A 115,343-nucleotide genomic window follows, 5' to 3' on the forward strand; every position below is an offset into this window, starting at 1 on the left:
CAGGTGTCGGCGAGGTGTTTCGGTAACTTAGATGGATTCTAGGTGACGCAAACAGGTATCGGCGAGGTGTTTCGGTAACTCAGATAGCTTCTAGGTGACGCAAACAGGTATCAGCGAGCTAGTTCGGTCACCTAGATGGGTTCTAGGTGATCCAAGCAGGTTGGAGCGAGGTCTTTGGGTCACCTAGCCGAGTTCTAGGTGACGCAAACAAGTAGCAGTTGGCTGATTCGGTCGCCTGGGAGTATGTCTGACGGCGACCAATGACACCGACAATTCGTTGGGGAACGGACAAAAGTGTCTTTGACGGTGTGATTTAAAGAACATCACAAATAACGCTCCTCTACACTATTCCCCCAGGAAATCCATGACGCGGTCGTAAGTCTTTTCGTCACCAATTACGAGCAGAACATCCCCGGCCTGAATGGTCAAATACGGCCCGGGTGAAATGATTAGTTCACCATTCCTTTTTACGCCGACAATGGTGCCGCCGGTATTTTGCCAGAATTTCACCTCAGAAACCGTCTTTCCGATATGGACAGACTCTGCTGATATCTCCGCTTCTATTGGCGTTAGTGGATTTGTGTGGCGCAGCTTCCCAGTATAATCAACGATCTCATCGACAGTTTGGAATAGCTGTTCATCGAGCCTTTCCCGCTCTTCAATGAGCTTCTTCATCCGCTTTTCCAGATCTTTGATGCTTTCCAGATTGGAAAATCTGTTGATATATGTAAAGGCGTTCTTCCGGGATGCTATGACGACTCCGCTTCCCTTTGTAGATTGGACAATTCCCACATCTTCTAAAATCTTTACCGCTTTTCTCACGGTTTCCGGGGATACATTATACTCACTTGCTAATGTCGACCTCCCATGGATTTTTTCTCCCTCTTTATACTTCTCAGTGTATATCCTGTTCGCAATATCGATAGCGATCCGTTCGTACGCCGGCATCTTGGCCCTTTGCATAAGTTAATTCCCATCCTTTTTGAAAAAGCAAAATTGGCTATAGACCTGTTTTAAAATCATTATTGCAGACCAACAGGAACTATTTCAAGTTGTATTACCGAGAAGTGAATTCTTGCTGGCTAACGGATGCTTTTATATAGTCGCTCTTTACGATAAAAAGCTATCGTAATTTTGAAGGATAGCTTTTTTCTATGTCATTCATAACGCTGAATCAGAAACTTATGCGGCTCCCACCATTAAGGAGTAAGCAATTCAGGTAAACACATTCCAGAAGTTTTGAGCCAGGCCTTTTGAATCATTTTTTTAGTATAATTTGTCCATTCAACAAGACTCATAATATATTTCGAACAAAATGAAACCGCTTTAACCTAATGAAGTGCTGAAAGATAGGCTGATTTGTAATCGTAAACCAGGTCAATTATCCTGTTTTTGTGATTATAGACGCAATTTATGACAAGTTTCTCTTTTTTTCTACACGGGTATGTTACTTCGTACACAGTAGTGAGTTAAATAGAGAGAGGGATGCAGGTTGGTAATAACGGTTTTATCTTTTTTACTATTGAATATCGCGATTGCCTTCTATTCGTGGAAAAAAGCAAAAGAGGTGAATCTTGATAGTTCCGAGGGGTACTTCCTTGGGGGGAGGAGCCTGACCGCAGTCTATATTGGGAGTTCGTTATTGCTCACCAATTTATCGACGGAACAGATGGTTGGCTTAAATGGCCAAAGCTATTCCGGTTCGATGACCGCGATGGCCTGGGAAGTATCTGCCCCGATCGCATTGATTATGTTTGCCTTCATCTTCCTGCCCCGTTATTTAAAATTAGGGATTACCACCATCCCAAAATTTCTTGAGGACCGGTACGACTTAAACACAAGGTTGATCGTTTCGGTTCTTCTAATGGCAGGTTACACCGTTTCTTTCCTGCCGACTGTCCTTTATTCAGGAGCTCTTGTTTTAGACAAGATTTTCAATATTTCCGAAATCCTTGGCTGGAATGAATTTGGCACAGTCTTCGTGATTTCGGCTTTTATCGGCATTACGGGAATTTGCTATATCTATTTCGGCGGGCTGAAAGCCATATCCTCGGCCGATACTTTGTACGGCGTAGGGCTAATTGTTGGCGGCTTTGCCATCCTCATTTTTGGCCTTCATGCGGTTGGAGATGGAAGCATAAGTGAGGGGCTTCACAAGCTGACCACCAACTATACGGAGAAATTGAACTCACTCGACAGCAGCAATTCCGCCCAAGTGCCATGGCCCACGATTTTAACCGGGCTCCTCGTGAATAATCTCTTTTACTGGGCTGTCAACCAGGCGATTGTCCAACGGGCGCTCGGTGCCCAGAATTTGGCGGAAGGCCAGAAAGGGGTCCTTTTGGCAGCACTGTTCAAGACGCTTGGAGCCTTCTATCTCGTTGTACCCGGAATCCTTGCTTTTCATTTGTACGGAGACTCCATCAACAACCCGGACAACGCTTATCCAGTCCTGGTTGCCGACTTGCTGCCGACGGCATTGGCTGGTGTGTTTGCAGCTATCCTGTTCGGGGCGATATTAAGTTCATTCAATGGCGCTTTAAACAGCACGATGACATTATTCACAATGGATATCTATAAACAATTCATCAATCCCAAGGCCAGTGACGAGCGCCTTGTAAAAGTGGGGCAACGGTTCATTCTCGTTCTCGGTCTGATATCTGTCTGTATTGCCCCAGTCATACTTTTGGCGCCATCCGGGCTGTACACCTATCTACAAGAGACGTTTGGATTCTTGAATGTCCCGATTCTGGCGGCTGTTACGGTTGGCTTTTTTTCGAAGAGGGTGCCAGCTATTGCCCCTAAAATCGGGATTGTCGCGCACATCATTCTCTATGGCTTATCCAAGTTTATTGTCGGGGAGATTCACTTCCTGTACATTTTAGCCGTTCTGTTCCCGGTCAATGTGGCAATCATGCTCATCGTCGGGAAAATAGCGCCAAGGGAAGAAGAATTCAAGCTGGAAGCAAGCAATAAAGTTGAAACTTCCTCCTGGAAATACGCCAAACCGGCATCAGCTGTGATTTTGCTGATTATGATCGGGATTTATATTCTATTTTCACCTTGGGGAATTGCAACCTGAAAAAATTAATATGAGAAAAACTAACTTATTGGAGGTATGGACATGAAAGAACAAACGATCAACGGTAAACAACTGGTGAAAGGGATTGCCCCGAATGTCGAACCAGAGGCATTGACGAATGATAAACGGAAATTCTTCCTTTTTGGGTCTCCAAGCTATACAAATATCGGTGACCAGGCGATTACGTATGCTACCGAAAAATTCATCAGGAATCACTTCCCATACTATGAGTACATTGAAATCATGGATTATGCAAATGATGAAGGAATTGAACTGGTAAAAGAGATTATTAACGACAACGACATTGTAGGCTATGTCGGCGGCGGCAATCTCGGAAGCCTCTACTTGGACATTGAAGAAGATCGTAGAAAAGTGTTTGAAAGCTTCAAGGATTATAAAACCATTTCCCTCCCACAGTCTGTCTACTTTGAAGAAAATGAACATGGGAACGCCGAAAAAAAGAAAACCCAGGATGCCTACCATCAAAATAAGAATTTAACCATCGTCGCAAGGGAATCCCAGACATTTCAAGTGGTGAAAGAAACCTTCGAGTCAGACGTCATATATACACCAGACCTGGTGTTATCATTGAACATTGTGCCACGGGAGCTTGAAAGGGAGGGTGTCCTCTTCCTGTTAAGGGCAGATAAGGAAAAGGTGACAGGCGAGGACTTCATCTCCCAGTTGATGGGCTGGGCCGAGAACATCGGGCCGGTCGAGCGGATGGATACGGTGTTATCGGAAGTGGATGTGATTGATTATAAAGACAGGGAAAAATACTTCCTCAAAACGCTGGATAAAATCAGGTCCAGTAAACTGGTCATCACCGACCGCCTGCATGCGATGATTTTTTCGATTATGATGCAGACACCTTGCCTTGTTTTTGCAAACAGCTATGGCAAAGCAAAACATTCGTATAACGATTGGCTTAACGAATTAAACTTCATTGAATATACCGAGGAGAAAGACATCGACAAAATGCAGGCCGTTATTAACCGCCTGCTTAAAGCAGAGCCAAACAGCATCGACTTATCAAAAGATTTCCAGCCGCTGAAAGACTTTTTCAAGTATTGAACCCTTTTAAAGGATCACTGGTTCAGTTCTTCAACAGGACAAGCGAAGTCCTGAAAGAGCTGAACCTTTTCTATTAAAGCAGGATAGAATCTTGTTGGTACCTGTTTTGATGCCGTGTTAAGCATCTTAATCAAACGTTTGATTAAATTTCCAGCTTGGCATTTGCAATCAATAGTTTAATATATGTTTGGCACGCTCCGGTTTCAGCCAAGTTCAATGCATCTCAAATGACAAAAACTTTCTATTATACCCACTAATCTCCGCTCTTAAACCAGAATAATATAATGAAAAAATAACTAGATTAAAATCCGAAATGGCAAACCAGGGGAAACTCGGGGACGCAAAGCTATAGGGGCTACAGCTATCCAGCCATGCCAGCCAGCTGCCGAAGATCGAGTGGAATGATTCCGCTTTTTTTGTCTTCAGATTTTAATCGCTATACATGTAGGAGCAGAACATGAAGAAGTTTTTATTTACATCAGCTGTAGTAGCGAGCCTGGCACTTGGCACATCCGCAAGTGCAAATACAGGAACCGAGGAAGTTTCCGGCACTACCCCCGCTCAGGGAATGTATACTTTGGACTTATTCCTGGAGGATTTGAAACTTGCTTTTACGTTTGATAATGAAAAGGAAGCCGATTTGTTGCTGCGGTTTGCTCAAGAGCGCTTAGCGGAAGATAAAGCAATGACAGAAGAAGAGCAAGCAGAGTTCTTAACCGAAGCTATTGAAGGCTACACAGACCTTTTAGAAAAAGCTGAGGACACTGTATCTGAGGTAATAACAGATGAAGACACAAGTGACGTGGTAAAAGAGGAACTGAGCAATGAACTTGAAGAAACGGCCAATGTTGACAAAGACTTGGCTGGCCAGCTTGAAGAAGATCAGGCAGAAGAACTTGGAAACAAAACCGATGAAGCTTATCTAGTCGCAAATGTAGTTAAAGGCTATGATGTTGGAGCGGTTAAAGACTTACGCTCCCAGGACTTCGGTTACGGGGAAATAGCGAAGATCCTTTCTCTTTCCGAAGCGAGCGGAAAATCAGTTGAGGAAGTTGTTGCGCTGCTTGAAGGCAAGGGTTTTGGAGAGGTTTATAAGGAACTTGGCGTAACCGTTGCTCAAGTAAAAGAAGCGGCGTTAACAACCAAGATCACCAACTTGGAAGAATCTCTTGCTGCTGCCCGTGAAAGCGGAGATGAAAAGGCTGTTACAAAATTAGAGAAAAAACTTGAAGCTCTGTCAAAGAAAAAGGACCGTTTAGCTAAGACAGAGGAAACTTCGGAGGCAACAGAAAACGATACAACAGTAGAGGAAACTCCAGTAGCAACAGAAAACGATAAAACGAGGAAACTCCAGAAGTGACAGAACAAGCACCTGCAACCACGAACGGTACAGTAGTTGCGGAAACAGTAGTTCCTGCCGTGCCTGCAGCATCAGCAAAAGCTTCCCCATCTGCTACTGCTGCTGCAAAAAGTGTAGTCGGCCAGGAGCATTCAGCAAACGGGAAGGCAAAAGCTGCTGAGCAGGTGAAGGCTCCAGTAACTAACAAACCTGTGCAGCCAGCTGTGCAACCGGTAAAGGCCCAAGAAACCAAAAAACCAGAGCAGCAGCCAGCTGCACAGCAGGTTAAGGCTCAAGAGACTCAGAAACCTGAGCAAACAAATGAAAAAGGAAACTCTGAATCAAATGGAAAAGGCGGTAAATAATCCGCATTAAACCACTGTTCACTCGAGCGGTGGTTTTTTTATGGAAAGGAAAGAGAACCCTAATAGGAAACTATCTACCGGCTGATCTATAGGTACCATGCCAGTAGTTGTTCTGATGCCGGGCTAACCATCTTAATCAAACGTTTGATTAAATTTCCGGTTTGGCATTTCCGATGAACAGGTTAATATAATATGAAGGATAATGAATTGGAAAAACCGAATGATTACTTATAGAACACTTAAAAAGGGGGAAACAAGATGGGTTTGCTGGATGGTCTGATGGGGAATGTTTCAGAGGTCGATGTTAAGGAAGTTGAGAAAGAATTGGAGATGATTGTTACTAATCATGAACGGGTTGAAAAAGCCTATAAACTGATTCGTGATCTGATTGTGTTTACGAATACACGGCTGATACTGATTGACAAGCAGGGCATGACAGGGAAGAAAGTAGAATATCATTCGATTCCTTATAAAAGCATTACCCACTTCAGTATTGAAACAGCAGGCACGTTCGATCTGGATGCCGAGCTGAAAATCTGGATTTCAAGTACAGCCCAGCCAGTATCCAAGCAGTTCAAGAAAGACAAAAGCATTTACGACGTACAAAAAACTTTGGCAAACTATGTCGCAAAATAATGACAGCAGACTGTTAGTGAAATGTTTAAAATCAACTAAAATCGTGGTATAGAAGAAGGCACCTGTACACCAGGTGCCTTTCGCATACTAATAGAAACGCTTGAAGCCATCAAAATGTTGTTGCCAATAAGAGGAATTGAGGCTGGAAATCATCACACTATCAGATCCAGCATGAATGAACTGGTTACCGCCTAAATAGATGCCCATGTGGGAGATGCCCTTCTTATAGGTGTTCTCAAAAAAGACAAGATCCCCCGGCTGGGGCTGATTGACGTAGTAAGAACGGTTGTAATAACCTTCAGAAGAATAACGGCCGATTTTTTTACCGGACTGGTTGTACACATAATAGATTAACCCGCTGCAGTCAAACCCGCCAGGAGCACTTCCGCCCCAGGCATAAGGAGTGCCCAATAAGCTTTGTGCCGTGCTAATAATAGCAGATGCTTCCCCGTTCGGTGCAGGCTGCTGGACTGCAGGCTGATTTTGGACCGGTGCCGGAGCTGCTGCACTCTGGATATTCAACTTTTGGCCTGCAAAAATTAAATCGGATGAAAGGCCGTTCCAGGATTTTAACTGCTGGACCGTCACACCATGCTGTCTGGCAATGGCACCCAGCGTGTCCCCAGGCTTGATCGTATATTCAATATTGCCTGCAGGCGCTGGAGCCGGGGTCGGTGCAGGTGCTGAAACCGCAGGGGCAGGTGCACTCGCACTTTGTGAAACCGTCAGCCTTTGGCCAGGATAAATCAAATGGTTTGTCAGGCCGTTCCATGCCATCAGGTTGGCAAGAGAAATATTGTGCCTGTTGGCAATCTTGCCTAATGTATCGCCTTTTACAACTGTATAGCCCGCTGTTGAAACTGGCACTGAAGCGCTTGGAGCAGGCTGTTGCGGCTGGTTCCCGCCAGGTCCGGGCACAGTTAACGTTTGGTTAACATAAATTAAATCAGATGGCAAATTATTCTGCCTCTTTAATTCGGTGACATTTGTTTTATATGTACGGGCGATATGGGAGAGCGTATCTCCCTTTTTTACAGTGTATGTATCGGCAGAGGCAACAGATGCAAAGGCAGAAGAAAGGAATACAGCGGTTGCCACGGTGGCAGCATGCTTCTTCAAACTTATCAACTCTCCAATCTAATAAAATAGTTATGTTTATTCTATCATATAAAAAATACGTTTTGTGACAAAATATAGAAAAATCCGTCAAAAACTTGACCCGTTATGCACTATTTAAAGGAATGTCGCTGGAAAACTATTTACAAATCTTTTGGTTTTTAATAGAATAGGAACACATTCAGTCGAAAACAGGAGGATAATGGAAGGTGAAAACAGAGGAGAAAACGGTAGAAATAGACCAAAAACAATTTTTTGATGCAATAAAAAAAGCATACGATAAAGGTATGAATGAAAAAGAAATAACTGTGAAAAAAATCGTTGAAGATTTAACCATAGATTTGAAAAATGTAATTACAGAATAAAATGGTGGCAACTGAGGCTGTCACCATTTTTATTGGTTATAATCCCACAAAATCCGCCACTCATGTTTATATTCCACAACAAACACATCCTGCTGGAAGCTGAACTTTCCGTATTTCCCTTTATAGCTTTGTATTACCTGAAATTTATAGGCGTGCTTAAAAGACGGGGATCCCTTTTCCGCTTTCCACCCTTTAACTTTTTCGGAGTTGCCGACGGTATAGGAGAAAGATTCTGCACCGAAATGGCCAATGAAAACATGGGAACGATCCTGTACAAATGATGCTTTATTAAATTTTTCCTTCATGTACGGGTGAAACAGTTCCCATGAATCCGAGAAGTTTGCGTCCTGTTCATGCGAATAAAATTCATCGACAGTCTCTTTTGCCTGGTCGGCTGGTGAAAACAGAATTATACGTACGATGATAATAAATATACCGTTAGCCAAAACAAAGATGATTGCCATCACTCCTGTTGGGATTCGCTTTTTGCGCATAGCATTCTCGTTAAATGAGGACATTCTGTATAAAAATATATGTCCGAATCCAATTTTGTATGTTTGCTATTCTCCGGTGTGCTAGTTGAATCCACATTTAACAATCGTTAGGTTAGCACCACCAGTAATCCTTTTAGACATATTACTTTATATAAAAACATGCGCAAATTTCGACAAATAGTACGATTGGAGTATTAAATATTAAAATCTGCTTCCGATAAATGAAGTGATTTTTCATATAAATCAAGGGCATAATCATTGAAAAGTGATGACGCAAAGCTAAAGGGGCCTCTGTATAATACACACAAGGCCAGCCAGCTGCCATCAAACAGAAGGGAGAGACTTGTGATGTCAAATTGGGTTACACCGGAAGAAAAAATAAGAAGGAAGCAGAAGAAAAAAGTGATAGTATTCGTTACTTGTATTGTAGTAACCATGATTTTAAGCGGGCTGGTTACATATATGGTTAATCAAATCTAACAATTTGTAGGCCTTCTTGATCCTTGTTCCTTGTCTTTACCGTGTTCCCGCTTTACTGGATTTTTATAACTTCTTTAAAACCGAGCAAAGATATGTTTTCATTCCCTATACAATATTGGCCGGAAACCATTACGTTCGAAAACTATATTAATATTTTTCAAATATCAAATTTCAATATTTATATTGTGAACCGTTTAATCCTTTCGGTCGTTGCTGCTTTCTTTTCTTTAATCATTGCAAACTTGAGTGGATATGTACTTGCGAGGTTTGAATTCAAGGGGAAAACGCAGGTGCTTTTTGCTTTTCTAATCACACAAATGATTCCGATATTTATCGGTTTGGCTCCTTTATATTTATTGATGTCAAAGCTCCATTTGCTTAATAAACTGCCATCTCTGATGCTCGTATATACAGTAATGATGATTCCTTTTTGCACCGTTATTATGAAAGGTTTTTTTGAGAGGATTCCTTCAAGCCTGGAGGAAGCAGCCATGATTGATGGCTGTTCGAGATTGACTGCGTTATTTAAGGTGATCATTCCTGTCATGCTGCCCGGAATAGCGGCGACTTTCATTTTTGCCTTTGTCCAGAGCTGGAATGAATTGTTTCTTGCGATTATGTTTATCGACAAGGAGGAAGCAAAAACCATCCCTGTTGCCATGAATTCCTTTATTACTAAATTTGATATCGACTGGGGCGCTATGTCTGCCGCAACGGTCTTATCAGTCATTCCGACATTAATCTTATTCGCATTTGCGCAAAAGTACATCGTAGAAGGTATGACCCAGGGCTCGGTTAAGGGGTAAGAGCATTAATAGACAGCCTTTTGGAAAATAAACACAAAAAAATCTGAAAGTTTTTTAATGGTAGACAATCTTTGGAGCCAAGCAAATAGCCTCTCACATAACAAAAGGGATTGGAGAGTTAGTTGTCCGTTCCAATTTGATTGGTTCAGACCGGTCTGTCTGCAACTGGGGTGGCGGTTGAAATACGCTGCGCTAATTCAGTCAAATACAAATACACTTACGTAATATGTAATATATTTATGTAATATTCTTGAGGTGTTTATGAGTGTTTGTTTCACCTATGTTGCTGCACAGATGAGATCATCCTTTTGAAAATGATGAATATTTAACAGAACTGAAGATATCTCCATAAAGACATATGTACATAAATTAAAAATGTTATCCCAAACCTTTTAACATATAGAGTTGCAGCCATTTTGTACATTGTACATGAATCAGAGGTTGTACAAAAATGACGTTAACAAATAAATTTGAAAATGCTTAGAGATCCTCTAAGCATTTTTATGTATTCTTATTATGTGGAAGCATGGGGACGGTTCTCGTGCTTCTTTCGTTTTGTCTGGATATTTTATAAAAAGGGGTGAGGTGGAATATGATAGTTGTATCCAGAAAGAAAAAGCTCCACGATAATGCGGAAGCACACGGACGCATAGGGTGTATACAGCCATGACTTAGTGCCACTTATGCCATTGTGAGAGCCACCATGAAAAAACGTAAGCTACCTTAGAAAAAGTTTTCTTGAGGTGATCAGTGGAATCATTTTGTCACTTTCCATGGAGCCTCTACGGGCATGAATTCCCAGCCAAAAAAGCCAGCAACCCCAGGTCTGGCAAGGCCTACAAGCCTATCATGCCCGCCTCTCCATAGAAAGTGCACGTCTCGTCCTATTTTCTTTTTTAGGTGGCTCCCTTGACGGCAGAGGTGGCACTTTTCTATGGCTGTAATCACATAGGGTCGGTTCTCCTGCTTCTTCTATTTCGTGATCGACGTGGCTCTATTTGAATGAGCAAATACAACAAGTAATTGCCGAAGTGGCAAAGGGATGTAGTGTGTAGAAAGGTAAAAAACAATAGGGGGCTGTCACAACGACAGACCCTATAATTTTAAGAATGTCAGCTAATATAAATTTTTTAAAGTTTCATGGAAGCAATAGAATCGTCCCTTTGCTTTCCGTTCTGCCCTACCGTGTTTTCTTATGAGCATATCTTTAGTCGCACGTTTATGTTTTGTGAAATTTCAAATTCATCTACTCGTGTGAAAGACAATAATATATTAATAAATCCTAAATGTTATATCAATAAAATATCAAAAAACGAAAAATGTTGTATATCTGTTGTATGGGATAAAAGAAGAGATGCTCCAACAGACAACAGGAAGGTTGCCATTAGGATAATTACTTTGGCAAATAAATATATTGTAATAGGAAAAAAATACTATATAATATAATATATTTATTGCCAATATTTTATATGAAGCGTCATAAAGGTTGTGATATTAAAAATTGGGTTTGCTTGCTAACGACTTGCGAGAGCTTTAAGAGAAGAAAAGTAATTAGAAATTTTAGGAAGCGTTACTAGGAAACTATAAAAATTTAGGGTACCTGTTTGTCTTTTTCTCGATGTTTTCATTTTAGTATACATAATATTATATTTAGCGCATTGAGTTAGATGTAATATCAGCTTAATATGTTCAAAATTAGCAAAAAAACAGCCTTTTAACACCATATATTGTTTACTATTACGGAGGAATTATAATTTTGAGTATAATTTACGTTGCTATTATCTTGATTACTGTGTACATAGCCACAAAAAAGAATAGGAATCCTATACTTTGGATGATTGGTTCTATTTTATTGCCACCTGCAGCTATTATTGCAATTTTCATAGTAAAACCTTTACCAAAAACAGCGGCTGAAAATTCAGAAGTGGGCATAAACTTCATGAACAAATTTGATAAATTCACTCTTAATAAAAAATGGTTTATTCATTACAAGTCGCCGATAACTGTGATTATAATAACTGGATTATTCGCTATTGCAGGTTTTGCTTTTGAATTTTTATCTATTGGATTCAGTAGGTTTATTAAAAATGATGCTGTTCCTGAAGAAATGGTTAAACGTTTTCTGGTCGATCAACTACAGGGAGATGAAATAAATTTACAAGTCATAGCTCAAGTTGCCTCAATGTTTAGTCATGAGTCAGATTTGGCGGGATATGCTTTCGGACATTTATTTCTTCAAATTTCCAGTAAAAATGCGCTAATTTTTGGTTTTATTGGCTTTGTTTTATCGTTGCTATTAATATCTAAAAACATTATTAATAAAATAGATATCTCTAAATACTCAAATCTTTCTAAACTTTTTAAGTTTTTTTCTGATCAAAGAAAAGATATTGTTTTATCATTAGTCACTATTTGGCTTGTAGGATATATATTTGGAATGGCCGGTTACTACGTTAAACAATTTTCTATAAAGCAAGATGAAGAAACATACTATCATGAGAAATTCAAAGAACAATATGGGGCAGATCGTTATCCAGAAATAGAACCTTTCGTTAACAGTTTTTTGAATGGTGATTATTTTTTTGTTGATGGAACAACCCTTTATGAAGCAGAGCTAACTAAACAAAAGACTAAGAATTTTGGCTATTTACTTGGAATTATACTAGTCTTTTATCGATATCGAATAAAGATTTTAAGCAAGATTAATAAGATAAAAGGGTATGGAAATAAATCTAAGTCAACTAATGTGAGTAAAAACTATTAAACTTATATTTTGCATATTAGGTATAAATTGTGTCAATTAGGATGTGAAGTGCATGATTTTTCTTGCTATTTTTTTAGGCTTGCTTCTACTTGGTATTGCTCAAGAAAAGTAAATGATTGTTTATCATAAGGGGATGATCAAATGTCAAAACGCAGAGACTATGATAATGATTTACCTAGCAAATATGATTATGATGAGAATGGCAGCGCTACGGAAGATGGTGGCTACGACCGCTATGGTTATGATCGTGACGGTTATGATTCTGAAGGCTATAACGATTTAGGTTACGAGCGCGAAGATTAATAAAACTAGGCTCTCTGTAAAACTATTTATTTTGATTTATTGAGAGCTTAGTTTTTGTTCTATCTCATATTATAATAACGATCAAATACAGTGGCTGCTTGCTGGCGTGTCAGGGTGCCGCAAGGATTGCTTCAATCGAACAATCCTTGTTCTGTCGCCCAAGCCCATTCTTTCTTATGAGAAGCTGCTGAAAGTGGCTCCATTTGTATTAGGCTCATTAGCTTTAGCTAGGATAATATAAAAATTAACAATTATTAAATTTGAAAAATGGGGTATTTTGAAATGAGTTATTTAAAAAGATTAACTATTTTGGGTGTGTCATTATGTTTTTTATTATTAGTAGGCTGTGAAGAAGCTTCAGAAACAGCAAAGAAAGTGACAGATGAGGTTGAAGAGGCAGTACAGGCAGAGGCAACTAAGGACAATGAATTCGTTCTATCAGTTAAAGAAGGAAGTTTGTCCAGTCATCCAGATGTAAAAATTAAGGATGCTTTTGCTAATTTCTTTTCTTCCTCGACATGGAAATACTTCCAAGCTGAAACTGGAGAACGTGTGGTTGAATTTACAGGATATTGTACTTATATGGAGAAAAAGGTAAAGGCTAAGTTACAATTCATTGTAGAGGAAGGAAAGGAATCGTTTGAAATAGGAGCACTTGAATTTAATGATGTCCCGCAAAATGACCTTACAAAGGCAGCATTAATCCAAGCAATCTATGAAGGTGAAGACTCGAGTGCTTCGCAAACAGAAAATGATGCACCAGTTGAGACTGCTTCGCAAACAGAAAATGATGCACCAGTTGAGACTGCTTCAACTGAGGAATCGATTAATGGTATTACAGCAGAATATGCAATCGAATTATATCAACAACTAGAAAGTTATCCTGATCTAGTTGCAAATGGTGATACTTTCTCTGAACCGACGATTTATGAAGATGAATGGGTTGTATATGTAAGTAGACCATCTGGGACATCGGAAGGAACAATTATTATTGATGAATTCGGAAATGTTACATTTATGGCAGGAAATGGTGATATTTTAGAAACACTTGCCTCGACTTCAAGTTAATTCTTTTTTAGAAACGAAGTGCAATTTGAATGAGCTTTAATTATTAAAAAAATGAAATTACTAATAAGGATTGAATTAAATAATTAAGGAGTTCAATCCAAAAAAATTTAAAGATTGTAATTACTGTCAAACTTGATAACAAAATTATTAAATTAATATCACATTAGAAGAACTATCATTTGATGGAAACTATCATTGCTCTAAATTTATCTATTTAATCCGAGAAAAAGGGTTAAGTATCTAGAGAGTGAGATAGGTAATTCATGTTCCATTATATGAGGTTCTTTTTATTATGGATAAGGGCCTTCGATCAGAAGTAAACCAAGTTCACTACAACTAAGGAGGTACTCAGCTCGGGTTTATTTGATAAGTTTAAAAGTTTCGACCAATTTGTAGAGGATATAAAATTTGATATAGATAGGAAATAGGGGGAACTTATTTTAACCAAAGGACCAGTATGTGGAAGACATAAAGTTGGTAAGGGGGCGGGAAAAATCCCCGCCTTTTTCTTTCTCTTAAACGATAAGATTCCCCTTTGATGTTAAACGTAACGGCATGATGCAACAGGAGGTCCAGTATGGCTGTTGCCACTACATCATCGCCAAATACCTTTCCCAACTCGATATAAGACTTGCCTGGATATTTTATAAAAAGGGGTGAGGCGGCATATGATAGGTGTATCCATAAAGAAAAACCTCCACGATTATGCGTCTTCCTTGCTATGCAATGGCTCCTCTTAAAAAATCCATCTATTTTTTGCTTGATTCCATCATTCCTTCTTTAATTCTATTTAAATTATCGCGAGCATCATCGCCGTGAGCGTCATTTTTTGTGTTTTACCCAAAAAAAATCCCCCGGGTGGAGGAGGCCGGCATGGTTTTCTTGCCGGAGCAGCAAAAAACGCAGCCTGCAGCAAAGGAATCTGTACATAAACTACAAGAAATAGCCGATACACTTCCCTCTGCTGGTATTAACCAGATCAGGTTCTAGGGTCAAAGACTACAGGTCTTACTCTCGGCCAGCCATTATCCGGGCACCCCCAGCGCCAAGCAATTTCAATGCCACTAGAAAAATTGTCAAATAGTATTCGTTGTTATGAAATCGGCCTCTATTTTTCTTAGTTTGCCTCCTGTTATTGATATTTTCATAGAAAAGGTTCCTTCACCAACTGGCCTGGTCATAATCCCCCTTACGTTTTTATCACTGACATTCACTGTGACATACTTTTTGCAAATTTTATAGGATAATATTCCTGCCTGCGGTTTTTAGGAGTATAATATTTACTAATATTTCAGATAAATGAGGAAAATTTCTTCACTTTTTGGGGAATTGGGGAATTCTATGATAACCTATGAGAGTTTTTTTATATTGATACTAATTAGTATACTTGGTCCGGTTGTTGGGGTGTTTATTTTAATTTTTTACACAAGCCATGAGCGCCAAGTGTATGTACTTGAGATGCAGAACCAGCAGATATCACTGGAAAAGGAGCTGGAGATCAGCCGCTATCTTCAGCTGAACCAGCAGATCCAACCTCATTTCTTCTTTAATGCCCTCAATTCGCTTCTTGGGTTGATTCGCCTGAAGCAGTATGACCGGCTTTATGAGTCGTTTGAGCATATGGCCGTGTACCTGCGTTCCAAATATACGGCGAAGGAGCCTTTGTATCCGCTCGAAAAGGAAGTTTCATATACAGAAAGTTACCTGGAGATTCAAAAGCTTCGCTTCGGGCACAGGCTCACCATCAACTGGGAGATTGAAAAAGGGCTGGAGCAGGCGATGGTGATACCATATTTGCTGCAAACTCTGGTGGAAAATGCCTTTAAGCATGGTCTCGAAATGATCGAGGAGCAGGCAGAACTTTTGATAAAAATCAATTCTCTTGAAGATGGCAGAATTCAGATGATTGTGGCTGATAACGGGCCGGGCTTTCCGGACGAAATAGCTAGCGTCCCCGGCGAGCAAAAGGTAGGTTTGCAGAATATAAGAAGAAGGCTCGGTCTGCTTTTTGCAAATGAGGCTGTTATGACTGCAAAAACTGCACCCGGTAAACAAGGGGCAGTTGTACAGGTTATCTGGCCGAAAGTTACCATTGTTGAAAACGGGGGTGAGCATTTATGAATGTTTTATTGCTCGATGATGAACCATTGGAGCTGGCACAGTTAAATCTATTAATTAACACCCATTTCCCGACCTGGAGGATTAAGCAGGCCCTGACTGGATCTGAAGCGATCCTGCTGGCGGACAGATGGGTGGACAAGGGAGAGCTTTTTCAGCTTGCGTTTATTGATATTAAGCTGCCAGGCAGAAACGGGCTTGAGGTTGCATCCATCTTGAAAAACAGAATGCCGGGCCTTGATTTGATTGTTGTGACAGCTTTTCAGGATTTTGAATATGCGAAGGAATCTATTAAACTGCGGGCATTTGATTATCTCGTTAAGCCTGTGATTGAAAAAGAATTTTTAAATGTACTGGAAAATTATATAAAAGAGCACCCAGAGTATAGGATGAAATCGGATGCTGTTGAAAAGGTCATCATGCTGATCAAGGACCGGTACCATGAGCCATTGAGGTTATCAGGCATTGCAGAGGAAATGCACTTTAACGCAAATTATTTAAGCCGGCTGTTCAGTGAGGAAGTAGGGTTGTCTTTTTCTGAATTCCTGCTTTCCTACAGGGTAGAGATGGCCAAGCAGCTTCTGGCCCGGAATCGGCAGTGGAGTGTCCAACAGATTGCGGAAAAATGCGGATTCAGCAGCCAGCACCATTTGAGCAGTGCCTTTAAAAAGTTCACTCAATGCTCTCCGACAGAGTATCGAAATGCGGTGATCAGATGATTGCCCATCAGCCATTTCCACAGCCTCTCTCAAAGCTGGTATCCGCCTGGATGACAGTCAGCCTGCTGTTTGTGTCCGGACAGGCAGTTTTTACATATGGAGCACTAGCGGGGTTTATGATAGTTGGTGCTTTCCTGATGGCATTCCTGCTTATTATCCCGTTCCTTTGGCTACACCGTTCTAAGGGCCGGGAACAATCGCCGTTCCTAACCATACTAGAGTATGTCATTTTCTTTGAATCTTTTACGCTCCACTTTGTCATTTTACTTTTAATAGCTTCATCAGCCCTGGCCTTTACTTCACCATTAAGACTGATGGGACTCGCGATTCCCTTTATTACCGCCATTCTCTTCTTTTTAGGGAGAAAAGGGGCCATCAAGCTCGCAGTGTTGCTGGGATTATCAATCTTTCTTCCAAACTACTTTTTCCTGCAGAAAGGGCTGGAAACCGTTTACCATAATCTTTTGCATTATCATCCAAGGTTTCTTCATTTACAGCAGGAGGGGGCATGGGTCCTGTTTGGCCTGCTTGTGGCCGTCTTTTTCGCAAAGCTGTATGCTCAGATTCCTTTCCTATATGGGTACGTGGAGAATCGGTTTTGGAAAGGAATCCAGAAGCTGTTCTTCGGTTATTTGATTTGGGCGACCGTCATTCTGGCATTTTCCTCGATGAGCCTTGTTTCATTTAACTACCAAATGCCAGCTGGCCAGGGAAACCAGCGGTTCTTTTTGATGCTGGAGGAGCTTATGGATCAGGTGTTTATAGCGATCATCCTTCTCGGCCTTGCTGCCTGTTCGACCCTGGAGCTGTCTGCGGCTGCCCGAAAAATTGGTAACAATATTTCCAAGCGGCTGCTAATGGCTGGGATGGCTGTGATCCTTGGAATTTTCTTTTATATCAGGGAAGTTGCCATTATAAAACTGTTCGTCCTTTTTGGAGCTGGCTCGGCGGTCATTTGCCTTTTACATCTGGTTTATACAGCAATACATCATAAATATATAAAAACAAGGAAGATAAATATAAATTAAATTTTTAGAAAATTATTATAATTAGGAACAATAGTGAAAGGGGGATATGGCATGAAAAAATACACAGTTACACTGTTGGCGGTTCTGCTTTTGCTTTCAGCCTTGCTGGCAGGATGCTCCGGATCGTCGTCAACTGACTCTAAAGGCGGAAAGGGTGGCTCGGATTCAAAGACAATCATCGTTGGATTGGAAGCAGAGCCTACTTCATTGGATGCCCACCAGATTTCAGACTACAACTCAAGCCGGGCAGCAATGGAAATTTACGACCAGCTGGTCCAGTTTAAAGATGAGAGCACGGAGCTGGAGCCAGATCTGGCAGAAAAATGGGATGTTTCCGATGATGGTCTTGAATATACTTTTCACCTGAAAAAGGATGTCAAGTTCCATGACGGAACACCATTAAATGCAGAGGCGGTCAAATTCAGCTTTGACCGGCAGAGGGATCCAAATCATCCGTTCCACGACACTGGAACATATGCTTATGCAGAGTTTACCTTTGGCCCAATCGAAACCGTTGAGGTTGTTGATGAATTGACGGTAAAAATCAAGCTTAAAGAGCCGTTTGCTCCATTCCTTGGAAACATGGCAATGCACGCAGCAAGTATTGTCAGCCCGGCAGCAGTTGAAAAGCACGGAGCTGATTTCACGAAAAATCCGGTTGGTACCGGACCGTTTAAATTTGCGAGCTGGAGCCCTGGTGTAGAAATTGTTCTTGAGAAAAACGAGGAGCACTTCCGAGGAGCTCCAACGATCGAAAAACTGATCTTCAAGCCTATTACAGAAGCGCAAACCCGCCTGGCTGAGCTTGAAGCTGGCAACATTGATGTAATGGTGAACATACCGCCGGATGATCTTGAAAGACTCCGCGGAAACGAGAGCATTTCCCTTGTTGAGCAGGCTGGCATGCATGTATGGTGGACAGCGTTCAATACACAGAGAGCACCATTTGATAACGTGAAAGTCCGTCAGGCTGTCAATTATGCGATTAACAAAGAAGCAATTGTTGATGGAATCCTGCAGGGTTCCGGGGAAGTGGCCAACAGTGTGCTTCCTCCGACAGTATGGGGACATAACCCGAGCGTGACAAATTACGATTATAACGTAGAAAAAGCGAAGGAGCTTCTTGCTGAAGCAAACTATCCTGACGGTTTTGAAGTAACGTACTGGGTGCCGGAATCTGGTTCAGGCATGCAGCAGCCTCAGGCAATGGCCGCAGCCATCCAGTCTGACCTGGAAAAAATAGGTGTAAAGGTAAACATCCAGACACTGGAATGGGGTGCATACCTTGATAAAGTATTCGTGCCTGCAGACCAGAACGATATGGATATGCACCAGATGTCATGGATCGGCGACAACGGTGACCCGGACAACTTCCTGTACATCCTTTTCAGCGGCGAGCAATGGCCAACAGCTGGCTTCAACGACTCCTATTATAAGAACGAAAAGGTTGATGAGCTTCTTTCAAAAGCACGTGTGACAAAGGACAAAGCTGGGCGTACAGCAATGTATGAGGAAGCACAAGAACTCATCATGGCAGATGCTCCATGGATCACTATTGACCATGAAAAGCAAATCATAGGGACATCAAGCGCAGTTAAAAACTTCAAGCTTCATCCAACAGGAGTATTCCGTTTTTCAAATGTAGTAAAAGAGTAATCAAGAAGAGGGAAAAGGAGGCAGCTCCTCTTTCCTCTTTTACATAAGCGGGCCGGCACTTATCCGGCTATGCTTTTATCTAACTTGGGAGGTGTACAGCAGATGGCATCTTATATCATGAGGCGGCTGTTGGGGCTTGTTCCGGTATTGTTGGGTGTGACGATCCTGGTGTTTTCCATCATGCATCTTTCACCCGGCGATCCCGCAAAAATCATCCTTGGCCCGAAAGCTACAGCTGAATCGATTGAAAAATTGAATGCACAGCTTGGCCTGGACCAGCCGTTGCATACCCAGTATCTGACCTGGATGGGAAATGTTTTTCAGGGAGAGTGGGGAAGGTCCATCCAGATGAAGATGGAGGTGCTGCCGCTAGTCGCTGAACGGTTTACTGCGACGCTGATTTTAACAGTCGCGAGTATTTTAATTGCTGCTGTTGTGGGAATTGGCGGAGGTATCATTTCCGCTTATAAAAAATACTCGTTTCTCGACCGCTCAATGATGCTGTTTGTTCTGGTTGGGTTCTGCCTGCCCGTTTTCTGGCTCGGAATCCTTTTGCAAATTGTATTTGGTCTAAACCTGAACTGGCTGCCGATCTCGGGTATGTACTCGCCAGGACAGGAAGGGTTTATGGATTTGGTCAAGCACTTGATTCTGCCTGCCACAGCTCTGTCTGCCGGAGCTGGAGCCATTATTGCCAGGATGACCCGTTCTTCCATGCTTGAGGTTCTTGGGCAGGACTATATCCGTACCGCTAAGTCCAAAGGGTTAAAGGACCGGAAAATCATTTTAATCCATGCGCTGAAAAATGCGTTTATTCCAATTTTGACGGTCATTGGCATGCAAATCGGCTTCCTGCTTGCTGGTGCAGTCCTCGTGGAGATGGTCTTTGCCTGGCCCGGCATAGGAACGCTGATGGTCAACGGAATCCTGGCAAGGGATTTTCCGCTTGTCCAGGGAGTCATTCTTTTTGTGGCAACCACCTACGTGATTGTCAACCTGCTGGTTGATGTTTTATACGCTGTCTTTGACCCGCGCATTTCTTATAAATAGGAGGGATTCTGAATGGAACCGGCCGTACGACAAAATCAGGGGATCTCTGGCGCCAGCCCGATTAAAAAGCCACAGGGGCCATGGGTGCTTGCGTGGAAAACGTTCAAGAAGGATAAAGCAGCAGTTGCTGGCCTGATCCTGCTTGGCGTTATGGCATTAGCGATGATCCTGGCCCCATGGCTGCCCGTCTTAAATCCCGATGAGGTTGATCTTGGGAGCAGGCTGAAGCCTGTTGGCACTGAGGGACATATACTTGGAACCGACCACCTTGGAAGGGATCTGCTGAGCCGGCTTATCTGGGGCGGCAGAGTTTCCATTCTTGTCGGAGTGGTCGCTGTAGGAATTGCATTATTATTTGGCTCCATCCTCGGATTGATTGCGGGATATTTCAGGAGCTATTTTGATACAGTGATTATGCGCTTTATGGATATTCTAATGGCTTTCCCGTACGTGCTGCTGGCAATCGCCATTATCGCTGCGCTTGGACCGGGCCTGATGAATACCATGATCGCGGTCAGTATTGTAGGGATTCCCTATTATGCGAGGATCGTGAGAGGAAGCACCTTAAGCTTCCGTGAAATGGAATTTGTCATGGCCGAGCGGGCACTTGGTGCCGGACATTTTCATATTATTGTTCACCACATTTTGCCGAACTGCCTGCCGCCGCTCATTGTTGCAGTAAGCCTTGATGTTGGCTGGATGATTCTTGCAGCTGCTGGTATGAGTTTCCTTGGACTTGGCGCCCAGCCGCCACTTGCTGAGTGGGGTGTTATGCTGAGTGAAGGGCAGGAGTTTATCCGGGTAGCACCACATGTCAGTCTGCTTCCGGGCTTTGCGATTTTCCTTGTCGTCCTGGCTCTCAATCTTGTTGGTGACGGGCTGCGGGATGCGCTAGATCCTAAATCAAAATAGGAGGAATCAGTTATGAAATTACCACGTGATTGCGTTAATACATTTTCTATTGTTGCTTTTGACCCTGAAACAGGAGAACTGGGGGTTGCCGTTGCATCGAAATTTTTATCAGTTGGCTCCATCGTGCCATGGGCGAAAGCAGGAGTCGGGGCAATCGCAACCCAGTCATGGGTGAACCCAGTGTACGGCCAGCGTGGCCTTGAGCTGATGGCGGAAGGAAAAACAGCCCAGGAAACCCTGGAGATTTTAACTTCAGAGGATGTAAATCCTGAGGTACGCCAGGCTGGCTTTGTTGATGCACAAGGAAACAGCGCCACTTTCACAGGACAAGAATGCTACTCTTGGGCTGGCGGTATTTCCGGCACCAATTTTGCCTGCCAGGGAAATATCCTGACTAGCGAAAACGTAGTGCAGTCTATGGCTGATACCTTCAAAAAAGCTGAGGGAGATTTGGCGACCCGCCTGACAGAAGCTCTCAAGGCGGGGGAGGATGCTGGCGGTGACAGCCGCGGCAAGCAGTCGGCAGCGCTTTTAATTGTAAAAGAAAACGGCGGCTACGCAGGGGTTACTGACCGGTACATCGACTTGCGGGTTGACGACCATGCTCAGCCTGTCAAGGAGCTGAAGCGCATTCTCTATTTGCATCAGCTGTATTTCCAAAAACCTAAGGAAGAAGATATCCTCCCGGTTGAGGGTCAGTTGATGGATGAGATTGTTTCTTCATTGAAAAAATTGGATTACCTCAAGACTGATGCTCCTTCAGAAGCTCACGTTTTTGAAGCGGTTCTTTCTTTCCACTTGATCGAAAACTTTGATGAAAGAATCCAGGAAAAAGGCTTTATTGATAAAAAGGTCGTTGAGTTCATGAGTGATCTGGCGACCCAAAAGGACTGATGGCTATGACTGCTCTACTTGATGTGAAAGATTTGGAAATCCTTTTTCGAAAAGATAAGGAGTTTGTTTCAACGGTTGGTGCGATCAGCTTTCAGGTGAAAGAGGGAGAAATGCTTGGAATCGTAGGTGAGTCAGGCTGCGGGAAAAGTGTTACCTCCCTTGCCATCATGGGTCTCCTGCCGCAGGAGATGAGCCGGGTGGGCAGCGGAAGTGAAATCTCGTTTAAGGGAACTTCACTGACGAAACTGTCACATGCCGATTATCGCGGAGTCCGTGGGAAAGATATCTCGATGATCTTCCAGGATCCAATGACCTCACTAAATCCGGTCCTCACGATTGGTTACCAGATGAGGGAAATGGTCCTGGCCCATGAGAAGGTTTCCAAGCGGGAAGCGTGGAACCGCGGGGTGGGTATGCTGAAAAAAGTCGGTATTCCGCGTGCGGAGCATATTATGAACGAGTACCCTCACCAGCTTTCGGGAGGGATGAGGCAGCGTGTCATGATTGCCATGGCTCTTTTGCTCCAGCCAAAGCTTCTGATTGCCGATGAACCGACGACTGCACTTGACGTGACGATCCAGGCACAGATTTTGGACCTGCTAAAACAGATACAGCAGGATTCCAACACAGCTGTCATTTTGATCACTCACGACCTTGGAGTTGTGGCCGAGGTGTGTGACCGTGTGGTTGTCATGTATGCCGGCAAGGTGGTAGAATCAGCCCCCGTTGTTGAGCTTTTTACCAATCCAAAGCATCCTTATACAAATGGACTGCTGGCATCAATGCCAACCTTGACAAGTGAACAATCCAGGTTGAACACGATTCCTGGAAGTGTGCCATTGCCGGAAGAAATGCCGGCTGGCTGCCGTTTCGCACCGCGCTGTTCCCATGCAATGCCTCATTGCTTCACAACAGAGCCGCCGTTGGTTGTGGCAGGCGAGGCCCATACCACGAGCTGTTGGCTTTATGACAAGGAGGAACAGGCATATGGCTGAACTTTTGAAAATTCGTAATCTGAAAAAATACTATCCTGTTAAAAAGGGAGTCCTGCAGAGGACTACTGGGCATGTCAAGGCCGTTGATGACGTGAGCTTCGCCCTGCAGGAAGGCGAATCACTGGGCCTCGTCGGAGAGAGCGGCTGCGGCAAATCGACGCTGGGCCGGACGATTTTGCAACTGATCAAACCGACTGAAGGAGAAGTTGTTTATTCCGGCCGGAACCTTGCCGACATGAGTTTCCGGGAAATGAAGCCACTGCGGAAGGAACTGCAAATGATTTTCCAGGATCCATATGCCAGTTTGAACTCACGGAAAAAAATCCGTGACATCGTAATGGAGCCTCTGAAAATTCATGGAATTTCCTCGGCAAAAGAGCAGGAGGATAAGATGGAAGCGATTCTTGAGAAAGTTGGCCTGAACCGGGCATTTGCCGACCGTTACCCGCATGAATTCAGCGGCGGGCAGCGCCAGCGGATCGGAATTGCCCGCGCCTTAATGCTTAACCCCAAGCTGATCGTTGCCGACGAGCCAGTCTCGGCCCTGGATGTTTCCATCCAGGCACAGGTTTTGAACCTGCTCCAGGACTTGCAGGAAGAATTCAAACTAACGTATCTATTCATCGCCCACGACTTAAGTGTGGTCAAACACATCAGCACAAGAGTAGGTGTTATGTACCTGGGAAGGCTCGTGGAGCTCGCGCCAAAAGAAAGCCTTTATAAAGAGCCGCTCCATCCCTATACCCAGGCGCTGATGTCTGCAGTGCCTGTGCCAAATCCGCTCATGAAGCGGGAGAGGATTATTCTGAAAGGAGACGTTCCAAGCCCGGAAAACCCGCCATCAGGCTGCGCATTCCATACCCGCTGCCACGCCTGCATGGACATCTGCCGTACCAATCGGCCCGAGCTGAAAGAAGTCCAGACAGGCCAGTTTGTTGCTTGTCATTTATATTAGAATTTTTGCCGGGTGACAGTCATCTTCCATTTTTATGGGAGGTCACTGTCATCTTTTTTTCTCATAATGGACGTGACGATCTTATATTGATTGGTAACGGGTGCATCATTTCAAATCGCACTACTTTTTGTTATGCTTGTGGCATAAAGTGAAAAATATTATCTATATCGAAAGTGAGTTGATTGAATATGAACAACGTTACGAAAATGAAGATATTAAAGCCAGCACATGAAGTGTTTGAAGCCTTCGTAAATCCGATGAAAATCGGGAATTTTTGGTTCTCATTAAGTTCTGAAAGATGGGAACAAGGCAAAACAATTACATTGAGATATGAAGAATATGAAGCTGAAGGGGAAATAGAAGTACTCGAAGTGGACATAAATAAGAAAATTGTCTTTCAGTGGGGGGAAGCACATATTGTTACAATTGCACTTAATCAGTTGGATAACTCAACTACCATTGTTGAAGTCAACGAAGAAGGCTTTAATGAAACTGATAATGATTTCATCACTCAATTGATCGATAATAAAGAAGGTTGGGTTTATATGTTAACCTGTCTGAAAGGTTATTTGGAATATGGTGTGAATTTGAGAGCAGCGTTAATGAAATAGCACTATGAATTAAAGAGAGCTTTTTAAAACCTCCTGGGTAAGATCCTCTGCAAGTTGTTTATCTTTAACATATGAATAGACAAGTTTAATCATCGCATTTCCATACTCAATCATTAATTGCTCGCAAAATGTTATCCAAAGAGTCATGTCTAACAACACTTTTTGATTCCAACGATTTCCCCCCTCTTTCTTTATATTTTATTGACGTAGCTCGACGTGGAAAGTTTACTTTTTAAGTGTTTTTTTACATATGAAAAATAAAAAAGAGTGGGGGCGACTAAACTGTTCCCCTTGTAAAAGATATTTTTTAAAAAAGCTAGGCTGCTTTAAGAACATGATCTTTGTATTGAACAGGGGTCATCTTTCTGAAAAATAAGCGTTACGTAGTTCCTGGTGATAGGCACTATCCTTAAAATGGGTAGTGCCTGTCACTTTTTTTCGAATTTTTACTTTATTCAAAATTGACAATACAATTTATAATAAATATAATTCAAGTATCGTAACTTTACAAAACTTGACGAATGGAGGTGTGCGAATTAAATATCATACGGTTTTTTGTTTGCGCTTTCATTTTTGTTAATCAATGAAAAATTTTACTTTCAGGGGGAGAGTCATGAAGAAAGAGCTAAGTTTATTCGTTTCGGTCGGTTTAGCTAGTTCACTGTTAATGTCTGGGGTCGTCAATGCAGATAATACTGGTAAAGTTAATTATGATTTAGACTCCAATGGTGTCGTTAATAGTGCTGATTTAAATAAACTGGTAAATGCAGTGAAGAAAAATCAATATGAGAGTGCGTTTGATTTTGATCAAGATCATCAGCTTACTAGCAAAGATGTTTCTTATTTTAAGAAATTTGCTCTAAACAAAGAGGGTGAATTCTTTTTAAATCTTAAGCATCTGAACTGGTTGAACGAAGAGGTTACAGTTGATGGTATCGATATGATGATAACAAGGCTTTATGCAGAGCCTAATAACCCTCATGATTTAAGTCAGGGATATCATTATGTAGGAGATCCTCAAGAGGGTATTGCTGCTCTGGATGATGTGAGCCGTGCAGTAACAGCGTATGTCGAACATTACAAACTATATAAAGATGAATATAGTTTAAGCCAGATTAAGGATGGATTGGAATTCGTCATGTGGATGCAAGAATCAGATGGTGATTTCAGAAACTTTGTGGCCCTAGATGAGAATGGGGAAATCTATAAAAGAGATTCACATTCTTCTTCAAAGACTTTCAGTTATTGGGCGACAAGAGCTTATACGTCACTAAGTTATGCCCATGAGATTTTAAAAGAAGAGGACCCGGAATTTGCTGACAGAGTCAAAAAGCACATGGAGCTATCAAGCAATCGAATTAATGAAAAAGTTAAACCTTTATACGGTACCTATACAGAAAAGAATGGTGAAAAGTATCCCGCTTGGGACCTTTATGATAATTGGGTTACCACGATCGCTTTGGATGCTTTAACAAAACATCATGCAGTCCTGCCTAATGATACTGTCAAAGAGAATATTCAAATGCTTGGAGAGGCGCTATATGCCTCGCAGTTTGGAGATTTCATCAATTACCCATATGGTGGATTTATGAGCACCTATTCGGATCGGGTAGATATTTGGAGTGAATGGGGCAGTCAACAGGTAGCAGCCATGGCGTTAGCTGGAGATGCGCTTGGGAATGAAAATTGGATTGCAGCAGCAGAACTTGCAGCAGACAGCTTTTTAAGTGATTCAATTATTTCTGGAAGAGCATTTTCACAGCAGCCCAATGACATAAAATACCCGCAGATTAACTATGGCACAGCCTCTTACGTCGATAACTTTATTAAATTATATGACGTCACGGGTAAAGAAAAGTATGCCTTCATGGCAGGGGTCGCAGGGCAGTGGTGGCTTGGAAACAATGATAAAAACCATCCGATGTTCAATCAGGAGTATGGTATAGCGTTTGATGCGATTGACGAAAACAAAGTCAATATAAATTCAGGGGCTGAATCAAATATTGAGGCTATAAGAGCTCTTGCGCGTATCTTACAAAATGAAACTAGTAAAACAGCATTATTTTCAACAGAATTAGAAAAACAACGTGCCTTAACAATCGAATTGGAAGATCAATATGTGAAGAAAACAGATGAGCTCTATCAATTAAATAACGGCAGCCTTTCTGACCCAGACAAAGCAATTGTTGTTAAGCAGTCTGATGACCCAGCACTGAATGAAAATAATGAAGCAGCTACAAAAGAAGAAGTAATTCCTCAAGAATCTTATGATCAAGAAGCTGAAATTTACGAGGAATGGACAGGTCAAAACGCACTGTTTGTAAAAGGTGCAGGCTACAATAATACGAGATTATATGACGATTCCTATTTATATCGTGACATTCCGGTTAATGGTGAAGCTGGATCCCCTAATATTGGCGATGTAGTCAGTCTGCAATTCGCTACACGCTTGGAATTTGATACACAACTTGAAGCGAAGGTGCTTGCTTTTAACGATAATGGTGAAAGTACAGTTATCTCTCAAGTGGAAGGGATGAATTATCATTATCGTCACTGGTACTCTGGTGATAGCTCAATCAAGACATCGTCCATCTCACCTATTCCGGAAGGTACCACGAAGTTAAGAATAATGTTTAATGTGGAATCAGAAAATCAATGGTTTAATAAAGGCTATGTTTCCTTAGCGGATGTAAAGCTTTATAAGGTAAATACACCTGAATTAAGAGCTGGTGGCACAGAATTTTCTAAAGGACGCTATATAGAAATGCCAGCTGGCCAAGAAAAAGAAATTACCTTGCCAGAAGAAATCAAGGCTGGAGATTATAGAGTATATGTAAGTGCCAGGACTAAGAAAGAACCAGGCGAAATCCAAATGGAATTCGGTGAGAATCAAACCTTATCCGTTGATCTGGCAGACGAAGAAGAATCTGTTCAAATCATTCATACGGGCACAGTAAAGATTGATGAAGGACAGACTTCCTTCCAATTGAAAAATTCAGGAGAGATTCCAGCAGACATCGACCAAATCACCCTATACCCGTTGCAGTCAAAAGCATCCTATGAAACATTAAAAGGAAAAACGGTAACCGTTATTCGAGACAGTATTAGCAATAACCTCATCGTGGATGAAGAACAATCATTGAAAAAGCGGAATATTATTCACTCGTCGTTTGAAATAAACGATGGAAAAGCGCTTGTGTATGGCAGCATCACAGATCTAAATGGCAAAGTCATATCCAATGAGCATGTAACCATAACCGCATTAGGCCAAACCTACAAAATAAAAACGAACCATAAAGGTGAATATAGTAAACTTATTCCTTATACTGATGAGCTAAAGAGAGCCGAAATTAAATCAGGGAAAAGTATCGGTTACTTATACTTTAAGTAACGCTAGCTGTGTTTGAGCGATTCTCTTATCAGAGTCGCACAGTTGTAGACAAAGGGGTTAGGAATGTTCGCATTCCGGACCCCTTTTGTTCTGGAATAGAAATTCTCAAGAGAATAGACTACTCTTGTCTTCTGTTCTTTTCCTTCGCACACTTTGAGGAACTTCTCTGGTGGAATCGGCTTTTTTCCATTTTTTTCTCGAACCACAATAAGTCTTGAATTCCTGTTGATTGGAGTGGAAGGGCGCGTAGACTCCTGCGGGATCAGCTGGACAGGTGAGACCCTACAGGAGCAAAGTGACGAGGAGGCTCAACTCCAGCCCCGCGGAAAGCGAAGCGCCTGGAACGGAGATCAACAGTTACATCTCACCTCCAACCAAAATAGAAGACTGTAGACAAGCTTGATTCTCATCGAGTTTGTCTACAGCCTGAGCGATTTTCATAAGAGAATCGCTTTTTTAAAAAGATCGGCAGTCATAAGCAACGATGTCGGTTTTTCTACTTGACAACTACTTGACAAGAAGATTAAGCTGAAATGAATATGATGATATTGGGGCTAATGATATGAAAAAAACATCGATGCAAAGCATTGCCGAGAATTTAGGGATTTCAAAAAATGCTGTTTCTCTTGCGTTATCAGGCCGACCGGGAGTAAGTGCCGAATTACGTGAAAGAGTGATCGCAGAAGCAAAGCGGATAGGTTATCCGATACACAAAAAGAATGAGGGGTCAGACTCTCACTTCATTGGACTTATTGCAAGGGAAGAAGTCTTTTCAGAACATGAGTTTTTTGGCGTAATTAATTTACATATTGAAAAAGAGATTAAAAGCAAGGGAGGGAATCTTCTGCTTCATGCTGTAGATAAAGATAGTGAAAGAGATCTGCTTTTGCCTTCCTTTTTACAAAACCAAAAGGTTGATGGGTTAATTGTTTTGTCCCATTTGAGAACTGAGTACATAAAGAAGGTCCTGAATTTAGGAATTCCCGTAGTCCTTGTTGATCACCATGATCCTGAATTAGAGGTTGACTCTGTATTAAGCGATAATCGGACTGGAAGTTATCTTGCAACGAAACATCTCATTCAAAAAGGTGCGGAATCAGTAGGCTTTATCGGCAGAGTGGAAAAATCACCAAGTTATAAGGAACGGTTCGAGGGTTATAGTGATGCGTTAAAAGAAGCAGGCATATCCTTAGCCTCCTCATGGATTAATAGCGAGCATGATGAAATTGAGGAGGAATTGGGTCAGTATATTCGGGCGTTATCCACTCTTCCGGATGCGTGGTTTTGTGTAAATGACCACTACGGGTTTCTGCTGACTCAAATCTTATCCAAAATGGGATACACCATTCCGCGGCAGGTAGCTATATGCGGGTTTGATGACTCGCTGTACGCAAAGATCGCTGCACCACGCTTAACGACGATGTCAATCGACAAACAGTATTTTGCTAAGCGTTCTGTGATTCAGCTATATACAAGAATTCAACAGCAGACGCCTGTTTTCGAGAAGATTTTACTGACGACGAAACTCATTGAGAGGGAGACTGTTTGTAAGTAGACTTGAAGCTTGCGTTCATGGAAAAGGGATTTATTTGGAATGAGTTTCGGTTTAATTATTAGGGTTGGTCATGGTAATCCTCCTTTTGATATGTAATGAATGAATTTTTGAAAAGCCCTATACTTTGCAAGAATACAAAAATAGTTACGGTGGCACTATGAAAGATCTAAATCAAAATTAGAGCTGTTCATAATATCCATTAAAATATCATAAGGTTGTTTATTGGTTGTGTCGTACAGATGCAGTTTATTTCCTGGTGTGTTCTCAAGCTGATTCAGCAGAAACAACGAGCGGTCAATTAAGTAAGTATCCCCTCGTTTCTGGATACGTTCAATCAAACGATCTTTTTCAGCAAGTAAGACTATATATTTAACTTTTACATTCAAATGAGAAAAATGTTTGCAGAACCATTCCATTTCATCTTCGACGACAATATCGATGATGACATTGAAATCATGCTGAATGAGAGTTTGTGTTGTGGAAAGGATATTTTTCCACATGATGTTTAATCTTTCTTCCCAAGGCGGTTCAGATCCTTCACCATACATTTCTAGAAAGTAATCGCCATGAACGAGAGCGCTTTTCTTCAAATGATTAGCAAGTTCCTTAGCAAGAGTGGACTTGCCTACACCACAAGGACCAGAAATAATATAAATCGTTTGTTCAGTATTTGTGTTCATTGGCTATTTCCCTCCATACGATCATCCGCAATTGTTCCCTAGTAATGCAAAGGGAAGCAAGAGAACGATTCCCTTGCTTCCCTAACTTAAAATTATATCGTTTGCAGTATTAACAGCGGTTGATTCCCGAACAATCAATGTGGTCGGCAGCAGGATTTCATGGATGGGTTCATCCTTATGATTAATCCTCCAGCTCAGCTGTTCGACCGCTTTTTTACCATAGTAATTTAAATCAATATCGACTGTTGTAATTTTTGGAGTGGCGATTTTGGACAGCTGTCCGTTGTCGAAGCTGCAGATCGATATGTCTTCTGGAATCTTGTATCCTTTTTGCTGCAATACTGACTGAACAAGGAATCCGTGTCCATCGTTTACACAAAACCATGCAGTCGGCATATATGGTAGTCGATCGGTAAACCTGCTTATTTCTTCTTGGGTTTCCTCTGCGTCTGTAAATAACAGGGCTGAATTTGATACTATCCCATGTTTTTTCAGTGCAAGACTATAGCCTTCCAGTCTTTCTTGGTAGCTTGGAGAAATCTCTATATCTCCTACGAATGCAATGTCCTGATGACCTAATTCGATTAGGTGTTCAACTGCCTTAAATGCACCAAAACGGTTGTTCGTCAAGATGGCGTCCGCCTGCAGGTATGGTGAGTGATGGTCAATCAGCACAGTCGGAATTCCGGTATCAATAATCTTTGAAATATAGTCAGTGCTGATATGAGATAGAATCAAAATCCCATCTATTTGATGATTCGAAAGCAGGGAGGGAAGGATTAACTGATCCTTTGAATCCTGGTCGATGGATTCAATCAATAAATTCCAGCCGCGTGTCCTCACTTCCTTTTCCACGCTGAGATAAATCTCCCCAAAAAAGCTTTTAAGCGAAAAAGCATAGTCAGAAGCAATAAGCGCAATGTTGATTCCCTTTTTATCATCCTTTTGACTGCTTCTATTATTGGGATAGGAATACCCTAATTCATCTGCCACTTTTTGAACCATCAGCCTTGTTTCTTTACTTACTCCCGGTTTTCCCGTCAATGCTTGTGAAACAGAGTTCTTAGAGATATTCAGCCGATCCGCAATATCCTGCATAGTCACTTTTTTCTTCATATATAAAACTTCTCCTTAATGAAAGTGAATAATAGTATTCTTCTTGTAATTTTATTGTAACGTTACAAAATGTTTTTAGCAATATACTTATCATGGTAATTGTTAAACTTTATGATTGTGTTAAATGCCAATCTTGTTTGTAAGCCTGTTGATTGGAGCGGAAGGCGCTTGGATCCTGGGGGATTAGCGTTTCAGGCGAGACCCCGCAGGAGCAAACCGACGAGGAGGCTCGGCGAACGTCCCCCCCCCCCGGAAAGAAAGCGCCTGGAGCGTAAATCAACAGCTATGTATCAAAGCCAACTTTTTAACATTGTTAATTTTAATATAATTAACGTTTGACATATAAGTAGTAAGGTGCAATAATGTATTTGTAAAGTTATTATTCACATTATTTATTTTTATTGTAATGATTTTAAAAAATCTTTAGAAATGAGGGGTAAAAGGGTAAATCATCAATATACGTGACCCAGATACTATTGATTATACTTTTTTTTGTAAGGTTATGATAGCGTTATCAAAACTGTCCACTTCAAAAAGCTAGACTAATAATTTTATCATTTTTTCGGGGGAAATTACTGAAAACTTAAAGTTAAGAAATCATACAAATAATTGGGGGAATATCGGATGAAAATCAAAAAAGTGGCTTCATTAGTCCTTGCTGCCTCACTGACTGTTTCTGGACTTGCAGCTTGTAATAATGGAGATAAAAGCAACGGAAGCACAAAAGACGGAGTAACAACAATTGAATTCTGGGCAGCTCCAAACCCAACTCAGCAAGTTTATTGGAAGGAAGTAGCGGAAGAGTTCACTAAAGAAAATCCGGATATCAAGGTGAACGTAAGTCCGATGAAGGAAAGCCCAACTTCCGAAGCTGGGATCCAATCAGCGATTGCTGGTGGAAGTGCGCCAACAATGTCAGAAAATATTAACCGTGGTTTTGCCGCTCAGCTTTCTGAAAGTAAAGCATTATTACCATTGGATGAGCTAGAGGGCTGGAATGAAATTAAGAAAAACAGAAATATGGAAGATACGATGAAGGGCTGGGAGTTTGCTGACGGCCATCAATACGTATTGCCAATCTACTCGAATGCGATGTTGTTTGGCTGGAGATTGGACGTCCTGAAGGAGCTTGGCTATAACGAACCGCCGAAAACATACAGCGAAATGCTAGAAGTAGCGAAGAAATTAAAAGAAAAGCACCCAGACAAATATGTATGGGCTAAACCAGACCTTGCTGATCCAACAGCTTGGAAAAGATGGTTCGACTTCTTCATGCTTTATAACGCAGCATCTGATGGCAACAAGTTCGTAGAGGGAACTGAATTTACTGGCGATAAGAAAGTAGGAGAGCAAGTTCTTGGATTTGTGGAAGAGCTGCAAAAAGCTGATGCTTTGATGACTAGACAGTCTAAAGATCCATTTGAAAGCGGATTGGGAATCTTTACGGATATTGGTCCTTGGACAATTTCTTATTGGGCAGATAAATTCCCAGAAATGAAATTGAATGAAACGTATGCGTTAGCATTGCCTCCTGTTCCAGACGGAATGGATACAGAAAACGTTAAGACATTCGCAGATACAAAGGGTATTGTGGTGTATGCTTCAGCAACGAAAGAACAGCAAAAGGCTGCGAGCGAATTCATTAAATGGGTCTATTCAAATCCTGAAAATGATCTGAAATGGCTTGAAAAGACGAACCTGCCACCTGCACGTGATGACTTAACAACAAACGACACTTTCAAATCGTTCTTTGAAAACAACCCAGCATTACAGCCATACGCTGCTGCCGTTCCGAATGCAATCCCGCCAATGGATAACTCTAAATACAATGATATTCAGACATATATTGGCCAGCATGCCTTCAACCCAGTTGTAAAAGGAGAGAAAGATCCGAAAGCTGCATGGAAGGATATGCAAGAGGCCATTGAGGGGGCTCTCAAATAATGAGCAAGAACCAAGGATGGTTGGGCTGGCTTTTTGCCAGTCCTTATCTTTTATACGCAATCATTTTTTTTCTAATACCACTTGTCTGGTCGCTGTTCTTATCTGTGACCGATTGGAATTTAATTTCACCTACTTATAGTTTTGTAGGATTGGAAAATTACACGGAGGCTTTCAAGAGCCAGGGTGTCCAGAGTGCCTTTTTTGTAACGTTTAAATTCATGGCTGTATTTGTACCATTAGTCATTGCTTTTTCAATCATTGTCGCCCTGATTGTCCAAGGGCTTCCGAGATTCAAAGGACTGTTTTTAATAGGATTTTTCCTTCCTTATTTGGCATCAGGGGTTGTTTCCTCACTGATCGTGAAAGGATTTTTGTCCTACAACAGTCCGCTGAATGAATTCCTGCGAGAAACATTTGGCCTCGATATTAACTGGCTTGGATCGCCGTTCGCTGCACTCTTTGTTGTAGCCTTGATCATTGCCTGGAAATTCACCGGATATTACGCGCTGATTCTAACTTCAGGCTTTGAAAGTATCAGTAAAGATGTCTATGAAGCCGCGATGATTGATGGAGTAACGCCATGGCAGCGTTTTTGGAAAATTACGCTTCCACTCCTATATCCGGCATTGTTTACAGTATTGATTTTATCGATTGGTGTCACGTTTGGTATTTTCACAGAGGTATACCAATTAACTGGCGGTGGACCAAACTTTGCAACTAACACATGGCAAATGGAGATCTTTACAAAAGCATTTACGAATCTCCAGGCAGGTTACGCTTCAGCTATTGCCATCATTGCATCGATTGTAACTTTTGTTGCAATCTACATCATTCGAAAACTCTTGGAATTGTGGGGGAAACGAAATGGTTGGACCTAAGAAAAAAGGATTGGTTTTTCGTTACCTGTTTGCGATCGTACTCTTGCTTATCATGATCTATCCGTATATTTACATGGTGTTGAATTCATTTGCAGATTGGAGTCAGGTCGATAAGAAGTTCTTCCCGACTGAATACTCGTTGAAATCCTGGGAATGGCTGCTTGGCGGAGGAGAATCAGTCATACCGCGCCCTTGGATTAACGCCTTTTTTAACAGCTTTTTAGTATCAGCTGGTTCTACCATTTTAATGATGGTCTCAGCGGTAATGGTTTCTTATGCATTAGCTAAGATTCAATTTAAAGGAAGAGACACGATCAACAACGTGATCTTGTTCCAAATGTTCTTCCCGGCAATCATCTTGCTTATTCCTACATTCCTGGTTATTCAAAAGGTCGGAATGTATGACTCTTACTGGGGAATGATCCTGCCGAAAGCGATGAGCTTATGGGCGGTATTCATGTACACGAATTTTTTCAAGGCAATCCCTGATACATTCATTGAAGCGGCAAAATTGGACGGCGCAAGTGAAATGCAAATCATGTTCAAGATTGTCCTGCCGATGTCAAAGTCAATTACTACTGTCATTTTCTTATTCTTGTTCATGGAAAGATGGACAGAGTTGCTATGGGATATGCTTGTCGCGAAGAGTGATCACATGCTTACGTTAAACGTACTGTTATCACAAATGTTCGGACCGTATGGCGGCTACCCTGGACCGATGTATGCGGCATCTGTGTTATTGACATTGCCGATTATCGTCATCTTCTTGCTTTTTGCGAAGAAGTTCCAAGAGGGAATGCAATTTACACTTAAGTAACCTGAGATTGGAGTTCTAGCAAATGGTTAAATGGTGGAAGCAATCAGTTTTCTATGAAATATATATGCCTAGTTTCAAGGACGGAAATGGAGATGGGCTGGGGGATTTTGCAGGAATCACCTCCAAGCTGGATTATCTGAAGGATTTGGGAGTCGATGGCTTGTGGCTCACTCCCTTTTATCCATCTCCGAAGGTTGATAACGGCTATGACATTTCTGATTATTACTCGATTGATCCCGCTTATGGGACGATGGAGGACTTTGAAGTTTTTATTTCTGAGGCGCATAAGCGTGATATCAAAGTCATTGTCGATATTGTATTGAACCACACTTCTTCCGACCATGAATGGTTCAAGGAATCAAGGTCATCTAAGGATCACCCAAAGCGAGATTGGTATATATGGAGAGACGAACCGAATAACTGGGAATCCTTTTTCAGCGGAACGGCATGGGAATTTGATGAGGCAACAGGCCAATATTATTACCACGCTTTTGCGAAGGAACAGGTGGATTTGAACTGGGCTAACCCGGAAGTCAAAAATGCCATGTATGATGCCATGAGGTTTTGGCTGGAAAAAGGCGTGGATGGATTCAGGCTGGATGTCATCAACTTCCTGACCGTCAACGATTCCTTTATTGATAATCCTTATGACCATGAAAAGAATGAACAAATCCATTTGTATGACAAGGACCAGGAAGGGATTTTAAACATTATTGAGGAAATCGCCGATGTGGTTCATCAATATCCGGATAAATTCCTCGTCGGTGAGGTTGGTTCTGAGGATATTGAGATTTTAAAACGGTACTCTGGGCTGGACAAGCTGGATGTATCTTTTAACTTCAATATCGGAAGCATCGGTGAGTTTGATGCAGAACGGATTTACGAGCAATTAGTTGAAACAGAGAAGGCGTATGATTGTGAGCAAATTGCTACTCTGTTCTTCTCAAGCCACGATATGTCACGCCATATTTCACGGTTTGGCGGTGATGAGGAGCGCGCGAAGCTGGTAGCGGCGCTAATGCTTACAGCGAAGGGCGTGCCGTTCCTTTACCAGGGGGATGAGCTTGGCATGAAGGATTGGGTTACAGATGACATTACGAAGATGATGGATGTCCAGGGGCGCCTTGCATATGAAGAAGCATTGGAGGCTGGCAAAACCGAGGAGGAAGCGCTGGTTGTCGCGAACGAACGATGCCGCGATAAATCTCGTACTCCAATGCAGTGGAATTCCGGTTCTCATGCTGGCTTTTCCGAAGTAGTACCCTGGATTACGGTGCCTGAGGATGCCGGCAATACAAATGTTGAAAACCAGCAAGGCAATCCTGAATCAATGCTTTCCTTCTATAAAAAAATGTTGAAGCTGCGTAAAGAACATACTTCCTTTCAAACAGGAGAATATGAATTCTTGCGTTACCAGGATGGAATGATCTATTTCATGAGAAGGAACGAGATGGAACGGACACTAGTTGCTCTGAACTTTTCTGAGGAAGAGAAATCCCTTGAACTAGATTTGAAAAACTTGAACCTGCTGCTTTCGAACAAGCGAAATACGATGGAAAGTAGCGATGTACTCATGATATCAGCAAATGAAGTCATTATTTTAAAGGAGGATGCTGAGAATGACGGTCTTAACGAAAGGTAATGTAAAAACGTGCGAACAGCTTTTGGAGGAGTTCTCTTCGAAAGCACAGCCGGCTAATCCGAATAAAATTGTATTCTCTGGTGTTGGAGAAAAGGATGTCTATAATATTACAGCACCTTTTGAGGATGAGGGTCAGCAGGTAATTGCCGGCCGAGTGGAATCACGTGACAGTGAGCATTCCAGCGTTTATTTCTTTGTCGAGAGAGGTGGCGAATGGGTTCCTCGAGAAAACGCGCCTGTGTTTGAATTGCAGGATCCTTTTTACACAAGGATTGCTGGTGAGTTAGTCCTCGGCGGCGTACAGATATTCCCACATCCTGCAATCGAAAATGCACTTGGATGGCGTACTGTTTTTTATAAAGGAAAGAATATTGCAAGTTTAGAGGAATTTGCCAAGGGACCAGATGGAATGAAGGATCTTCGCCTTGTTGAGCTGGCTGATGGCAGCATCGGTGTGCTGACAAGACCTCAGGGTCAGAAGGGCGGCAGAGGGAAGATTGGTTGGGCACGCATTTCTTCATTGGAGGAATTGACGCTGGATGTCATCAATGAGGCTCCTTTATTTGAAGATCAGTTTATTTATGAAGAATGGGGTGGTGCGAACGAGCCGCATCTGCTTGCAAATGGTCTGGTTGGTGTACTTGGCCACATTGCTTCGTTCGATGCAGCTGGAGACCGCCATTATTATCCGATAGTTTTCGCGCTTGATCCAGAAACAGGAGCATTTTCTGATATGGAGCTGATCGCAACAAGAAGCAATTTCCTTCCTGGTGCCTCAAAGCGACCGGACCTGGCTGATGTTGTGTTCAGTGGCGGAATTGTACGAAAAGCTGACGGCACAGCTGATATCTATGCAGGAATCAGTGATGCTGAAGCGCAAAAAATTACGATTGCAGATCCATTTTTACGATACGAGCAAAAAAACTGACTGAATTGAGGGGATTACAACATGAATGTTTATAGATATGAAGAGAATCCGTTAGTGACACCAATGGATGTAAAACCGCATCGCGAGGACTTTGAAGTGATTGGCGCATTCAATGCGGGGATTACGACTTTTAACGATGAAACCATCATGCTGCTGCGTGTTGCAGAGCGTCCGGTTAGTGACAACCCTGACATTGTAAAATCACCTGTTTATAATCCGGAAACAAGTGAGCTTGAAATTTTGGAATTCAATTTGAACGATCCTGCTTACAATTTTTCAGATCCACGTACGATTCAAAAAGCAGGAGAGACTAATCGTTTCGCCTATCTGACTTCATTATCTTATTTGAGGATTGCCCGCAGTAAGGATGGCCATAACTTTACGATTGATGAAAAGCCATTTGTCTATCCATCAAATGAGCTGGAGACATTCGGAATTGAAGATCCGCGTATTACAAAGATTGATGATACTTATTATATTTACTTCAGTGCCGTATCACCTGTTGGTGTTGGCGAATCAATGGTTTCAACAAAGGACTTTGTCACAACTGAGCACCACGGAATGATTTTAGCACCAGAAAACAAAGACGTGTTAATCTTCCCCGAGAAAATTAACGGCAAATACTATGCTCTTCATCGTCCTGTCCCTAGAAGCACAGGGGAACCGGAAATGTGGATCGCGGAATCTACTAATCTCCTGCACTGGGGAAATCACAAATACTTACTAGGCCTGCGCGAGGGTATGTGGGATAGTGCCCGCATGGGTGGCGGAGCTGTTCCGTTCAAGACGGAAAAAGGCTGGCTGGAGCTTTACCATGGCGCAACTACGGACCACCGCTATTGCATGGGTGCTGTATTGCTTGACCTGGAAGACCCAACCAAGGTCATCGCTCGCTCTGACAAGCCGATCCTTGAGCCAGAGGCAGATTATGAAGTGGAAGGCTTCTTCGGAAATGTTGTCTTCTCATGCGGCGCGGTCGTTGAAGGCGATGTTGTAAAAATGTACTACGGAGTTGCAGATACTTCAATGGCATGTGCTGAGTTAAGCCTTCAGGAAATCCTGGATTCATTGACTTATATTAAATAACATCAATATTAGTGCCAAAATCGCGTGATGATTTTGGCCTTTTATCTTAGCGAGGTTTTTTTCATTATTTTTTATGTATGGCTGTGATACTACTAATTATTGATATTTAGTGATTTGTTGATAGGAGTGGAAGGCGCGAAGACTCCTGCGGGAGCATGGGTCAGGGGAGACCCCGCAGGCGCTTGTAGCGCCGAGGAGGCTCCCCGGGCCACCCGCGGAAAGCGAAGCGCCTGGAACGGAAATCAAAACCAAACTTTAATACAGCCTATATTTTAGGAAGGGTTCTGTATCTATGAAGCTTAATAAAAACTGGAAGATAAAGAATTTCGATGTTGGAACTGCACGTGATTTGGAGGTGGCCTCACCGGATTATATTGATTATTTTTGGATGACGGCTGCGGTTCCTGGGGACGTCCATTCCACCCTGATCGACCGAAAGCTAATCGAAGACCCGTTCTATGGGCATAATGATTTGAAATGCCAGTGGGTAGAGGAAAAGGTATGGTGGTACCGTACCACCTTTGAATTCGATGGGGCAGACCATAAAGATGAACGGTATGATCTGCTGTTCGAAGGGCTCGATACGTTTGCAACGGTTTACCTGAATGGAGTCGAGCTCGGTTCAACGGATAATATGTTTATCAGCCATTCCTTTGAAGTGACAAGGGAATTGAAAAAGGGCAAAAATGTCCTTGCTGTAAAATTCGATCCAATCGATGTGCATGTGAAGGAGAAGGTTCAATATTACTGGTCAGGGTTCAGCAAGGAACGGATCTGGACGAGGAAGAATCAAAGCCATTGGGGCTGGGACTGGGGACCGCGTCTTGTAGCAGCGGGTATCTGGAAAGACGTTCATTTAAAAAAACGGACGTATGCCAGCATCGACTCTGTGTTTGCTAAAACAACCTCTCTTTCGGAAGACAAGGCATATGTTGATGTAGAGGTTGAAGTCGATTCTTTTAGAAGAGGAAAAGACTATCAAGTTCAGATAGAGCTGTCGATTGGTGAGGAAAAATTCACTGGCAGTGCAGAGGTTCAAGGGAAAAAGGCTTTCGTTACCCTAGAAGTTGAAAATCCAAAGCTATGGTGGACACATGACCTGGGAACGCCGAACCTCTACCTATTGAATGTTGAATTATATGCTGATGACCAAAAAATCGATAAAAAACAAGAGGATTTTGGAATCAGGACGATTGAAGTCCTTCGCATTGATGAGGAAGGGAACCATTGCTTTACCTTTCTGCTCAATGGCAAGAAGGTTTTTGCGAAAGGCGCTAACTGGATTCCGATTGATAGCTTTATAGCGTCAGTTCCGGATTCCCGGTACAAGCACTTAATCAAGCTGTCAAAGGACGCGAATATGAATATGCTGCGTGTTTGGGGCGGCGGCATCTATGAACGAGCTGTTTTTTATGATGAGTGCAACCGGCTCGGGATTTTAGTCTGGCAGGATTTCATGTTTTCTTGCGCTCTCTACCCTGATTACAATAAAAACTTCATGGCCAATGTCCGGAATGAAATCATTCAGGTCGTGAAGCGCCTGCGTAACCATCCATCGGTGGCTTTATGGTGCGGGAATAATGAGAACGACTGGCTTTATGAAGCGTTGTTTTCTTCGGGTGAAATTACCGATCCTTTTTATGGCGAGAAAATTTATCATGAACTGATGCCGGAAATTCTGGCCGAACTGGACCCAACCCGACTGTTCTGGCCGAGTTCTCCATTCGGAGGGAATGACCATAACTCGAGGGAACAGGGTGATTCGCATAACTGGCAGGTATGGCACGGCAATATCGAGCCGCGGACCTTTGGTGAGCCGCAGACTGTGAATTACAGTGTTGAAGGCCTTTCTTTTAAAAACTTTAAAAACGATCGCACGACCTTTGCCAGTGAGTTCGGCATGCATGCATCTTCAAACCGCTATACATTGGAGCGGAATATCCCTAAGGATCAATTTTTCTGGGGCAGTGAAGAAATGGCCTACCGGAATAAAGACATCCATCATCCTAAAGGGATTTTACTGATGGAAGGGTATACCGGGGTGCCAAACAATTTAGATGAGTATATTGCTTATTCGATGCTGACGCAGGCTGAAGGTTTGAAATATGGCATTGAGCATTACCGACGCCATAAACCGAAAACCAGCGGTGCGCTGTTCTGGCAGTTGAACGATTGCTGGCCTGGTACGAGCTGGTCTGTCATCGACTACTACCTGCTGCCAAAGGCTGCCTACCATTATGCGGAAAAATTCTATCATCCTATCTTATTAACAATCGATCATGATCCAGGTGCTGATCTGAAAGTTTGGATCGTTAATGACAGATTAGAAGGATATGAGGATGAGATCGAGCTTGCTGTATATGACTTTCATGGGGAAAAGGCATTCTCAAAGAAATGGAATGTCTCTGTTGAGGCAAATGTCAGTTATCAATTAGACGCGGTTCTAGAGGAGAAGGCTTTAGGAGGATTAAAGCCGGAAGAGGCAGTGATCATTCTCCGTTCATTAAACGCTAAAACGTATGAAAATACTTATTACTTCCGTGATCAAAAGGATGTAATGCTGCCAGATGCTGAGGTAACTGTAGATTTCAGCAGGGAAGATCATGAGATCACTCTATCAAGTGATGCTCTGGCACGGATGGTGACGATTGAAATGGATATCGAACAGCTTGTGCTGGAGGATAACTTTTTTGACCTGCAGCCTAATGAGACAAAAACGATGAAAGTAAGCCAGGCGGAAGGGAAAGAAATTCCGTGGGAGACTTTAAGAGTTAAAGCGATAAATAGCGTGAAAACGAAGATAACCGAGGTGTGATGATGATGAAAGCAGCTGTATTGCAGGGTGTGAAAAACCTGGAAGTTCTCGATTGGCAAAAACCAGCCCCGTCCCCTCGGGAGATACTTATAAAAGTGAAGAGCTGTGGCATTTGCGGTACGGACCAGCACATTTACCATGGCCATCCTGGTTCAGCCGAGGTGAATCCGCCGATTATTCTAGGACATGAGCTGGCTGGAGAAGTGGTTGAAGTAGGTGCAGAGGTAACGAATTTGCAGGCAGGAGACCGGGTTTCCATCGATCCGAATATTTATTGCGGAACATGTAAATACTGCCGCAGCAACCGGACCCATTTATGTGAAAACCTTCAAGCTGTCGGTGTGACTCGAGATGGCGGCATGGGCGAGTATTGCGTGGTTCCGGAAGCAAACTGCTACAAGATACCGGACTCTATGACCTTTGAAGAGGCCGCTTTAGTTGAGCCTTTAGGCTGTGTCCTTCATGGGTTTAGAAAAATCCAATTGTCGCCTTTAAGCAAGGTGCTCATCATTGGCGGAGGCTTCATTGGCCAGCTGTTTTTGCAATTGGTGAAGCAACAAAATATTGATTATATTATTGTAAGCGAGCCTGCTGAGAACAAAAAAGAAATTCTATTTAGGCTTGGTGCAAATGAAGTGTTCACCCCGAAGGATGAACGGGAGCTGGAGGCGGATGTCGTCATTGAATGTGTCGGCAGGCCAGAAAGCATGGAATTCGCTTTTAAAGCCGCCGGAAAAGGCGGACAGGTACTCTTGTTCGGTGTCGCTGCACCTGAAACCGTCATTTCCGTTTCTCCCTTTGAAATTTTTTCAAAGGAACTGACCATCAAAGGCTCATTCGTAAATCCATATACACACGAAGAGGCGATATCACTCATCGCAAAGAAAATCATAGACGTCCAACAACTTATTTCACACCGATTTACACCCGAAGAACTGCCAGCCACAATGCACGATTACCCAAAGCTCGGTGTTTCAAAGGGCGTTATTGTTTACTAGGAAGAAACATGAGAACCGTCCCCATGTTTCAGCTGTTCCTAAATTTAAAGATACCACAGTGATTATTTTACAAGTTACGAGGGTGGTGAATGCCCTCGTTTTTAAAGGGAGATAATAGATGTTTTCTATTTTTAAATCTTTTTCCACGGAATTGAAGTTTTATCTGCTTATGAATGCACTTTTTGCGTTTGGTACATCCTTATCAGGTGTTTTCCAAAGCGTGTTTCTATGGAAGCTCGATAAAACTTATTCCCTGTTAGCCTATTACAGCATGTATTGGTCTGTTGCGATTATTATCAGCTTCGGGCTTTGTGCATGGCTGGCCAGAAAAACCAGCCCAATGATCACAATGCGCCTTGGGTTTGTGTTTTACCTGATTACTTATTTAATCATGCTTTTCTTCCACGACACATTGGATGAGCATATCATGCTGCTTGGAATCTCCAATGGACTGGCCATGAGTCTGTATTATGTCGGTATGCATATGGCCGTGCTGGATTTGACGACAAATGATAAGCGCGATCAGTTTTTATATATTCAGGGGATTTTATTTACGATTGGCGGAGTGATTGCGCCGCTTCTTTCGGGCCTTATGATCTCACGGTTTGCTGGGATGATTGGCTATTATGTTGTTTTTATGGCAACCTGTGTATTTTTGTTCATTGCCTTTATCGTTTCCCTTCGCGTCAAAGGGAACCCGGTTACGACCAAAAGTCATTTCTGGGAAGTCATCAAGAATCCGTCACCCGAGTGGAAAAAGATGTACTCGATCATGTTCGCTGATGGAATCGTATCCGGAGCATTTACCACTTTTTTAATCACGATGATGACCTTCAAGGTGGCTGGCGGGGAACTGAACCTCGGATTGTATAATACCGGAGCGCAAATCATGTCGATAGTTGCCTTCTATATGCTTGCGAAGTATTCAAAAGCCAAGGACCGGATTACCGTTTTTGCGATTGGTTCAGTTACAATATTATTGAGCTCTATACTGATTTCAGCCTATCCTATCTTTATTTCATTGGTGATCTTTGGAATACTGTCACCGATAGCCATGAATATGATTGGCACATCGATGAATGCCATGATTTACGAGTCGATCGAAAGAGATCCAGATTATCAGGAAAAAAGACTCGATTACATCATTATCCGTGAAATTCCATTGGGGGTTGGCAGAATAATCGGTGTTGTATTATTTTTATCCATGAGGAAGTATTTTGACCTGGAAGCCCTGCTGCCTATTTCGTTCAGTATTTTTCCGATTGTGTATGTCCTCATGATTCCTACTCTGTATTTCATTTGGAATAAGCCGAACGGAAAAATGAAGGCGGGAACAACGAATTAAATTGAACGGACTTATTATATTGTCTGGTTTGGAGGAATTTTGATGCTAGGAGCAATTGAAGCAGGTGGAACTAAGTTTGTCTGTGCCGTAGGCGATGATACAGGTAAAATCATGGAACGGATCCAGATCCCGACTACAGTACCATCTGAAACGATTCCGCAGGTAATCACCTTTTTCAAGAAGTATTTAATTGAAGCGATTGGGATTGGATCATTTGGACCGATTGATGTGAACCTGGATAGCGCCACATACGGTAATATCACGTCGACACCGAAACCAGGATGGAAGGACTATCCCTTCGTTCAGGAGATAAAAGAGGCATTAGCTGTTCCGGTAGGATTTAACACCGATGTCAATGCCGCTGCTTTAGGTGAAGCAACCATTGGTGCAGCAAAGGGGTTGGACAGCTGCCTTTATATTACGGTAGGAACAGGAATTGGCGCAGGAGCAGTTGTTCAAGGGAACCTGCTTCAAGGACTTTCCCATCCGGAAATGGGACACATTCTCGTAAGGCGGCACCCAGAGGACCAGTATGCAGGAAAATGCCCATACCACCAGGATTGCTTAGAAGGCCTGGCTGCAGGACCAGCGATTGAAGAACGCTGGGGAGCGAAAGGCATTGACCTCGTCCAGCGCGGCGAAGTCTGGGACATGGAAGCCTATTACATCGCCCAGGCACTCATGCACTATATCCTGATCCTCTCACCAAAGAAAATCATCCTAGGCGGCGGAGTCATGAACCAGAAGCAAGTCTTCGCTTCGATTTACAAATACTTGCCGGAGTTTTTAAATGACTATGTATCTTTACTAGAGCTATCCGATTACATTGTAAGTCCAGGACTAGGAGATAACGCAGGTATCATTGGCTCGCTACTGTTGGCCAAAGAAGCATTGCGGTGAAACGTGGGGCGGGGTGAACATGGGGACGGTTCGAAACCACTGAAAAACGTTACCAAATAATTGGAACTCGTTCGTTTTATGCATAAAAAAAGAAAATCCCCCGTCATTTGGTATAATGGAGTTGTCCAAAAACCAATAAACCAAAGGAGGGATTTTCTTATGCTTAAAAGCAAGGATATGCAATTAAGCTTCTATTCGTTATTATACTTTAAAATTCCAGAGAATCATACCCTTAAACTATTAAACGATGCCGTTGACTTCAGCTTTGTTAATAAACTTCTTGAGAATACGTACAGTAAATATTAAGGGAGTCCTGCCACAGAGCCCGAACTCGTGGTGAAATTATTGGTACTTCAGCACCTTTATAAGCTTTCGGATGAAAGGGTCATTGAAGACGCCTCACTAAACTTGGCCTATATGTACTTTCTTGACATCAACCCCGATGAGGAGTTGCCCCATCCAAGCCTTTTGGCCAAGTTCAGGGTCCACCAGCTTCAGGATGTAACACTTGATGAAATCATCAAGGAAATCGTCAAGCAGTGCGTAGAGAAAGGAATCATAAAAACACCGGAATCAGTGTCGATACCACCCATACCGAGGCAAACACCTTCAAGGCCACTCCTGAAAGGGTCATAAAGAGACTGGCACCCTGGAAGCCGAAAACGGTGAAGTGCCGGAGGCAATCAAACAGAACATTCCGGACTATCAGGAAATAGAAGACCACAAGGAAGCAAAGGCAACAATGAAGGACTATCTCGAAAAGATCATCACGAGTGTTGAGCAAAATGTTGTACTAGGCGATGAATCCAAAACAAGAGAACTCCGAAAGAAATACTAAATGACCCCAAGTTCCTCGAACAAAAAGGGGTTCGCTCCATTGTGGAACAGGATGCAAGGGTTGGTCACAAAAGCAAGACGGAACACTTCTTTTGGTTACAAGGCTGAGTATGCCATGACAACGGAAGAACGGGTCATCACTGCAGTCAGGGTCAATGACGGTGCCTACGTCGATGGGACGCAGTTCCATGAATTGATGGATCTTACAAAAGAATGTGGAGTTACAATAGAAGAAGTTTTCGGAGACAGAGCCTATTTCAAGAAGCCCATACTCGATAAAATCAAGGAGCTGGAGGCATCAGCCTACATACCGGTCAACGCGATGGCCTACAGGGTCGACGAGGATCTATTTAGCTGCAACAAGGATTCCGATGAATGGTTTTGCGAACAAGGCAATAAAACAGAGAGGAAAAAACACTCAAAAGACAAGCGTGGGAGGGAATCCTACAAATATTACTTCGAAAAGGAAAAATGCAGGAACTGCCCGCTAAGGGATGAGTGTATCAAAGAGAAACGGATAGGGAAAATTCTTGTCGTCAGCATCAATGGCCCAGAATTCTACGGCTACAGCCAATTTCAAAAAACTGAAGAATTCAAGGAAAAATATAAGAAAAGGGCTTGCCAGGAATGGAAGAATGGCGAGATGAAGAATTTTCATGGGCTAGGTCGTGCCAAGGGGTACGGTCTGAAAAGCATGTCCACTCAGGCAAAATTGACCGCCATCGCAGTAAATAGCAAAAATACTCTCCTCTTTAAGTGCTTGTTTTACACAATTAATTTCTTTTTTTTGGAAGAACAACAACTGATCCGATTTTCAATGAAATTTGGCTACAAAAAAACCGACTTTTTCAGTGGTTTCGGACGGTTCTTGTGCTCCTGAAACAATAGAGCCTCACATATGCTTCCGGAGTCAAGCTCTTTACATATCGAATCGGTATATGAACAGGAAAGATCTTAACTATCGAAGACTTCCAGCCAGCAGCTTGAGTTGTGATTTACCACTGGGCAGTTGGACTGATGGTGTATTCTACTATGATTTCATTCTGTGTTTCTTTTAATCCAGTGATCCTATTTCATTACATGCGTTATTGGAAAAGTTCACGGCTACAATAATATAGGTATAATCGCTGTCAGCTCTGAAAGAATAGACACGATTGTTGAGAGTAAATTTTTACTTTACATCCGGTTCCAAAGACCTATATACTAAATATGTAAATAATTCCAAATTAAATACTATGAAAAAGGCAAACTTCTCGAAAGGGGAGGACGCAAAGCCGTGAGTCTAAGGCATGCTGATATGTGCTATGATCGTCAGGTTTCCATAGATTAGAGATCCTCTCGCTATGGCTTTTTGTCATAGTTTTTTTTATCCGGGAGGGGTTAATGGGATGAGCTTTCTTAAGAGGTTCGGTAAATATGCAGGAAAAACAGCTGGGATTGTAGTCGGAGGACCAATCCAGGTAATTGGGGAGTTAACCGGATCTGATGTAATTGAGGACATCGGAAAAGGAGTAAGAAAAGCCTCAGAGTTTGCTGGCACTACGGTTGGACAAGCTGCGGATGGAGCTGTAGGGACAGTGGCGGGAATAATCAATGATAATCCTGCGCAACGTGATCAGGGCTTGAATGAAATCGGAAGTGCTGTCGGCAGGACCGCGAAGGGAGTCTACCAAACTGCTAAACATACTGTCCATAATGGCGGTGAAGTCATTGGCGGTTTTATGGATGGAGATCATGATCGTGTCAAAAAAGGTGCAATATCAATCGCTAAAACGGTTGCAATAGGAGCATTGGCTGTAGGGGTTGTCGATGTTGTAGACGGAGTCGATGTTGCGGACGCAGAGGAGACAGGCACTGATGTATCAGCTGATGACGTGCCATTTGAGACGAAAACAGTACAGCTTCCGAATGGGGAAACTGTTACTGATTCTTTCCCTGTATTCGACTGTGAATACGAAGTGGAAATAGATGAAGACTTGTATTTGAGAAGCGATTATACACATTTTACTTACGCAAACTATGAGTTATATGAAGATATTCAAGCAGATCCGGACTTAGCTGATGAGCTAGGCTTAAACGAAGCTGACATTGAGGCTTTGTCTAATGGAGATAATCCAGAAGGATACACCTGGCACCACAATGAAGAGCCTGGAGTCTTGCAGTTAGTTGACCAGGAAACACATGCAAGCGTGGGGCATACCGGAGGCCGTGAGCTTTGGGGCGGCGGGAGTGAGTATCGTTAGGCAGGTCATAAGTGAGTTATGTTCCTTATGATAAACGAGGAAAGGCACCATCCTAACTTTGCGCTTGATGTAGTATTCCTCAGTGAATCCGGGGGTAATATTCCAATTATGTAGTTACCAATATTAGTACAACGAAAAAGGAGCGGTGAGTATGCTACTACCGCTCTTTTTAGTATTTGTAAGCAAATCAATTTTTGATGATAAACGGGTTTACTGTAAAAACATGCATTCCTCAACAGCCTTTCTCAACTTCTCCTTCGCCCCAGCCCGCCAGCTTTTCACCGCCGACAAAGACACTTTTTCTCTCTCGGAGATTTCCATTATGCTTAGGCCCGAAAGGCAATGATACAGTACCCATTTTGTCTGGTTCTCGGTCAGCCTGCTTATTGTGCAGTAGCATAACAGGAATTCTTTTTCGAGCGGACAGATGGAACATTCATCTTCAATGTACTCCCAAAACTCCTCCTTTGCCGGAATGTTGTGGTCACTTTGCTTGTTTGATTTTCGCATTTCGGTTAGAAACAATCCTCTGATATATGTGTAGGCATAGCTGGTGAAGCTGCCTTTGTCTGCGTCGAACCGTTTGCTTGCTTCCCAGAGGCCGACCAGGCCGACCTGGAAGAATTCTTCCTTGTTTTTATAGATATTCAGTGATCGCATAATGCTGTGGATCATCGGTGTGTACTGCTTAAATAGCTGTTCGAAGCTTTCCATTTCTGAATCCCTTCAGAAAGCGCGCTTTGTCATGTATTCCCGGGTACCTTTACCTTAACGGGAATGCCTTGGGGTGGTCGAACAGCACTTTTTGACTTTTGAAGGGATAAATGGACACTATAAAATATTTTTGGCGTTCAAAAATGAATTTAGAATGTCGTTCTTTGCGTTTTAAGTGAAAAAATGTTCTGTTTTGATGCCTGTCACTGCACGGCAATAGTCGAGACAAATAAGTATGCAGCAGGAATGAAAAAGTGTGATAAGCGGTCCAGTCCATAGCTATTCTGTCGAAGTGAGATGCAGTGAGGGATTTTTAAGGGCTACAGAAGATGGTTTAGGGTCGTTATTTAAAATTGAATACCCCTCGTTACCGGGATATGAATTATTTGTGAAAAACTCATAATATAAAATATCCATTTTTTTTGAACACCCGGAATTACACCCTGCAGATAGTGAAATCCCGTAAATTAAGGCTTTTAATATCTAAATAAACCTAATCAATAAGAATAATATGGTATGCCTGGATAAAGGAAGTTTTATATTATATCAATAAAATTATTTTTCGGCAATATTTCGCTGAAATCAGGAAAACACAAGTGCAGAGTGGATTGAATAAAAACTTTAACTATATAAAAATAACGATTTACATCTAAACAATGATGTATCTATAATAATGTCAAGGAGGGATATAATGGAAAAGACATATGGAGGATTTCGGACAACAATAAGTGGAAACGGTTACAGGCAATTTGGAAAGAGAGTATTGATGACCCAGCTGCGTTTTTCAACATTGGAAGCCATTTTTGAAGTAGATCCCGAAGTGCAGCGCAATCTGGATCCAAAACGAAGATCGGAAATAAGGGAATTTATAATAAAAGCTCTGGAAGATAAGGATTTTTACTTTTCACCGTTTGTGTTTTCGTCAAGGGGTGCAATTGTTGAAACAGATCAAGGCTGGGAACTGAATCCTGGCTGTAAGCTTTACATCCTGGATGGCCAGCATCGTGCCTTTGCGATGTCATCTGCCTTAAGCCATCTGAAATCGCGGAAGGAATCGGCTGAGGAATCTGGCAATTTTGAGGAGGCAGCCAAAATTCAGTCTTACATCGACAAGCTAAAGGAATATCCGGTCTCAATGCAGGTGTACTTGGAACTTTCCCGGCAAGAGGAACGCCAGTTGTTCAGCGATATCAATTCGGAACGGAAAGAAGCCCACATTGGATTGGTGATGCAATATGACCAGCGTGATCAATACACGGAACTGACGAGGGAAATTGCCGAACAACTACGCGATCACTTTGAAATAGAACAAAAACTTTCACGCCTGACCGGCCAAAATTCCGCAGTCACTTCGCTTGCCACCATAAGAAAATGCCTAATAGCCTTATTTGAGGGCATCCTGACAGTAAAGAAAGGGGATCCGTATTTTCGCAAATGCTCCCCGGAAGAGGTACCGGATATAGCATTGGCTTTCTTTGAAGCTTGGCTGAAAATATTCCCCCGTCAGATGGCAAACCGCAAGCGGTATGTATCAGGCTTGACCGGAATTCAGGTGGCACTGGCGTACACGGTCTATCAGCTTACGAAAAAGCCCACCATCAACCATAAGGAAGCAATTAAAAGACTGCAATCATTAAAAAAACATTGTACCTGGAAGCATGATGATCCACTTTTTTCTCATCTCTATGACCCTTCAACAGGAAGAATCAAAAATCATTCCACGACAACCGCAATTGAAAATACAGCTATGCAAATGATCTCGATTCTGGAAGGAGAGGAGGCTATAAATGATTATTAATGAAGTTTTCTCAAAACGGCAATCCATTGCAGCCTACACGATCCAGGAGCTTTCAACACTTATAAGGACTGGGGATGTGACGTTAAGGGAAGTAAACAAGCTTCATGTTCGATCCATCAAAAAATACATACTCGAGAATGTGAGCCAGGAGCAGATCTATTTTCCTCCTGTGGTAGCGAATGTACCGTCAGGGGAGCTGGACAACGGAAAGCCGAAACAGTTTACGGTCATAGATGGCAATCAGCGGCTTAAGGCACTCTGCCAATTGGAAGAAATGGCGCAGCGGGCAATCATGAGCGACAAAGACGACGACATAAAAAAAGGCTATAAACTGCTTGTTAATTTAAAATCTACAGAAGTAGGTGTCCTTTTTTTGGAAGGGCTTACCGATGAAGAGGCAGGCCAACTTTACATTGACCTTAACACAAAGGGCAAAAAAGTCTCTTTGTCGAAGCGGATTGCTTTTGATTCGCGGAATGAACTAAACCAAATTACCAATAAGCTTCTGAAAACAAATCAAAAACTGAACATCGCCGGAATAGAAGCCGAAAAACGGGCAGTCATCCGGCCAAAGAATAAAAACCTATTATCATTGACACAGCTCCGGCAAATTGTCGCGATTTTTATTACAGGAAGGATGGTCTACCGGGTTGCAGATGACGGGTATCATCCTTATCTGCAGTTTAATGAATACGTTAAACTACTGGATTTTTGGTTTGATGAACTGTTTCATTGGTATCCACCCGAAACAATTGGCAATTTTGAAGAGTCGATGCTTGCAAATACGACACTGCTGCTGAGCATTGCCTACTATGCCAATAAGGGTTTGGAGAATAAAACGTTTGATGAACGGAAGGAGGAATTGGTTGAGCGGATGCGGCCCTTAAAAGCACTGAACTGGAAACGGACGAATCCAGTCTGGAAAGAGTTTAAAGGAGATATTAAGGGCAGGGAACGCTATTTTTACCTGTCAAGCGATAAAGAAAATATTGAAAGGCTTGTTGCATGGCTTGAGCAGCAGGGGAGGTGAGGGAAAGGAAGTAGAAGGGATGAAGACCGGATTTAATAGATGTTCATGAAAAATTTTAAGCACACACAAATTGATCTCTGAATCTATCATTTTTACATGAAGAATGGACAAACCCCCGGGAGATAGTCTGGCCGACATTCCCGAGGGCTTGCGTGGTTGGGTATACCAACTCAATGTTAGTATACCCTTTTTTATGAATAATGCAATATCAGGGGGAACTGGCGAATGAATATGTTAGCTGATTATATGATTAATAAAGAAACTGTCCTGTTAACTGGGGAATATGATGAATTTGGCAGCCTGTGCACCAGGGTCATTGAAGGCGAAAAAACATTTCTGGTACAAAGGACGCCTGTCCAGGTCATTAATAAGACATTGCTGCGGCTTGGTTCAAGCTTTCGGGGTGCCCGTGATAGTTCAAAGGAAGTTCTCGGCGTTATGAAAATGTACCCTTTAAAAATCAATCAATATCTTGGCATCTGGCTGTTTCCTACTAAGGCCTGCAGCAAGCAGAATTGCGTCTGGTTTTCGCTTATGCACATCAAAAAGACGAAGGCAATCGGGGTCAGGAAAACAGAAGTGCTGCTCAGCTATAACCACACCTTTGAAATCGAAATGAAAGAAACCTCCTTCAACAATAAACGACAAAAAGCAGAGGAACTAAGAGAAATCATCACCAAAAACACAAAAAGCCCGCTCACCTTCTATATTGAACCAAAACCAGGCTTCCGGATCAGTGAGGATGCCGGCACGAATCGGTATAGGATTAGGTAGAAGCGGAGGTATGGTTGTTGTGCTTCGTTTTTCATAGTGTTAAATGGTTTTGAGAGCCGGAGTCAGGGAAACCATGCCCCGGCTTTTCTTCTGTAAAATTCTTCATATTAATACATTATCCTTCTTATGTACCATTGAACATGCATTATGTACTGATAAAATAGGAATAGACATCAGAGTTTAAAAGAAGAATAGGGGAAACTAGAAGATTTTGCAACGGTATTTTATTGTACATATACTACTAACTTTGGTTTTTACGCCCCCGATCGGACTCGTTTAAGCTGTGCTAACTTATCTCCTCTAGAACGAAGTTACTTACGGACCCCCCATAAATAATCGCTATCTGTGTTTTTACAATGTGAACAATGCTTTTTTCTATTACTTTTTATCTATTAGACATCATGGGATATAGCTGAATTTTTAATAAAGAAGGAGTCTTTTCCTATGACAGAAATTACATACAAAGGAAGTTTCCCTGACATTAAAGATATTAAACATATCGGTTTTGCCATGATGTACTCAACTGACCTAATTTCCAGTCATTCTGCAAATGGAACATTTACGTATGTTTCTCCTGCTTGTCTTTCCTTATTGGGTTATCCGTCATCTGAATTGGCGGGAAGGAGAATGAATGAATTTTGCCATCCGTTGGATAGGGAAAATGTAAAAGCCTTTTTTTCTTCAGCTTTCCCAGCAAGCATTTTTTTCCGCTTTAAAAGGAAAGAAGGAGACTATGTTTGGCTGGAGAGCTCGGGTTCTAAAACAATGGATAATCAGGAAGTCGTTTTAATCTCCAGGGATATCACTCAACGCATTATAAAAGAAGAAAAAATTATGCAAAATCAGAAAAGGGACCGTTTATTCCTGGAGCATTCCAAAGATACAATGGGAATCATCACCCAGGGAGGAATCTGGACATACATTAATAACTGGGGAAAGAAGCTGTTAGGTGCAAGCAGTTTTGGGGAAATCGTCGGAACGTCACTATACGAGTATGCTGATTCTGACTTTCATCCTGAACTTAAGAAGTATTTAAGTTCTTCAAAATGTGTCGAGTTTGAAATGAGTTTTTATAGAAAGGATCAAGAAATTAAAAAAGGCGACGTCCAGTTGATTCCCACTGAATTCAACAACAGGCCTGTGATTTTGATTATGATTAGGGACATTACAGAACACAAAAAGACTGAAGAACAGTTGGAAGTCGCTGAAAAGCTGTCTGTCATGGGACAAATGGCAGCCGGAATCGCCCATGAAATTCGCAATCCCCTAACGGCCATTAAAGGGTTTACCCAGCTGCAGAAAGAGGCGGAAGATAAGTACGCGGAAATCATTCTCGAAGAATTGAGCCGAATTGAATCCTTCGTCAGTGACTTGCTAGTACTGGCTAAGCCACAGGATTTTCATTTGACCCACACGAATCTTACATCTTTGATCAAGGAGACTGTTACTTTTGTAAGCCCGCAGGCCATCATGCACGATGTCGTGATTGATTACGAACATCAGGATCCGATTTACATTGATTGTGATCAGGACAAAATAAAACAGGTTCTGCTCAATATTATTCAGAATTCCATTGAAGCAATGGAAAAAGGCGGAATTATTAACGTGGTTCTCCTGGAGGAAAATAGGTGCGCTGTCATCAAAGTCATCGACCAAGGAATAGGCATCCCTGCAGATCGGATCAAAAAGTTGGGGGAACCCTTTTATAGTACGAAAGAAAAGGGAACCGGACTAGGATTGATGATCAGTCAGAAAATCATTAAAAATCACAGCGGAACAATAGAATTTTCCAGCAGGGTAAACGAGGGAACAACCGTGACAATCACTTTACCTGTTGCCTAGGGAAGCATGGGGACGGCTCTGGTGCTTCATGCATGCTATTGGGGAAGAGGCAAGAAATTACCGCGAACAATCCTTTGTCCAATTTGACAGGAGAAAGGGTTAAACGAACATTTTCGGTCGCCAAGAATGTATCTTTACAGGGGTAAATTGGCTATTTAAGAAGGAAGTTGGAGCGGATTGATAAAATAAAAAACGAGCTGCTAATTCATGCTCGTTTCCAACATTTGTTTCATGGGATACCCAAGTCAAATAATCAAGCTCTTTCCTTCATCCGCTCAGGTAGGTTCTGAATCGACTGGACCACATTATCGAGCTTTGCTTCGATTCGATGCAGCAGGTACAATGTGACGACGATCGGAAATCCGACATCACTAATCAATGGGATGAGCTGTTCCATTTTTGACTTCCTCCTTCTTATCATCATTCAATCCAAGTGATTTTCATCAAAGGCCGGTTTCCACTGGAAACCGGCCTCTTATAGGTTACACTAGCTCATATTCGGTGACATTGCGCTCGACTACTCGTGCTTTGCCGACAGCAGCAAGGTTTCCATTGGTGGAGGAAAATGCGTTGCTGGCAATGATTTGTTCCATTGCAAGCTTGACAACCGCAGGGTCAATCGGCTCTTTAGGGCTGTCCACCGTCAAACGGGCTGGTTTACCAAGATCAGTGACAAAATTCAATTCCAATACTCTGGCCATCTGATTCACCTCCTCTCTATCTACTAAAAATCAATTAAATAATATCTGAGCTGTCCGTACGTTCAACCGTGCTGATTGGATAAGCACTGAGTGTGCCCAGGGCCGAGGCTGCCTGAGCCAGCTGGTCCGCTGTTGCCGTCTTTTTGACGTTTGCGTACGATTTGCTTTTGAAAATCGGTTCCCCTTTCTCATTCATCCCCGTTTCAAAAACAAGTGTCAATCTTGAATCCTTCAACATTGCCTGTGCCATTGTCCCTCACCTCCTTTCACCCTTTATATATGGAAAAATGGGAGAAAAGGACATGCTGCAGAAGCATGGGGGCGGTTCTTCTGCTTCCATGTTAAAAGTTTTTGGAGTCTATCCATCATTTAAGAAACATAGGAACCTTGAAAAACCAAAGGATTTTTGTTTTCTAAACTGTTGAATACATTAGGTATGTTCAATTTGAGAAGCGAAATGCAAAATTGTTTTCGTTATGGACATGCAACTTACTGTACCAACCGGTATAATATGCGGGAATTTTTATATAAATAAAAGGAAAATTTCTAGGAAAAAATATTATGCTTAAGATATATATATCTATTAATAAAGGGGTGAATCAATGTGGAATTGGATAAGGTGGAAGTGAAGAGCAAGTTTAAGAGCAAGGGATTTTGGTTAACAGTCGTGGCGGCTTTGGTGTTTGGCATTATTTTTTATAGTATTGGTGTATCGAGTGCTAAAGTGACATTGGAAGAGAAAAAAGTGGATTATAACCAATTGGTTAAAGCAATAGAGGGGAAAGAAGGATCACTGGCATCCATTAAGGAGGATATCAGGCAGGCGGAATCAGACCTGACAGCGGTTCAAGGAGAGATTAAAGAGCAGGAATCAGCGTACGCCGAGGCGAAAAAGGTAATAGAGAATAGGTCGGCCCTGGAGGCGGAGGTTGCTAAAATACAGTCGGATCTAGGAGCAAAACAAACTGAGATTCAAAACCTGGAAAATACGATTGAATCCAAAAAAGGGGAACTGGCGGGCATCGAAGGCCAAATCCGGGAGAAAAAAGAGGCACCGAAGCAGCTTCCCGCCGGGCATTTTGTAGTCGGGCGTGATATTGCTGAGGGTAGATACAAGGTCGTCCCGGTCGGCGAAGGTAGCAACTTTGTTGTTTACTCGGCCGGTGGAGAATTGAAGGTAAACACAATTCTTGGTTCATGGGGTGTAAAAGAGTACGTGTTTTTTGCCAGTGAAGGAGATGAAATTCAGAGCGAAGCGCCAACACGGTTTGTTCCGGTGGAGTGAGGAGAAGCATGAGGAGAAGCATGGGGACGGTTCTCATGCTTCTTTCTTTTGCCCAATTATTGTAGTTAAAAAATCACAGGGATGTTGAAGATTGCACAAGGAAAGTGCCTGTATAAGTGTCATTGGAACAAAATCTAAGAAAAGTAAACAACAATCGGCCTGTCATAATGACAGGCCGAAAGAAACATGGGTATAGACGATTCAAATTATTTTATCATAGTCTTATGGATACAGAAGAACCGTCCCTTTGCTTTTCGATTTGAAATTTGAAAATAGATTATTAGAGCAGTTACTATAGACAGCAAACCACAAACTGAGAAAAGAGGGAACAGTATATGGCCACCGACTGTTGGAGAATTTTATGTAAAATAACTGAATGAAAATAATCCTCCGCCCAAAAAGAATAGATAGCAGGCAAACAATTTTTTCACTTGTTTAAAGACATAGTATCCAATAAGAATCAACAAATATAAGCTGCTCAAAACCATAATAACGGGGTAAGCGGGTTGAAATTTAGCAGCATAGACAAAGTAATCCAGTTGTGATATGTCACTAGATTTATTCACTTCACCATACAATAGCTCTGTAAAAGGTGTGGAATATTCCCATTCCAAAGAATTATCCAATATTGCACTCCCTTCATACAAAGCAAAAGCAGTAGAAAACAAAAGCAAAAAAGAGGAAGCACCGAATTGAATTATAAAACGCAGCATATTAAATGCCCTCCAGCATCATCAATGAATACATATATTATATTTGGATTGTTTGCCCTTGATGCTCCTCTAACGTTCAACAATAATGCCTGGTTAAATAGGGCTGCTTCTGCTCGAATTGGTACTCGGTTGGTCGGGTGCGTTTGATTCCTTCACCTATACTCCGACAATGAAGAGTGCTGAAAAGAAAAAACACAATTGTTTTACTATTCATACCCCAATTCTCCCTAAACAAATTTCCTTTCGATGACTAGACGCAGTATTAGTATATTCAGTTTCCGTTTCGTAAAATTTCTTTAGAGCGATTGAAATAGAGGGGATCCTTTTTTAAGAATCATAGTAAAGAAATTCTATTACATAATGAAAGAAAATGAATTATTTGAGCTAGAAGTGAAACCAGATGATCGTTTCATTTCGTTAAATATATGTAACAACTTGAACAGGGAGGTCCCACCTTTGAAGAATGAACAGGAATTGATACAAAAAATAAGGGAAGGTGATAAAGAAGCATTTAGTATTCTTGTTAAGCACCTGCTACCCTCTGCTTATAAAACAGCCTTTCTTATACTGAAGTCAAAAGAACATGCAGAGGATGCTCTGCAAAATGCTCTTGAAGGCGCTTATATCAGTATTATGAAAAATAAAGATTTGACAAATTTTAAGGCATGGTTTTACAGCATCGTCTATTCACGCTCAATAGATATCTATCGCAAGAATAATCGCGTTTCACATATTGATTTTGATGCTAATACGGAAGCCCAGAGCAAAAAAATCTCAAACTCTGCTCAACAGGTTGCGATCCAAAAAGAAACAAAACAAGAAATGCTTGCGTATATCTTGAAACTAAAAAAGGAACAGAGTGTGCCCCTTTTTCTTCATTTTTATGAAGATATGTCCGTGAAGGAAATCTCTCTCATTCTCAATGAAAATGCGAACACTATAAAAACGCGCATGAAAAGAGGAAAACAAAAGCTTGGAGAAATCATGGCCGAATCTAATAGCTTTTTACAGGAGGTAAAGACGAATGGGATATAAAAAACAAGAGAATATCCAATCATTGGAACACTTGCAGGTTCCCCAATCTCTGGAGAAATTTATTGCAGAGCTGCCAGATCGATATGAAAATGGAAGCATTGACAAAGAAATAGAAGAACAAATAGATAAAGAATGGAAAGTGTTTCGCAATGGGACGAGGAATAACAGAGTGATTTGGAAAAGGGTGGCTGCATTTTCTTTGTCCGCTGCAGCGGCGTTTGGCCTATTCATAGGATCCGCATTTGTATCACCTGCCATGGCACAAATCGTATCATCGATACCCTATTTAAATTTATTGTTTGAGTCCAAACCGCTGGGTGAAGAAATTAAAGACACCCTTGATCAAAACAACTATCAATATGGACAATTAGGTGTAAGTATTCGGGAAAAAGAGGTCTCAGTCGGGTTTGAGGGTCCAGTCGAATATTATAATGAAGTAAAATCACCGGTCGAAGACCTTATTAAAGATATATTGAAGTTAAGAAATAATGATGCATACACAGTGAAGGTGTTCCACCAACCGGATGAATCCAAAGATAATCAGGAGCTTGATTCAAAATTCGAGCAAGAAGCCCAGGCAGAGCAAGAAAAAATAACGGCGACAGTTGGGGAAGTCCTAAAGCAATATGGATACGAACCAAATGGAGTAGGGGTGGGCGAAGGAATCATACACATTGATTACGTTCCCAACACAGAGAAAAGATTGGATGAAATGAAGGCGCAAATTATACAAAATCTAAAACAAGAACACGGCAAAGATTTTAAGGTTAAATTTTATCTGTTTGATCCTGACCTGCAAGAACGTGAAGGAAGATTATTGCCCCTTTTCCATACCATTACGGAAGGTTTGACGGCAAAGACTGAATATAAAGTGGATGGGGCAGGCTATTCAAATAAAAAAGAACGTTTTTATATTGAAGTACGGACCACTATATCATCTTCCGACACCGATAAGGAAGAAGTCGCAGCGAAGATTGAAAAAACCATCCAGGACTTCCTTCAATCAGAAGAAGCACAAAAAGCAATTAAAGACGATATATATGAAATCATTATTTTAAGCAAAGATCAAAAGACATTGAAGACTATTAAAAATTAGAAGCATGGGGACGGTGAGCTATACCCCTTATAACGGACAGTTTAATAAAAAGTGCCTGGAGGCTAAAAAATGACTCCAGTATTGTGATATGCTCCCCTCATAGTAGACAGAAAAAAGAAAGCACACTAACCTGTGTATTAGGAGGGGATTTTCTATGGGTAAAATTATGAGAACGTTTGATATATCATTTAAAAAGAAGGCCGTTGACCTGTACCTCAAAGGCGATATCAGTTACGAAGCGGTGGCTAATCAATTAGGCATTGATAAAAAACAGATTCGTCGCTGGGTTAATTATTTTGAAGCTGAAGGTTTACAGGTCCTTGAAGAGAAACGAGGAAAGCCAACGGTCCTGGTAAGGGGAGACCACGAACGCGCCCGGAGGAACCAGAAGAAAAAATTAAAAGGCTTGAAGCAGAAAATAAAATCCTAAAAAAGCTCTTAAAGATGTGAAAGGGGGAATGGAAGCAGTACCAGTAAACAGAAAGTTTGAGGTCATTTATGAAATGTCGGGCGGTAACTACCCTATCCAGTTATTATGCGTAATAGTTGGTGTATCAACGAGCGGCTATTATAAATGGGTAAAACGGCAGGCTTCATTTTCCGAGAAGCAGCTGGAGGACCAGAAGATAAAGGAAAAAATAATGGAGTGCCACGAAAAGCATAGGGGGATTTATGGGTACCGTCGCGTCAAAACGTGGCTTAAGAAAACATATGGATTGGCCATTAATCATAAACGTATCCAACGGCTACGGGGTGAAATGGGCGTCACAGCGGTGATTCGCAAAAAGAAGCCCTATTATGGGAAGAAGGAAGCATACGTTATTTCAGACAACCACCTTAACCGGGATTTTAGGTCTTCAAAGCCTAATGAGAAATGGGTCACTGATATTACCTATCTGATTTTCAATGGTCAGAAACTGTACTTATTTGCCATTAAAGACCTCTATAATAATGAAATTGTAGCTTACCACGTCAGCCGGAAGAACGACCTGAAATTGGTGATAGACACACTAAAGAAGGCAAAGAAAAAACGAAATGTAAAAGGGATCCTCCTGCACAGCGACCAGGGTTACCAATATACATCCCGCCAATATAACAACCTACTACAAAAATATAAGATGAAAGCCAGTATGCCAAGGAAGGGAAACTGTTGGGATAACGCCTGTATGGAGAACTTCTTCAGCCATTTTAAATCAGAGTGTTTCCATCTTTATTCTTTCCAAACAGCCGAAGAAGTTAAGGATGCCGTACGTAGATATATAGGTTTCTATAACCATCAGCGTTTCCAGGGAAAATTAAACAACCTGAGTCCATATGAATACAGAACTCAGGCTTCTTAAATATGTTGTTTTATTACTGTCTACTTGACAGGGGTCACTTCATTGTACTGGGGTCATCTAAAAAACGAGCTGCTAATTCATGCTCGTTTCCAACATTTTGTTTCATGGGATACCCAAGTCAAATAATCAAGCTCTTTCCTTCATCCGCTCAGGTAGGTTCTGAATCGACTGGACCACATTGTCGAGCTTTGCTTCGATTCGATTCAGCAGGTACAATGTGACCACGATCGGAAATCCGACATCACTAATCAATGGGATGAGCTGGTCCATTTTCGATATCCTCCTTTTCTATCAATCATTCTGAGCGATATTTGTTAAAGGCCGGTTCCCCCTGGAAACCGGCCTCTTATCGCTTACACTAACTCATATTCGGTGACATTTCGCTCGACGACGCGTGCCTTGCCGACAGCAGCAAGGTTTCCATTGCTGGAGGAAAATGCGCTGCTGGCAATGATTTGTTCCATTGCAAGCTTGACAACCGCAGGGTCAATCGGCTCTTTAGGGCTATCCAACGTCAAACGGGCTGGTTTACCAAGATCAGTGACAAAATTCAATTCCAATACTCTGGCCATCTGATTCACCTCCTCTCTATCTTACTAAAAGTAAATTAAATGATATCTGAGCTGTCCATACGTTCAACCGTGCTGATCGGATAAGCACTGAGTGTGCCCAGGGCCGAGGCTGCCTGAGCCAGCTGGTCCGCTGTTGCCGTCTTTTTGACGTTTGCGTACGATTTGCTTTTGAAAATCGGTTCCCCTTTCTCATTCATCCCCGTTTCAAAAACAAGTGTCAATCTTGAATCCTTTAACATTGCCTGCGCCATTGTCCCTCACCTCCTTTCACCCTTTATATATGGAAAAGTGAGAGAAAAGGACAGGAGGAATAAGCTTTTTAAAAATGGGGTTGGTACTCCCGATTCTTTCTATATATTTCATTACAGAAGCATAAGGACTGTTCTCCTGCTTCTTTTTGTTGTTGCCTCGAATAATTATCCGTGAAAAATAGTTGTAAGCTATACTACTTACTACAATTAGAACTCCACTTAATTACCCTAGGAGATTGCTCAATAGCAGGATAATTCAATGGAAGCAAAAGACCTTCTGCCGCCATCGTAACGAGATTTTTATTTTTAGTTGACGTTAAAAGTGGGATAATCGGCCTGTTAATGAGGAACAACTGAGAGAAGTATCCTACTATTCAAAAAAATTTATATTTTACTAATTTATTTGTGTACAAATAAGTATTCATAATGGTATTCTTTAGTTGTAGAAAATGTTGGAAAAAGGAGGATCATAAATGAACTATATGGCCGCAGGCGGAAACCTAGAAAAAGTTTATGTTTTAAGGCTTAAGCCAGGTACTGATTTAATTCATGGAATTGAGGAATTCGCGAAGAAAGAAGGAATAACACATGGTGTCATCCTGTCGATGTTAGGGACATTAAAAGATGGCGCTTTCAGAAACCCAAGAGTTGATACTAGCCTTCCGATTGTCAGGGAATATGAAGGTGCTGATCAAATTGATACGTACGCATTTGAACGACCTGTTGAAATAGTTGGGGGAGCAGGGAACATTATCCCTAAGGAAGAGACAATCGAAGCACATATTCATTTAATATGTTCCCAAGATGGAGCAAAAACTACTGCAGGACATCTGTATCGAGGCAGTATCTGGACACAGGCAGAGATATTCATTGCAAAGCTGTCCGGACTTGATAATGTGACACGCAGACATGAACCAGATACGGGATTATGGCAAATCCAAATTGATGAAAAGTAAATAAAAAATAATACAGGATAATGAAAGGGGTTTCAACATGGCGAAGGTTACAAATCTTACACTTCCACTTTACCCGGGAATGCCGGTAGGCAATGTCTGGGCATGGGATGCACCATTCCGTCAGGAGCCAATTGTTACGCTGGAGAATAATGGAGTACGTATTGATGCATTGTCACTTCATTCGGAAACTGGCACAAGACTGATGATGGCTGCCACGATTGACGATAATGCACCAACAATCGGCCAGATCGATTTAAACCTGTTTGTAAATCGGGATGCTGTTGTGATTGATATTCCAAAGAACGCAGAAGAAGAAATCATGCCGGAGGATATTGATAAATACGTAGTTTCCAATCCTGATTATAAAGAAGGAGACATCGTGCTAATCAGAACCGGTTGGGGAAATGGACGCAGATACGAAGAACTTGGTGATGACTATGCAATTCGCACACCACACTTTAGTGAAGCTGGCTCACTTCGTTTAACAGAGGTTATGAAAGAAAAAGGCAGTGATACAGTAGCGATTGATGTAGCGTACGTCGGATCGTGCGGGTGGAAGCATATGAAACAGGAGTGGGTTGACCTTCCAAAGTGGCTGCGCCCTCCATTTCCATCTGAGCAGGCCAAAATCTACTTAAAAAATTATACGAAAGATAAATCCTGGCCAGATTGGGCTGCTTCTTGGCCACTCCACGCTCATGGATATATCATTGCTGCTCTATGTAATCTTGACCAAATTACTAGCAAGCGTGTTAAACTGACGGCACTCCCATTATTTGCGAGAGACTGCATTGGTGCTCCGGTCACAGTAGTTGCGATCGAAGAATAAACGGTTTCAGTCATAGAAAAAAACGTAGAGTTCCTAATTGGATTTTTGATAATCTACTATTTAAATAGAATAGCGGACTTTTAGTGGCCTAAAAGTCCGTATCTTAAAAAAATCAAATTATATGGGGGTGCTATACAATGTCAAATGAAACCGCTTACTTAGGGGAACAGACGGTGAGGAAAGTTACAAGAAGAATTATTCCATTTATCTTTCTTTTGTTCATTATTGCATATTTAGACAGGGTAAATTTAAGCTATGCTGCGCTAGATATGAATAAAGACCTGGCGTTAACCAGTGAAATTTTTGGGTTGGCAGCAGGCATCTTCTTTCTCGGTTATGTGATTTTTGAAATTCCAAGCAATATAGCGCTGCATAAGTTCGGTGCAAGAAAATGGATTGCCCGTATATTGATTTCCTGGGGGGCTGTCGTTGTTTTAACTGGATTTGTGCAAAATGCGACCCATCTTTATATTCTACGGTTTCTTCTTGGAATAGCTGAAGCAGGATTCTTCCCGGGGATCATTCTCTACATCACTTATTGGTTTCGCTCCAAGGATCAGGCAAAAGCATATGCCATGTTCTACCTCGCCTTACCTGTATCAAATATATTAGGTGCTCCTGTTTCTGCACTCATTATGGATAACATAAACGCGTTCGGCTGGGAAGGTTGGCGTTGGATGTTTATTTTAGAAGGGCTCCCAGCAATTTTGCTAGGATCTGTAACCTTCTACTATTTAACGGATCGCCCCGAACAAGCTTCATGGCTTTCAGAAAAAGAAAAGAGTTGGCTTAAGACAGAGCTGGAGAATGAAAGAAGTTTAAAGCAGCCAAAAGGAAAACATTCAATTGGTAAGGTCTTTACCGACGTTAAAATTCTCCACCTGTCCCTGATTTATATAACGATCAATTTTGGATTATATGGAATTGGTTTCTGGATGCCTCAGATCATCAAAGGTCTGTCCCAAGATTTATCCACCACTCAAATTGGTTTTTTAACGATGATTCCATACATCTTTGCAGGTGTTACGATGACGTTTTGGGGTATGCATTCCGATAAAACAGGCGAAAGGAAATGGCATGCGGCCCTTCCTCCAATCGTCGGAGCAGCTGGTCTCTTAGGCTGTGCCATCGTAAAAGACCCAGCAGTTTCACTCGTATTCTTAAGCTTGACAACTATGGGTCTATTCAGCTTCTTTGCTCCTTTCTGGTCAATACCAAATAGGTTCTTGGCTGGTACATCAGCAGCTGTTGGTCTGGCCTTAATTAACTCGATTGGAAACTTCGGCGGATTTCTCGGACCCTATGTCATGGGTTATACTTCAAACCTGACTGGCAGCACTTCAAGTGGTCTATTCATCCTGAGCGGTGCCCTCATCCTGTGCGCATGCCTTGTTTTGTTATTCAAGATGGACCGGCTCACACAGGACTCAAAATCTAGTTCCAGCAAGAATGTCGGTGCATGATGGTGTCTCCATGTGAGTATTGATAATCAAGTGGGGACAATTAATCCCCACTCTTTTTATTGGTGATTAGATGATTGGGGGAATGGCGATGTATGTTATTGGGATTGATTTTGGCACTGAGTCTGGAAGAGTATTACTTGTAAATGCCCAAAATGGGGAAGTCATCGGTACTGATTACACTCTATACAAACATGGTGTTATGGACCAGAGTTTTATAGATGGGTCGAATTTGCCGGATTCGTGGGCGCTTCAGCATCCGGACGATTATCTCGATGTGCTGCGCCAGTCTATTCCAAAAGTACTGAATCAAACGAATGTAAAACCAGAAGAGATTATCGGCATTGGGTTAGATTTTACAGCAAGTACAGTTCTTCCGGTTTCAGAGGACGGTACACCTTTATGTGTCCTGCCTGAGTGGAAGACCAATCCACATTCGTATGTGAAACTCTGGAAACATCATGCTGCCCAGAAGTATGCGGATGAAGTCAATCGTATTGCAAAATTGCGCGGAGAACCTTTCTTGGAACGGTATGGCGGAGAAATCTCTTCTGAATGGATGATACCAAAAATTTTACAGGTTCTAAGGGAAGCTCCGGATATTTACACCGCAGCGGATATTTTTATAGAAGCTGGAGACTGGGTCGTATGGAAATTAACAGGGAATCACACAAGAAATGCATGTGCTGCAGGGTATAAAGCATGCTGGGACAGGGAGGATGGATACCCATCCAAGGAATTCTTTCAACAGCTGGACCCGCAGATTGCTGATCTTATTGGTACGAAGATTCCACATCAGGTGTTAGATGTGGGCACAATAGCTGGAATGTTAACTTCCGACTGGGCTGAACAACTCGGTCTGTCACCGAATACAGCTGTGTCAGTTGCTACTATCGATGCTCATGCAAGTGTTCCGGCAATCGGTGTTAATCAGCCAGGGCAAATGGTTATTGCAATGGGAACATCATTCTGTCATATGCTCCTGGGAGAAACTAAATGCAGTATTGGTGGAATTCCGGGCACTGTTGATGGTGGCATTATTCCAGGCTTTGTGGGTTATGAAGCTGGCCAGCCTGCAGGAGGGGATATGCTTGCATGGTATGTAAGAAACTTAGTATCACCCGATTTTGCGCCAATTTCACAAAAAAATGAAGCTTCAATTCATCAAGTTCTGACAGAACGTGCTGAAAATATACCGCCTGGGGGAACAGGGCTGCTTGCTTTAGATTGGTTTAACGGGAATAGATCAGTCTTGATGGATGCAGATTTGTCAGGTGTTATTGTTGGTTTAACCTTATCTACAAAACCAGAAGAAATATATAGGGCTTTATTGGAATCCATCGCCTTTGGCACTCGAGTGATTGTGGAACAATTTGAAAAAAGTAAAGTATCGGTTGAAGCGATTCATGCTTGCGGGGGAGTAGCCGTAAAGAATCCACTATTCATTCATATTTTAGCCGATGTAACCGGGAAAGAGATTTATGTGAACGATATTGCTTATGCCCCAGGCATAGGAGCTGCCATGCTTGGAGCTGTCGCGGCAGGGTCCAGTAAGGGTGGCTACGATAGCATTGAACAGGCAGTTGGAAAAATGGGAAGTACTTCAAGGAACCGATTTAAGCCAAATATGGAGGCCAAACAAGTGTATGACCACTTGTTTAATGAGTATTGCCGCCTGCACGACAGATTTGGGCGTAAGAACAGCGATATACTAAAAAACTTAAAGAATATCAAAGCCCAAGGAAAGGCTGAGGGTATTAATTAAAATGCGGGCCAAATGAATCGGAATGCCCTTTCAGTACTAGCAAGTTATACAGCGGAAAAGGTATATACAGCCACCCGGGTGTCCATGATTAATTGTGAATATATCCATGATGCATCTTGGAGAAAGAGTTAGCTGAACGTTTAGATCCATAACGCAGAACCACTGGAAAAGAATTAGACCCGGGGTATCAACAGTTCATTAAAAAAGATAACGTCTGGTTTTGTTGAATAATACTTAATTGTATACAAATAAAACACAAGTTGATATAGTTTAATTATGAAAAATTTAACTCCTACTAATAAACCTAAAAAAAAGAAAGTAACATCCGCAGATCGGGCTTATTCGGCCATTCGTGAAGCGATTGTCAACGGAACCCTGCGGCCTGGATACCCTCTTTTGGAAACAGAGCTGTCAGAACAACTTGGGATGAGCAGAACTCCAGTACGTGAAGCCATAAATCGTTTAAAAGCAGAGGATGTCATTGAAACAATTAAACGCAAGGGAATTTTTGTAAAAACACTTTCTAAAGATGAACTGGTACACTGGTATGAAGTGGCTGAAGGCCTGGAAGGCATGGTATCCTACCTGGTCGCATCAGATCCAGAAGCCCAACTGGATGAAATGGAAGCAAACATCGAGGCAATGGAAGAAGCGCTTTCGGAGAGGAACACGGATAAATGGATTGCAGCGGATGAAAGATATCACTCAATTCTTTATTCATTATGTAAAAATAATTTCCTTGTCGAACATCTGAAACGAGTAAATGAAAAGCTTCAGCTTGCAAGACTGGTGTTAATTGCAGGTTCGGCGTCTGACAAACAGGAATCAACAAAGGACCATCGGGCTACCTTTGAGGCAATAAAAGCAGGGGATCCAGATCTTGCAAGAAAATGTACCCATGAACATTGGAAACGGATTAGGCAAACATACCAATCCCGATCTGTCTAAATGTCCCGGCTAACTAAGAAACCTTATTGGTGAACGCTAAGGCAAAGTCAACTAAACTCTTCACTAAATTCATCGAAAAATAGGAGAACATAAATGGCTATTAGAAAGATAGAACATGTAGGTGTGATGGTATCAGACTTAAACAAGTCAATTGCATTTTACAAGGATATTTTAGGATTCGAATTACTGGATCAGTTCGATGCTAATGAACCTTCTGTGAACCTGGCCTTTTTAGGCGATAAGGAAAGTGGACAAATTTTTGTTGAGCTTATTTCGGGTAAGACAGATACTTTTCCAGTCGAAGGGAAGGTCCATCACTTAGCCTTCACAGTTGATAGTATTCAGGAAGAAATTGAACGACTGACATCACTTCAGGTAGAATTCGCAACGGAAGAACCTGAAATATTGGTAAACGGTTCCAAGTACATTTTCTTTAAAGGACCAGATGGAGAATCGCTCGAACTATTTCAGCCTGGAAAATGAAAACTATTAAATCAATTAAAGGTGGCTGCCAAAAACTACTAGGTCAGCCTCTTTTGAAGCAGGGGGACAGTTCTCTTGCTTCTTTTTCTTTATAACAATATAACTTCGATTCTTGCATCCACTAACGGGTAGATAAAAGCATGATAACCTGCCAATTCAACTAAGTCTTTATCGTTATATATCGATTCTTCGTTATTTATATTGGGTGAACCCATAATTGTATTCATCTATTCACCTGCTTTTAATCTTTAATAATATAATCGGGAAAAGCTCGTTTTAACGAATTATCTTTAGCACCTTCTGAAGTTTGTGCATGAATTAAATTATCATTTAGATAAAAGCTATAGGTCCCTTTCGGAATAGTAGTCATTTCATCCAAATCTCTTGAAACTTGTGTGAATACCTCTTCACTTGGTTCCGCCTGCTTTTGCTTCATAAATAACTGGATATTTATTTGGAAGTTATCTTTGTCAAATAAGCTTTCATTATAGGTATTTCTCAAGTTTTCAATACTCTCATCCGGGTTTTGTAAGTATAGGTCATACACCGGCTTAATGGCTGCATCATCAGCATCTGTTGAAATAAAGTAATAAGGGGTCATAAAGCCATGCCCGCCAACATTTTGAAGGGCTTCCTTCGTTTTCCCGGTGATTTGTCCCTCAGCTTCAAGTGAAGCGAAATAATCATCAAGTTGCCCAAACTCTTCATGAAAAATCATGTGATATAAGCTACCTTGGATGGCATTTTGTACCTGATAATCATCTGCCCAGATTTTTTCCGTCAGGACTTTCTTCTTTTGCTTATCAACCGGCACAACTGCATAGGTATAAAAATGTGGTTCCCCAGCAGACTCTACAAATACAGTTGCCCCATCACGGGTACCGACCACATTATGTACCTTTATATCAGTTTTGTAGTATTCCTGAAAAAACTTTATTGCCGCTTCCTCAATCTGATCTCTATTTGCTTCCGCTAATTTATCGGTTTCCTTCCCGTCTGCAAGACCGTATCCCTCGCCTTTATATTCCTGTACACTGACCATCGTGTCCGTAGAAGTATAAGCCTCTGTTTTTTTTTCACTATCTCGATTGTTATTTGTACTCATACCAGAACATCCTACAAGCATTAATGATATCCCTACACTGCAGAGTATGATTTTCATTTTTTTATGCATTATTTTATATATCCTCCCAAAGGAATGTGGCTAATTAGAATTTATACCCATTATTGCATTGTGGTCAAATAAGGTTGTATTAGTTATTTCCTTTTTTTAACTCTCATCGGGTTATCCTTCTTAAACCAACCTTCAAGAGATGAAAGAACGCAGTAATCATTAACAAACCAACAAAACGTTTGGTTCAATTTATTCTCTTTGGGTGATTCCTCACAGGATGGCTTTTTAGATCATTCGTTTAAAGGTAGAGCGGGAGCTTCCAACTCCGTCGTATTTTTCAGGGATTACTTTTAACATGGTGCCGATGTTGGCATTACAGACACCAGGAATTTTCGCAGCAAAACGAATGTTCATATAAGGTTGTTCAATCGAATAGGGGAAATGTCGTCAAATATGAGGTAAAAGCTTTTGATTCTGCCGTATCAGCATATGAATTTGAAAATAAGGCGATCAGGGAAGATAGCGCAGTTATTTTTGTAAGTGAAAGGCTGTTGAAGCTTGTATTCAGGGAATTAGGATTACGTTGCCTAATACCTTTCAGTACAGGACAGCCTAACCATTGCAAAATTTTGTAAAAAACGGGTTATCATGAAAAAATAAGTGGTATGAATTAGTGGTTTAGTTTTTTTGAAACTTGAGTCCTTTTTCCTGTTTCGTTTTGAACAATATGGAAAAAATCATTCGAATTATCTATTCAAATTCAAGGAACGTTTTGGAAAAATAGGGTATAGAAACAGTTTGCAAATCGGCCTAGTTCATAGTAACCAACATGAAAAGCGCAAACAGTCATCCAGCTCAGGCTAGAATGAGGGGTGGGAAAAAGTGCTGTATGATTACCACTCCCTGGTACGAAAGAAACAGGGAGAAATTCACCGTTTGACCATGTGCCAGTCGGATTTAAGGCAAAAACAGCAGTACTTTTTACAGTTGCCTAATCAGTGTCTTGAACCCGAGCTTACCCCAGACAGCTGGGAAGGGCAGAATACAATAAGGTTTCAAAACATACGTGAGGACATGAAAGTACATATTCTTAATCTTGCAGAAGATCAATTCAACCGAATCATAAGCACCTTAAATACCAAGATAGATTTTCTACATTCAGAGATTGCCTCCATTCAGCAGATCATTTCAAACCTTCAGCAGGAGTCAAGCTAGAAGACTATGTAATCGCATATACGAGGAGGATGAACATGGCAGAAATCAAAATGGAGTATAGAGAGATTGAAGCAAGCCTCGCCGCTATGAAGGATACTTGCGGATCGCTTCAGCCGCAGGCCCCTCAGCCTATTTCGGGAAATGAACTGCAATGCGCCGAAAAACTTGCGGATATCGCCATAAGACTCCAAGCTCTTTTAACTAGGTACCAAGCAGTGCTAACACAAAATATTTCATCAGCAGAAAATTCAGTGGAATATATGAGGCAAACCGACGTACAGCTTTCCGGTACCATGAATGGCCACGTACGAATTCAGTAAAAAGCGGCAAGAGAGGTGAAAACGTGAAGGTCTTAAAAGCAGAACCTTTTCTTGAAGGAATCTCACTTCAGCAGCAGACGCTCACACGCCTTGAAGGCGAAATGGAAGCAATTTTAAAAGCAGCAGAAAGCTTTGCTGGCATGGAAGAAGCACTTAAAGGAAAGGGAGGAGGAGCACTCCGCTCATTTTATAAGGATTGCCATGTCCCCTTCATTCAGTATTTCATAACCTTTAAGAATCAGTTTAACACCACACTGGACCAGATTCAGTCTGCACTAAATTCACTGGAACCCCATCCTTCAGGTGTAATCCGCCAGCACTTCCTGGAAGGCGAACTCCAAGCGAAATTAAATGAACTCAAGCACCTGACAGAAAGTTTGACAGATGAAGGAAATGCGATAATCAATACAGTATCAGACATTGTATCTCTTCCCAAGCTGGATGACAGCAGCTTTCAGGATGGTGTCCGCAGAGCGATGAAGAAAATAGAAGATACCATTAGTGATCTTCACGAATTTGACAGGACCCAGACAAATGCACTAGATGTAATTGATGAAGATATCATCATAATGGAACAATGGCTTGCCGACCTTGAGGGGATGGTAACGGATGGGCTGGTGAACAGCAGTTTTCCTGCCGAACAGTGGAAGGAGTATTCATCTGTTTCTCCTTTAACGACTGAGTTGGCGAAGCGGATGGTGAATACTGGCTCTGTTGGTGAAGGGACAGAAAAGGATAATACAGGAAATGTTGCTGGTGCCATCCCTTTTATGCTGGCAGCCAAGGATCATGTTGGGAACGCCAAAAAAGCAAATACCGCGATTACAGGCGCAATATCCAGTTTCAGAATGTATATGGCAGGAAAGAACAATGGTTTAAGCATTACAAAGGTATATAACCCTAACACCGGGAAATACAGCTATCGCTTGCATGCGACCGGCAAGGCCCTAAGAGCTTTGGGCATTGAGCCGGACTCCAAGGCATATAAAGAATTAATGGCAGGAGTTCCCAAAGGCAGCAAACGCTTAAATGACAAGCACTATAAAATAGCTGCAGATAATAAAGCAACACTAAAATATGCGACAAAAAAACCGGGTCAATCAGGCTGGTCAGGAGTGGGAGATGAAGTACTAAAAAGCCATCCTTCACTAGATTATTGGAATGACAAGGCAACAACATTTGAAAAAGCGAAAACAGTCGGAAAAGCAACGCTTTCCGGGGCAGGGAAATCTTTTAAGGATGCTGTTGACTTTAAAGGGATTGTAACGAGCGGACCAGTAAAGGGTGCAACAAAAGCCCTCGGACCGTTATCGGCGGGTCTAACATACTATAGTAATCACAATAGTGCAAAAGAAGCAGGTTTATCCGGAGAACAGGCTGTCAAAAGGGTAGCAGTGGATACTTCTATTGATATGGCCGTTTCTGGTGCGGTTCAGGCAGGGAGTGTGGCGTTTTTTACTGCTGCAATTCCGATCCCAGGGGTAGGAACTGCAGTTGGAGTTGCTTTCGGTATAGCAGCGAACACCATGCTAAACAGTAAGGACAAAAAAACGGGAAAATCAATTATGGATAACATTAAAGGTTGGTTTCACTAAGTATCAGGAGGATTGTATTATGTTGGGAAAGCTTTCAGAAAAGGATTTTGCAGTATTAAGAGGACCTTTGGAATCAGGACGACAAAGTCCACAATCGTTAAGCGGCACATTATTTTTGGGTTTATTTATACAAGCTTTAATTGTTTTCTTAATTTATAATACAACAGAGTCTACTGTTTATCCAAATGTTGATCAAATAAAAACAATCCACTATTGGACTACTGGGGCCCTTATGGTTTTATCGATCCTTTATGCCTTTCCTTTTGTTTATAAAAGAGGTCAAAAAATACAATATTTATTGGGAATCCTTGTCTCTCAAAATGCGGGTGCAGCAAGTATGTTTTTAGGAGCAATATTCTTCATTGGAGAAAGCGATGCGGCCCGTGTAAATTCTCTTATAAATCTCACGTTTATGTCACTTGCTATAGCATTGGTTCTATTTATTGTCACTTATATTCGATTCTACATACTGCTTAAAAAGGGCAAATACAGAGAAGGTTCTGATAGAGATATTTTGAGACAGAGATTTGAAGCAAGATCGTACTTACCGATTGCAATAGTCGGCAGCACAGGATTAGTTCTTATACTTCAATACTTGATCAGAAATGGGGTAATTGATTCAATCGAATCAATATTATTGTCAGTACTTCCGCTGCTAATCTTTTACACTATGATTTTTGTTCTTCCTGAACAACTTGTTATTCTTTATTGTAAATTTCGGTTTAAGAGCTTTAATTTTAATGAAAGAGGCTATTTGTATTCTACGAAAGATTCCCTTCCAAAAGAAAATAGTATTGGGCGAATAGACAGTGTTTAGAAATCTGTGCGAAGAAGATTTTGCACTGCTAAGAGGTCCGTTAGAATCAGGCAGACAAAGCCCCAACTCCCTCGGAGGGATTCTTTTCCTGGGCTGTTTCCTTCAATGGCTGCTTTTTTATTTAATATATACAGTAACCGCTGAAATGACTGTCTATCCAAACGTTGAATCTATTAAAACTATTCATTTTTGGTCCACAATTGTGCTAACTATTCTTTCAGCTATTTTTGCAATTTCAGCAGTTTATAAGAAATTTGAAAAGTCTCAATATATAGTATCAATCATTGTATCTCAAAACCTGTTCGGTATTTTTCTTTACTTAGGTGCACTTTTTTCTATTGGTCAAGAATCAGAAGCAACAGAAGAGTTTTTAATCACATTTACATATATCACTTTGGGGGTTGCTGCTGCGCTGTTTCTTGCAACATTTATGCGATTATATCTTCTCCTGAAAAATGGTAGATATCGTGAGGGTTCAGCTAAAGGGGAGCACAGAGAAAAGTTTGACACCACTTCTTATATACCAGTTGCCATTGTAGGAAGTACTGGAATTGTTCTTATTATAATTTCCTTAATTCGAAATGGATTAATAGGCGGTTCATTCGAAACTGTTTTATTTACTGTACTTCCTTTGCTCATCTTCTATACAATGATCTTTGTACTTCCGGAGCAGCTTGTAATCCTGTATTGCAAGTATCGCTTTAAGAGCTTCAATTTTAATGAAAGTGGCTTTCTGTATCCTATGGAAGAAATGAAGCCTATTTCAAAAAGAGTGAGTAAACGCCCGGTAAAAATCCGGAAAGGGTGATATCAATGGAGGTACGTTCACTGCAATTTGATTGTTTGTTTGTCTACCGCAGACATGGTCTCAAGGAAAAATGGCAGGAAGGCCTGTATTATCTGGAGGATCTGGAGCTGAATCAGGAAGTATACAAAAATGGGCCTGTATTTTTCTCCTTTAAAAGCGATCAAAATGATCCGGAAAGAGGAGAATTTACTTATTATCTGCCCATCAATGGACCGGTTGTTGTAAAAGAAGATGCAGACTTCGAGTATGTGGATAGCCTGCATATTGAAAAAGCACTTGTCTTAAGGCAGGCAGATCAGGAGGCAAATTTTACAGCCGCACATGAAAAAATGAGAATTTTTGCATCAAAGGAAGGAATCCCTCTCGATCAAACTTACTACTGTGTCATGCTTGATGTGTACGGAGAAATCATCATCGACCTTTATATCCCGATGCTGGAACGGAGAGATGCGAGTTGATTAAAGAACAGCATTACATTACATACCGCAATGTCGCGTCCAAGCTGTATAATTTTTACCCAGAGGAAATACGCGTTGCAATTGAGGACCTTACAAACATCCTTGAAGGATACGGATACACTACATCAGGAGACCTTTTTTATTCCATTCTTAGTGATCCACAAGCAGAGATTATGACGGCCGAGATCTTTTTGCCGATAGAAGAATCGTTTTTAGCAATACCGAAAGAGGAGGAAGTTCTTTTTCGGAGTTACTTTACAATTAAGAATGCGATTGTGGCGAGGATTCTCGACCAGTTTGATGAACAGTCTCAGGTGAAGTACTGGGAGCTTGCTGCTTATGCAGAGAATAATGGCATGAAGCAGGCCACTCCTGTTTTCGTGGAATATAAGCGGACGCATTCCGGGAGATTTTATATTGAAATGAGCTTTGGGGTTGAATCCCGCGTATCGGCCAAGATTTAATTGAGGTAGCTGTCCTTAATTTAGGGAAGCATCGGAAGCATCGGGACGGTTCTGATGCTTCTTTTTATTCGATGGAAGTTCCGCACTTAAGTTTTCCGGCGTCCTTACCTATAAATAATCCGGATTGATGAGCCGATAAAAGAAAGAGATGAAATAATCTCCATTTGTCATATTTTATATTTTTGCCTTTTTTTGAGGTCACCAGGAGGAGATCATGTATTCTTTTTCAAGTTTTCATCTTTTTGATTTTCGCTTTGTTGCCCTGACAGTCCTTTTTTCAATGATTAGCTGTATCATTGGAGTTGAAGCGAGCGTACGGGTGAAAAAGCAGACGATGCAGGGTAAGAGTTTAGTATTTAGCTCTGCAATTTTAGCCATCACTTTCTGGCTTACCCACTTTTTTGTGTCGGTCTCTGTTGATATACCATTTTCAACAACACATTATGATTATGCTATATATGCTGTTTTAAATTTTCTATTATGCTTTGCCGGGTCTTTCGTCGCTCTAAAAATGGCTCAGTTTCGCGTTGTATCCGAGAAACAATATCTCCTTGGAGGTTTATCCATTGGTGCCATCATTATTGGCGCGGATATAAGCGGGTACTTCATTTTATTTAGGGACTTAGTGGAGGTTAAACTAATTATCCTGTTAATTGCATCCCTTTTAACACTGGGAGCTTCCTTTTCCATCTTGCGATTTTTGCTTCAAATTACCAATGAGGATTCCAGAAGTGTCGGAACAAAATGGAAGCACATTGGCTCGGTTACTGCGGGGGTTTCATTTGCGGGAATTCCGTATATATCAATGGTTTCACTCCTCAATTTAGACTCCATTAACCCCTCTGTATATGAGATGATCCTTCCGTTTATCTTTGTCGTGGCAGCAAATCTCGGGATGGCCCTTGTGCCGGATTTATTAGGGGGCAAAATTTTAGAAGAAAATGTACAGTCCTATACTTCGCTTTTTAACTACAATCCGGGTGCAGTGTTTTCTGTGGGCCTGGATGGACGTATCATAAAAACGAATCGAGTCGCAACCAAAATCACGGGATTTACAAGTGAAGAATTGATCGGCAGACATATAAGTATGTTTTTTCAAAAACCGGACAATGAAAGGATCCCGGCGATTTTAAAGAACGTATTGAACGGAACCATTTCAAATATTGAAACCCAGTTTGTCAATAAACAGGGAAGCTTGAAGGATATTAAAATTACTGCAGTCCGTACGCTGGTGAATGGCCAAATCACAGGAGCATTTGGAATTGTCGAAGATATTACGGATCGAAAATCTGCAGAAAGGAAAGTGGAATATCTTGCCTATCATGATGAACTGACCGATTTGCCGAATCGAAGAATGATGAGAAATGTAATGGCTAAATATGCGGAGAAGAAGTATTCATTTACTATAATGCTTTTAGATTTTGACCGGTTTAAAAGAATTAATGACACTTTCGGCCATTCCTTTGGGGATAAGCTCTTAATTGAGATTGGGAAAAGGCTGCATAAAAGTGTTGGGGATGAAGGGACCATTGCAAGACTGGGTGGGGACGAATTTTTAGTGCTGCTTCCTTCCAATAATTATAAAACATTGGCAGATCATATCATTGAAAGCTTCAGAACTCCTTTAATTGTGAACGGCTATGAAGTTATGCTGACAGCCAGCATGGGCATTGCTTGGTTTCCTATCCATGCAAGAAACGTCAATGACCTGTATAAATTTGCAGACATGGCCATGTACTATTGTAAGGAAAATGGCGGGGATGGCTATTCGGTCTACAGTGAAGAAATGGCAGAAAAGACCCTTAATCAGCTAGGGATTGAGCAAGATTTACGAAACGCCCTTCAGAACAAGGAGCTAATGCTTTATTTTCAGCCGAAATACCATACCAGCAAAAATGTATTAACAGGTTCAGAGGCATTGTTAAGGTGGAAACATCCTGAAAAAGGTTTTATTCCTCCAAATGTGTTCATTCCTATTGCCGAAGAAAGTGGACTTATCGTTATTTTAGAGACGTTCGTTATTACCGAGGCATGTAAAGTTCTCCGTGAGTGGAAGGTAAAAGGAAAAGAAGTCAAAAGGGTTTCAGTAAATATTTCGTTGATCACTATTTTGCAGGAAGGCTTTGTTTCCTTTATCCAAAATCAATTAAACGAATTTAACCTGGACGGGGAACTGTTGGAGCTGGAAATAACTGAAAGAATTGTGATGAAAAACGAAGAAGATGTCAATTGCATATTACAGTCCCTGCGCGAAAAAGGAATCAAGATTAGTATAGATGATTTCGGAACTGGGTACAGTTCATTAAGCTACATAGACAAACTAAATGTAGACATATTGAAAATTGACAAATCCTTCATTGATAACATTGAAAACAACAAAGAAGTCGTAACCGCGATCATCTTCCTTGCCAAAAACCTGAATTTGCAGGTGATTGCAGAAGGCGTCGAAACGGAAAACCAGATAAAGCTTCTCCAGGAAATAGGATGCGAGGACGTTCAGGGTTATTACTATTCACCCCCGATTCCAATTGATGAATTCGAGCAGAAACATTGTCAAACGGAGAGGGAACTTGTTTAAGAAGCATGGGGACGGTTCTCGTGCTTCTTTCTTTTTGCCTGTAATGTTATAAAAAGAGTGTTTATAACATAACCAAAAAAGTGGAAGAGTATATGAAACACGCATTCTTGCGATTTATAGTAATAACAACGATTCCAATCACACCTACTCTTTGCGCCGGATTGCCAATCAATTGACCGAGAACATCACTTTTATGTGGCTTTCAGGTAAACAACAGCTGCATTTCCGGACCATTAACCGATTCCGATCCGAGAGGAGAAGGATGTCATCTATGAAACCTTATTTTCCATTGTGGACTTGCTTCGGCTTATGCACATAACCTTAAAAAGTGGGATTCCATGGATTCAAAAACTAAAAGAAAAAGCAGAATAAGGGGAGGAAATCTCCTATTTTAATCTGTTTTTCTTCCATTAAACTCCATTTAACCACCGAAAATAAAAAACTGACTCAGAAGATCGTTAATCAACTACCTTTTGAGTCAGCCTCTTTAACCGCCCTTCATTTGAAGTTACTGGTTCGCGGTAAATGAGCCTTTAAAACGATTTAATAAAACCTACAAGAACATCCAACCACAATGATGAGAACGAATAGCACAACGATTAACGCAAATAAACGTCCTCCTCCATATCCTTCACTCATATTTATCACCTCCAAATATTTTTAATTTCCGTGAAATATATCTGCTGAAATTAATAAAAGAATGCTGTACCTACAATGATTAATAGGATGAACAATACTACAATTAAAGCAAAACCGCCGCCGTAGCCGTAGCCGCCGCCATAGCCGTAGCCACCACAAGATCCCCAGCACATATGTCTCACCTCGTTTCATGTTGTTTTCAACTTCAATATAATCATATGTTTTTATAAACAAAAGGATTGGACAAATTACACGATTTCAGTAGAAATGATCATGTGCATAGACGAAAGAAAAAGCGTATGCGAAATGCATACGCTTCTTCTTAAAGAGGTGCATATGGGTGCAGGCACCAATGGCTAGGGGAGAATTCGATTCTCTTACAATACGATATGGAAAAAGAACAATAAGTAGTGGACACATGTCACTGTAGTAGAAAAATTCTTCAACTGGCGAATAACAAAAAAAGGAAGCCTGATTACCGCTTCCTAATCTTTAGTTACATGAATTTAATCTTCTGCCACATCTTTGATGGTTTGTTCAAGGGTATCGGTTAATTGCCTGGCTTTGTTGTCATTTTCCTCTTCAGCCTCATCTTGCGCAGCGACAATATAGCTTTCAAATCGATTCAACTGCGCAATAATGTCGGTTTGAAGTTGGTATAACACATATTTTCTTGATGTACCATTGGTTCTCAGGCAGGTAACCCATATTTCTGAAGTCATCCTTTGCGATTTTTGCAACCCAGCCCTTAAATTTTTTAAGGATTCAACAAAGATACCACATTTCTTGAAAATCTTAGAGTTTTACAAAGGATGTGTTCAGTATGCACCTCCTAAAACGTTCATTGTGGAACCGAAATACAGAAAGGGAAGTATGGAACCTCAGCCTTCATGATCTGGAAGCCTGCCCATATGTGGAGATACAGCGTAATATATATTCCGAAAAGATTATTAATGAGAAAATTAACCGTTTAAAGCATACTTTCTAAGTGATAAATGGGCGAACGAACCTTGCAACCTTCTGGAAGAAATGCATTTCCTGTTGTGATCATTCTGATCGATACTCGTTATTAAATAGAAAACCCTCATCTGCGAGCATAGCATTCAGCAGGACTGTTTTGTATCAGCCGAAAAATCAGGCAACAATTATTGGTCCTTTAAAGTCAAAATCATCGGGAAAATCGAAAAAGTGGAGTGAACTATTTGAGTGGTATATTAAAACCCATATGACATTATTGAAAATAATAATAATTCTCTATAGTAAATAACCAAACCTGTATGCAAGATCAAGCATAATGTATCCAAAAGGACATGACAGGAAGGATGCGACAGGGTTGGTGGAGAATGAAAATAAGCGGAACCCATTGTTTCTGTTTGGAGAAAGAAGGCAAACAACAATTGACAAAGAAGGAGAACGCGCACAAAATATTCCAAATGATAAAGAAACCGATAGTAAATTAACCCGGGACCCACATTGGTTTTGGGGTTTTCCAAGGAAAGAACCAGCACTCCATATTAACGATACTCAAAATGATGTGAGTGGGTTGGTGGAGAAGCGTGATAAGGTAAACCCAGAGACAAAAGACGACATTGACCAATTTTCATTGTTACCAATTGAGGAAAGAAACCCGAATGAAATCTTAAAAGAACCCACTAACAAATCAACCCGGGGTCCAGATTGGTTTTGGGATTTTCCAAGGGAAGACCAATCTTCCCAAACCAAGTATTCCCAAAATAGTTTAGAGAAGATTCTTAACGGAATAGATCAAGAATGGCTTTTCGAAACCATTGATACTGTTATATCTTTGCATGAACAAATAAAGTCTTTATCAAAAGATTTCAAGCCACTTCTTGATCCACTTACCAAAAAATTCAAATCAAAATGACTAACCACCATAGTTACACAATGGTCAATCCGAAGAACAGGGGAGGCAACTTCTTGCCTCCCTTTTAAAAATTATGTATTATAGTTCGACGCCTAAGGTGCCTTTTCTAAAAAAAATTAAATAAAAGGACAAGTTTAGTGACCTGTCCTTTTACACCCTTCTACCAAACTATTTAATAAAACCTACAAGAACATCCAACCACAATGATGAGAACGAATAACACAACGATTAACGCAAATATACGTCCTCCTCCATATCCTTCACTCATATTATCACCTCCAAATATTTCTAAATTTCCGTCAAATATATTTGCTGAATTAATATACGAAGGCAGTACCTACAATGATTAATAGGATGAACAATACTACAAGTAGAGCAAAACCGCCTCCAAATCCGTAGCCGCCACCATAGCCGTAGCCACCACAAAATCCCCAGCACATATGTCTCACCTCGTTTCAAGGTGGTGTTTTAATTAACAATAAAATAATATGTTTTTTAAAACAAAAGGATTGGACAAATTACACGATTTAAGTAGAATCCACACTTGTCATGTTATAGACGAAACAGAAGCGTATGCAAAATGCATACGCTTCTTCTTAAAGAGGTGCATATGGGTGCAGGCACCAATGGCTGGGGCAGCTTTACAATACTATATGTAAAAAGAAAAATAAGTAGTGGACACATGTCACTGTAGTAGAAAAATTCTTAAACTGGCGAATAAGAACGCAAGGAAACTAAGAGAAACGGCCGACCAGTTCGGAGTGGGGCTTTACCAGATGTCGAAACAGCATGGAAGGAATCCGGTCGCATCACTTGTGGTCCAAAAGGACGGAATCCAGGGTGCGGTGTGCGTAGATAAAGACGAAGCCATTGCCCTGGCTTCTTACTGGATCAAGATCGGCCTGTCGGACATCTGCAACAGGTTCCTGACCACAGCATTTCTGACATTCTTTCCCTCCAACCGAAGTGGGGTGCTGTTTTTCAGTGGAGAAGGCTATCCGCGTTGGGGAGATTAGATTCCAATGATCAATTGGACGAGCAGCTTCCGGGTATAATCAAAGACCTGCAGGACAGGGGGATCGTCTTTGTCCTGACCACAGGGCGGTCAGTCGTGGGGGCAAAACTGTACGGAGAACGTCTTGGAATCTCCCATTATGTGTCTTATAACGGTGGGTATGTTCTGTCAGATGGTGAAGTCATTCACGATGTGAAGGTTCCCGGAAATCTGGCTGAAATGCTCTGCTTGCACACAAACGAATTGGGAGGAACCTTTATCCATTATGCCTATCACACATCCCGCTCGAATCAACCGCCGATTCCGCTTCCGATGGAGTATCTTCTCCCTGAAGCCGAAAAATCGACTGGAGAGGACATCCGAAAAGACGTTCACCGAGTCGTTCTTTACCTTGAGGAAGAGGACAGAAGCAGGTTAAAGCCTGAAGTCATTGGGCCGGCATGCTTTGATGAGGGAGACCGGCTTGAGGTATTCCCAGAAGGTTCAAAATGGACAGGAATTCTTCCGCTCATTAAAAAGCTCGGATTTTCCCCGGACGAGACGGTTGCAATCGGGAACGGGATGAACGATATGGAAATGATAACCGAAGCAGGTTTTGGAATTGCAATGAAAAACTCTCCGGCACCCCTGTTGGAGAAAGCGGATTGGGTCACAGAGGATCTGGATCATAACGGCGTCACTGTCGCCCTTCAGAAAGTGTTCCAGATGGAGATGGAAAAACAGACTTCCCTTATCGTCAGCTAATTTAGTAAAAAAACATAGAAAAAGGCAGAGGGAACCGATTCGGTTTTCTGCCTTTTTCTAACCTGCTTTATTCTTTGATAATATAATCTGGAAACGAACGTTCTAAAGAATTATCTTTCGTACCATCAGCACTCTGTTTATCAATGAAATTATCATTAAGATAAACACTATAAGAGCCTTTAGGGATTGTAGTCATTTTTTCAAGCTCTTTTGTAATTTGATCGAATATTTCTTTGCCTGGTTCTGCCTGCTTGTCGGCCATAAATAATTGAATATTGATATTGAAATTCTCAGGTTCAAATAGGCTTTCTTCATAGGCATTCCTTAAATTTTCTACATTTTCATCAGGATTGCTAATGTAAAGATCGTAGACTGGTTGAATGGCCGCCTCTTTACTCGCCCTTGAAATAAAGTAATATGGCGTCATAAATCCTTGTCCGCCCACATTTTGGAGGGCCTCTTTTGTTTTGCCTGTGACTTGTCCTCCTGCTTCAAGCGACTTGAGATATTCATCCAGGTTATTAAACTCTTTATTAAAGATCATGTGATATAATCCGCCTTTAATGGCGTTTTCCACCTGAAATTCGTCTGCCCATATCTGATCTGCCTTCACTTTCTTTTCTGTTTCATCAATTGGTACAACGGCATAAGTATAGAAATGCGGTTCACCTTTGGACTCCACAAAGACGGTTGCCCCATCACGGGCACCGACCACATTATGCACTGCTACATCGGTTTTGTATTTTTCCTGAAAAAACTTTCTTGCGGCTTCCTCTATATGGTCCCGGTTTCTTCAGCAATCTTATCGGTTTCCTTTCCATACGGAAGAGCGTATCCTTTACCTGTATAATCCTGAATACTTGCTAGCGTAGCACTGGAAGGTGAAACCTGTGTCTCTTTCACTTTTTCACTGTCATTATTGTTGTTTGTGCTATTCATATCCAGACATCCTCCAAGCATCCCTGATATCCCAACACTGCAGAGTGAAATTTTAGTTTTGTTATGCATGTATATATCCTCCCCAAAGGATTGAGCCGTTCAGAAATTATATCCATTATTGTAGCGGATAAAGTTATATTTTTACAGTTTAAACAGTGGAAAATTACCCTTTTTATGTAAAAACAGGAGAAAAGTCAGGGATGGAAACGTCCGTTTTGAAGCATGGCCTTCTCCTGATATTTACATGGACTTTAACTCATTAATATCCAGAAATTCGGCTATATTTGCTCGTCAAAAACATCATTAGCAGCTGGGTTCATTAAGACCTACCTCACCTCAAGAATAATCGGATCATAACTAAAGGAGGCGGGTTGAATGCTTACAAAAAGAAAACTCTATTCCATATATATAGCGACAACATGTACTTGCTGCAAAGTACAGAGGATTGCAAGTAACCGCAACAACATTTATCCCTTCCTGGGTGCTTTTGTTATGACAAAAAGCAAAACATTATCAGTGGAGGAAAAGGGATTTGTAAGTATTGGGGGATCAATTCTGGGGGGATCGGCATCATAATTTGCTATATTGTTGGGATGAAACACTGGTGCCTGTCAATGCCCGAATTTTGTTGTTTCACATGTTGTTCCTCACGCTGAAGCCGGTTGACCCCTGAACTTGGGCAAAAGACTGGATGAGGCAAATCCTCACCGGGGTTGATATAACATCTGACCACCAGACAATGGATGGAGATTAGAAAATTTATGTTGATAACGATGAATAACAAATGGAGTTGACTCACAAAAAAGGGCAGCCTCAGTTTTCACGAGCCTGCCCAATTTGTTTAAGAAGTAAAGATATGGATTTTTCGGCTATTTCTCCATTGGATTGTACCTGTAAAGTCATCAACAAGAAAGTCAAACAAATACATTGCGGATTAGAAAAAGGTCAGAACGCCAGTGCGTTTGATGTTTTACACGCCTGGCTGTGGTACTAAACCGCCAATGGAGGCGAAACCGACACCAATTACGAACAGAATTACTACAAGTATGATTGTTTTGTTCTTACTTAAGCCTGTTACAATGTGCAAGCCTATTGCGAGCACAATATAGTACCAAATTTGGAAGATGTCGAAACTTTTTGCAATAGCGTACAGCATCTGATTATCTGCGACTAACGGAGCAAGACTTGTATAAGATGCTTCGTCTCCTCCTAAAGCAAGTGCGATTAGACCGTTAATCAGTACACCAAGAGCGGAAATTATACTCGAGTAAATCAAAATTGCCAGCACTTTCTTGTAAGGGGTGGATTTTCCCATTAGTGCCACACACCCCTTCAAAATTGCGGCCATGAGGAATAATACTACGGCTCCCCCAAACAATCCGCCGACGGCACCCGTCCCCACTGTGAAACCAACAGGGATATTTAATGCCTCCATCTCCGGGCTCTCAAATATAGGGTTCCTTAAACTGATAAATGAAGCAATCGCTCCTGTAACAGTCATTAACAACAGTATAATCGTGAGCGGCAGCCCAATCGGTGCTTTTTCTCTCATCCTTTCAAATTGCAGGGATGGAGACAAAATCATCCCAAACAATGACGGTTTGTTCACCTTTGCTTGTTGTTCCATCTTTACATTTGTTTCCATACTGAACACTCTCCTTTTTATTCATAGCGTAATGCATCAATTGGATCAAGCTTTGCAGCTTTGTTTGCAGGCATCAAACCAAAAATGATGCCGAGCGCCATTGAGAACAATACACCACCGATCACGACTTGGCCAGATACGAGCGGCGGCCATTTGGCAAAGGCAGAAACTACATATGCTCCTCCGACGCCAAGGCCAATGCCAACGATTCCGCCAAGAAGCGTAAGCATCATCGCTTCAATCAGGAATTGCAGCAATATCTTTCCTCTTGTCGCACCCATTGCTTTGCGAATGCCAATTTCCCTCGTGCGCTCCGTTACGGATACCAGCATGATGTTCATTACACCAATACCGCCAACAAACAAGGAGATACCCGCAATCCCACCAATGATCATCGTCATGATGTTTGTTACCTTGGAAATGCTCTTCTGGATTTCTTCCAGGTTAAACACTTCATACTTTCCTTTGAGTTCCGGTGATTTTGTATCATTCAGCATGTTCGTGGCCTTCTTGCCGGCCTCCTCAAGCTCATTGACATTCCTTGCCTGCAGCGTAACGGATTGGATTTCGTCGGTTCCAAACAGCACAGGCCAGAGTGATATTGGGATTAACATTTCAGGCATGCCGAATCCGAACAGATCGTCCTGTGCTTTATACACCCCGATCACTTGAAACGGCTGGCCTTTAATCTCAAGAATTTGCCCGATTGCTTTGCTGTCTTTGAAAAACTCTTCAGCTGCCTTTTCATTAATGATCACTACGTTGTTAGACTGTGAAAAATCAATTTCATTCAACTTTCTCCCCGTGCCCATTTGTACATTGTTCACTGAAAAGTAATCATTTGTGATCCCGTAAATTTGCGTTCCAATATCCTTCTCGTTTACGGATAAAGTTTCCATTGAATTGTTTGTCGTGATGACATGGGCTATCTCAGGAATTGTGCTAAGCTGAAGCAAGTTTTCCTGCGTAAACGTAGGTGCTTGATCAAATGGCATTGCAAATGGATCTTCAGTGTCTGGCGTGAAAGTAATTTCCATCGTATTGTTGCCCCCGCCGGCAAACTGTGATTTCAACGCAGCTTCGCCACCTTGTCCGATCGCCACTACCGTGATGATCGATCCGACACCAATAATAATCCCCAGCATTGTAAGGGCAGAGCGCAGCTTATGGGCAAGAATCGAAAAAAGGGCAATTTTAATGCTGTCCATTAAACTCAAGACTTACCCTCCTATCCTGCGTTATCTGGCCATCCCTGAGATAAATCCGGCGTGACGTATAAGCTGCTACCTCATCCTCGTGTGTAACAAGGATGATGGTTGTACCTTCTTTGTTCAACTCCGTAAAAATATTCATCACCTGTGCCCCTGAAGTTGAATCAAGCGCACCCGTAGGTTCGTCCGCCAAAATAAATGCCGGGTTATTGGCAATGGACCGGGCGATGGCCACACGCTGCTTCTGCCCGCCGGAAAGCTGGTTCGGCAAATGGTCGACGCGATCAGCCAACCCCACTTTTGCCAACGCCTCCAGTGCACGTTCCCGCCGTTCTTTCTTGCGGACGCCTCCATAGACGAGAGGCAATTCCACATTGTCTACCGCTGTTAATCTCGGCAGCAAATGAAAGTGCTGAAACACAAAGCCAATGTATTTATTCCTGAGGATTGCAACATGTGCTTCATCCGCCTGCAGTACATTTACATCATTGAGTATGTACTCGCCAGTTGTGGGGCGGTCAAGGCATCCGATGATGTTCATCAACGTCGACTTCCCGGAACCTGAAGGGCCCATGATGGAAACGAGTTCACCGTCTTCAATCTCAATATTGATATCATGGAGCACAGGCACTTCAAGCATTCCTTGTTTGTATGTCTTGTAGATATGCTTTAAACTAATCATTCCGCCGTCACTTCCATCCCGTCGCGAACGTCCGCGGAAGGATTATCAACTACCTTGTCCCCTGCTGCAACGCCGTCAAGCACCTCGGTCCACTCTCCATCTCCTATTCCCGTAGTCACCTTTTGCTTGCGGAGCTTCTTGCCGTCCATAACATAGACATATGGGGAATCTTCTTTATCCACGATACTGCTGCGCGGCACTGCCAGCATTTTCTTGGAAGGAAGCTCCACTTGTATGGCGACATGGTAACCCGGTGACAGCCCGTCCTGGGAATTGAGTGAAGCCTTGAAATTATAGTACGATATATTCTGCGTTGATTGGCCGGTTGCTCCGGCTCCATTCAGTCCACTCTCATCGGATGTCGGATACTGGCTGACTTCGGCGATTTTCCCTTTCCAGGTTTTATTGGCAACTGCTTTGGAGGTAATCGTAATTGGCTGATCCGGCTGAATTTGAGCCTTTTGCAATTCTGATAAAGTGCCGTGAACCTGGAAGGGCTCCTGAGATGCGATTTCAATGATCGGCTTTCCGGGATCACCTGCTGTTTGCGACGCATTTTGTCCCGCATCTTTATCTACCGTCTGCACAATACCCGCTATACTGCTATATACGATTAAGTCTTCCTGCTTTCTCTGTAATTCTTCTGCCTGGAGCTTATGTTTCTCCATTTCCAGCTCGGTTGTTCTTTGCTGGTACTGGGCTTCCTGCAACTGAGCTTCCAAATCCGTAACAGATGACTGGAATTGGCCTTCTGGCATCTGCCCGTTCAAAGGTTCCGCTGCCGATGCTTTACTGGCTGCCTTCACCTTTTGAATCTCTTTCTTTAAAGAATCTATTTTACTTTTTCCTTGTTCATAACTGAGGTTCGTCATTTTTTTATCTATTTCCAGCTGTCTGGCCTGAATGGACAGCTCTGGATTATCATAAGAAAAGAGCTTCTGTCCCTTCTCGATTTGCTGCCCCTCCTGCACATAAATTTCCTGCACTTTGCCTCTCGTTGGATCCGCATAGATGGTTTCCTTACTACCAGGTGCTACACTGCCGGAAACCAACTTTGTGTTGCTTATTTCTTTCTCTGTGACTTTCACAAACTTTAATTTGTCCGTACCGCCCTGGTTCTTTCCTTGGATGACTGCTACATTAACGGAAACAATTATGATGATTAACGTGATGACCCCCAGGATAATCCATTTTCTTTTTGGATTATGGGTCTTTTCTATTTGCATGACATTTTCCCCTTTTTTACCTTTATTCTATAATTCTTCCTTATATTATCCTACTTTACCAATAAAACTTCCAAAATTGTATATGTATTTACAATATATACACAAAATTTACAGGATTTTTTTTCACTAATAAACAAAAAATTACATATTATTGTATTATTTATTTTCTATAGCACTTTTGTGACAAGGTACTGGATATTGAACGTTGCTACATATCAGAATCCAAGTGTCCGAGGCTTCCTATTTGGAGTATTTATACTTTTAGACTTTGCCGTGGGCATTTATTTTAAAAGCCTGACTATTTGTGTAATCTATTCACTATTACTTATAGAAACATGGCTAACCCGGAATAAGGATAGTGAAAAGAACGTATTTACAAGAAAATTGAATGTAAAAAAATCTGTATTTTTGAATAACGGGGAGAAATAATTCCCCGCCACCGAAAGAAAATTGAACTTCAATTTGAACTTGATAGAAATGGAGAACAGGAAACAGGAATGTTAAAAGCATTTTTTCCAAAAGTGGGGATGCTAGGAAGAATACAGTCGGATTCAACGAACATTAACAGTCTATCTGTAATAGAGACTATACAACACGGAGAGCAGTTAGTCCTTACAGTGAAAGGAGAAGAAGGTATTAGCGATAGTTCTCAAGAAACAATACTGACAAAGGTAAAACTAAGCTATGGTATAGCATATTTTCTGCTTGTATTATCCGAACTAATATTTTTGTATCATTTTTATGGGGCGATGTAATTTGGGCACTGTAGCACCTTTTACTCGAGGTGACAGACCAAATATATATTGAACCAAAATTAAAGCCGAAAGAAATAATAAACGCTTTATAACAACCCCGCTTCTGGGGTTGTTATATAAGCAACACTTATTTTATGTGTCCGTTCTTTGGGGTATAATAGATGGCTTTGGATATATTTATAGAAATAATTCAACAACCCCCAATATCTAAGGCGGGCTGTTTACAAGGTTATCCGTTATAGAATAATTTAATTCAACGTCCCACGCTCCACCTGTTCATATAATATCCCCATATTCTGCTCCACCTTTTTCGAAGCTTCACAAAGAGCCACTATCGCTTCAGCTTTATGGTCCCCTAATTGGTAGACCACATCATTGAACAGCATTTCCATTTCCCTTAAGATTGCTATAGATGCAAGGTTATAAAGATGAACATTAAAGTAACCGCTATTGTCAAAGATGGCACTTTCTACGTAAGGCCTAAAATTGTTTAGTAGAGTAGGATATTCGGTAATTAAACGGCCTAATCCATTTCGGATACCTTCAATGGTAGCTGCTAGTTCATCCAGTGGGTCCAGTGCGTTTGCGACACTGTTTCTGATTTTATCATCAAAGTCCGTAAACATGCTGATGAGCTTGCCGGGAATGGTATGGCTTAAAGCAAAATGGGTAGCCCCTTTAATGCTGCTCGAGAGAATTTCCAGTGTGCTTTCGATGGCAAAAGTTAAAAGCTGTCCCCTTTCGAGAAGAGGGAAAAGGATTGCCTGAGTGGAGAATGTAAATGCAGAATAAGCTGTGTCCATTTGAAAATCCTTTATTTTCATTCTCAATTCCAGGTATGGGGAATCTTCCAATTTGTAAGTATTAGTTCCCTGAACCGATATGGAATTGGGATGGGAGGACTTGCTTCTAATAGAATGTCCCAGGGATTGATCACGGTTCTCAAAGTTGGTAGCCACACCCTGTACTTGCTTTTGAAATTCACTGATATGGGATAGCAGCTTATCCCTATTGCTGTTCACAATCCCGTAGTGGGCCTTTAACTCACCTACTATTGCATCGTACCAGGCGTTGGTACCGCCTCTGAATAGCTCCGGAATTTTGTCCGATATGATTGTGCTAAGGTTCCTTGAAACGCCCTGAATATCAGACTTCAATTCATACAATTGATTACGCAGTTCAGCAAATAGACTTTCCACACTGACATTCGTTCGGAATATATGCTCAAGAAGTTCAGCAGGCGGGGAGTTTAAAATATAGTTCAACGATTTACTATGGCTTTCCGCAATATTTAAAAAGGAAATTAAATGATCGATTTCAGCTGTTAGTCTGTTGCTGATGGATGTGATCCCAAGAAATAGTGGTTCACTGACCAAGTTTTCAAATAACTCCTGAAAAATCTTTTGCAGGCGATTCAGCCGTACGTAAAACCGGTTTCCTTCATCTTCCACAATGGCTACCGAATTGCCAAGGTACTCATGAGCAAGATTTAGCCGTTTCATTATATGGTTCTGCAGGGCTGAAGCAAGAAGATCCAAATTCTCTGTATTGATTTCAATCCGTTCCGAATGCCCACCGTAGAGCGGCTGTCCTGTCCAGACGCTGGACACAATATGGGCATCGGCATCGATATAAATTCGGCCGTATCCTGGCTTTCCAACTTCCCCAATCACATAGTATTGAGAGCCATCTTCATTCCGCAAATAGCCTGTGTGGTTGGTTGACAGCTTAGAGAATTCAGGGATTCCATTAAAAATTTCATACTGCTTGCCTGGGATCCTTGTGTGCAAATTTAAGGCTGTTAAAGTCTGTGTTAATACATCATAGCTGCTGAAGTAATTCGTGATGTTGTCGTAATCTTTATCGGGGTCCATCATTCCATCAGGAAGCAGGGCAGGGTTCAGCGTTACGGCTCTTAACTCCCGATTTTCAGCTGCAACGGCGCCAGCCAAACCACCGCCAAGGGAATTTCCTGCAACAGAAGTTACACCGCCAATGCTTTTATATTTTTCATTCATCTGGTGGTAGTATTCTTTTGCGGCGCTAATTTGGTCAGGTGTCAGGTCACTTAGAAGCTGTACATCTGTAACGATATCTTGCTTTCCATATTTCGCAGATGCATCTGTGCCAACATAGATGATTGCTACTTCTTCAGTCTCCAAATTTACTATTGTCATTGCATCGAGACCCGTTGGATCAGTATAGTGTGCTTGGATAACCCTATAATCTATACCATTTACTTTGAGGACATCTTGTTCTTTTGGATAGGTATAAGCATGATACCCTGCCAATTCCACTAAATCTTTATCATTGTTTATAGCTATATCTTTATTTATATTTGGTGAACCCTTAAGTGTATCCATGTTATTCACCTGCTTTATTCTTTGATAATATAATCCGGAAACGAACGTTCTAATGAATTATCTTTCGTACCATCAGCACTCTGTTTATCAATGAAATTATCATTAAGATAAATACTATAAAAGCCTCTAGGGATTGTAGTCATTTCTTCAAGCTCTTTTGTAATTTGATCGAATATTTCTTTGCTTGGTTCTGCCTGCTTGTCGGCCATAAATAATTGAATATTGATATTGAAATTCTCAGGTTCAAATAGGCTTTCTTCATAGGCATTCCTTAAATTTTCTACACTTTCATCAGGATTGCTAATATAAAGATCGTAGACTGGTTTAATGGCCGCCTCTTTACTCGCCATTGAAATAAAGTAATATGGCGTCATAAATCCTTGTCCGCCCACATTTTGGAGGGCCTCTTTTGTTTTGCCTGTCACTTGTCCTCCTGCTTCAAGCGACTTGAGATATTCATCCAGGTTGTTAAACTCTTTATTAAAGATCATGTGATATAATCCGCCCTTAATGGCGTTTTCCACCTGAAATTCGTCTGCCCATATCTGATCTGCCTTCACTTTCTTTTCTGTTTCATCAATTGGTACAACGGCATAAGTATAGAAATGCGGTTCACCTTTGGACTCTACAAACACGGTTGCCCCATCACGGGCACCGACCACATTATGCACTTCTACATCGGTTTTGTATTTTTCCTGAAAAAACTTTCTTGCGGCTTCCTCTATATGGTCCCGGTTTTCTTCAGCAATCTTTTCGGTTTCCTTTCCATACGGAAGAGCGTATCCTTTACCTGTATAATCCTGAATACTTGCCAACGTATCACTGGAAGGTAAAGCCTGTGTCTCTTTCACTTTTTCACTGTCATTATTGTTGTTTGTGCTATTCATATCCAGACATCCTCCAAGCATCACTGATATCCCAACACTGCAGAGTAAAATTTTAGTTTTGTTATGCATGTATATATCCTCCCCAAAGGATTGAGCCGTTCAGAAATTATATCCATTATTGTAGCGGATAAAGTTATATTTTTACAGTTTAAACAGTGAAAAATTACCCTTTTCATGTAAAAATAGGAGAAAAGTCTAGGATGGACACATCCGTTTTGAAGCATGGGGTCGGTTCTCCTGCTTCTTTCTATTTATTTGATTACATGCCGTAATAGAGATAAACTTTTAATATATTGTGTTGATTAAGCAGGTGCAGGGATGAATAATCGTCAGAAGGAATTATTAAGACTCTTGCTTGTTAAAGAGGAAGGGGCATTTCAGATCAGGGAACTGTCGGAGGAGCTGGATTGTGCGGAAAAGACAGTTCGGAACGACCTTGATCGGCTTGAGGAGTTATTGAAGGATTATCCGGGTGCCGTATTAATCCGTAAACCGGGTTTTGGAATATCGTTACAGATTGCTCAGGATGAACGGTTGGAGATTCTGCGGAATTTGTTCTCGAATGAGCCAAAGACAATGGAAGAGCGGCTTTTTGAAATGGCGTTTCAGCTTTTAACCGGAGATAAGGCGTTTACATTGCAATATTGGTCGGACCGGTATTATGTATCAAAAGCAGCGATTAAAAAAGATCTGGAGACAATTTCAAATTGGTTGCAGCGTTACGATCTTGAGATCGTTTCAAAGCAGCGGCTTGGAAATGTGGTTGAAGGCACGGAACTAAAGAAACGTACTGCACTGGCACACTTGCCGGAACTGATCCCGTCCTTTTCCAAGGAGAAGAATGTTGTCCTGGATTTATTTTTGCCATACGAAATCACGGCAGTAAAGAAAGCGCTTAAGGATATGCAGGGTCAATTTTCCATTGCGTTTACGGATGGAGCGCTTGATAGTTTGCTTATTCATGCTTTGATCATGGTCAAGCGCATCCGGCAAAAATCCCCCGTTTTCGTCCAGGAATCCGAAATGGAAAAGGCAGCCGCCCGGAAGGAGTACCAATATGCCGGCTGGTTTTTCGATCGGCTGGAAACTTCCTTTCAACTAACGTTTCCTGAGGTGGAGAGGGTGTACTTCACGTGGCATCTCGTTAGCGGCAAAAGATCGGAAGAAGGCGCAGGGCAGATTTTAGGATATGAAGAACAGGATGCGGAGTTGGTTCATGCCCTGATCCGAAAGATGGGAAAATTGACCTTGTTTCCATTTGAAGAGGATCCAATTTTAAAGAGCGGCCTTGCAGTTCATATGCATTCGGTCATAAGCCGCATCAAATACGGTCTTCCGATAACGAATCCGCTTCTTGCTAATATAAAGAAAATGTATCCTTATATGTTCAGCATGGTAATTTTTGCTCTTGAAGAAATCAATGATACCTTTGAACTTGATATACCCGAAGATGAGGCAGCATACATTGTCCTCCATTTCCAGGCTTCCATTGAACGGCTGGAAAGCAGGAAGGGCGTTGAGAAGAAGAAAGTGCTGATTGTATGCCATATGGGAATTGGCATGTCCCATTTGTTGGAGGCCAAAATAGAACAACAATACCAGGATATTGAAGTAACAGATTGCATCGGCAAGGCAGAGGTTGGCGAGTATTTGAAAAAAACGGATGTAGATTTCATTATTTCCACCGTGCCTCTTGAGAGACTAGCGGTTCAGCATATTGTCATTTCCCCGCTTTTTGGGCAGGAGGATAAAAAGAAGTTGAATCGTTTCATAGGGGAATTAAAGGTGAAAAATCCAGTGAAGGGCCAAGGTGGCTTATCTGCTTTTATGAGCGGTGACTTGATGTTCTTTGGCATTGAAAAAGAGCATCGCTATGAAGCGGTAGAATTGCTTGCTATGGAGCTTTTTCATAATGGCTTTGTGAAAAAAGAGTTCGTCCATAATGCCTTGGGTCGGGAGCGGAAATCAGCGACAGCCATTGGCGGGGGAGTCGCCATTCCGCACGGTGATCCCTCGCTGATTTTAAAACCAGCACTAGCAGTTGCAGTATTAAATAAACCTTTGGATTGGGGTAATGAACAGGTTTCCCTTGTATTCATGATCGCGATGACAAAGGACCACCAGGCTGATATTCGCGGGATTATCTCGCACATCGCCGCGCTTAGCGAGTCTCCGCTCGTTGTGAATAAATTAATTAAGGCAAAGGATCATCAGGAATTTACTAGGATGTTGAATGAAGCTTAGGGACGTTTTTTGTGCTTCCTGTCCGCGTCATGTTAAAGGAATGAAGCAAGAGAACCGTCCCCTTGCTTCTAAAAAATGATTTTTTACCACAAGTTACGGTAAAAATAAGAGAAAATTACCGGGTAAAAAGGTCTATTATATAAGTAAGCGCTTTTACTATTTTAAAAGAGTAGGAGGAAATAAGCATGGGGAAAATATTGGCTGTCACAGCTTGTCCCGTTGGGATTGCCCATACGTATATGGCTGCTGAGAACTTGCAAAAAGCAGGCGAGGCGTTGGGAGTCGATATAAAAGTTGAAACACAAGGTTCTATCGGTGTAGAAAACGCTTTAACCGAGCAGGATATTGCCGAGGCGGATGGTATCATCATCGCAGCTGACAAGGAGGTTCCAAAAGAACGGTTTGCTGGTAAAAGAGTCATTGTGACCGGAGTTCAGGATGGCATCAGGAAGCCGGAAGAACTTATCAAAAGAATCCAGAATGGAGATGCTCCAGTCTATAAACCTGAACTGGCGGCAGCAAACGAACCAGGTAAAGGAAAGCGAAAAGAAAATCCAATCTATAAGCATTTGATGAACGGTGTATCTTATATGGTTCCGTTCATTGTGGTAGGGGGATTATTGATCGCCCTGGCGTTAACCCTTGGCGGTGAACAGACACCAGGAGGGATTGTGATTCCGGAGGATTCGATCTGGAAGAAGGTTGAAAGCCTTGGCGGAACGGCGTTCATGTTCATGGTGCCAATTTTGGCTGGTTTCATCGCGGTAAGTATTGCTGACCGCCCTGGTCTTGTACCAGGTATGATTGGCGGTTATATCGCAGCCAACGGAAGTTTCTATGGAAGTGAAGCGGGTGCAGGCTTTATTGGCGGTATCATTGCCGGTTTCCTTGCTGGTTATGTGGCACTTGGCATTAAGAAACTGAAAGTGCCTAAAGCGATTCAGCCAGTCATGCCAATCATATTTATTCCGATCTTTTCATCGGTCATTGTTGGTTTACTGTTTATTTACGTCATTGGTGCACCGGTTTCTCAGGTATTTGAATCGTTGACAGGCTGGCTCGCTGGGATGCAGGGAGGAAGCTCGATTCTGTTGGCGATGATCCTTGGTGCGATGATTGCATTTGATATGGGAGGCCCGTTCAACAAAGTTGCCTTCCTGTTTGGTTCAGCGATGATTGCTGAAGGAAACTACGAAATCATGGGGCCGATCGCGGTAGCAATCTGTATCCCGCCAATCGGGCTTGGCCTTGCCACATTTATTAATAAGCGCAAGTTCCGCGCAACTGAAAGAGAAGCAGGGAAAGCATCCTTCACAATGGGACTGTTCGGAATAACAGAGGGTGCAATTCCGTTCGCCGCACAGGATCCGCTTCGTGTCATCCCAAGTATTGTAGTAGGATCAATGGTTGGTTCAGTTATCGCCATGATTGCAAATGTTGGCGACAGGGTTGCCCATGGAGGCCCGATCGTTGCTGTATTGGGAGCGGTTGATAATGTGGTTATGTTTTTCGTTGCTGCAATCATAGGTGCTCTCGTAACTGCAGCGATGGTAATCGCGTTGAAAAAAGATGTTGAAGTAGCTCCAGCTTTAGCCGGTGCAGGTGCTGGCTCAGGCGCCGCTGTTCCTGTACGCGAACAAGCTGCTGCACAGTCTCAAGAACCAGCTGAGACGAAAATTGAAAAACTAACTGACATTACAAGTGTTGATTTAATCGATTTGAGTTTAGCAGGAGCAAGCCGTGATCAAGTCATCGATGAGCTGATTGCAAAACTGAATGCGAATGGTGTCCTGGATTCCAAAGAACAATTTAAGCAGGCCATTTTGGATCGTGAAGCTCAGAGTTCTACTGGACTTGGAATGAACATTGCCATCCCTCATGGGAAATCGACTGCGGTTAAACGCCCGGCTGTAGCTTTTGGCATTAAGCGCGAGGGCGTAGACTGGCACAGCCTTGATGGCACCGATGCAAAATTGATTTTCATGATTGCCGTACCAGAAAAGGCCGCAGGCAGTGCTCATCTTAAAATCCTTCAGATGCTGTCACGCAAATTAATGGATGATGGTTTCCGGGAGCAATTATTAAAGGCAGATTCGAAAGAAAGAGCTTACCAATTGCTTGAGACCATAGAGTAAGGAAGCATAGGGACGGCTCTCTTGCTTCCAATGGGAATAGAGAAGGAAGCTTGGGGGATGGTTCCCTGCCTCGAATCGGAAAAGAGAGCAGAGTATTGCTCTCTTTTCGGCTATATGCAATAGTAGTATTGATAAAAATAGTTAATATATTGGAGGCAAGCATGTATAAAAGTGAACCAATTTTTTTAGAACCCGTTTTGCAGGAACGGATTTGGGGCGGACAAAAATTAAAAACCGAATTCAACTATGAGATTCCATCCGACCAAACAGGGGAAGCGTGGGTTATCTCGGCACATCCGAACGGGCCCAGCCTTATAAAAAATGGTCCTCTTGCCGGAAAAACACTGGCCGATGCATGGAAGCTGCATGGCGAGCTTTTTAACAAAAAAGCTGGCAATGAAGAAGAGTACCCATTGCTGGTGAAAATTCTTGATGCAGCTGATGACCTTTCGGTACAAGTTCATCCAAATGACCAATTTGCCCGTGAAGTCGAAGGCGTGCCATATGGAAAGACAGAATGCTGGTATGTTATCAGCGCGGAGGAAGGTGCTGAGCTGGTGTTGGGGCATCATGCAGCAACCTCGGAAGAACTGGAGGCAAAGATTGGCAACGGTGAATGGGATAAGCTGCTGAGGCGTGTAAAAGTAAAATCTGGTGATTTTGTTTATGTTCCAAGCGGGACCATCCATGCGATTGGAAAGGGAATTGTCATCCTTGAAACACAGCAAAGCTCGGATATCACCTATCGCGTGTATGACTATGACCGGACAGATGCGGCAGGCAACAAACGTGAATTGCACCTTGAGCGCTCGATACAGGTGACGACTGTGCCTCATCAGGACGCTGCCGTAGAACAGACAGCATCTGTTTTTGGCGGGTTGACCGAAAAACAGCTAGTGAAAGAACAGTATTTTACCGTTTATCACTGGATTTTGAACGGGAAGGCTTCCCGCGAGTTAACAACCGATTTTTTACAGCTAAGTGTGCTTGAAGGGGAAGCTGTAATTACGGTTGATGGCAAACCTTATTCCATTAAAAAGGGCAGTCATTTTATTTTGCCTTTCGGAATTGGTGAGTATCAGCTCGAAGGTAAAGCTGAGTTTATCGTTTCGCATGTATAATTGAAAAAACTTTATGCCGGGTAGTGGGTGAGACGGTGGCCTGTTATCCGGTATATTTTTAGCGAGGGGTTGAGGAGTTGGAGAAAACAGTTATGTGGGATCACATTTATGAACAGGCAGATAGATTAAAAGAATTGCTTTCTGATAGCCAGGTGAATGATTTTTTAAAGGTATATGATTCAAAACATTTGAAACGAATAATTTTTGTCGCTTCAGGAAGTTCAATAAATGTTACTTTAATCGCCAAGCGTTTTTTTGAAGAATTATGTGAAATCCAAGTATTATGCTATACCCCATTCGACTTTGTGGGGAACAGTTCGATTATAAAAAGCTTTGAAAGAGATTCAACACTGGTTGTGGCAATCTCCCAAACCGGAACAAGCAGCGGAACCGTAAATTCCATTACATATGCAAAAGAATTAGGTTTTAAAGTCCTCTCAATTACGGAGAGAAGGGACACTCCAGTCCAGCAGCTGGGCGATTATTATCTGAACTTCCTGTGCGGATTGGAGCCTTGCAACGCTAAAACGAAGGGTGTTAGCAGTTCGTTAATAATATTAATGCTGCTTGCAATCCATATAGGCGAGGATAAGGCTATTTTGACGAATGAACAATTTCAAGCCTACATGGATGAAATTGCCGCAAGCATCGAAGACATTCCCAAAACCATCGAAAAAACAGAAAAATGGATCCAAGGGAATAAAGACTGGAGCAAAATTAAACACTTTTATGTCGTAGGTAATGGAACGAATTATGGCACTGCGGTGGAAGGAATGCTCAAAATCATGGAGACTCTCTGCATCCCGGCATCCGTCTGCGAATTAGGCGAGTTTTCCCATGGATTCCACCGAACCATTAACAACAATAGCAATATTATAACAATTTACACAGAAGAATATGGCTCTGAAGCTATGGTAAAGACCAACGATTTTTTAATGGAAAAAGCAAAGAGGCTGCTTGTTGTGAATGCTACTGATAAACAGTTGGGTAATGACCATTCTATCCAGGTTGCTAAGCGGCCACTGACAGCATCCTGCATTAATATCAATGTTGTCTTTCAAGTACTCGCAGCCAGCCTTCCAGAAATCAATGGCGATGATCCTAACCGTCCAATGAATGAAGAACTAACTAGAATCGTTCAAACTCGAGTGTAGCGGTTGCGACTCTCGCAGATAAAAGAGAGAGTGGGGGGATTTTAATATCCATCTGCCTCTCTCTTTCAACTTCCTTATTACTGAATGTCCCTGCTGCATTCATAATTAAGGATTACTGCAAGTCCTGCCCCATGCTGAAATTCACCATTTTTTATCAATGTTCTGAGTTCCTGCATACTAAGCTTGTGTAATTCGATTTGTTCACTGCTTTCCAAATTCTTTTATTAGTCCCCTTGCAGCAAACAGGAATATCTCCTCAGTAGTAGATCCGGGAGATGGATAAAAGCTCCCTAAGTCCTGCCACTCTCTTGCTGCATACCCGGTCTCCTCCACTAGTTCCTTCTTGGCTGTGTCGATTGGAGTATACCCTTCATCGATCATTCCCGCAGGAAGCTCCCACTGCCAGCTTTTAATTGCATGTCTGTATTGTTTTAAACATAAAACCTGGTTATCTTGTGTAATCGGAAGCACACAAACGCCTTTTGAAAAGTTTATAAAAGAAAACTTCTTTTCCTCTCCGTTAGGCACGGTGACATGATCAATTGTTATCGTAAACCGGTCTACTTTTTCCGTGCGTTTTATTAATTTTCCAGATCAAATTATTTGCCACCTTTAATTGATTGGTCAAAGTAATTTTATCATTCATGTTAGAAACCTAATGTTAAAATAATATATAAATGATAAGGCATTATTTGCTTCAGGCATTTGAACTGAAGGTTTATCGATATGTTTGCAAAAGGATAAGAGGTGGAAATACTATGCTTTTTAATGAGCGGGTTCATAAATTTGAATATAAATTAAATGATACAGATGACCAAATTATTGAATTTATCAATCAAAATAAACGGGAAGCCGTAAATATGTCAATCCAGTCTTTAGCTGCCTGCTTGTTCACGGTTCCGAATACCATTACCAGGCTTTCCAAAAAGCTCGGTTACGATGGATTCTCCCAGCTGAAGAACAATCTGAAAGAGGAACTTGCGAAACAACAGGGGGTACAGGATGAAGAAGACAGCATGCATTTTAACCTGAACAAAACGTTTAGTTTGATTGATGGGGAGAAGATGGAGTCTGTAGTCAAATTAATTCTCCAAGCGAAAAAGGTTCTTTTTTTCGGTGTGGGCGATACCGTATCTTTTTGTGAAATGATGGTTCAAAATTTAAGAGTGGCTGGCAAAGAGGCTGATTTCCATCTGCACCGCCATGAGGCTATATATGAGTTGAACCGGCTTGATGATCATGATCTTCTCTTTCTGATCAGCTTATCCGGTGAAACGCCGCTCGTACTGGAAATGGCCAATATTGCCCTAAATAAAGGAATAAAAGTCATTTCTGTTACTCATTTTAATCGCAATTCATTAGAAAAAACAGCAGACGTCAGCCTTTACTGTTATTCTCCCCGAAAGACGCTCAATGGGTATAATATCACGGATCGAACCCCGTTGATGCTTGTTTTGAGGGCCTTGTCAGAATACTACTGGGAGAGGGCCGACTGTGTATAAATACACATGAAAACGCTTTAATCCATAATCCTTGTGTAAAAATAAGAAGAAAACGGCTTCTTATTTTTTTTATGTTAAATTTTATTCATGAAAGCCCTACCAAAAAGGTAAAGGAGGTTCTTAAGATGTTATTGCAAAACGTTACTTCTCCAGCCTTAATCAGCACAAACCAATCCTTTCAGTCCAAGGATGAAACGATAAGGTATCTCATTAAAAAACTGGGTGAAGCAGGAAAGCTTCATTCAGAAGAAAGCTTTTATGAAGCTGTGCTTGAAAGGGAGAAATTATCTCCAACCGGGTTTGAAGGCGGATTGGCGATTCCACATGGAAAGTCTGCAGCTGTCAAGGAAGCAGCCTTTGCTGTTGCCACGCTACAAAAACCATTAAGTGACTGGGAAAGCATTGATGCAAATAATCAGGTCGAACTAGTCATTTTGCTTGCCATTCCGGAAAACGAAGGCGGTTCCACCCATCTTTCCTTATTATCAGAGCTGGTCACAAGACTATCAAATGAACAGTACAAGAATCGGTTATTGAACTCAAAAACAAGTGATGAACTATATCGAAATCTCGACCAGGAAGACGAACAGACAATTGTGCCGGAAGTAAAGAGCACGGGTAAAACGGTTCTGGCCATCACAGCGTGTCCTGCAGGGATCGCCCACACTTATATGGCTGCTGAGGCGCTCGTTAAAGCAGGCAAAGAGCTGGGGGTCGACGTTTTCGTAGAAAAGCAGGGTGCCAATGGAATTGAAGACCGGCATACCAAGGCCCAGCTCAACAAGGCCGATGCGGTAATCTTTGCTGTCGATGTTGCGGTCAAGAACGAAGAAAGGTATCAACATCTGCCAAAGGTCAAGACTTCGGTGGCTGCTCCACTAAGAAATGCAAAAGGACTCCTGGCCGAAGCTTTGCAAAAGGCTGAGAATGCTCCAAAGAGAGTATATACAGGTGCAGTAGAGCCGGAAGAGAGTGACCGCAAGTCCTTTAAAACAGAAATCAAGGACTCGATACTAACAGGCATTTCGTACATCATTCCCGTAATCGTTGCTGGGGGGATGACGCTGGCGGCGGCCGTGTTGATTGCACAAGCCTTTGACCTCCAGGAAATTTACAACACAGAAGGTTCATGGCTGTGGCTGTTAAGGCAATTGGGCGGAACATTATTGGGAACGTTGATGGTTCCGATCCTTGCGGGATATATGGCCTACTCGATTGCCGATAAACCGGCTTTAGGGCCAGGTTTTGCAGCCGGTATTGCCGCAAACCTGATTGGCAGCGGATTCCTGGGCGGTATGCTTGGCGGTATTTTGGCAGGTTACTTCCTGAAGTATTTGAAACAGAGGGTTAAGCCAAAGGGAACATTTGCCGGCTTTATCAGCTTCTGGCTGTATCCGGTAGTAGGTACGCTTGTTGTTGGCTCCATCATGCTGTTTGTCATCGGCAAACCACTGGCATTCCTGAATCAGGGATTAATCAGCTGGCTCGAAGGAATGTCCGGAACGAATGCCCTTATTTTAGGAGCGATCATCGGGGCGATGGTGTCCTTTGACCTAGGGGGCCCTGTCAATAAAGCTGCCTATACATTCTGTATCGGGGCTATGGCGAGCGGCAACTTTATTCCATATGCCACTTTCGCTTCGGTAAAAATGGTATCCGCCTTCTCGGTTACCGGTGCAACGATCATTGGCAAAAAATATTTTAATCAACAAGAACAAGAAGTTGGAAAACAGACGTGGCTGTTAGGCCTGGCCGGCATCACCGAAGGGGCCATCCCGTTCATGATGAACGACCCGCTCCGCGTCATCCCATCCCTGATTGCCGGATCCGCAATCACCGGTGCAATTGTTTCTTACTTTGATATCGGATTAAATGTACCTGGTGCCGGAATCTTCTCCCTGGCATTGCTTAAAGGCAAGCCGCTGCTCCTTGCTGGCGGAATTTGGCTCGGTGCTGCTCTGATTGGTGCGTTCGTGTCGATGGTTCTGTTGATTGCCACACGGAAAAGCAAGCTGAATAAAGAAAATCAAAATTCTCAACGAGCTGCTGCATAAGCAGCTTGTCCTTTTAACCGGAGATAAAACTAATTTACTGATCGGAGGATACATCATGAAAAAAGTTCATATCGTGCCGCATATGCATTGGGATAGAGAGTGGTACTTTTCAACCGAGGAGTCAAGAATCCTTTTAGTCAACAATATGGAAGAAATCATGGATATGCTTGAGAATGATCCTGACTATCCAAACTATGTATTGGACGGGCAAACCTCGATATTGGAGGATTATTTTGCTGTTAAACCTGAAAACAAGGACAGAGTAAAAAAGCTTGTCCAGGAGGGTAGGCTGATCATTGGCCCGTGGTATACGCAGACAGATGAAATGGTGGTTGGCGGGGAGTCGATTGTCCGGAATTTATTGTATGGAATCAAGGATTCCGAAGAGTTCGGAAGCCCGATGCGAATCGGCTATCTTCCTGATTCATTCGGCCAAACCTCGCAAATGCCGCAGATTTTAAATGGATTTGACATTAAGTATTCCATTTTCTGGCGCGGCACTTCCGAACGCCACGGAACGGATAAAACTGAATTCTATTGGGAGTCGGATGAAGGCTCAAGAGTACTTGTTCAATTATTTCCGTTAGGGTATGCGATTGGGAAGTACCTGCCTGAACACGAGGAAAAGCTGCAGGAACGGATCGATAAATATTTTGCTGTCCTTGACCGCGGGGCTACGACAGACCATATTATTCTTCCAAACGGCCATGACCAGATGCCGATCCAAAAGAATATCTTTACGATCATTGAAAAGTTGCAAAAGCTTTATCCAGACCGTGAATTTTTCTTGAGCAAGTATGAAAATGTCTTCCGGGAAATCGAAAAAAATAACAGCCTGCCTACCCTGCAAGGTGAATTTTTGGACGGAAAGTATATGCGTGTCCACCGCAGCATTTATTCAACCAGGATGGATATTAAAGCGGCGAATGCGAGAATTGAAAATAGAATCACCAACGTTTTGGAGCCATTGGCAGCGTTGGCTTATAGCCTGGGCTTTGAATACCACCATGGCCTGATCGAATTGATTTGGAAAGAAATCATGAAAAACCATGCGCATGACAGCATTGGCTGCTGCTGTTCGGACAAGGTGCATCAGGAAATTTGGAACCGATTCTTCCTCGCTGAGGAAAAAGTCGACCAGCTGATCAATTTTTATAAACGGAAAATTGTCGATTCAATCGATACAGAATCAAGTGATGATCGCTTGACAGTGTTTAACCTTCTCCCTTATGACAGGGCCGAGGTCGTTACGACAACGGTTATCACCAAACTGAAGTCGTTTAAGCTGTTAAATGATCACCTCACTGAAACGGAGTTCGAGGTTCTTGGCAGTGAAATCATGGATCCTGGCCTGATTGACCGGCAAATCGTCCACTATGGAAATTACGATCCATTTATTAAATATACGGTTCAATTAAAGGACCGGATTCCTGCATTAGGCTATAAAACGTATTTTGTGGCTGCGGCAGACAATGAAATGACGAATTCCGTCACATCAGCAGACAAAGCAGAAACGGATTATTACGAGATAACGGTGAATGAAAACGGGACATTGAATATTTTTGATAAAACGTTGAATAAGATGTTTGATGATGTGCTGTTACTTGAGGATGGCGGGGATGACGGCGATGAGTATGACTTCTCGCCAGTGCCCGGTGAGACCTTAATCTACAGTGACCAGATTGTTGCAAAAACAGAAATCCGCCAGAACCAATATTCAGCTGTCATTGACATCCAGTACACGCTGGAAGTTCCAGGAGATCTTGAAAAACGGCAAGAAAATGTGAAGGACAGCTCAGTGGATATCCATCTTGTGGTAACTGTTCCGAACCATTCTCCGATTATTGATGTCAAACTGAACATAGATAATCATGCCAGGGACCATAGGCTGAGAGCGCTGATTCCAACTGGCATTGCATCGAAGTTCTCTGTTTCCGACAACCAGTTTGGTTATATCAAACGCGATGTTTACGATAAAGCGATGGATGTTTGGGAGCAGGAAAACTGGGACGAGCGTCCGGATTCGATTTATCCGATGCTGAGCTTTGTGGGCTTGTCGGACGAGGATCATGGTGTGAGCGTTCTGACCAACAGCACAAGAGAGTACGAAATTGTTGGCAAGGATTATGATACCATCGCAATTACGCTCTTTAGGGGAGTCGGTTTCCTTGGGAAAGAAGAAATGCTGAGAAGGCCTGGACGGCCATCCGGAATTAAATTGCCAACCCCGGATTCCCAAATGCTCGGAAAACTATCATTGCAGTTTGGAATCGTAACGCATAAAGGCTCCGTCTTCGAGGCAAATGTAGGACGGCTTGCGAAGGAGTACTTGACCCCAGTAGAGGTGTACAACAAAATTCCTTACGATGCGATGAAGCTGAACAAAGCAGACGTGAAAACACCGGCAAGCTTCAGCTTATTAAAAGAAACCGATCCAACAGTTGTGTTAAGCACCCTCAAAAAAGCGGAAAAAGACGAGCGGTTTGTGCTGCGCTTCTATAATCCTGCAGATGAAGAAAAAACAGCTTCATTTGAGTGGAATCGCTCGATCGGGCAGGCCCATACCGCAAATCTTAACGAAGAACCTGTAGAAGCGCTTGAAGTCAGTGACAATAAAGTGCAAGTGAACGTTAAAGCCAATCAGGTAAGAAGTATTCTGTTTTAATTTGACATAGTTACCATGGTTAAAAGTCAGGCACGCTCGAATGTGAAAACACAATTAAAAGCAGGATAAACCACAGTGCGATTCACTTATGGAATCGCACTTTTTTCTTTAGTGTTTAGGAGGATGGAAGTAAATTAAACAGCATGCTCCTAATGTTGTTTTACGGATTATTAACTGAAATGTGGATAGCTTGTTTTTTATTTTTGTCTATATTTTGAAGGAGTTTGACTATTGTGTAGCATATAAAATGCATTTTTGGTTCAAAACGCTATTTTCAGAATTTACTAGTTGTGAGCTATTGATTCATAGTCAAAACCCAAATAAGATAAAGAAAAGTAAGTTATTAATTTTGTATTGGCATTCAGCTTAGTAATGGTGGTGTTTCCATAAGACGCATTGAGACTATTTACAATGAATTGGAAAAATTATCAGGTGCGTTTTAATATGGAATTAATGATTGATTAAATCGAGGTGAAACAAATGAGGTTAGCAGCCATTGAAGCGGGTGGGACTAAATTTGTATGTGGAATTGGCGGAGACAATGGAGAGGTTTATGAAAGAGTAAGCTTTCCGACGACAACACCGGAAGAGACAATGAGCCATGTGATTTCCTTTTTTAAAGGAAAAAATGTCGAAGCCATTGGGGTAGGGTCGTTTGGCCCCATTGACCTTGACCGAAACAGCGGCACATATGGATTTATAACCAGCACGCCAAAACCTTATTGGAATAATTTTGATTTTGTTGGAGAGTTAAAGAAGCATTTTCAAGTTCCAATCGGTTTTGATACCGACGTCAATGCAGCAGCATTGGGCGAAAGCTTGTGGGGGGCTGCGAAAGGGCTTGATAGCTGTATCTATATGACGGTCGGAACAGGCATCGGAGTCGGTGCTGTTGTCGAAGGAAATCTCCTTCACGGAATGCTGCACCCGGAGATGGGACATATCCTGATGAGCAGGCATCCTGAAGACAACTATGAAGGTAATTGTCCGTACCATAAAGACTGTCTCGAAGGAATGGCTGCCGGGCCAGCCATTGAGAAAAGGTGGGGCAGCGCGGGGGCCGAACTGGCACAGCAACATAAAGTCTGGGAAATTGAAGCTTACTACCTTGCACAAGCGATTACGAACTATATCCTTATCCTGTCCCCCAAAAAAATAATCGTTGGCGGCGGAGTCATGAAGCAAGAACAGCTTTTTCCGTTAATCCGGGAATATGTACTAAAGAATTTAAACGGGTACGTACAAAGTAACACAATCTTGGAAAATATCGATTCTTATATTGTCCCGCCGGGTTTGGGGGATATTGCAGGCCTTGTAGGAGCGCTCGCACTGGCTCGATTAATACTCACAGAAAATCGCTGCTGATAAATTCAGTAGCGGTTTTTTTTTATAGCACTTATGGTTGTTAGTAAAATTCAGATGATACAAAGAAATATAATTTGCGGCTGAAACTATTCTTCAATTTCTGCACTAGTTAAGACTATATATTACAAATCACTCAATGCCCAATCTCGCCACGAGTGCTTTGTACCCCTCTTGTCGTAATCTATTAGACCTATAAAAACTAAGCTATTTGAAAATACCGCAGCTATTAGACAATATATAACTGTATCCAGACGAATTCTTTGAAGATTTTCTCCTCTTTTTTACCTATTTTTCGGAGGAATTATTCATAAAATCAGAAAATTATGTTAATATTTAATAAAGCAAACTTTGTAAAAAATAATGTTAAAAATCTCGTTTGTGTAGCATATTGATGTTCGTGTAATTGATTAACTATGCAGATTAAAGTTATTTAACCCAGCTTATTTACCTTTTATTGAAAGCGCTTCAATTATCATTCCCTTTAGAACTCCTCTTGTTGTACTTCATGTGTTCCATTTCAATTTGATATCCCAAACAACTCTTTCAGCTGCTTATCAAACACATAGTAAAGAAAGCCGCACCGTGATGTTAGATTTAAAACTACTTTTTGTACAGGTAATTAAGGAGGTGATGCCTTAATAATTTGGTCTGGTGTAACAATTAAATAATTTTGGAGGTGTAGGATGAAAAAGGTATTCAGCAGTATTTTTACCCTCTTACTGATCTTTTGCTTAGTTATACCGGCGAATGGATCTGGAGGGAATGACAGAGCAAGGCACAAGGTACTACAGAATATTATCAAAGAAAAAGACAAAAAAGCGCGGATTTTATGGTATGACCTTTCTGCCAATCTATTTAGCTTAAATACACCCGAAAAAGTAAGAGATATAGTTAAAAAGACAGCTGATGCCCATTTTGACACAATAGTGCTGGATGTGAAAAACTCAACCGGTTTTGTACCGTACAACAGTAAAATAGCGCCTCATGTAAGTACTTCAAAAATACCAAGCTATCAAGGCTACCCCGCTGATTATGATCTTTTGCAAACAGTGATTAACGAAGCCAAGAAATACGATATAAAAGTACACGCAGCAATCAATGTTTTTTCTGAGGGAAGCCTTCCCGATAAAGACGGACCAGCTTATAAACATCCAGAATGGCAAACTACATATTATCAAGCGGTTCAAAAGGTTAAAGCCCACAATGGAGCTACATTAGAACTAACTGGTATTAATTCAACACGCTACGAAAATCATCTTGTGCTATACACTCCGACAAAATATAAAGTCTCTCCCGCTAACCGATGGGGAGCAGAAGTACAGGTGACAGACGGAGTCGTCACGAAAATAGTCGATGGATTGGTAAATCCTGAAGCCTTAAGCATTCCTGAGAACGGCTATGTAGTTTCAGGACATGGAACTTCAAGGCAATGGATATTGGAAAATGTAAAAGTGGGCGAACCATTCAGCATTTCTGAAATGGAAACTAAATTTGTAAGGGCTGAGGACTATAAAGGTCCTGAATCTACATTTGTAAACCCGATCAATAAAGATGTCCAGGCATATGAACTTAGCATCATTGGCGAGTTGCTCGACAATTATGAGATTGACGGGATTGTCCTTGACCGTGCAAGGTATTCCAACATATATGCAGACTTCAGTGACCTGTCCCGTCAAAAGTTTGAGGAGTATATCGGGCAAAAAGTGCAAAACTGGCCTGCTGATATCTTTAAAATTGATTTTAAAAACAATGAGAGGGTTAATGTTCCCGGACCTTTATACCAAAAATGGATTGAATGGCGTGCAGGGAATATTCAGTCTTTCTTTCAAAAGGCTGAAACATTAGTGCATATCAAGAAACCAAAAGCGTTTTTCAGCACGTATGTTGGCTCATGGTATCCCCTTTATTACAGTGAAGGCGTCAACTGGGCCAGCAGAACACACCATCCAGAATACGATTGGACCAGCCCTGGTTACCACAAAAAAGGCTATGCGGAAACTTTGGACTTTATCATGACTGGGAATTATTTTGAGGATGTCACAAAAGCAGAAGCAATCGCCTCGGGCAATCCTGATTGGTACAGTGTCGAAGGTTCTGCGGATATAGTGATGGATGCCTTGAATGAATCCACATTCAACTACGGAAGCTTGTTTGTTCTTCAGTACGCGGATGATCCTGAAAGATTCAGGCGTGCGATTCAAATGGCATTGAATAAAACACATGGGTTAATGGTATTCGACCTGATCTATTTAGAAATGTATGATTGGTGGCATATTCTTGAAGAAGAACTGCCAGCTGAGTCTAAACCTCCGCACCATATACCAGGGTTATTAAAAATGATTCGCGAGGATCGGTAGTTATGGAGAGTACGGTATCGCCTTCAGCGGGCCGTACTCTATCACTATTCAATAGAAAGATAGGAGGATTTTTATGCAGAGGAAACGATTAATAATAAGAAAGTGTCCGCTTGTAAGCATAGTTATTCTTTTGCTGTTCTCCATTTTTTCATTCCCTGGTTTAAATACTATCAAAGCACAAGGCCCATCAAATGAATCGCCACCTGTTATCCAGCCGACACCGCAATCGTTAAAATTAACCGGGAAAGGGTTCCCTCTGACACCTGTTGTTGGAATAGTGGCAGGAGAGAATACCGACAGGGCAGCATTAAGAGAGTTGGCCAAAACTCTTATTTCCTCGGGAGTAAAAAAAATAAAACATTTTTCCGAAATGGAAAAGGCTGATACCCCAATAGTAATTTCCGTAGGTGGGCCAAATGAAACTAGTTCTTCCAATGAGATCCTTGAATCAATGGGTGTGCAAGGAACGGACGGCATGCTTTCAGAAGGGTATGTTGTTGTATCAGGCCATGCCAAAGGGAGCGGGAAAAATATAGTTTTGGCCGGGACGGATGCAACCGGGACATTTTATGCTGTGAAAAGCTTCAGCCAGCTACTCAAAAAGCAGCAAGGCAAGACCTGGATTCCAGAGGTAGAAGTACGGGATTTTCCGAAGATGCCAATCAGGGGAGTCATTGAAGGATTCTATGGAACCCCCTGGACACATGAAGCTCGTCTGGACCAGCTTGAATTTTACGGTGACCATAAGATGAACACCTATGTGTATGCGCCTAAAGATGATCCTTACCACAGAGACAAATGGCGGCTTGCTTACCCGAAAGAGGATCTCAAGCGTTTAGGCAGTTTAGTAGACGCCGCAAAGCAGCATCATGTGAATTTTGTATTTACCATTTCTCCAGGTCTGGATGTTTGTTATTCAAAGGAAAGCGAATTAAAGCTGCTGATTGATAAAGCCCAGGCAATGTATGACTTAGGCGTTCGTGATTTTGCCATCCTCCTGGATGATATTTTTCAGAATATGAATTGTGCGGAGGATGAGGAGAGGTTTGGAGGTTCAGAAAGTCCATTTGCTTCAGCCCATGCATACTTACTAAACAAGTTCAATGAACAGTTCGTTAAAAAGCATAGTGATATTAACCGGCTCATCACTGTCCCGACAGAATATTACCAGGCTGGCACCAGTCCTTACCGCAAAACTTTTGCGGACCAGGTGGACCCTGACATATTAGTGTATTGGACTGGTATTGGAATAGCCGCCAAACAAATTACAGAGGAGGATGCAGACTCAATTTCGAAGATTTTCAAACATGACCTTTTAGTATGGGACAATTACCCTGTCAATGACTATGCGAGGAACCGGCTCTTCCTGGCACCACTGAGCAACAGGGGGAAAAAGCTGACCGACCACGGAGTTGCGGGCTCGACAGCGAACCCGATGGAAGAAGCGGAAGCATCAAAAATATCATTGTATACCATTGCGGATTACACATGGAACCCGGAAGCATACAATCCACAAGAGTCATGGGAGAACAGCCTGCGTGAATTTGGCGGAAGAGCGTATGAGCCTTTGAGGAAGTTTGCGGAAAATACTTTTTCATCACCTATGAACAGTGATGAATCACCGGTCCTGAAGCCCAAAATACAGGCATTCTGGGAAGCATTTGACCAGGGAGGAGGGGCAGCCGAAGCGGATGCTCTTCACTCAGAATTTGCGAATATTGAAAATGCGCCATCACAGCTTCGGAAAAACCTTGAGAATAAAGCATTCCTGGAAGAAACAAGAGCCTGGCTTGATAAAACAGCCTACTACGGAAAAGCGGGAAAGCTTGCCGTGAAAATGTTAACGTCCCAATTACAGAGCGACAAAGAAAACACTGCCAAATATCGCGCCGAGCTGGATCAAGCTGTAAACAATGATACAACCACGTTAACCATTCCGGAAAACAGGCAGGCTTCAAGGCAACTGGACGGCATCAACAGGTCTAGAGGCTCAGCTGAACTGATCCAGTACACGCCTGAGTTCGGGCTACGTACAGGAACAAATATATGGGGCTACGAAATCACGGTTGTGGACGGGAAAGTGGTTTCAGTCGGCGGCAATAATTCATTGATCCCCCAAAATGGATATGTTTTAAGTGTCCATTCAGGAGGGGACGGCAAGTGGCTGGAAAATAACTCCCTCGTTGGCGCGAGGGTAGAAATAAAGGATCAGGTCGTGACCATTTTCATTGATAAGGGTGAATATACAGTCCCTAATCTGAAAGAAATGGGACCGGGTGTAATGAGAGCCTTTATAAACAAAGCAATCAAAACGAATGACCTTTGGCTCGGAAAACGGGAAGGAGCCGGACCTTTCTCCACATTGGGAGCATGGAGTGAATTTACCCTTGAAAAAATGACAGATGGTGACCCTTCGACTCTTTACTGGACTAACAGTGGCCCAAAAGCAGGCGATTATATCGGAGTGGATTTAGGAGCAGTAAAAACGATCCGGAAAATCGATCTGTTAATGGCTTCGACAACTGGTCCGTCCCGAGGCCTAACGATTACATCTATAATGGCAGCCTTGAAATCTCAGTTGATGGAACGAAATGGACTAAGCTTTCAGAATACAAAAACCAGGTTGAAATTCATTTTGAATTGGCTGAACACATGGATGCACGCTTCGTAAGGTTCCGTGTCACTGCTGACCAATCCAGCTGGGCTCAAATCCGTGAATTTAACGTTACCACTAATTAACCAAGAAGGAGGGGCTCGTTTGAGTTCCTTCTTCCCTTATATGTGAACGTATTAGCGGCTGACTTGTTTTAAAATGAAGTTTTTCTCCACCTTTTTTTTAAAAAATGAAGAATATATTCACAAAGTCAAAATAGTATGATAATATTATAGATACAAAGCATAGAAAGAGGTGGAACTATATAAAAAGCATCTTGATTGATATCTCTATGACCAGTACAATTCTCGAACGTCAGATAAACTTCTACATACTTCAACCAGAGACACCCCCAAATGAAACCATCAACGTACTGTACGTTCAGGATGGCGACGATTACCTGAAGATCGGTAAAATCCAGGAATGCTTTGAGCAGCTTCTGAACGACCACCCCAGCAAGGCCGAGAATCTTTCAATTATTCTCGTCCCGCCCGGAAACTCAATCGAAAGATACAATTTCTATCATCCAGAAGGTAGCAGCCATGAACAGTATTTAAAATTTTTCTATAACGAGCTAATACCAGAAATTGAAAAAATTTTTGCAGGGAAAAGAAAGCGCATTCAAAGACAAGGGCTGCTTGGTGACTCACTTGGAGGTGCAGTATCCCTGTCGCTTTGTTGCCGTGCACCAGAAAAATGGACCCACCTCATCTTGCAATCAGCCGCTTTTTCACCAAAAAACCGTCAGGAAGCCAAAGCAGTACATGACCTAAAAAACATTAAAATCTATCAGCTCGTTGGGAAAAAGGAAGACAGCTTCGTGTCACCCATATCAAATGAGCCACTGTACATCCTGACAAATAACCGTGAGATGCGCAAAGTCCTGGCCACAAAGCAGGTGGACGTAACTTACATAGAAGAGGACGAAGAGCATTTGTGGGTGTTTTGGCAACGGGATTTACCCAGAGCCTTATCATATTTTTTAAACAATTAAAGGGGGAAAAAGGATGCTTAAACAGAAAAAGTTTTTGATGGCTTTACTTTTAATTTTCACGATGATTTTCTTTGCAGCCTGCAATAAAGACACTGCAAGTAATGAAACAGACAAAAAAACCGACGGCGGGAAATCAGAAGAGAACGTGGAAATCGAATTTTGGACAATGCAGCTGTCACCAACATTTGATGATTATATAAATGGTGTAATTTCAGATTTTGAAGCCGAGAATCCGAATATTAAGGTGAAATGGGTCGATGTGCCATGGGCTGACATGGAAAAGAAGATTTTAGCGGCGGTAGCTTCCAAAACTGCTCCGGATGTTGCGAACCTGAATCCGCAATTCGCCGCCAAGCTGGCCGAGCTTGACGCGCTTGTAGACATGGACAAAGCAGTACCTGACGATGTTCAAAAAGAATACTTTGAAGGCGTTTGGAAATCTAACACATTCGATGGCAAAACCTTCGGTATTCCTTGGTATTTATCTTCACAGGTAACGATGTACAATTCCAAGATTTTTGAACAAGCTGGCCTGGATCCGGAAAAAGCTCCTGCAACATTCGAAGAGCTCGGAGAAGTCGCTAAGCAAATCAAAGAAAAGACCGGCAAGTACGCATTTTTCCCGCCGCTTGATGGAAGCCATCTGTTAGAAGCGCTTGTGATGATGGGTGTCGACTTAACCAATAAGGACATGACAAAAGCAGCTTTTAACACAAAAGAGGGAGTAGCTGCAGTCCAATACTTCGTGGACATGTATAAAAATGACTTAATTCCACGCGAAGTACTGACTGAAGGCCACGCAAAAGCAATTGATATGTACAATGCCGGACAGCTTGCCATTTTGGCTTCAGGTCCACAGTTCTTGAACCAGGTAAAAGAAAACGCACCAGAGATACTGGAAGCAACTAAATCAGCTCCACAAATCACAGGAAAGACGGGCAAGAAAAACACGGCGGCGATGAACCTGGTTGTTCCTAAGCAAAGCAAGCACCAGGACGCTGCGGTAAAATTCTCAATCTTTATCACAAATGCTGAAAACCAGGTCAAATTCGATAAGATTGTCCCAATTTTGCCGTCAATTGAAACAGCTTTGGACGACCCATTCTTTAACGAGCTTCCGGAAAACGCAACACCGATTGATAAAGCGCGTATCGTATCCGCAAGTGAACTGAAAGAAAGCGAAGTATTGGTGCCTCCTATGAAAAACTATGAAGATCTTAAAACATCGATCAATGAGGCTGTCCAGGCTGCCATGCTTGGAGAAATCACTGCCAAGAAGGCAATAGAGCAGGCTGAGCAGAAGTGGAATGAAATTTTAGCTCAATAACCTATTAGCTGTGGGGGAAGGGAGGTTTTCTCCCTTCTTTATTTCTTCCTGATTTACATACTCAAGGAATTGAAATGGTGGTGGGCATTTTTGACAAGTAAGGGAAACTTTTTTGAGCAGGTGAAAGGCAAATTGATTGTATCCTGTCAGGCATTAAAAAATGAACCTCTTTTCGGTGCCGACATGATGGGGAAAATGGCAAAGGCAGCTGAAATGGGCGGTGCTGCGGCAATCCGTGCAAATGGAACCGAAGATATCCGTGCAATAAAAAAGTCAGTACACTTGCCGGTAATCGGCTTGATCAAACAGGACTACCCGGACAGCGATGTATATATAACCCCGACAAGGAAAGAAATGGATGAACTGATTGCCGCTGGAGCCGACATAATCGCTCTTGATGCAACCAGCCGTAAACGGCCCAATGGGGAAAGCCTTCAGGAACTTGTCAATTATTTAAAGGATAAAAATCAGCTAATTATGGCTGATATCTCTACATATGAAGAAGGAATCCACGCAGCCGGGCTCGGATTTGATTGCGTTTCGACAACCCTTTCAGGCTATACGAGCTACTCACGCCAGGAAGATGGACCAGATTTGGAACTTGTTGAAAGGCTGGCGAAGACGGTTGCGGTTCCCGTAGTTGCTGAAGGACGCATCACTTCACCCTCTCAAGCCGCCAAGGCACTGCAATCAGGAGCGTTCACAGTCGTGGTAGGATCCGCGATTACAAGGCCCCAGATTATAACGAAAATGTATATCGAAGCAATATCAAAGGATGTGAAGCAAAATGAAAGCACAGAGTACGCAGTCAAAGAGCAAGCTTAGCTTCGTTATTAACAGTTATTACCCATCACTGACCAAATCTGAACAAAAGGTAGCGAATGTTGTCCTCGAACAGATGGATAAAGTGATTTATTATTCGGTTACTGATCTCGCTGACGTGGCGGAAGTTGGGGAGACTACTGTCCTTCGTTTTTGCCGGAAAATTGGCTTAAAGGGCTACCAGGAATTTAAACTCGCCATCGCAAAGGATTTACCATCACAAATGCAGGAGGAACCAGAAAACCAAGTATTCAGCCTTACTAGCTCTATTGCGATGCACACAAAAAACGCAATTGATGAAACGGTAAATATGATGGATGAAGCCACTCTGCAAAAGGTAATTGATTTACTGGCTGGTGCAGCGTCTGTCTACTTTTTCGGTGTGGGGACCTCGGGCCTGACAGCACTTGATGCGAAAAATCGACTGTTGCGGATTGGCCGCCGGACTGATGCAGTGATTGATCCTCATATGCAGGCGATGACAGCGGCAACTTTGGGACCAGACGATGTTGTGGTTGGTTTCAGTGTTTCAGGGAGTACGAAAGATACGATCGATTCCTTGCAGATAGCAAGAGACAACGGCGTCAAAGTAGTTGCGATTACTTATTATGCCAGATCGCCTGTTACGAAGGTGGCAGACCATGTACTCTTAAGCGGCGGCAAGGAATCGCCACTTGAAGGTGGATCGCTTGCCGCAAAAATCTCCCAGCTGTTCGTGATTGATCTCATATGCACAGGGCTGGCGATGCAGGACAAAATCTATACCGTCAAAATGAAAGAGAAAACAGCACAAGCAGTGGTCAGCAAAATTTATTAAGACGGGATAGTGACGGAGGTGCAATCATGAAGGCAATCGGGATAGATATCGGAGGGACCGGAGTTAAGGGTGGCATCATTGGCAGTGATGGAGTGATGTTGCGCCGCGAAGCTGTAAAGACAAATGTATTGAACAACCGCGAAGGAGTGCTGGAGTCGCTGTTTTCAGTGATTGATTCACTGCTTGAAAAGGAGGAAGACATTGTCGGCATCGGAGTCGGTACAGCAGGAAGAGTGAAGACTGATACGGGCGAGGTAGTATATGCAACGGCAAATTTGCCCGGCTGGCAAGGAACCAGGGTGGGCCAGCTCCTTACTGAACGTTACCAGCTTCCAAGCTTTATTGAAAATGACGCGAACGCCGCCCTGATTGGAGAAGCATGGAAGGGAAGAGAGCGAAAATTCGTGTCTGTTACCATGCTGACTTTGGGAACAGGTGTCGGAGGAGCAAATATGTTAGGCGGGAAAGTCGTGACCGGAGGACATTACCAAAGTGGTGAGTGGGGTCATGTGGTGCTCGTTCCTGACGGCCGCCCATGCAACTGCGGCATGAAAGGCTGCATCGAGCAATATTTGTCAGGAAGTGCCCTTGTCAAGAGTGCAAATGAGGGGACAAGCATTAATTTTTCGCATGGCAAAGACATTTTCAGGGCTTTTTCAGACGGAATTGAAGAAATCAAAAAGGTTGTAGATACCTATCTTGACCACTTGGCACTTGCCATATACAACATCTCTGTTTCTGTCGACCCTGAAGCGGTGATCATAGGAGGCGGCGTAATCGATTCAAAGGAATACTGGTGGGATTTTTTACTTAAAAAACTTGATAAGTATAACGTCCCAACGAAAATACTGCCTGCTAAATTGGGCAATGAAGCCGGCATGTTTGGAGCGGCCAAGCTTGTGTTTGACGGAGTTAAGAAAAGAGGGAAATGTCAGTGAAAAGGAATCAGTTGACTCCATATTTATTTTTGCTGCCCGGCAGCATTATTCTCGGCGCATTTATTTTTTATCCAATGCTAAACGCAATCTGGCTGAGCTTTACCGATTATAACATGGTGACTCAGGCCAGTTTTACAGGACTGGAAAATTATAAGAAATTATTTGCGGATGAACTATTTTGGAAGGTGCTCGGGCAGACATTCCTGTATTTAATTATTGTAGTGCCTGCACTTGTCAT

General features: G+C 42.1%; 105 protein-coding genes, 5 pseudogenes and 4 riboswitches (1 of these 114 running past the window's edge). Of the genes and pseudogenes, 81 read left to right on the forward strand and 29 right to left on the reverse strand.

Annotated features, from left to right (window positions below; all coding sequences use genetic code 11):
- Positions 1-345: 345 nt before the first annotated feature.
- On the reverse strand, positions 346-963 hold the full coding sequence (locus CVD19_RS12530; RefSeq protein ID WP_101582207.1) for a TrkA C-terminal domain-containing protein: 618 nt from the start codon (positions 961-963) through the stop codon (positions 346-348).
- 529 nt (positions 964-1,492) lie between these two features.
- On the opposite strand from CVD19_RS12530, the gene CVD19_RS12535 reads away from it, so the two are divergent.
- From CVD19_RS12535 to CVD19_RS12555, 5 genes are all read left to right on the forward strand, one after another.
- Positions 1,493-3,082: a solute:sodium symporter family transporter gene (locus CVD19_RS12535; protein ID WP_101582208.1), complete on the forward strand. Its 1,590-nt coding sequence runs from the start codon at positions 1,493-1,495 to the stop codon at positions 3,080-3,082.
- A 42-nt stretch (positions 3,083-3,124) separates the two neighbouring features.
- The gene (locus CVD19_RS12540; RefSeq protein ID WP_101582209.1) at positions 3,125-4,156 is read left to right on the forward strand and encodes a polysaccharide pyruvyl transferase family protein; all 1,032 of its coding nucleotides are present in this window, start codon (positions 3,125-3,127) and stop codon (positions 4,154-4,156) included.
- A gap of 305 nt (positions 4,157-4,461) precedes the next feature.
- A riboswitch (cyclic di-GMP riboswitch) is annotated at positions 4,462-4,546 on the forward strand.
- Between the two features lie 67 nt (positions 4,547-4,613).
- Positions 4,614-5,516, forward strand: a complete 903-nt coding sequence (locus CVD19_RS12545) for a DUF5667 domain-containing protein (RefSeq protein ID WP_101582210.1) — start codon at positions 4,614-4,616, stop codon at positions 5,514-5,516.
- Positions 5,513-5,860: a hypothetical protein gene (locus CVD19_RS12550; protein WP_101582211.1), complete on the forward strand. Its 348-nt coding sequence runs from the start codon at positions 5,513-5,515 to the stop codon at positions 5,858-5,860. Before CVD19_RS12545 ends, CVD19_RS12550 begins: the two co-directional genes overlap by 4 nt.
- Before the next feature lie 258 nt (positions 5,861-6,118).
- A complete protein-coding gene (locus CVD19_RS12555) occupies positions 6,119-6,496 on the forward strand; it encodes a PH domain-containing protein (protein WP_101582212.1) in 378 nt (125 codons plus the stop codon).
- Between the two features lie 87 nt (positions 6,497-6,583).
- Here CVD19_RS12555 and CVD19_RS12560 read toward each other — a convergent pair whose 3' ends face one another.
- The gene (locus CVD19_RS12560) at positions 6,584-7,615 is read right to left on the reverse strand and encodes a C40 family peptidase (protein ID WP_101582213.1); all 1,032 of its coding nucleotides are present in this window, start codon (positions 7,613-7,615) and stop codon (positions 6,584-6,586) included.
- Positions 7,616-7,821: 206 nt separating this feature from the next.
- On the opposite strand from CVD19_RS12560, the gene CVD19_RS24740 reads away from it, so the two are divergent.
- Entirely contained in the window at positions 7,822-7,977 is a 156-nt protein-coding gene (locus CVD19_RS24740; RefSeq protein ID WP_180953611.1) for a hypothetical protein, read from the forward strand.
- Positions 7,978-8,006: 29 nt separating this feature from the next.
- Here CVD19_RS24740 and CVD19_RS12565 read toward each other — a convergent pair whose 3' ends face one another.
- Positions 8,007-8,471, reverse strand: coding sequence for a hypothetical protein (locus tag CVD19_RS12565; protein ID WP_101582214.1), 465 nt, complete (start codon positions 8,469-8,471; stop codon positions 8,007-8,009).
- A 238-nt stretch (positions 8,472-8,709) separates the two neighbouring features.
- Positions 8,710-8,797: riboswitch (cyclic di-GMP riboswitch) on the forward strand.
- 22 nt (positions 8,798-8,819) lie between these two features.
- Here CVD19_RS12565 and CVD19_RS25445 point away from each other — a divergent pair.
- The 6 genes and pseudogenes from CVD19_RS25445 (at position 8,820) to CVD19_RS12585 (ending at position 13,892) form a co-directional block, all read left to right on the forward strand.
- On the forward strand, positions 8,820-8,951 hold the full coding sequence (locus tag CVD19_RS25445; protein ID WP_257985119.1) for a hypothetical protein: 132 nt from the start codon (positions 8,820-8,822) through the stop codon (positions 8,949-8,951).
- A 92-nt stretch (positions 8,952-9,043) separates the two neighbouring features.
- Entirely contained in the window at positions 9,044-9,757 is a 714-nt protein-coding gene (locus CVD19_RS12570; protein WP_101582334.1) for a carbohydrate ABC transporter permease, read from the forward strand.
- Between the two features lie 67 nt (positions 9,758-9,824).
- Positions 9,825-9,935: pseudogene (locus CVD19_RS25450) on the forward strand (hypothetical protein); the annotation flags it as partial.
- Between the two features lie 1,578 nt (positions 9,936-11,513).
- Positions 11,514-12,521 (forward strand): hypothetical protein, encoded by a 1,008-nt coding sequence (locus tag CVD19_RS12580; protein ID WP_101582216.1) that lies wholly within the window; start codon positions 11,514-11,516, stop codon positions 12,519-12,521.
- A 141-nt stretch (positions 12,522-12,662) separates the two neighbouring features.
- Complete coding sequence (locus tag CVD19_RS24745) at positions 12,663-12,824, forward strand: hypothetical protein (protein ID WP_180953612.1); 162 nt, start codon at positions 12,663-12,665, stop codon at positions 12,822-12,824.
- Between the two features lie 282 nt (positions 12,825-13,106).
- Complete coding sequence (locus CVD19_RS12585) at positions 13,107-13,892, forward strand: hypothetical protein (protein ID WP_101582217.1); 786 nt, start codon at positions 13,107-13,109, stop codon at positions 13,890-13,892.
- 435 nt (positions 13,893-14,327) lie between these two features.
- Here CVD19_RS12585 and CVD19_RS25185 read toward each other — a convergent pair.
- Positions 14,328-14,507 (reverse strand): annotated as a pseudogene (locus CVD19_RS25185) (ATP-binding protein); the annotation flags it as partial.
- Positions 14,508-14,831: 324 nt separating this feature from the next.
- A riboswitch (TPP riboswitch) is annotated at positions 14,832-14,943 on the reverse strand.
- 317 nt (positions 14,944-15,260) lie between these two features.
- Here CVD19_RS25185 and CVD19_RS12595 point away from each other — a divergent pair.
- The 12 genes from CVD19_RS12595 to CVD19_RS12655 all read left to right on the forward strand — a co-directional run bounded on the left by CVD19_RS12595 (position 15,261) and on the right by CVD19_RS12655 (position 29,776).
- On the forward strand, positions 15,261-16,013 hold the full coding sequence (locus CVD19_RS12595) for a sensor histidine kinase (protein WP_219620098.1): 753 nt from the start codon (positions 15,261-15,263) through the stop codon (positions 16,011-16,013).
- Positions 16,010-16,729 (forward strand): response regulator transcription factor, encoded by a 720-nt coding sequence (locus CVD19_RS12600; RefSeq protein ID WP_101582218.1) that lies wholly within the window; start codon positions 16,010-16,012, stop codon positions 16,727-16,729. Before CVD19_RS12595 ends, CVD19_RS12600 begins: the two co-directional genes overlap by 4 nt.
- A complete protein-coding gene (locus tag CVD19_RS12605) occupies positions 16,726-17,757 on the forward strand; it encodes a hypothetical protein (RefSeq protein WP_101582219.1) in 1,032 nt (343 codons plus the stop codon). The genes CVD19_RS12600 and CVD19_RS12605 overlap by 4 nt, the downstream gene beginning before the upstream one ends.
- A 51-nt stretch (positions 17,758-17,808) precedes the next feature.
- Entirely contained in the window at positions 17,809-19,413 is a 1,605-nt protein-coding gene (locus CVD19_RS12610; RefSeq protein WP_101582220.1) for an ABC transporter substrate-binding protein, read from the forward strand.
- Between the two features lie 102 nt (positions 19,414-19,515).
- A complete protein-coding gene (locus tag CVD19_RS12615; protein ID WP_101582221.1) occupies positions 19,516-20,463 on the forward strand; it encodes an ABC transporter permease in 948 nt (315 codons plus the stop codon).
- Positions 20,464-20,475: 12 nt separating this feature from the next.
- Positions 20,476-21,375 carry an ABC transporter permease gene (locus CVD19_RS12620; RefSeq protein ID WP_101582222.1) on the forward strand — a complete coding sequence of 300 codons (900 nt, stop codon included), beginning with the start codon at positions 20,476-20,478 and terminating at the stop codon, positions 21,373-21,375.
- Positions 21,376-21,387: 12 nt separating this feature from the next.
- Positions 21,388-22,269: a DUF1028 domain-containing protein gene (locus CVD19_RS12625; protein WP_101582223.1), complete on the forward strand. Its 882-nt coding sequence runs from the start codon at positions 21,388-21,390 to the stop codon at positions 22,267-22,269.
- Between the two features lie 5 nt (positions 22,270-22,274).
- Positions 22,275-23,264: an ABC transporter ATP-binding protein gene (locus CVD19_RS12630; RefSeq protein WP_101582336.1), complete on the forward strand. Its 990-nt coding sequence runs from the start codon at positions 22,275-22,277 to the stop codon at positions 23,262-23,264.
- Positions 23,257-24,219 carry an ABC transporter ATP-binding protein gene (locus CVD19_RS12635; RefSeq protein ID WP_101582224.1) on the forward strand — a complete coding sequence of 321 codons (963 nt, stop codon included), beginning with the start codon at positions 23,257-23,259 and terminating at the stop codon, positions 24,217-24,219. The genes CVD19_RS12630 and CVD19_RS12635 overlap by 8 nt, the downstream gene beginning before the upstream one ends.
- A 188-nt stretch (positions 24,220-24,407) precedes the next feature.
- Positions 24,408-24,830 carry an SRPBCC domain-containing protein gene (locus CVD19_RS12640; protein WP_101582225.1) on the forward strand — a complete coding sequence of 141 codons (423 nt, stop codon included), beginning with the start codon at positions 24,408-24,410 and terminating at the stop codon, positions 24,828-24,830.
- A 613-nt stretch (positions 24,831-25,443) separates the two neighbouring features.
- Positions 25,444-28,221, forward strand: a complete 2,778-nt coding sequence (locus tag CVD19_RS12650) for a carboxypeptidase-like regulatory domain-containing protein (RefSeq protein ID WP_101582226.1) — start codon at positions 25,444-25,446, stop codon at positions 28,219-28,221.
- Positions 28,222-28,783: 562 nt separating this feature from the next.
- Positions 28,784-29,776, forward strand: a complete 993-nt coding sequence (locus tag CVD19_RS12655; RefSeq protein WP_101582227.1) for a LacI family DNA-binding transcriptional regulator — start codon at positions 28,784-28,786, stop codon at positions 29,774-29,776.
- Between the two features lie 155 nt (positions 29,777-29,931).
- On the opposite strand, the gene CVD19_RS12660 is transcribed toward CVD19_RS12655, so the two are convergent.
- The gene (locus CVD19_RS12660; protein ID WP_101582228.1) at positions 29,932-30,456 is read right to left on the reverse strand and encodes an AAA family ATPase; all 525 of its coding nucleotides are present in this window, start codon (positions 30,454-30,456) and stop codon (positions 29,932-29,934) included.
- 81 nt (positions 30,457-30,537) lie between these two features.
- The gene (locus tag CVD19_RS12665) at positions 30,538-31,572 is read right to left on the reverse strand and encodes a LacI family DNA-binding transcriptional regulator (protein WP_101582229.1); all 1,035 of its coding nucleotides are present in this window, start codon (positions 31,570-31,572) and stop codon (positions 30,538-30,540) included.
- Positions 31,573-32,196: 624 nt separating this feature from the next.
- Between CVD19_RS12665 and CVD19_RS12670 the strand changes: the two genes are divergently transcribed.
- The 12 genes and pseudogenes from CVD19_RS12670 to CVD19_RS12725 all read left to right on the forward strand — a co-directional run bounded on the left by CVD19_RS12670 (position 32,197) and on the right by CVD19_RS12725 (position 48,005).
- Entirely contained in the window at positions 32,197-33,516 is a 1,320-nt protein-coding gene (locus tag CVD19_RS12670) for an extracellular solute-binding protein (RefSeq protein ID WP_101582230.1), read from the forward strand.
- Positions 33,516-34,394 carry a carbohydrate ABC transporter permease gene (locus CVD19_RS12675; protein ID WP_180953613.1) on the forward strand — a complete coding sequence of 293 codons (879 nt, stop codon included), beginning with the start codon at positions 33,516-33,518 and terminating at the stop codon, positions 34,392-34,394. The genes CVD19_RS12670 and CVD19_RS12675 overlap by 1 nt, the downstream gene beginning before the upstream one ends.
- Positions 34,381-35,211 carry a carbohydrate ABC transporter permease gene (locus tag CVD19_RS12680; RefSeq protein WP_101582232.1) on the forward strand — a complete coding sequence of 277 codons (831 nt, stop codon included), beginning with the start codon at positions 34,381-34,383 and terminating at the stop codon, positions 35,209-35,211. Before CVD19_RS12675 ends, CVD19_RS12680 begins: the two co-directional genes overlap by 14 nt.
- A 22-nt stretch (positions 35,212-35,233) precedes the next feature.
- Positions 35,234-36,853, forward strand: coding sequence for an alpha-glucosidase (locus CVD19_RS12685; protein WP_257985120.1), 1,620 nt, complete (start codon positions 35,234-35,236; stop codon positions 36,851-36,853).
- A complete protein-coding gene (locus tag CVD19_RS12690; protein WP_101582233.1) occupies positions 36,831-37,781 on the forward strand; it encodes an MTP-1 family protein in 951 nt (316 codons plus the stop codon). The genes CVD19_RS12685 and CVD19_RS12690 overlap by 23 nt, the downstream gene beginning before the upstream one ends.
- 21 nt (positions 37,782-37,802) lie before the next feature.
- Positions 37,803-38,867 (forward strand): BtaManbiosPhlase, encoded by a 1,065-nt coding sequence (locus CVD19_RS12695; RefSeq protein ID WP_101582234.1) that lies wholly within the window; start codon positions 37,803-37,805, stop codon positions 38,865-38,867.
- Positions 38,868-39,159: 292 nt separating this feature from the next.
- Complete coding sequence (locus CVD19_RS12700; RefSeq protein WP_101582235.1) at positions 39,160-41,682, forward strand: beta-mannosidase; 2,523 nt, start codon at positions 39,160-39,162, stop codon at positions 41,680-41,682.
- 5 nt (positions 41,683-41,687) lie between these two features.
- Positions 41,688-42,680, forward strand: a complete 993-nt coding sequence (locus CVD19_RS12705; protein WP_101582236.1) for a zinc-dependent alcohol dehydrogenase family protein — start codon at positions 41,688-41,690, stop codon at positions 42,678-42,680.
- A gap of 118 nt (positions 42,681-42,798) precedes the next feature.
- The gene (locus tag CVD19_RS12710) at positions 42,799-44,025 is read left to right on the forward strand and encodes an MFS transporter (protein WP_101582237.1); all 1,227 of its coding nucleotides are present in this window, start codon (positions 42,799-42,801) and stop codon (positions 44,023-44,025) included.
- Positions 44,026-44,067: 42 nt separating this feature from the next.
- On the forward strand, positions 44,068-44,925 hold the full coding sequence (locus CVD19_RS12715; protein ID WP_101582238.1) for an ROK family protein: 858 nt from the start codon (positions 44,068-44,070) through the stop codon (positions 44,923-44,925).
- Positions 44,926-45,084: 159 nt separating this feature from the next.
- Positions 45,085-46,642 (forward strand): annotated as a pseudogene (locus tag CVD19_RS12720) (IS1182 family transposase).
- Positions 46,643-46,995: 353 nt separating this feature from the next.
- Positions 46,996-47,086, forward strand: a riboswitch (cyclic di-GMP riboswitch).
- Positions 47,087-47,150: 64 nt separating this feature from the next.
- On the forward strand, positions 47,151-48,005 hold the full coding sequence (locus CVD19_RS12725; protein ID WP_180953614.1) for an HNH endonuclease: 855 nt from the start codon (positions 47,151-47,153) through the stop codon (positions 48,003-48,005).
- A 210-nt stretch (positions 48,006-48,215) separates the two neighbouring features.
- On the opposite strand, the gene CVD19_RS12730 is transcribed toward CVD19_RS12725, so the two are convergent.
- Positions 48,216-48,719, reverse strand: a complete 504-nt coding sequence (locus CVD19_RS12730) for a sigma-70 family RNA polymerase sigma factor (protein ID WP_101582240.1) — start codon at positions 48,717-48,719, stop codon at positions 48,216-48,218.
- Between the two features lie 691 nt (positions 48,720-49,410).
- On the opposite strand from CVD19_RS12730, the gene CVD19_RS12735 reads away from it, so the two are divergent.
- From CVD19_RS12735 to CVD19_RS12750, 4 genes are all read left to right on the forward strand, one after another.
- Positions 49,411-50,517 (forward strand): DNA sulfur modification protein DndB, encoded by a 1,107-nt coding sequence (locus CVD19_RS12735; protein WP_101582241.1) that lies wholly within the window; start codon positions 49,411-49,413, stop codon positions 50,515-50,517.
- On the forward strand, positions 50,507-51,547 hold the full coding sequence (locus CVD19_RS12740) for a DNA sulfur modification protein DndB (RefSeq protein ID WP_101582242.1): 1,041 nt from the start codon (positions 50,507-50,509) through the stop codon (positions 51,545-51,547). The genes CVD19_RS12735 and CVD19_RS12740 overlap by 11 nt, the downstream gene beginning before the upstream one ends.
- 225 nt (positions 51,548-51,772) lie before the next feature.
- Positions 51,773-52,321: a competence protein ComK gene (locus CVD19_RS12745; protein ID WP_101582243.1), complete on the forward strand. Its 549-nt coding sequence runs from the start codon at positions 51,773-51,775 to the stop codon at positions 52,319-52,321.
- A gap of 444 nt (positions 52,322-52,765) precedes the next feature.
- Positions 52,766-54,163 (forward strand): PAS domain S-box protein, encoded by a 1,398-nt coding sequence (locus tag CVD19_RS12750; RefSeq protein ID WP_101582244.1) that lies wholly within the window; start codon positions 52,766-52,768, stop codon positions 54,161-54,163.
- Between the two features lie 253 nt (positions 54,164-54,416).
- Here CVD19_RS12750 and CVD19_RS12755 read toward each other — a convergent pair whose 3' ends face one another.
- The 3 genes from CVD19_RS12755 to CVD19_RS12765 form a co-directional block, all read right to left on the reverse strand.
- On the reverse strand, positions 54,417-54,560 hold the full coding sequence (locus CVD19_RS12755; RefSeq protein ID WP_101582245.1) for a YvrJ family protein: 144 nt from the start codon (positions 54,558-54,560) through the stop codon (positions 54,417-54,419).
- A gap of 85 nt (positions 54,561-54,645) precedes the next feature.
- On the reverse strand, positions 54,646-54,864 hold the full coding sequence (locus CVD19_RS12760) for a DUF2922 domain-containing protein (protein WP_101582246.1): 219 nt from the start codon (positions 54,862-54,864) through the stop codon (positions 54,646-54,648).
- Between the two features lie 34 nt (positions 54,865-54,898).
- Positions 54,899-55,114, reverse strand: coding sequence for a DUF1659 domain-containing protein (locus CVD19_RS12765; RefSeq protein ID WP_101582247.1), 216 nt, complete (start codon positions 55,112-55,114; stop codon positions 54,899-54,901).
- A gap of 354 nt (positions 55,115-55,468) precedes the next feature.
- Here CVD19_RS12765 and CVD19_RS12770 point away from each other — a divergent pair, with 354 nt between their 5' ends.
- On the forward strand, positions 55,469-56,149 hold the full coding sequence (locus tag CVD19_RS12770; RefSeq protein ID WP_101582248.1) for a hypothetical protein: 681 nt from the start codon (positions 55,469-55,471) through the stop codon (positions 56,147-56,149).
- Between the two features lie 359 nt (positions 56,150-56,508).
- Here the strand turns inward: CVD19_RS12770 and CVD19_RS12775 are convergent, their stop codons facing one another.
- Complete coding sequence (locus CVD19_RS12775; RefSeq protein ID WP_257985121.1) at positions 56,509-56,862, reverse strand: YjdJ family protein; 354 nt, start codon at positions 56,860-56,862, stop codon at positions 56,509-56,511.
- Between the two features lie 360 nt (positions 56,863-57,222).
- On the opposite strand from CVD19_RS12775, the gene CVD19_RS12780 reads away from it, so the two are divergent.
- The 4 genes from CVD19_RS12780 (at position 57,223) to CVD19_RS12795 (ending at position 60,333) form a co-directional block, all read left to right on the forward strand.
- Complete coding sequence (locus CVD19_RS12780; RefSeq protein ID WP_101582249.1) at positions 57,223-57,897, forward strand: RNA polymerase sigma factor; 675 nt, start codon at positions 57,223-57,225, stop codon at positions 57,895-57,897.
- Positions 57,887-58,993, forward strand: coding sequence for a DUF4030 domain-containing protein (locus CVD19_RS12785; protein ID WP_101582250.1), 1,107 nt, complete (start codon positions 57,887-57,889; stop codon positions 58,991-58,993). The genes CVD19_RS12780 and CVD19_RS12785 overlap by 11 nt, the downstream gene beginning before the upstream one ends.
- A gap of 154 nt (positions 58,994-59,147) precedes the next feature.
- The gene (locus CVD19_RS12790) at positions 59,148-59,423 is read left to right on the forward strand and encodes a helix-turn-helix domain-containing protein (protein ID WP_257985122.1); all 276 of its coding nucleotides are present in this window, start codon (positions 59,148-59,150) and stop codon (positions 59,421-59,423) included.
- Between the two features lie 28 nt (positions 59,424-59,451).
- A complete protein-coding gene (locus CVD19_RS12795; RefSeq protein ID WP_101582251.1) occupies positions 59,452-60,333 on the forward strand; it encodes an IS3 family transposase in 882 nt (293 codons plus the stop codon).
- Between the two features lie 126 nt (positions 60,334-60,459).
- Here CVD19_RS12795 and CVD19_RS12800 read toward each other — a convergent pair whose 3' ends face one another.
- The 3 genes from CVD19_RS12800 to CVD19_RS12810 form a co-directional block, all read right to left on the reverse strand.
- Complete coding sequence (locus tag CVD19_RS12800; RefSeq protein WP_101582252.1) at positions 60,460-60,603, reverse strand: YvrJ family protein; 144 nt, start codon at positions 60,601-60,603, stop codon at positions 60,460-60,462.
- A gap of 83 nt (positions 60,604-60,686) precedes the next feature.
- Positions 60,687-60,905, reverse strand: a complete 219-nt coding sequence (locus CVD19_RS12805; protein WP_101582253.1) for a DUF2922 domain-containing protein — start codon at positions 60,903-60,905, stop codon at positions 60,687-60,689.
- A 35-nt stretch (positions 60,906-60,940) separates the two neighbouring features.
- Positions 60,941-61,156, reverse strand: a complete 216-nt coding sequence (locus CVD19_RS12810) for a DUF1659 domain-containing protein (protein WP_101582254.1) — start codon at positions 61,154-61,156, stop codon at positions 60,941-60,943.
- A 473-nt stretch (positions 61,157-61,629) separates the two neighbouring features.
- On the opposite strand from CVD19_RS12810, the gene CVD19_RS12815 reads away from it, so the two are divergent.
- The 6 genes from CVD19_RS12815 (at position 61,630) to CVD19_RS12840 (ending at position 67,597) form a co-directional block, all read left to right on the forward strand.
- Positions 61,630-62,112, forward strand: a complete 483-nt coding sequence (locus tag CVD19_RS12815; protein ID WP_101582255.1) for a PPC domain-containing DNA-binding protein — start codon at positions 61,630-61,632, stop codon at positions 62,110-62,112.
- Between the two features lie 37 nt (positions 62,113-62,149).
- Positions 62,150-62,941 (forward strand): cyclase family protein, encoded by a 792-nt coding sequence (locus tag CVD19_RS12820; RefSeq protein ID WP_101582256.1) that lies wholly within the window; start codon positions 62,150-62,152, stop codon positions 62,939-62,941.
- 137 nt (positions 62,942-63,078) lie between these two features.
- Positions 63,079-64,404, forward strand: coding sequence for an MFS transporter (locus tag CVD19_RS12825; RefSeq protein WP_101582257.1), 1,326 nt, complete (start codon positions 63,079-63,081; stop codon positions 64,402-64,404).
- 82 nt (positions 64,405-64,486) lie between these two features.
- Positions 64,487-66,166, forward strand: coding sequence for a ribulokinase (locus tag CVD19_RS12830; RefSeq protein ID WP_101582338.1), 1,680 nt, complete (start codon positions 64,487-64,489; stop codon positions 66,164-66,166).
- 276 nt (positions 66,167-66,442) lie between these two features.
- Positions 66,443-67,114 carry a GntR family transcriptional regulator gene (locus CVD19_RS12835; RefSeq protein ID WP_101582258.1) on the forward strand — a complete coding sequence of 224 codons (672 nt, stop codon included), beginning with the start codon at positions 66,443-66,445 and terminating at the stop codon, positions 67,112-67,114.
- A gap of 93 nt (positions 67,115-67,207) precedes the next feature.
- The gene (locus CVD19_RS12840; protein WP_101582259.1) at positions 67,208-67,597 is read left to right on the forward strand and encodes a VOC family protein; all 390 of its coding nucleotides are present in this window, start codon (positions 67,208-67,210) and stop codon (positions 67,595-67,597) included.
- A 241-nt stretch (positions 67,598-67,838) separates the two neighbouring features.
- Here CVD19_RS12840 and CVD19_RS12845 read toward each other — a convergent pair whose 3' ends face one another.
- Positions 67,839-68,702: a DUF1672 domain-containing protein gene (locus CVD19_RS12845; RefSeq protein WP_257985123.1), complete on the reverse strand. Its 864-nt coding sequence runs from the start codon at positions 68,700-68,702 to the stop codon at positions 67,839-67,841.
- Positions 68,703-69,593: 891 nt separating this feature from the next.
- Here CVD19_RS12845 and CVD19_RS12850 point away from each other — a divergent pair.
- From CVD19_RS12850 to CVD19_RS12890, 9 genes and pseudogenes are all read left to right on the forward strand, one after another.
- The gene (locus CVD19_RS12850; protein ID WP_101582261.1) at positions 69,594-69,926 is read left to right on the forward strand and encodes a YwqH-like family protein; all 333 of its coding nucleotides are present in this window, start codon (positions 69,594-69,596) and stop codon (positions 69,924-69,926) included.
- Positions 69,927-69,961: 35 nt separating this feature from the next.
- The gene (locus CVD19_RS12855; protein WP_101582262.1) at positions 69,962-70,246 is read left to right on the forward strand and encodes a DUF5344 family protein; all 285 of its coding nucleotides are present in this window, start codon (positions 69,962-69,964) and stop codon (positions 70,244-70,246) included.
- A 23-nt stretch (positions 70,247-70,269) separates the two neighbouring features.
- Positions 70,270-71,841 carry a ribonuclease YeeF family protein gene (locus tag CVD19_RS12860; RefSeq protein ID WP_101582263.1) on the forward strand — a complete coding sequence of 524 codons (1,572 nt, stop codon included), beginning with the start codon at positions 70,270-70,272 and terminating at the stop codon, positions 71,839-71,841.
- A 19-nt stretch (positions 71,842-71,860) separates the two neighbouring features.
- On the forward strand, positions 71,861-72,658 hold the full coding sequence (locus CVD19_RS12865; protein ID WP_101582264.1) for an ABC transporter ATPase: 798 nt from the start codon (positions 71,861-71,863) through the stop codon (positions 72,656-72,658).
- Positions 72,651-73,466, forward strand: a complete 816-nt coding sequence (locus CVD19_RS12870) for an ABC transporter ATPase (RefSeq protein WP_101582265.1) — start codon at positions 72,651-72,653, stop codon at positions 73,464-73,466. The genes CVD19_RS12865 and CVD19_RS12870 overlap by 8 nt, the downstream gene beginning before the upstream one ends.
- 5 nt (positions 73,467-73,471) lie before the next feature.
- The gene (locus tag CVD19_RS12875) at positions 73,472-73,924 is read left to right on the forward strand and encodes a hypothetical protein (RefSeq protein ID WP_101582266.1); all 453 of its coding nucleotides are present in this window, start codon (positions 73,472-73,474) and stop codon (positions 73,922-73,924) included.
- Positions 73,921-74,388, forward strand: coding sequence for a DUF5085 family protein (locus CVD19_RS12880; protein WP_101582267.1), 468 nt, complete (start codon positions 73,921-73,923; stop codon positions 74,386-74,388). Before CVD19_RS12875 ends, CVD19_RS12880 begins: the two co-directional genes overlap by 4 nt.
- A gap of 214 nt (positions 74,389-74,602) precedes the next feature.
- Complete coding sequence (locus CVD19_RS12885) at positions 74,603-76,966, forward strand: EAL domain-containing protein (RefSeq protein WP_101582268.1); 2,364 nt, start codon at positions 74,603-74,605, stop codon at positions 76,964-76,966.
- 145 nt (positions 76,967-77,111) lie between these two features.
- Positions 77,112-77,272 (forward strand): annotated as a pseudogene (locus tag CVD19_RS12890) (transposase); the annotation flags it as partial.
- Positions 77,273-77,509: 237 nt separating this feature from the next.
- On the opposite strand, the gene CVD19_RS12895 reads toward CVD19_RS12890, so the two are convergent.
- The 3 genes from CVD19_RS12895 to CVD19_RS12905 form a co-directional block, all read right to left on the reverse strand.
- Positions 77,510-77,605 (reverse strand): YjcZ family sporulation protein, encoded by a 96-nt coding sequence (locus CVD19_RS12895; protein WP_101582269.1) that lies wholly within the window; start codon positions 77,603-77,605, stop codon positions 77,510-77,512.
- 50 nt (positions 77,606-77,655) lie between these two features.
- Positions 77,656-77,778 carry a YjcZ family sporulation protein gene (locus tag CVD19_RS12900; RefSeq protein ID WP_101582270.1) on the reverse strand — a complete coding sequence of 41 codons (123 nt, stop codon included), beginning with the start codon at positions 77,776-77,778 and terminating at the stop codon, positions 77,656-77,658.
- Between the two features lie 333 nt (positions 77,779-78,111).
- Positions 78,112-78,345: a hypothetical protein gene (locus CVD19_RS12905; RefSeq protein WP_101582271.1), complete on the reverse strand. Its 234-nt coding sequence runs from the start codon at positions 78,343-78,345 to the stop codon at positions 78,112-78,114.
- A 593-nt stretch (positions 78,346-78,938) separates the two neighbouring features.
- Here CVD19_RS12905 and CVD19_RS12910 point away from each other — a divergent pair.
- Positions 78,939-79,490, forward strand: a complete 552-nt coding sequence (locus CVD19_RS12910; RefSeq protein WP_142383526.1) for a hypothetical protein — start codon at positions 78,939-78,941, stop codon at positions 79,488-79,490.
- Positions 79,491-79,662: 172 nt separating this feature from the next.
- Here the strand turns inward: CVD19_RS12910 and CVD19_RS12915 are convergent, their stop codons facing one another.
- Entirely contained in the window at positions 79,663-79,758 is a 96-nt protein-coding gene (locus tag CVD19_RS12915; RefSeq protein ID WP_101582273.1) for a YjcZ family sporulation protein, read from the reverse strand.
- Positions 79,759-79,807: 49 nt separating this feature from the next.
- The gene (locus tag CVD19_RS12920; RefSeq protein ID WP_101582274.1) at positions 79,808-79,930 is read right to left on the reverse strand and encodes a YjcZ family sporulation protein; all 123 of its coding nucleotides are present in this window, start codon (positions 79,928-79,930) and stop codon (positions 79,808-79,810) included.
- Positions 79,931-80,266: 336 nt separating this feature from the next.
- Between CVD19_RS12920 and CVD19_RS24750 the strand changes: the two genes are divergently transcribed.
- Both CVD19_RS24750 and CVD19_RS12925 read left to right on the forward strand, forming a co-directional pair.
- Entirely contained in the window at positions 80,267-80,506 is a 240-nt protein-coding gene (locus tag CVD19_RS24750; RefSeq protein WP_180953615.1) for a hypothetical protein, read from the forward strand.
- Positions 80,494-81,249, forward strand: a complete 756-nt coding sequence (locus tag CVD19_RS12925; RefSeq protein WP_180953616.1) for an HAD family hydrolase — start codon at positions 80,494-80,496, stop codon at positions 81,247-81,249. Before CVD19_RS24750 ends, CVD19_RS12925 begins: the two co-directional genes overlap by 13 nt.
- A 67-nt stretch (positions 81,250-81,316) precedes the next feature.
- Here the strand turns inward: CVD19_RS12925 and CVD19_RS12930 are convergent, their stop codons facing one another.
- Positions 81,317-82,027, reverse strand: a complete 711-nt coding sequence (locus CVD19_RS12930; protein WP_257985128.1) for a DUF1672 domain-containing protein — start codon at positions 82,025-82,027, stop codon at positions 81,317-81,319.
- Positions 82,024-82,257 (reverse strand): hypothetical protein, encoded by a 234-nt coding sequence (locus CVD19_RS25455; RefSeq protein WP_257985124.1) that lies wholly within the window; start codon positions 82,255-82,257, stop codon positions 82,024-82,026. The genes CVD19_RS12930 and CVD19_RS25455 overlap by 4 nt, the downstream gene beginning before the upstream one ends.
- Before the next feature lie 306 nt (positions 82,258-82,563).
- Between CVD19_RS25455 and CVD19_RS12935 the strand changes: the two genes are divergently transcribed.
- Complete coding sequence (locus CVD19_RS12935; protein ID WP_101582276.1) at positions 82,564-82,764, forward strand: hypothetical protein; 201 nt, start codon at positions 82,564-82,566, stop codon at positions 82,762-82,764.
- Between the two features lie 394 nt (positions 82,765-83,158).
- On the opposite strand, the gene CVD19_RS12940 is transcribed toward CVD19_RS12935, so the two are convergent.
- The 6 genes from CVD19_RS12940 to CVD19_RS12970 all read right to left on the reverse strand — a co-directional run bounded on the left by CVD19_RS12940 (position 83,159) and on the right by CVD19_RS12970 (position 91,026).
- Entirely contained in the window at positions 83,159-83,833 is a 675-nt protein-coding gene (locus tag CVD19_RS12940) for a Yip1 family protein (RefSeq protein ID WP_101582277.1), read from the reverse strand.
- A 17-nt stretch (positions 83,834-83,850) separates the two neighbouring features.
- Entirely contained in the window at positions 83,851-85,050 is a 1,200-nt protein-coding gene (locus tag CVD19_RS12945) for an ABC transporter permease (RefSeq protein WP_101582278.1), read from the reverse strand.
- Entirely contained in the window at positions 85,028-85,726 is a 699-nt protein-coding gene (locus CVD19_RS12950; protein ID WP_101582279.1) for an ABC transporter ATP-binding protein, read from the reverse strand. Before CVD19_RS12950 ends, CVD19_RS12945 begins: the two co-directional genes overlap by 23 nt.
- Positions 85,723-86,952, reverse strand: a complete 1,230-nt coding sequence (locus CVD19_RS12955; RefSeq protein ID WP_101582280.1) for an efflux RND transporter periplasmic adaptor subunit — start codon at positions 86,950-86,952, stop codon at positions 85,723-85,725. The genes CVD19_RS12950 and CVD19_RS12955 overlap by 4 nt, the downstream gene beginning before the upstream one ends.
- A 1,003-nt stretch (positions 86,953-87,955) precedes the next feature.
- Entirely contained in the window at positions 87,956-90,070 is a 2,115-nt protein-coding gene (locus tag CVD19_RS12965) for an SA1320 family protein (RefSeq protein WP_101582282.1), read from the reverse strand.
- Between the two features lie 14 nt (positions 90,071-90,084).
- Positions 90,085-91,026, reverse strand: a complete 942-nt coding sequence (locus tag CVD19_RS12970) for a DUF1672 family protein (RefSeq protein WP_101582283.1) — start codon at positions 91,024-91,026, stop codon at positions 90,085-90,087.
- 249 nt (positions 91,027-91,275) lie between these two features.
- Here CVD19_RS12970 and CVD19_RS12975 point away from each other — a divergent pair, with 249 nt between their 5' ends.
- The 4 genes from CVD19_RS12975 to CVD19_RS12990 all read left to right on the forward strand — a co-directional run bounded on the left by CVD19_RS12975 (position 91,276) and on the right by CVD19_RS12990 (position 97,611).
- Positions 91,276-93,201 carry a BglG family transcription antiterminator gene (locus CVD19_RS12975; RefSeq protein WP_101582284.1) on the forward strand — a complete coding sequence of 642 codons (1,926 nt, stop codon included), beginning with the start codon at positions 91,276-91,278 and terminating at the stop codon, positions 93,199-93,201.
- Between the two features lie 185 nt (positions 93,202-93,386).
- Positions 93,387-95,336 carry a fructose-specific PTS transporter subunit EIIC gene (locus tag CVD19_RS12980; protein WP_101582285.1) on the forward strand — a complete coding sequence of 650 codons (1,950 nt, stop codon included), beginning with the start codon at positions 93,387-93,389 and terminating at the stop codon, positions 95,334-95,336.
- Between the two features lie 161 nt (positions 95,337-95,497).
- Positions 95,498-96,457, forward strand: a complete 960-nt coding sequence (gene manA, locus CVD19_RS12985; RefSeq protein WP_101582286.1) for a mannose-6-phosphate isomerase, class I — start codon at positions 95,498-95,500, stop codon at positions 96,455-96,457.
- Positions 96,458-96,534: 77 nt separating this feature from the next.
- Positions 96,535-97,611, forward strand: a complete 1,077-nt coding sequence (locus CVD19_RS12990) for an SIS domain-containing protein (protein WP_142383527.1) — start codon at positions 96,535-96,537, stop codon at positions 97,609-97,611.
- A gap of 201 nt (positions 97,612-97,812) precedes the next feature.
- Here the strand turns inward: CVD19_RS12990 and CVD19_RS25460 are convergent, their stop codons facing one another.
- Positions 97,813-98,082 carry an NUDIX hydrolase gene (locus CVD19_RS25460; protein ID WP_257985125.1) on the reverse strand — a complete coding sequence of 90 codons (270 nt, stop codon included), beginning with the start codon at positions 98,080-98,082 and terminating at the stop codon, positions 97,813-97,815.
- Positions 98,083-98,369: 287 nt separating this feature from the next.
- Between CVD19_RS25460 and CVD19_RS13000 the strand changes: the two genes are divergently transcribed.
- The 13 genes and pseudogenes from CVD19_RS13000 to CVD19_RS13055 all read left to right on the forward strand — a co-directional run.
- Positions 98,370-99,113 carry a MurR/RpiR family transcriptional regulator gene (locus CVD19_RS13000; RefSeq protein ID WP_101582288.1) on the forward strand — a complete coding sequence of 248 codons (744 nt, stop codon included), beginning with the start codon at positions 98,370-98,372 and terminating at the stop codon, positions 99,111-99,113.
- Positions 99,114-99,238: 125 nt separating this feature from the next.
- On the forward strand, positions 99,239-101,167 hold the full coding sequence (gene mngA / locus CVD19_RS13005; protein ID WP_101582289.1) for a PTS 2-O-a-mannosyl-D-glycerate transporter subunit IIABC: 1,929 nt from the start codon (positions 99,239-99,241) through the stop codon (positions 101,165-101,167).
- Positions 101,168-101,222: 55 nt separating this feature from the next.
- Complete coding sequence (gene mngB / locus CVD19_RS13010) at positions 101,223-103,832, forward strand: mannosylglycerate hydrolase (protein ID WP_101582290.1); 2,610 nt, start codon at positions 101,223-101,225, stop codon at positions 103,830-103,832.
- Positions 103,833-104,312: 480 nt separating this feature from the next.
- On the forward strand, positions 104,313-105,197 hold the full coding sequence (locus CVD19_RS13015) for an ROK family protein (protein WP_101582291.1): 885 nt from the start codon (positions 104,313-104,315) through the stop codon (positions 105,195-105,197).
- A gap of 683 nt (positions 105,198-105,880) precedes the next feature.
- Positions 105,881-107,554 (forward strand): alpha amylase family protein, encoded by a 1,674-nt coding sequence (locus CVD19_RS13020; RefSeq protein WP_101582292.1) that lies wholly within the window; start codon positions 105,881-105,883, stop codon positions 107,552-107,554.
- A gap of 73 nt (positions 107,555-107,627) precedes the next feature.
- A pseudogene (locus CVD19_RS13025) lies at positions 107,628-109,460 on the forward strand (beta-N-acetylhexosaminidase family protein); the annotation flags it as partial.
- Between the two features lie 665 nt (positions 109,461-110,125).
- Positions 110,126-110,293, forward strand: coding sequence for a hypothetical protein (locus tag CVD19_RS25860; protein WP_374702890.1), 168 nt, complete (start codon positions 110,126-110,128; stop codon positions 110,291-110,293).
- 206 nt (positions 110,294-110,499) lie between these two features.
- The gene (locus CVD19_RS13030; RefSeq protein ID WP_101582294.1) at positions 110,500-111,201 is read left to right on the forward strand and encodes an alpha/beta hydrolase; all 702 of its coding nucleotides are present in this window, start codon (positions 110,500-110,502) and stop codon (positions 111,199-111,201) included.
- 13 nt (positions 111,202-111,214) lie between these two features.
- Positions 111,215-112,528: an ABC transporter substrate-binding protein gene (locus CVD19_RS13035; RefSeq protein ID WP_101582295.1), complete on the forward strand. Its 1,314-nt coding sequence runs from the start codon at positions 111,215-111,217 to the stop codon at positions 112,526-112,528.
- 90 nt (positions 112,529-112,618) lie between these two features.
- Positions 112,619-113,353: an N-acetylmannosamine-6-phosphate 2-epimerase gene (locus CVD19_RS13040; protein WP_101582296.1), complete on the forward strand. Its 735-nt coding sequence runs from the start codon at positions 112,619-112,621 to the stop codon at positions 113,351-113,353.
- Entirely contained in the window at positions 113,316-114,167 is an 852-nt protein-coding gene (locus CVD19_RS13045; protein WP_101582297.1) for a MurR/RpiR family transcriptional regulator, read from the forward strand. Before CVD19_RS13040 ends, CVD19_RS13045 begins: the two co-directional genes overlap by 38 nt.
- 26 nt (positions 114,168-114,193) lie before the next feature.
- Positions 114,194-115,105 carry an ROK family protein gene (locus CVD19_RS13050; protein ID WP_180953617.1) on the forward strand — a complete coding sequence of 304 codons (912 nt, stop codon included), beginning with the start codon at positions 114,194-114,196 and terminating at the stop codon, positions 115,103-115,105.
- On the forward strand, positions 115,102-115,343 hold the 5' end (the start) of the coding sequence (locus CVD19_RS13055; protein WP_101582299.1) for a carbohydrate ABC transporter permease. Its footprint extends 634 nt past the window's final position; only the first 242 of its 876 coding nucleotides appear in the window; its start codon is at positions 115,102-115,104; the stop codon falls past the right edge of the window. The genes CVD19_RS13050 and CVD19_RS13055 overlap by 4 nt, the downstream gene beginning before the upstream one ends.

The sequence above is a fragment of the Bacillus sp. T33-2 genome (assembly GCF_002860205.1).
Lineage (GTDB): Bacteria > Bacillota > Bacilli > Bacillales > Cytobacillaceae > T33-2.

Excerpts from the sequence above, each read along its gene's own strand:
- CVD19_RS12530 (WP_101582207.1), bottom strand. The coding sequence starts at position 963 with ATGCAAAGGGCCAAGATGCCGGCGTACGAACGGATCGCTATCGATATT.
- CVD19_RS12540 (WP_101582209.1), top strand. The coding sequence starts at position 3,125 with ATGAAAGAACAAACGATCAACGGTAAACAACTGGTGAAAGGGATTGCC.
- CVD19_RS12545 (WP_101582210.1), top strand. The coding sequence starts at position 4,614 with ATGAAGAAGTTTTTATTTACATCAGCTGTAGTAGCGAGCCTGGCACTT.
- CVD19_RS12555 (WP_101582212.1), top strand. The coding sequence starts at position 6,119 with ATGGGTTTGCTGGATGGTCTGATGGGGAATGTTTCAGAGGTCGATGTT.
- CVD19_RS12565 (WP_101582214.1), bottom strand. The coding sequence starts at position 8,471 with ATGCGCAAAAAGCGAATCCCAACAGGAGTGATGGCAATCATCTTTGTT.
- CVD19_RS25445 (WP_257985119.1), top strand. The coding sequence starts at position 8,820 with ATGTCAAATTGGGTTACACCGGAAGAAAAAATAAGAAGGAAGCAGAAG.
- CVD19_RS12570 (WP_101582334.1), top strand. The coding sequence starts at position 9,044 with ATGTTTTCATTCCCTATACAATATTGGCCGGAAACCATTACGTTCGAA.
- CVD19_RS24745 (WP_180953612.1), top strand. The coding sequence starts at position 12,663 with ATGTCAAAACGCAGAGACTATGATAATGATTTACCTAGCAAATATGAT.
- CVD19_RS12585 (WP_101582217.1), top strand. The coding sequence starts at position 13,107 with ATGAGTTATTTAAAAAGATTAACTATTTTGGGTGTGTCATTATGTTTT.
- CVD19_RS12600 (WP_101582218.1), top strand. The coding sequence starts at position 16,010 with ATGAATGTTTTATTGCTCGATGATGAACCATTGGAGCTGGCACAGTTA.
- CVD19_RS12605 (WP_101582219.1), top strand. The coding sequence starts at position 16,726 with ATGATTGCCCATCAGCCATTTCCACAGCCTCTCTCAAAGCTGGTATCC.
- CVD19_RS12610 (WP_101582220.1), top strand. The coding sequence starts at position 17,809 with ATGAAAAAATACACAGTTACACTGTTGGCGGTTCTGCTTTTGCTTTCA.
- CVD19_RS12615 (WP_101582221.1), top strand. The coding sequence starts at position 19,516 with ATGGCATCTTATATCATGAGGCGGCTGTTGGGGCTTGTTCCGGTATTG.
- CVD19_RS12620 (WP_101582222.1), top strand. The coding sequence starts at position 20,476 with ATGGAACCGGCCGTACGACAAAATCAGGGGATCTCTGGCGCCAGCCCG.
- CVD19_RS12625 (WP_101582223.1), top strand. The coding sequence starts at position 21,388 with ATGAAATTACCACGTGATTGCGTTAATACATTTTCTATTGTTGCTTTT.
- CVD19_RS12630 (WP_101582336.1), top strand. The coding sequence starts at position 22,275 with ATGACTGCTCTACTTGATGTGAAAGATTTGGAAATCCTTTTTCGAAAA.
- CVD19_RS12635 (WP_101582224.1), top strand. The coding sequence starts at position 23,257 with ATGGCTGAACTTTTGAAAATTCGTAATCTGAAAAAATACTATCCTGTT.
- CVD19_RS12640 (WP_101582225.1), top strand. The coding sequence starts at position 24,408 with ATGAACAACGTTACGAAAATGAAGATATTAAAGCCAGCACATGAAGTG.
- CVD19_RS12650 (WP_101582226.1), top strand. The coding sequence starts at position 25,444 with ATGAAGAAAGAGCTAAGTTTATTCGTTTCGGTCGGTTTAGCTAGTTCA.
- CVD19_RS12655 (WP_101582227.1), top strand. The coding sequence starts at position 28,784 with ATGAAAAAAACATCGATGCAAAGCATTGCCGAGAATTTAGGGATTTCA.
- CVD19_RS12660 (WP_101582228.1), bottom strand. The coding sequence starts at position 30,456 with ATGAACACAAATACTGAACAAACGATTTATATTATTTCTGGTCCTTGT.
- CVD19_RS12665 (WP_101582229.1), bottom strand. The coding sequence starts at position 31,572 with ATGAAGAAAAAAGTGACTATGCAGGATATTGCGGATCGGCTGAATATC.
- CVD19_RS12670 (WP_101582230.1), top strand. The coding sequence starts at position 32,197 with ATGAAAATCAAAAAAGTGGCTTCATTAGTCCTTGCTGCCTCACTGACT.
- CVD19_RS12675 (WP_180953613.1), top strand. The coding sequence starts at position 33,516 with ATGAGCAAGAACCAAGGATGGTTGGGCTGGCTTTTTGCCAGTCCTTAT.
- CVD19_RS12680 (WP_101582232.1), top strand. The coding sequence starts at position 34,381 with ATGGTTGGACCTAAGAAAAAAGGATTGGTTTTTCGTTACCTGTTTGCG.
- CVD19_RS12685 (WP_257985120.1), top strand. The coding sequence starts at position 35,234 with ATGGTTAAATGGTGGAAGCAATCAGTTTTCTATGAAATATATATGCCT.
- CVD19_RS12690 (WP_101582233.1), top strand. The coding sequence starts at position 36,831 with ATGACGGTCTTAACGAAAGGTAATGTAAAAACGTGCGAACAGCTTTTG.
- CVD19_RS12695 (WP_101582234.1), top strand. The coding sequence starts at position 37,803 with ATGAATGTTTATAGATATGAAGAGAATCCGTTAGTGACACCAATGGAT.
- CVD19_RS12700 (WP_101582235.1), top strand. The coding sequence starts at position 39,160 with ATGAAGCTTAATAAAAACTGGAAGATAAAGAATTTCGATGTTGGAACT.
- CVD19_RS12705 (WP_101582236.1), top strand. The coding sequence starts at position 41,688 with ATGAAAGCAGCTGTATTGCAGGGTGTGAAAAACCTGGAAGTTCTCGAT.
- CVD19_RS12710 (WP_101582237.1), top strand. The coding sequence starts at position 42,799 with ATGTTTTCTATTTTTAAATCTTTTTCCACGGAATTGAAGTTTTATCTG.
- CVD19_RS12715 (WP_101582238.1), top strand. The coding sequence starts at position 44,068 with ATGCTAGGAGCAATTGAAGCAGGTGGAACTAAGTTTGTCTGTGCCGTA.
- CVD19_RS12725 (WP_180953614.1), top strand. The coding sequence starts at position 47,151 with ATGAGCTTTCTTAAGAGGTTCGGTAAATATGCAGGAAAAACAGCTGGG.
- CVD19_RS12730 (WP_101582240.1), bottom strand. The coding sequence starts at position 48,719 with ATGGAAAGCTTCGAACAGCTATTTAAGCAGTACACACCGATGATCCAC.
- CVD19_RS12735 (WP_101582241.1), top strand. The coding sequence starts at position 49,411 with ATGGAAAAGACATATGGAGGATTTCGGACAACAATAAGTGGAAACGGT.
- CVD19_RS12740 (WP_101582242.1), top strand. The coding sequence starts at position 50,507 with ATGATTATTAATGAAGTTTTCTCAAAACGGCAATCCATTGCAGCCTAC.
- CVD19_RS12745 (WP_101582243.1), top strand. The coding sequence starts at position 51,773 with ATGAATATGTTAGCTGATTATATGATTAATAAAGAAACTGTCCTGTTA.
- CVD19_RS12750 (WP_101582244.1), top strand. The coding sequence starts at position 52,766 with ATGACAGAAATTACATACAAAGGAAGTTTCCCTGACATTAAAGATATT.
- CVD19_RS12755 (WP_101582245.1), bottom strand. The coding sequence starts at position 54,560 with ATGGAACAGCTCATCCCATTGATTAGTGATGTCGGATTTCCGATCGTC.
- CVD19_RS12760 (WP_101582246.1), bottom strand. The coding sequence starts at position 54,864 with ATGGCCAGAGTATTGGAATTGAATTTTGTCACTGATCTTGGTAAACCA.
- CVD19_RS12765 (WP_101582247.1), bottom strand. The coding sequence starts at position 55,114 with ATGGCACAGGCAATGTTGAAGGATTCAAGATTGACACTTGTTTTTGAA.
- CVD19_RS12775 (WP_257985121.1), bottom strand. The coding sequence starts at position 56,862 with ATGCTGCGTTTTATAATTCAATTCGGTGCTTCCTCTTTTTTGCTTTTG.
- CVD19_RS12780 (WP_101582249.1), top strand. The coding sequence starts at position 57,223 with ATGAAAGAAAATGAATTATTTGAGCTAGAAGTGAAACCAGATGATCGT.
- CVD19_RS12785 (WP_101582250.1), top strand. The coding sequence starts at position 57,887 with ATGGGATATAAAAAACAAGAGAATATCCAATCATTGGAACACTTGCAG.
- CVD19_RS12790 (WP_257985122.1), top strand. The coding sequence starts at position 59,148 with ATGGGTAAAATTATGAGAACGTTTGATATATCATTTAAAAAGAAGGCC.
- CVD19_RS12795 (WP_101582251.1), top strand. The coding sequence starts at position 59,452 with ATGGAAGCAGTACCAGTAAACAGAAAGTTTGAGGTCATTTATGAAATG.
- CVD19_RS12800 (WP_101582252.1), bottom strand. The coding sequence starts at position 60,603 with ATGGACCAGCTCATCCCATTGATTAGTGATGTCGGATTTCCGATCGTG.
- CVD19_RS12805 (WP_101582253.1), bottom strand. The coding sequence starts at position 60,905 with ATGGCCAGAGTATTGGAATTGAATTTTGTCACTGATCTTGGTAAACCA.
- CVD19_RS12810 (WP_101582254.1), bottom strand. The coding sequence starts at position 61,156 with ATGGCGCAGGCAATGTTAAAGGATTCAAGATTGACACTTGTTTTTGAA.
- CVD19_RS12815 (WP_101582255.1), top strand. The coding sequence starts at position 61,630 with ATGAACTATATGGCCGCAGGCGGAAACCTAGAAAAAGTTTATGTTTTA.
- CVD19_RS12820 (WP_101582256.1), top strand. The coding sequence starts at position 62,150 with ATGGCGAAGGTTACAAATCTTACACTTCCACTTTACCCGGGAATGCCG.
- CVD19_RS12825 (WP_101582257.1), top strand. The coding sequence starts at position 63,079 with ATGTCAAATGAAACCGCTTACTTAGGGGAACAGACGGTGAGGAAAGTT.
- CVD19_RS12830 (WP_101582338.1), top strand. The coding sequence starts at position 64,487 with ATGGCGATGTATGTTATTGGGATTGATTTTGGCACTGAGTCTGGAAGA.
- CVD19_RS12835 (WP_101582258.1), top strand. The coding sequence starts at position 66,443 with ATGAAAAATTTAACTCCTACTAATAAACCTAAAAAAAAGAAAGTAACA.
- CVD19_RS12840 (WP_101582259.1), top strand. The coding sequence starts at position 67,208 with ATGGCTATTAGAAAGATAGAACATGTAGGTGTGATGGTATCAGACTTA.
- CVD19_RS12845 (WP_257985123.1), bottom strand. The coding sequence starts at position 68,702 with ATGAGTACAAATAACAATCGAGATAGTGAAAAAAAAACAGAGGCTTAT.
- CVD19_RS12855 (WP_101582262.1), top strand. The coding sequence starts at position 69,962 with ATGGCAGAAATCAAAATGGAGTATAGAGAGATTGAAGCAAGCCTCGCC.
- CVD19_RS12865 (WP_101582264.1), top strand. The coding sequence starts at position 71,861 with ATGTTGGGAAAGCTTTCAGAAAAGGATTTTGCAGTATTAAGAGGACCT.
- CVD19_RS12875 (WP_101582266.1), top strand. The coding sequence starts at position 73,472 with ATGGAGGTACGTTCACTGCAATTTGATTGTTTGTTTGTCTACCGCAGA.
- CVD19_RS12885 (WP_101582268.1), top strand. The coding sequence starts at position 74,603 with ATGTATTCTTTTTCAAGTTTTCATCTTTTTGATTTTCGCTTTGTTGCC.
- CVD19_RS12895 (WP_101582269.1), bottom strand. The coding sequence starts at position 77,605 with ATGAGTGAAGGATATGGAGGAGGACGTTTATTTGCGTTAATCGTTGTG.
- CVD19_RS12900 (WP_101582270.1), bottom strand. The coding sequence starts at position 77,778 with ATGTGCTGGGGATCTTGTGGTGGCTACGGCTATGGCGGCGGCTACGGC.
- CVD19_RS12915 (WP_101582273.1), bottom strand. The coding sequence starts at position 79,758 with ATGAGTGAAGGATATGGAGGAGGACGTATATTTGCGTTAATCGTTGTG.
- CVD19_RS12920 (WP_101582274.1), bottom strand. The coding sequence starts at position 79,930 with ATGTGCTGGGGATTTTGTGGTGGCTACGGCTATGGTGGCGGCTACGGA.
- CVD19_RS24750 (WP_180953615.1), top strand. The coding sequence starts at position 80,267 with ATGTCGAAACAGCATGGAAGGAATCCGGTCGCATCACTTGTGGTCCAA.
- CVD19_RS25455 (WP_257985124.1), bottom strand. The coding sequence starts at position 82,257 with ATGCATAACAAAACTAAAATTTCACTCTGCAGTGTTGGGATATCAGGG.
- CVD19_RS12935 (WP_101582276.1), top strand. The coding sequence starts at position 82,564 with ATGCTTACAAAAAGAAAACTCTATTCCATATATATAGCGACAACATGT.
- CVD19_RS12940 (WP_101582277.1), bottom strand. The coding sequence starts at position 83,833 with ATGGAAACAAATGTAAAGATGGAACAACAAGCAAAGGTGAACAAACCG.
- CVD19_RS12950 (WP_101582279.1), bottom strand. The coding sequence starts at position 85,726 with ATGATTAGTTTAAAGCATATCTACAAGACATACAAACAAGGAATGCTT.
- CVD19_RS12955 (WP_101582280.1), bottom strand. The coding sequence starts at position 86,952 with ATGCAAATAGAAAAGACCCATAATCCAAAAAGAAAATGGATTATCCTG.
- CVD19_RS12965 (WP_101582282.1), bottom strand. The coding sequence starts at position 90,070 with ATGGATACACTTAAGGGTTCACCAAATATAAATAAAGATATAGCTATA.
- CVD19_RS12970 (WP_101582283.1), bottom strand. The coding sequence starts at position 91,026 with ATGCATAACAAAACTAAAATTTTACTCTGCAGTGTTGGGATATCAGTG.
- CVD19_RS12975 (WP_101582284.1), top strand. The coding sequence starts at position 91,276 with ATGAATAATCGTCAGAAGGAATTATTAAGACTCTTGCTTGTTAAAGAG.
- CVD19_RS12980 (WP_101582285.1), top strand. The coding sequence starts at position 93,387 with ATGGGGAAAATATTGGCTGTCACAGCTTGTCCCGTTGGGATTGCCCAT.
- manA (WP_101582286.1), top strand. The coding sequence starts at position 95,498 with ATGTATAAAAGTGAACCAATTTTTTTAGAACCCGTTTTGCAGGAACGG.
- CVD19_RS13000 (WP_101582288.1), top strand. The coding sequence starts at position 98,370 with ATGCTTTTTAATGAGCGGGTTCATAAATTTGAATATAAATTAAATGAT.
- mngA (WP_101582289.1), top strand. The coding sequence starts at position 99,239 with ATGTTATTGCAAAACGTTACTTCTCCAGCCTTAATCAGCACAAACCAA.
- mngB (WP_101582290.1), top strand. The coding sequence starts at position 101,223 with ATGAAAAAAGTTCATATCGTGCCGCATATGCATTGGGATAGAGAGTGG.
- CVD19_RS13015 (WP_101582291.1), top strand. The coding sequence starts at position 104,313 with ATGAGGTTAGCAGCCATTGAAGCGGGTGGGACTAAATTTGTATGTGGA.
- CVD19_RS13020 (WP_101582292.1), top strand. The coding sequence starts at position 105,881 with ATGAAAAAGGTATTCAGCAGTATTTTTACCCTCTTACTGATCTTTTGC.
- CVD19_RS13030 (WP_101582294.1), top strand. The coding sequence starts at position 110,500 with ATGACCAGTACAATTCTCGAACGTCAGATAAACTTCTACATACTTCAA.
- CVD19_RS13035 (WP_101582295.1), top strand. The coding sequence starts at position 111,215 with ATGCTTAAACAGAAAAAGTTTTTGATGGCTTTACTTTTAATTTTCACG.
- CVD19_RS13045 (WP_101582297.1), top strand. The coding sequence starts at position 113,316 with ATGAAAGCACAGAGTACGCAGTCAAAGAGCAAGCTTAGCTTCGTTATT.
- CVD19_RS13050 (WP_180953617.1), top strand. The coding sequence starts at position 114,194 with ATGAAGGCAATCGGGATAGATATCGGAGGGACCGGAGTTAAGGGTGGC.